Source organism: Kurthia senegalensis, from assembly GCF_000285595.1.
Lineage (GTDB): Bacteria > Bacillota > Bacilli > Bacillales_A > Planococcaceae > Kurthia > Kurthia senegalensis.
The window spans coordinates 123,812-239,154 of the sequence record NZ_HE611065.1; the positions used below are offsets into that span (position 1 = coordinate 123,812).

The following is a 115,343-nucleotide window of genomic DNA, read 5'->3' on the forward strand; positions in this document are numbered from 1 at the left end:
ACTCCTTTTTTTTTATCTTTTGAAAACAATAGAGGGGTACGCTCTAGCTGTTCAATAAATTTCTTCGATTTAAAACGCATCCCTGTTTGTTCTTCGTAGATCGTCGAAACGATATTCTTAATGAATTTTTTCGTTTCTTTTTTCAGTGTCAGTTCACCTAGCTGGTCAATTGGCATTAAATAAAACATGCGAATTAATTTTAGCTGTGTTGGTGTTAAACGAATAATATATGCATCTTGATGAAAACAACGATGGCACAAAAAGCCTCCTTGTGAGAACGAGAAAGCAAACTCTCCGTCCGTTGCGCCACAAGAAGCACATTGATGTAAAATCGGTTGAACACCTGTGTACGGTAGCATTTTCCATTCTACAAAAAGTGAAATCGCTTCTGGGTCATATCCTTCTTCTATCGCATGAAGTGCTTGTGATAAAACATCAAATGCGTATGAATCCGGTTGATCTTGTTCAACGAGACGATCGACGATTTCGACGATATAACTTGCGTAAGCCGTCGCTTCAATATCCGTCATCACATGGCGCATAGATTCCATCGCTTCCCCTTGTTGCAGCGTACCCATACCTCGTCCATGATGGACGATAAAAATACCGTGCATAAAAGGCTGGCATATACCTGCTAATCGACTAGAAGGCTTTTTCGCTCCTCTAGCCATCGCAGCAACTTTCCCCGCTTCTCTCGTCAAAAGAATCACGACTTTATTCGATTCACCATAAGGTCTCGTTTTCAAGACAATGCCTTCCCATTTATTCAGCAATTGTCACACTTCCCTTACCGATTAATATTCGTCATCACGGTAACCGTAGTCTCGTAATTGAGAAGAGCGGTCACGCCAATCTTTTTGCACTTTTACCCAAAGTTCTAAATACACTTTAGAACCTAATAAGTTTTCTATATCTTTACGTGCACGTGTACCAATTTCTTTCAACATCGCACCACGTTTACCGATTACGATCCCTTTTTGAGAATCACGTTCTACGATGATTGATGCCATTACACGCACTTTATCTGTTTCTTCATCACGACGAATTTTTTCAATTTCGACTGCAATTGAGTGTGGCACTTCATCGCGTGTTAAATGTAATGCTTTTTCACGAATCAATTCAGAAATGATGAAACGTTCTGGGTGATCCGTTACTTGATCTGCTGGATAGTATTGTGGACCTTCTGGTAAATATTTTTTCAGAGTGTTTAATAAGTTATCTACGTTATTCCCTTGTAGAGCAGAAATAGGGACGATTTCAGCAAAATCGTATTTCTCTTTATATTGGTCCACAATTTTTAAAATTTCTTCTGGGTGAATCGTATCGATTTTGTTAATGATTAAAAATACAGGTGTTTTCGATCCTTTTAACATTTCGATGACATATTCATCACCAGCGCCTAATTTTTGTTGTGCATTCACCATAAACATAATCGCATCAACTTCACGTAGCGCATTTTTTGAAACTTTTGACATGAATTCACCTAATTTATGTTTCGGTTTGTGAATCCCTGGTGTATCGATAAAGATCATTTGTGAATCGTCCATCGTTAAAACACCTTGTACTTTGTTTCGAGTTGTTTGTGGTTTGTCAGACATAATAGCAATTTTTTGTCCGATTACGCGATTTAAAAATGTAGATTTTCCTACATTTGGTCGGCCAATAATTGAAATAAAGCCTGATTTAAATTGTGACATGAATAATTTCCTCCGTTATAACCATTTTGGTAAAAAAATGAAACATGCGATGACCACAGCCGCAATCGCATAAATAAATACTGCGCCTGCTGCTATATCCTTCGCTGCTTTTGCTAATGGATGGTAGTCCGATGTGACGAGGTCAACAACTCTTTCTACTGCACTGTTCATCATTTCAAGCGCAAGCATTCCTGCAATAAGCATAATAATAATCACCCATTCAAGCAGTGATAATTTCGTTAAAAAACTAACAACTAGAACGACAATTGCCGCGATGATATCTACACGGAAATTTTGTTCTGCTGTCGCTTGTCTCATTCCGCTTAGTGCATAGCGGAACGAACGGATAAATTTAGTGACGTTCATTCATGTCGCGTGACAAGCCGTATGATTCTAAAATTTCATCTTGTTTACCAAACATGATTTTTTCATCTTCAGGGACCATATGATCATAACCTAGAACGTGTAGTAACCCATGAATCGCTAAAAAGCCGAGTTCACGTTCAAACGAGTGACCAAATTGTTCTGCTTGTTCACGTGTACGGTCAATTGAAATAATTACATCGCCTAAAATGCGTGGCATATCGTCTGCAACAATCGCTGTCTCGCCTTCACCAAGCTCTTCTAACGCGAAAGAAATAACATCTGTTGGTGCATCTTTATGACGGTATTCTTTGTTAATTTGGTGAATCGCTTCATTCGTTACAAACGTAACGGATAGCTCCGTGCCATCTTCTACTTCTTCCACTTTTGCAGCGTGTTGTAATAAACCTTCTACAAGTTCTAAATCTTTTTCTGTTACTTTTCCTGTTTCATCTAAAAAATCAATCGTTAACATAGGTGCCTCCTAAGCAATCCATAAGTCTTATTCGTTTGGCTCTGGATATTCAATACGTGAATGAAATGTTCCATTCAATGTTTCACAAAATACACGTTCAATAATATGCAATTCACGAATCGTCAAATCACATTCATTAAACTGCCCATCTTGTAACTTATCTTGCGCAATGGCGTGTACTAAATTTTTTATTTTTTCCGGTGTTGGTTCCTTCATCGACCGAACGGCTGCTTCCACACTATCTGCTACATTAATAATAGCAATTTCTTTCGTTTGTGGCTTCGGACCTTTGTATCGATAATCTTCTTCAACGACCGAAGCATCTTGCTGTTTAGCTTTATAATAGAAAAACTTCACCGACGTCGTTCCGTGATGTTGACGTGCTACATCAACGATTTCTTTCGGCATTTTGTACTTCTCTAAAATACGCGCACCATCTTCTGCATGAGCAATAATTATATCGCGAGATTTCTCTGGTGGCAAATGGTCGTGCGGATTTAAGCCATTTGTTTGGTTTTCAACGAAAAATCCAGGGTGTTTCGTCTTTCCAATATCATGATAATAGCATCCGACTCTCGCAAGTAATCCATCAGCGCCTACTTCCTCACATGCTGCTTCTGCTAAATTTGCAACCATCACACTATGATGATACGTCCCTGGTGCTTCCATTAAAATTTTCTTCAGTAACGGATGATTCGGATTCGATAATTCAATGAGTTTAAAACTTGTCAAAATACCGAATAACGTCTCAATGAACGGAAGTAAGCCGAGTGTTAACACACCTGACAACATCGCTGAAATAATCGCTGCCACGAAATAAAACATGAGTTCTCTCCACGTATAATCGGACTGTGTCATCAATAAATAAAATAAAATGAACAAACAATTAATAAGTGCAACGATCGAACTCGTTTGCATAATTTTTGAACGGTTATTTGCAAAGCGCACGAAATAAATCGCACTAAGACCACTCAAAATAACGTACAGAGCGATTTCCATTTGCAAGACAGTTGAGTACCCTTCTTGAAAAATAATACCACTTGATAGCCCTAATAAAACCGTAATTGCCACTGCAGTCCGCTCATTAACGAGCGTTCGTAGTAGCATCGCTGCGAGTGCCGCTGGGAATAAAAAGCCGATGAGTAAATCAAATTCATGGTCAACGACAGACAATAATTCCATCATGCCGATCATCGCGATATAGACGCCCGTCGAAATGAGTAAATCTCGCATTTTCAATTTAGACGGGCGATCTTTTTTCTGAATAAATAATACGTATAAAAACAACATTTCAATTACGACAAGAACGACTAAACCGAGAAGTGGTTTTTTAGATTGATGAGAAGATAGCATACCTGTCACTTCTAATTGACGATAAACATCTCGGTCAATAACTTCTCCTTCTTGAACGATAATTTGACCTTGTAAAATACGAGTCGGTGTTACAGCAAGTTCCGCTTCTTTTCTTTTTGCTTTCGTTGCTTCTTGATCGAGTAATTTATTCGGAACGATCGCAGAACGAGCAATTCGAATACTTACGTTTTTCAAACTTTCAGGAAAAGAATAACTCGTACGAATTGCGTTTCCAATTGATTCTCTTTCTTCCGCAACTTCCGATTCTATGACAGGTTCATCTAAAATCGTCGTTACTTTCTCGACGATCGTATCCCGTGCATAATTTAACTCTTTCACATTCGCTTGTAACAATATATTCAAATCATCATCGCTTAAGTCGACAATTTTCTCATCATTTGCTAATGATTTTTTCAGCGCGGCAAAGCGTTCTTTTTTTGCTTTTTTACTATCGCTCTCCGCCTCAATTTGCTTCGCATCTTGCACATAATCATAAATAGAGCGAACAATGGACGCTTGGTTCTTACTCATTTCTTCCGAGTATGTATAAACAGAAGCTACTGAATTAGCTGCTTCTTGTTGCTCTTGTTTCGTCTTTTCACTATCTTCTACCGTTTTGACAGATCGAATCGTCTCAGGCGAAACTTGAAACAACTTGACATTGTATTGTCGCTCTTGCACATTGTTTAGCATCATGCCATATTGTAATACTCCCGCAACGAGCAGTATAATGAGTAACCAAATTGAAAATGGTAACATGCGTAACATTTTTTGAATGATTGCTGTCATATTCATTTCCTCCATTCAAAACTGTTTAATCGATTGGTTCCTCGTATGCATTAATAATTTGAGCAACTAATGGATGTCGAACAATGTCTCCCGCTTCTAACCATTGGAATGAAATATCGGCAATATCTTTCAACCGATACTCGGCATTCGTTAAGCCTGACGGTACCCCTTTTGGTAAATCAATTTGCGTTTTATCTCCCGTAATAATCATTTTCGAACCAAAACCAAGGCGTGTTAAAAACATCTTCATTTGAGCTTTCGTCGTATTTTGAGCTTCATCTAAAATAACGAAAGCATCATCAAGCGTACGCCCACGCATATATGCAAGAGGCGCAATTTCAATCGTCCCTCGGTCGATGAGACGTGTCGTTTGCTCTAATCCTAATACATCATGAAGCGCATCGTAAAGAGGACGTAAATAAGGGTCTACTTTCTCTTTTAAATCTCCCGGTAAAAAACCGAGTGATTCTCCAGCCTCTACAGCGGGACGTGTCAAAATAATTCGTTTCACTTGTGCATTTTTTAACGCTTGTACCGCCATCACGACTGCTAAATATGTCTTCCCTGTCCCTGCTGGCCCAATCCCAAAAACTAAGTCGTGCTTTTGAATCGCACGAATATAATGGCGTTGTCCGATCGTTTTTGCACGAATCGCACGCCCTTTCGCCGTATGTGCAATCGCTTCATTATATAGTTCTGCGAAATACTCTATTTGATTTTTCTTCGATAATTCAATAGCAGATACGACATCGCGCTGATTAATTTGTATATTTTTACGAATAACACGGAGTAATTGATCAATTAGAGCTGTCGCTTTTTGAGACTGTTCTTCTGTCCCTACAACGACAATACTGTCGCCTCTCGTAATCATTTGAACTTGAAAAGCAGCTTCAATCAATTTTAAATTTCCATCGTTATTCCCTAGTAACATAATCGCTTCATTTGGATCTTTGAATGTAAGTTGCATCGGTTGCTGTTCTGTCATCACTATTCCCCTCAATCTAAAAGTAATTCCACTATTTGTTAACTTTACTTTAGCATTTACGTTCCGTCCGTGCAAAGCATTGTATGTAAAAACAAAAAGAGGCTCCGTCAAAACCTTTTTTTCATATGTGCACTTATATTGTTCTTTGTTTTTGGCGACGCTTTTCATGGGCACGGCTCCATCTTATTTTTTTCGTAAAATACGAAAAAAATGGATGTTCCACTCATGCAGTTCCAAAAGAAATCGCGCCATTCACTTGGAATAAACTCATTTTAAATAAATAAAAAGGTTCCTTTTGATAAAATAAAATTATTATACGAAACTAATCAAAGGAGACTTTCTCTGTTTAAAATGTATACTATGAATCAAATGATTTTACCTTTGGATTCAAAAAATCTCTACTCAACTTGAAGCAAGTGAAGCTATTTTAGGTTTCACACACTTTTCTGTTTAAGGAAAAGTGAACGTTAAAAAATAGGTCAAGCATTAATGTTTATAAACTTAAGATAGTACCGAATAAATTTGCAGATTCTCTACTTTTGAAAAAACGGATAAAAAAAATGACGCTGCCGATTGGCAGCGTCATTTTTTACGTTATGAGACATTATTTCCCGGTTTCTTTCTTCATTACTTTCTTTTTGCTTTCGGTGGACCTAAAATTTCTGCTACTAAAACCGCACGTCGTACGTCATCCGAGTTCGTGAATAATGGATGGCGCGCGCGCATAGGAGCCGCTGCTTGTTCTCGTTCCACTTTTTTGCTTACGTGCTCATTTCTTCTCGTTTGCATATCTTGTTTTTCAACAGCAACGAGCTGTTCTTTTTTCTCTTCAACTCGTTGTTCCACAACACGCTTTTGTTTTTGCACAGTCGGTGTAGGTTGTTGAAGTTCTCGCTCAGTTTGTTCTAATTTTTTCTTTAACTCGCCAAATACGTCCCCAATCCCTTTAGAAGGTGTTTTTGGTAATGGTTTCGTAGACGTTTTTTTGTCTTTCTTTCGATCGGCAGAAAAAAAGTAACTAAGTAATGAGATAATAATGAATATAATTAAACTCGTCATCAGTTAGACCCCCTTTACTTTTCGTTATGTGGTGGATCTACCTTACTTAAAGAATCACGCATAGATGTATCGGCTTGAATATTTTGATAATTCATATAATCCATAACACCTATGTTTCCTTTTTTGAATGCTTCTGCAAGCGCAAGTGGTACTTCTGCTTCTGCTTCTACTACTTTTGCTTTCATTTCTTGTACTTTTGCAACCATTTCTTGCTCGTTCGCTACAGCCATCGCACGACGTTCTTCCGCTTTCGCTTGTGCAATATTTTTATCTGCTTCCGCTTGTTCAATTTGCAATTCAGCACCGATATTTTTACCGATATCAACGTCCGCGATATCAATAGATAAAATTTCGAATGCTGTACCAGAATCTAACCCTTTTGATAAAACCGTTTGAGAAATCATATCTGGGTTTTCTAACACTTCTGTATGATGTTTAGCACTACCGATTGTTGAGACAATCCCTTCACCAACACGTGCGATAATCGTTTCTTCACCTGCACCACCAACTAAACGGTCGATGTTCGCACGTACTGTAATACGTGCTTTCGCTTTTACTTCAATCCCGTTCATCGCAACACCTGAAATAAATGGTGTTTCAATTACTTTTGGATTAACAGACATTTGTACCGCTTCTAATACGTCACGTCCTGCAAGGTCAATCGCTGCACAACGTTCAAATGTTAAGTCAATATTTGCGCGGTGTGCGGCAATTAATGCGTTTACGACACGGTCTACATTCCCCCCTGCAAGATAATGACTTTCAAGTTGGTTAATCGTTACAGGAATACCTGCTTTATGTGCTTTAATCAATGGATTCACAACACGTGATGGAATAACACGACGTAAGCGCATACCAATTAATGTGAAAATACTTACTTTTACGCCTGCTGCAAGTGCAGAAATCCACAATGCAACGGGAACAAAAGTGAAAATAATAGCCAGTACAATAAATAAAATAACAATACCGATAATCAATGGAACTGATAACATATCATTCACTCCTCTAAGCTTGTTTTGGTCGTACGACAATTCGTACGCCTTCTACTTCAATAATTTCTACTTCTGTATTGTTCGGAATAAAAGCTCCTTCCGAAACGACATCTAAACGCTCTCCTTCATACATTGCTGTACCTGAAGGTCTTAAAGGTGTAGCCGTAACAGCGACTTTCCCTAATAGCTCTGTCCGGTTCACATTTGATACGTAGCCGCTTTCCGTATCGGTTGAATCAGATAAAACCATCTTATTAAAGACGTTTAGCTTCTTACTGAAAAATTTCAACATAATCACCATCCCTGTAATCGCCACGCCTAATGCAATTAAAATTGAATAGAGCATTCCCATGAAAGAGGGAGCGACCATTAGTAAGCTACTTAACAATGCAGCAAATCCAATAATCCCAAGTATGCCACCAGGAACGACTATTTCTAAGGCTATGCAAAGAAAACCTGCTAATCCTATTATAACGGCTAGGAAAGTCAAACTTCCACCAAAAAAATAAATACTATAGACAGCTAAAATGGCTAATAAGTGTATAGAAAGGGGGACAATGATCGAAGCAGAAAAAAATACGTATACGAAAGACATACTTGCAATACAAAGAAGAATCGTTATAATCATTTGCGTCGGTTCAACTTTGTCAAAAAAATTCATTTGCATACAGCCATATACGACCAACATTGCCACAATAAGAACACTTAATTTTCTCATCTACTTTCCCCCTTTCTCACGCCCTCATACTACTTATACGGATGAATTGACTGAAAGTTTCAAAATTACTCAATTCTTTTTGAATATTTTAATGCTTGTACGGATAAACGAATGAGTATGACAGAACTTAAAAATAAACCGACATAAGCACCTGTATTTAAATACACCGCATACGGACTCGTCATATATTGCCCAATTGCAAGTAGCGCAACCGAAATAAAACCAAAAGTGACCGCGACGACGAGCAATATGAAAAGAGATGCCCAATGGTTTATGAACGTCGTAGTTTTTTTATCCGATAAAACGTCCATTTTAACGCGCATCTCGCCTTTTTCAAAATGTTGAATCACGCGCTCTGCTCGACGTGGCAAATCTCTAATTTGTGGAAGCAATAAAGCAACTTCTTGTGCGACAGTCGTTTTTAGATTTTCGGCGGATGCTGTCGGGATAAGTTCTTTTTTATGTTCAACAGAAAAACGTTTCGCTTCATTGAAAATATCAAATTGTGGATTGATTGAACTAAGCGTACCGTCCATTGTAATGAGCGCTCTTAAAGCAACACTTACCATCGGATATAACTTCAATTCATGTGCACGCATAATTTCAAATAAACGTTGGACGAGTTGTTCTGTCGAAATTTTAGAAACGAATTGAATGCTAATTAATAGTTGACTCAGTTCTTGTTCTAATTTCGCACGTTCTTTCAACTCACCGTCCGTTACTAAATTTTCAAGTCCGAGCGTCATAATTTTCGCATCATTCGTTGCAATCCCGATAAGCAATGTGCGCAATCCTTGATTTTGAATCGTTCCTAATCGACCGACCGCCCCAAAGTCTAAAAAGACTGGTTGTCCGTCTTTTTCAGCGATATAAACGTTTCCTGGATGCGGGTCTGCATGAAATACCCCTGCAACGAGTAATTGCTCTAAAAACGCTCTATACACTTTAGAGAGTACGTCTTCCATCTGTCCGTTCCGTTGTTCAATTAAATGGTCGGCTTGTGTAATCGGCACACCTTGAATATACTCCATCACTAAAATATGACGATTGCTATATTCCGCATACACTTTTGGAATGCGAATTTGTTCGTTCTGACCTTCTAACGCATTCGCAATTTGTTGCATATTTTGACGTTCAATATCAAAATTAATTTCTTCTCGTAAACTTCGTGCGAAACCAACAGCTAATTGGTGAAATCCTAAATTTTCAGCCCATGCGGACTCCTCTTCTAACCAAGCGGAAAAATGAATTAAAATATCTAAATCTTTATTCATAACGCGCGTCACTTCTGACCGTAATATTTTCACGACGACTTCTTCACCATTTTCTTTCAGTTGTGCGCGGTGTACTTGCCCAATCGAACCAGCAGCAAGCGGTTGTTCATTAAAATATTGGAATATGTTCGGTAGTTGATCATCTAATTGGTATTTCAAAATTTTCTCTACTTCTTCTACCGGCATCGGTTTAACATTTTGTTGAAGTTTCGAAAATTCCTCAATGAAAACTGTTGGTAAAATATCCGTTCTCGTAGACAAAACTTGTCCGAACTTAACGAAAATACCACCTGCATCTTCCATAATATTTCGTAAAATAATTGCGATGTACCGATCATTTTCGAAAGAACGTTTGTATTGTAATGCTTTCCCGATTCCTTGTTTAAACGCGATACGAAAAACTTGTGCAAAACGGCGATTTCGATAATAATTGCTTCTTGCTCTTACGAAAAAATTATCGCTATTTTCAGAAAAATCACTTTGTTGTTTCGGGTCAAACAATTCGAAAATCAAATAAAATAACATCGCAATAAAAAGCATACTGCCAAACCAAATAACTGTACTCGTATCTAGAAACTGATGAACGACATCTCGTTCTAAGTAATTGCTATGTCTAAAATAGGAATACCACATAACAACTGTTGTGAGTGCGACACTCATAACAGTTGAAAAGAAACGTTTGAAAAAATTCAATTTCGTTCCAAGTAATCTTCCACTTATTATATAAACAAATAAACTCATAATTAGTAATTGTACTACTGTGAACACAATTGACATCGTAACCACCTCTTCTTTATTTAACCATATTCTATGAACGGTTACATAATTAAAACCACCTTCACCGAACAATAGTAAATTGTCCTTTTACATAAATAAAAAGACCTGAAGAATAAATTCTTCAGGTCTTACTGCAATTTTATTGAATCATGATAGTGCGTGTTTATGAACGTAGGGATTGTCTAGGAATGGAAATTACCACTTACGTTTACGAGCAGCTTCTGATTTCTTTTTGCGTTTTACGCTTGGTTTTTCATAAAATTCGCGTTTTCTGACCTCTTGAATAGTACCGCTTTTAGAAACAGTACGTTTGAAGCGACGAAGAGCATCTTCAATCGATTCGTTTTTTCTAACGACAGTTTTTGTCATCTCTTTCCCCTCCCTCCGAACACACATCAACACAACATGAATATATTCATATCGTCGTGTACTAAATTAGTATATATTAAAAAACTTTCGAGGTCAATAGTTTCATAAAATTTATATTGAAATAATATTTAACCGTATTAATAGTCTGAATCTGCGCTTAAACCTTGCATAATTTTCACACCTGAACTAGCGCCGATTCTAGTCGCTCCTGCTGCGATCATTGCTTTTAAATCTTCTACAGAGCGAACACCACCAGATGCTTTAACACCTAAGTCTGCACCTACTGTTTTACGCATTAAAGCCACGTCTTCTGGCGTCGCTCCACCTGTTGAAAATCCAGTAGAAGTTTTCACGTAATCTAGACCTGCTTCCACAGCTAATTCACATGCTTTTACTTTCTCTTCATCTGTTAATAAACATGTTTCGATAATAACTTTTACAAGCGTTCCATTTGCTGCTTGAACGACTGCTTTCATGTCATTTAAAACCGTTTCATAGTCTTTTTCTTTAAGCGCACCGATATTAATAACCATATCAATTTCCCCAGCGCCTTTTTCAATCGCATCTTTCGTTTCAAATGCTTTCACTGCAGTAGTTGAAGCCCCTAATGGGAAACCAATTACCGTACAAACTTTTGAAACTGCACCATCCAATTCTTTAGCTGCTGTTTCAATCCATGTTGGGTTCACGCAAACAGAAGCAAAACCGTATTGTTTCGCTTCTGCACAAAGTGCAACAATTTGGTCTTTCGTTGCTTCTGGTTTCAATAAAGTGTGATCGATGTATGATGCATAATTTTCTGTCATGAAAAAAACTCCTTTAAATTATAAGATGTACGTACCTTTTTCAAGCATAGCATGAAGCAAAATAAAGTTAAAGCAAAATTGTTTTGTCTACGCATTAAAAAAGACGAGGATCTGAACCTCGCCTTTGACTTTTACAATTTATTTATCACTTTGCTTTCGGCACACCTTTTGCAATCCATTTTGCTAGTTCATTCAAATAAATCGCATTCGACATTTTTTTATCATCTTTTACATTAGATAAGAAGCCTAACTGAATCGAGATGGACGGTGCTGTAGACCAATTAAAAACTGTATTCTCGTTGCGGTAAAAGATCCCCTTTTCAAAAACACGATCTTCTTTCGAGACAGCACGCAATACACCTACTGCTAACTTTTCACTCTCTTTATATTTCTTTAGTGTGACCGCTTGCTTCGCTGGAGTAGCTACGTAAAAACCACGTCGAGTAGATTCACTAGCATCTGCATGAAGCGTCATCACATACGTCGCCTGCTTTTCATTAGCTACTAAAGCTCTCTCTTTGTTCGAAAGCTGGACGTCTTGTTTCGTTCTCGTCAAAACGACTTCATAGCCTTTTTTTTCAAGTTCCTTTTGTAATCTTTTTGCAAACTGCAACGTCACAATCGATTCTTTTTTCTTCGTATTTATTCCGATTGCACTTGGAAGTTGCTTAGCACGCTGTTTGTCTGATTTTGGAGAAATGTTTTCTTTCGTTAAATCAGCATTTTTTTGATGCCCTGGATCTAAAATAATTATCGGTTTCCTTTGCATTACTTTTTGTTTCTTTTGTTTGTGCGAAGGTTTTTCAAGTCGTTCTAGTTGTTCAGGCTTTTTCGATGGCTGATTTACTTTTTTCGGTATCACTACTACTTCTTCTTTTGTCTCAACAGCTGGTTGTTTCAACTGGCTAATCGCTTCTTTCGTTTGTTCTGTAGAAAAAAGAACGAAGAGAAGTGGAAACAGTACACTGCAAACGACTAAAACGATTGGAATTTTCTTCATTATGCACCCACTCCTTACTTGAAAGTATAACGTAATTCATTATTTTATGCATAAAAAAGGGAATTTTATCCGTTCATACGTCTTATATACATCGATAAGGTCCAATAAAAAAGGATTTCATAATTAAATGAAATCCTTTTTTACATTATTCAAACTCGTACGAAATAGCAGCTAGCATATAGAGAGGTGCTGTTTCAGCACGTAAAATACGTGGACCTAGCGACGTTGTAATAGCACCCGCTTCACGCAATTTTTCTGCCTCTACTCGATCAATACCGCCCTCGGGACCAAAGATGACTAGCATCGATTGACAATCCACTGTTTTTTTCAACTTATCGACCAATCTCGTTCTCTCAGCAATTTTAGCATCCTCTTCATCTGCTACGAATACGACATCGTATTGTGCACAAGATTGTACTAATTGTGCAAAGGAAATAGCTGATGAGATAACTGGTATGTGTGTTCGATGAGATTGTTCTGCAGCTTCTTTAGCAATCTTTTGTAATCTTTCGGTCTTTTTAGCACCTTTTTTCGCATCCCACTTCACGATAGAACGGGCTGCATCAAAAGGAATCATACTATGCATGCCTAGTTCCGTTCCTTTTTGAACGATTAAATCTAGTTTATCACCTTTTGGCAATCCACAAGCAATCGTTACTTGAATCGGAAGTTCTGGCGATGGAATCGTCTTCCCTGTTTGCTTCACGAGCACATCTTGTTCTTCGAATGCGTGTATTTCACAAATATGTGCTTCTTTTTCTTGCTCTACGACGATTAATTGTTCGCCTTCACGCATACGCATCACTCTGGAAATATGACGGGCATCATCACCCGTTAAACGGGCTTTTCCATTTTGAAATGCATCGTTTAAAAAATATCTTTGCATACGTTACACCGGTTTACGAGAAACCAGCGTCACCCAGTCTTCCATCATCATTACTTCTTCAATCACGAAGCCCGCATTCGTCAATGATTGTTTCACATCTTCTTTTTTCGTTTCGATAATGCCCGATGTAATGAAAAGACCACCATTTTTAACGACCTTAAAGGCATCGTCTGTAAAGGTCATAATAATTTCGGCTAAAATATTCGCAACAACGATGTCCGCTGGTTCTTTTACTGTATCTAGTAAATCGCCTTCCACGACATCAATGCCTGAAATATGATTTAATTCAATATTTTCAATTGCTGATTTCACCGCAATTGGATCTAAATCTAGTGCATGAACATGTTTAGCGCCGAGCATTGCTGATGCAATTGCTAATACGCCTGAACCAGTCCCAACATCCGTCACAGTCATATCAGCTTTTACGTATTTTTCTAACGCTTGTAAGCTCATAACTGTCGTAGGATGCGTCCCTGTACCAAATGCCATACCTGGATCTAGTTCAATCATTAATTCATCGCTCTCAACAGGTTCATAATTCTCCCATGTTGGTACGATTGTAAAGCGATTTGAAATTTTCACTGGGTGATAATATTGTTTCCAAGCTGTAGACCAATCTTGTTCATCTACCTCTGAAATTGTTACTTTATTTTCACCGAGTTGAATATCAAATTTCGCAAGATTATTGATTGCAAGTTTAATTTCCTCAACATTTTCGACTAAAAAACTTGAAACAGGTAAGTATGCTTTCAAAATCACGCCATCATTTGGAAAATCTTCTCGGTCAAGTGCATATATTTCGCCATAAACGTCTTCACGTTGTTTATCAAAATCTTGGGAGTCTTCAATAACTACCCCACTTGCACCTGCTTCATGTAAAATATTCGAAATAGCGTCTACCGCTTCTTCTGTCGTGTGAACGGATAACTCTGACCACTTCACTTGCAATCAACTCCTAAATTAGTCTTTTAAATCATTAATTTTGCGTTTAATTTTATCGAATAATGAGCTACCTTGTTCTTCTGGAATGTCCCCAGAAATCTCCGCAAATTCACGCAGTAATTCTTTTTGTTTAGCATTTAATTTTTTCGGTGTAATCACTTTTACGATAATATGTTGGTCTCCTTGTCCATAACCTTGAACATTTTTAACCCCTTTACCGCGTAGACGGAAACGATCTCCTGATTGTGTACCTGCTGGAATTTTCATCTTCACTTTCCCGTGAACAGTCGGTACTTCAATTTCATCGCCAAGCGCCGCTTGTGCAAACGTCGTAGGTAGTTCGTAATAAATATCATCGCCATCACGTTCAAATTTATCGCTTTGGCGTACGCGAACTGTCACATATAAATCGCCGTAAGGACCGCCATTTAAGCCGGCTTCACCTTTACCTGAAACGCGAATAGTTTGGCCGTTATCAATCCCTGCTGGAATAGACACTTTGATTTTTTTACGTTTTTTCGTCGTACCTGCACCGTGGCAAGTATCACATTTATCTTTAATAACAGAACCTGTACCACCACATACTTTACAAGTGCGACGGCTACTCATTTGACCAAGTGGTGTATTGATTGTTTCATTCACTTGACCTGCACCGTGACAGTTGCCACATGTATCTTTAGACGTTCCTGGTTTCGCACCTGAACCGTGACACGTTTCGCACGTTTCGTCACGCACAAGTTCTAATTCTTTCTCGACACCGAACACAGCATCTTCAAAAGCGATAATAATTGTTTGCTCTAAATCGGCACCTTTACGTGGTGCATTCGGATCACGACGTCGACCGCCGCCTCCACCACCGAAGAATGAACTAAAGATGTCTTCAAAGCCACCGAAGTCGCCGCCTCCGCCGAAGCCACCAAAACCGCCTCCACCGAAACCTTGCTGTGCACCTGCATGACCATATTGATCGTATTGTGCGCGTTTTTGTTCATCGCTTAACACTTCATATGCTTCTGCAATTTCTTTAAATTTTTCATCCGCACCGGCTTCTTTATTAATATCTGGGTGATATTGTTTTGAAAGTTTACGGTATGCTTTTTTTATTTCTGCTTGAGTAGCTGACTTCTCTACTCCTAACACTTCATAATAATCACGTTTTTCCATTATATCTTTCAACTCCGCTCTATTTCACATAAATAGTATTGTATCATGTTTTGCCCATTCCTAACATATAGAAAAAGGGACTGCCCAATAAGTCACAACCATTGTTACTCTGAGCAGCAACGATGAACGAATGTATGGAAACATTCATCGTCCCAGCTTCAAAATTTCAGATTGGCACTTTAGGGACAGTCCCTCTTTTCATGCGACTGGACTTGTACTAAATGTTTATTTAGTTGTCAGTTACATTCAAAGACAGTTATTTTTTATCGTCGTCTACTTCAGTGAAGTCAGCGTCAACGACACCGTCATCTTCTTTTTTACCTTGTCCTGCGCCAGCTTCACCTTGTGCAGCTTGTTGAGCGGCAGCAGCTTGTTCGTAAACTTTCATAACTAGTGGTTGTAATAAACCTTCTAATTTTTCTTTTGCAGCTTTAATTGCTTCTAATTCGCCAGCTTCAATTGCTTTTGCTAACTCTTCTTTTGCTTCTAAAACAGGTTTTTTCTCATCTTCAGTCACTTGTTCACCAAGGTCAGCTAATGTTTTGTCTGTTTGGAATACAAGTTGATCTGCTTCGTTACGTAAGTCCGCTTCTTCTTTACGTTTTTTATCTGCTTCTGCATTTGCTTCTGCTTCTTGAACCATACGTTCGATATCTTCTTCTGATAAACCAGAATCTGATTGGATTGTAATGTTTTGTTGTTTTTGAGTACCTAAGTCTTTCGCTGTTACACTTACGATACCATTTTTATCGATGTCGAAAGTTACTTCGATTTGTGGAATACCACGTGGTGCAGCAGGAATATCAGATAATTGGAAACGACCTAATGTTTTGTTATCAGCAGCCATTGAACGTTCACCTTGTAATACGTGAATGTCTACAGCAGGTTGATTGTCTGCAGCTGTTGAGAATACTTGAGATTTAGATGTTGGGATTGTTGTGTTACGATCGATTAATTTAGTGAACACGCCACCCATTGTTTCAATACCTAGAGATAGTGGAGTTACATCAAGTAATACGACATCTTTTACATCCCCTGTAAGTACGCCACCTTGAACTGCAGCACCTAAAGCTACTACTTCATCAGGATTTACACCTTTATGAGGTTCTTTACCTGTTGCTTTTTGTACTGCTTCTTGAACTGCAGGAATACGAGTTGAACCACCAACTAAAATAACTTGGTCGATTTCTGAAGCAGAAAGACCAGCGTCTTTAAGTGCTTGGCGAGTTGGAATCATTGTACGTTCTACTAAATCAGCAGTTAGTTCATTAAATTTAGCGCGAGATAAAGATACTTCTAAGTGTAGAGGACCTTCAGCACCTGCTGTGATGAATGGAAGTGAAACTTGTGTAGATGAAACACCTGAAAGTTCTTTTTTCGCTTTTTCAGCAGCATCTTTCAAACGTTGTAATGCCATTTTATCTTTTGCAAGATCTACGCCATTTTCTTTTTTGAATTCAGCTACTAAGTAATCGATGATTGCTTGGTCAAAGTCATCGCCACCAAGACGGTTATCACCAGCAGTAGCTAATACTTCAAATACGCCATCGCCTAATTCAAGAACTGAAACGTCGAATGTACCGCCACCAAGGTCAAATACTAATACTTTTTGGTCTACGTCTTGTTTTTCTAAACCGTAAGCTAATGCTGCAGCTGTTGGTTCGTTAATAATACGTTCTACTTCAAGACCTGCAATTTTACCAGCGTCTTTTGTTGCTTGACGTTGTGCATCATTGAAGTAAGCAGGAACTGTAATAACTGCTTTTGTTACTTTTTCACCTAAGTAGTCTTCAGCATATTCTTTTAAGTGTGTAAGAATCATTGCTGATACTTCTTGAGGTGTATACTCTTTATCTTCCACTTGTACTTTATAATCTGTACCCATGTGGCGTTTAATAGAAATAATTGTATTAGGGTTTGTAATTGATTGACGTTTTGCTACTTCCCCTACTTGACGTTCGCCATTTTTAAATGCAACAACTGAAGGTGTTGTACGTGCGCCTTCTTTGTTTGCGATTACGACTGGTTCGCCGCCTTCTAATACTGCTACACATGAGTTTGTTGTACCTAAGTCAATACCAATAATTTTAGACATATTCAATTTCCTCCTAATATTTAAACGTCTATTAGACGCTTTCTACAATTTATTTAAATTTTACTATATAGTAAAGATCCTATTCGTTTACTTTGACCATTGCTGGGCGAAGAACGCGATCTTTTAATTGATAACCTTTTTGAAGTTCTTGAAGCACGATACCAGATTCTTTTTCTGAATCAGATTCTTGCATAACAGCTTGATGAATGTTCGGATCGAATACTTCGCCTTCAGTCGCAATCACTTGCAAGCCTTCTTTTTCTGTTGCGGCTACTAAAGAACGGTAAACCATATCGATTCCTTTTTTCATGCTTAACGCCTCTTCAGATGTTGCTTCCACTGATAATGCACGTTCAAAGTTATCAAGTACAGGAAGTAGATCCGTTAAAAGTGATTGCGCGCGGAATTTTGCTTGTGATTCACGGTCAAGTTGACTGCGACGCTTCATATTGTCAAAATCAGCACGAAGGCGTAAATAACGTTCCTCTTCTGTTGCTAGTTTCGCTTCTAATTCGGCAATGGGGTCTACTGGTTGTTCTTCAACCGATTCCGAATTCACTTCTGTTTCTTCTACGACTTCTTCAACTGTTTCTGTCACTTGTTCTGCTGTTTCTGTCGCTTGTTCTACTGTTTCTTCTACTGTTTCTTCTGTAACTTTTTCTTGTTGTTCATTTTTTTCAGTCACTGGTCATCCTCCTTCAAGATGTCGGCTTACATATTATTTGATAATAGTCGACTTAAATCGCCACTCATAAAGTCGAGCAATGTAATTACTCGTTGATAATCCATCCGTTTGGGGCCGATAATAGCAATCGAGCCATGCTGGTTATTTCCTGCGTTAAATGATGCCGTAATAATACTACAGTCTTCAATAGCTAATAAATTATTTTCCGAACCAATTTTAATTTGGATTCCTTCATTAGAATTTGCTTGGAACAATGTTTGAACTTGGGGTTTCTTTTCCATAATATCAAGTAACATACGCACTTTATTAATGTCGTGAAACTCTGGTTGATTTAACATATTCGTTTTACCACCATAGTAAATACGTCCATCGTCTTGTGCAGAAATGCTACCAAATAAACTTGAAATAAATGCCCCATATTGCCCGACATGCTCTTGGATCAATTTACGAATTTCCGCATCAACGCGGAAAGGTATTTCCTCAAGAGAACGACCGACTAGTCGATCATTTAGTATATTGACGATTTTTTTCTATTCTACGTAAGTCATACCCTTCTGGCAACGTAAAGACACGATTTTCAACATGCCCATTATTCGTTACGATAATGGCTACTGCTTGCGTTGACGATAAAGGAACGATTTGGAATCGTTTCACTTTATGCAAATGAACATCAGGTCCCAGAATAACAGACGTATACGTCGTTAGTTCAGACAGGATATTAGCGGATTCGCGAATCATTTGCTCATTCTCCATTAAATCATCTCGAAAGATGGAACGAATGGAGGCGATTTCTTGGTTCGTCATAACTTGAGGTTTCAACAAATGATCTACGTAAAATCTATATCCTTTTTCAGATGGCACGCGCCCGGAAGAACTATGCGTTTTCTCAATATAACCTAATTCTTCTAGGTCAGCCATTTCATTACGAATCGTCGCTGAACTAAATGCAACTTCGTCTTTTTTCGCGATTTGTCGCGAACCAACTGGTTGCCCTGAAGAGATAAAGTCGTCAACGATCACTCGCAATATTTGGAGTTGTCGATTTGTTAACATGATCATCACCTCTTTTTTTAGCACTCGTCTTTAGTGAGTGCTAACACTATATTTAATATAGCGAAAGTTGCTTTTTATGTCAACGCATATGCTTCTTTAATCTAATAAAAATTGTTGGAACACTTCATTACCAACAAAACGACCTTTATACGTTAATTTTATACTGTCTCCTTCTATTAAAAGAAGTTGCTCTTCAACTAATAGCTGAAGTTGCTTTGCAAATAGTTTGTCTAATTCCACATTGAACTTTTCTTTAAAATGCGTAATGGAAACTCCTTCAATTTTACGTAAACCTAAAAACATTTCTTCTTCAACTTTTTCTTTCAGCGGAACTTCATGTCGATCGAGCAATGGCAAGTTTCCTTGTTCGACTGCTGCCATGTATTTTTTTAATGGTCCTAAGTTCGTATACCGAACACCATTTAAATAACCACTTGCCCCCGCACCGAAACCTGCGTATTCATCGTTCTCCCAATAAATACAATTATGAACCGATTCTAGCCCTCGTTTTGCAAAATTACTAATTTCATATTGCATGAGTCCATTCGATTCCATTTGTTGCATTAACATCTCATACATTTCCGCTTCCAAATCTTCCCCCGGAAGTTGTAACTTTCCTTTGTTCATTAAATTATAAAAAATGGTTTTCGGTTCGACAATTAAAGAATACGCCGAAAAATGTGGAAGATTTAATTTGAATGCTTCATCTAATGTATGCTGCCACTGTTCAATCGTTTGACCTGGTAGACCATACATTAAATCAATACTAATATTCGTAAATCCTACTTCTCTCGCTGCTTGAATCGTTTCAAATACGTGTTCATTTGAATGCGTTCTTCCTAATTTCTTCAAGATTTCTTGATCAAACGATTGTACGCCAATACTCAAGCGATTGACGCCGTATTTGTACAACACTTCTAGCTTTTCACGCGTCAGTTCGTCCGGGTTCGCTTCTGATGAAAATTCGACAACTTGATCAAGTGGAATGTATTGTCGTATATAACGTAATAAATTCTCGAGTTGTCCCGCTGATAAAGAAGTCGGGGTGCCTCCACCTAAAAAGACCGTTTCAATTTTTTGAAATGCTTCTGGATACTTTTCCGTCACAAGGCGCATTTCTTGCCCGATTGCTTCTATATATTCATCTACTGGTTGATTTTTAAAAAACACTTTATTAAAATCACAATAATTACAAATCTGATGACAAAATGGGATGTGAATATAAATTCCTCGTACCATCTATGATCCCTACTTTCTACCGTTAATTCCTGTTCTAGTGTATCTCATTTCATACAATAACTATACTATTTTACTTTTAACGCAAAAAAATGGACGCAATCTATTTTTCGATTGCGCCCACTTTTTAAAACATTGTCTATATTGAACATCCAACAAACGATACTTATCCGACTTGTTGAACCCAGTTTTCGTTACATTTCTCATGAAATTGTTTTTGAATTGTTTTAAATTCAGAAATCCGTCTTTGCATGCATGAAACATTTTCTTCAAACTGACAAAGACGATTTTCAACTGTTAAAATTAATTCCTCGATTGATTTTTCCTCATTCGTCAACATGCAAATCACCTCTCTTACTTAAACACTACCCAGATAGTGTTAACTTAATCATATCAAAACATTGTTTTATTGTACATAACTTTATACTCAATAGTATACGTTGATTTTATAGAAACGACAAACCGAATGGTCTATCTCTTTATAGTAAACAGAAAATGTCTAAAGTAACATTTTTTGAGATGAATAGTATTTTTCCACTATGTGCATATTAAAATAACATTTTAAATCATATTTTTATTTTCAAAAGCCTAATTTTAGAGTCTATCGTTTTGCAAGTAATCCAATTTTAAAAAAATTGTCTACATTCATAATTCTTTTCTCACATACTATTTTTCCAAAAAAATATATAAAAGGTATTTAGAACCTTTTTATAATTATTTTTAATTGAAATGTTGCAAAAAGAAAATAATACCGCTATTTTTTTATTTTTTAATACAATTCATTCTTTACAGCACCTATAAAAAATACATACCCCTTTTTCAAGAAATCAAAAAAGACCGAGCAATAGGCTGCTCGGTCTTTTTACTTATTATTTATTTTTTCGGTTGATCGTCATCCATTTTCAAAACAGCCATAAAAGCTTCTTGTGGTACTTCTACAGAACCGACTTGTTTCATACGTTTTTTACCTTCTTTTTGTTTTTCAAGAAGTTTACGTTTACGAGAAATATCCCCACCGTAACATTTAGCTAATACGTTTTTACGCATCGCTTTAATCGTTGAACGTGCAACAATTTTCGTACCGATTGCTGCTTGAATTGGCACTTCAAATTGTTGACGAGGAATTAATTCACGAAGTTTATCAACGATTACTTTACCACGCTCATATGCAAAATCACGGTGAACGATAAAGCTTAGTGCATCGACTTGTTCACTATTTAATAAAATATCCATCTTCACAAGTTTCGAAGGTTGGTATCCGACCATTTCATAATCAAATGATGCATACCCTTTCGTAGAAGATTTTAATTGGTCAAAGAAATCGTATACGATTTCTGATAACGGCATTTCATAGAAAATACTTACACGTGTCGTATCGATATAATCCATCGTTAAGAAGTTACCACGCTTACGTTGACAAAGTTCCATAACCGTTCCAACGTAATCATTCGGAACCATAATAGTCGCTTTTACGTATGGTTCTGAAATTTGTTGAATTTTTTGAGGATCTGGCATTTCAGATGGGTTCGCTACTTGAATTTCTTCACCATCCGTCATATCAACGTGATAAATTACAGACGGTGCTGTCGTAATTAAATCAATGTTAAATTCACGTTCAATACGCTCTTGAATAATTTCCATGTGTAGTAAGCCTAAAAATCCGCAACGGAAACCGAAACCTAATGCTTGAGACGTTTCTGGTTCATATTGAAGTGATGAATCATTCAGCTCAAGCTTTTCAAGCGCTTCACGTAGATCATTGTATTTCGCTGTGTCGATTGGGTATAAACCACAGTAAACCATTGGATTCAAACGACGATAACCGTCTAAAGGCTCCTCTGCTGCGTTTGGTAACGAGGTTACTGTATCCCCAACACGTGTATCCCCTACATTTTTAATCGAAGCAGTTAAATATCCTACGTCTCCGACTGTTAGGAAATCACGTTTTTCCATTTTCGGCGTATGTACACCGACTTCGATTACTTCAAATTCGGCACCCGTTGCCATCATTTTAATTTTATCTCCCGGTTTTACCATTCCTTCCACAATACGGATTGAAATAATAACCCCACGATAAGCATCGTATACAGAGTCAAAAATTAGTGCTTGTAGCGGTGCTTCTGGATCTCCTACAGGTGCAGGTACTTTTTCTACAATTTGTTCTAAAATTTCTTCGATACCAATTCCAGCTTTTGCAGATGCCAAAACAGCTTCTGATGCATCTAATCCGATAACATCTTCCACTTCTTGACGTACACGCTCAGGGTCAGCAGATGGCAAATCAATTTTATTGATTACTGGTAAAATTTCTAAATCATTGTCTAAAGCTAAATAAACGTTGGCAAGCGTTTGCGCTTCAATCCCTTGTGCCGCATCTACTACTAAAACAGCACCTTCACATGCTGCTAAACTACGAGATACTTCATAAGTAAAATCGACGTGTCCTGGTGTATCGATTAAATGCATCGTATACGTTTCGCCGTCTTTCGCTTTATAATTCAATTGAACGGCATTTAATTTAATCGTAATACCTCGTTCACGTTCTAAATCCATTGAATCTAATAATTGGTTTTTCATTTCACGAGAAGCAAGCGCTTCTGTTTTCTCTAGAATACGATCGGCAAGTGTCGATTTACCATGGTCGATGTGCGCGATGATAGAGAAATTACGAATTCGAGATTGTCTATCTAATAATTCTTGTCGATTCATTATTTTCCACTCCTAATTAAACTACTAGAATTATATCAGTCAAGATACTACATTGGCAATATTACACTCATTTCACAAAAAAAACGTATGAAAAGACAAGTTTTTTCTGTCAAGTAAATATTCTTTGCATTTCTCTCTTGCTTTTCGCCAATGAGCTTTGCTATAATAATGCTTGTTGTATTAGATACAAGCACAAGTTGAGAATTTCTCATCTCGATTTATTTTAGGAGGTGAATTTCATGCCAAACATCAAATCTGCTATCAAACGTGTTAAAACTGCTGAAAAAGCTAACGTTGCTAACGTACAAGTTAAATCTGCAATGCGTACAGCAATCAAAAAAGCTGAAACTGCTTTAGTTGCTAAAGATGAAAACGCTGCTGAATTACTTTCTGCTGCTGTTAAATCTGTAGATAAAGCTGCTTCAAAAGGCTTAATCCACAAAAACGCTGCTGCTCGTACAAAAGCTCGTTTAATGAAAAAAGCTTAATTCTATTTCATATAGAATGTAAGAAGGAGTTCGATTACTCGAACTCCTTTTTTTACGTTCTTTTCCGAACACGACCGAACAACATCGTTCGATCGTGTTTTTTATTATCAAAAAAAAGCGACCTACATCATAGATCGCTTTCCCATTATTCATTTAATTGATACGAAATGTCCTTCATTGTCGGAAATTGATTTCCGACAATTGTCGTGACGAACGTTTCTACTTTTTGTCCATCTACAAATTGATTCCCTATAATTTGTAAACGATTCGTATGAATACCTAAAGTGTTAAAACGCTCGTAAATGGTTTTTACGTTATCATACATTTGTTCATTCGTATAGGATGTTGCATCGAGATCAATTTTATATTGAATACCTTTTGGTACTTCAATCGCTTGAAAATCAGGTTCCCATTTTAGTGTGTTCGAAATATCAGATTTCATGACGACAATCGTCGTTGAAACGGCCAATACGTTAGAGAGGTCTTCTGCTAGTTGTTTCGATACATATGTATCTGCTTGCTCTTGTAAGCGTTTTGAAGTATCCTTATCCTCTTTTAACGTCTGAATCGCATCATTCAACACGGCATAGTCGTTCTCTGCGCGTACGTTCATCTGAACAGGGTTTCTTCGATTTTCATTACTCACGACTGTAAAAGAATATACATTCTTTTTATAATCGTAAGCCCCATTTTTCACTTCGTAGTACTCAAACGGATACGTTTTCATTAAATAAGACTCCAAAGAAATCGTCGCTCTCTGTTTAGCGTAGGGTGTTTTGTAAAAGTGTACGTAGACGACACTTGCTACACTAACAAATACAAACAACCCTATGCCTATTAACCACTTTTGGTAAGCCTTCATAAAAACCTCTCCTTATTTGAAACGATAACCAATTGGCTTCATTAAAAAGAATTCTAAAAAGCGTTCTCGATTGCCGCTCATCGTTTTTAATTGTAAGTCCACTTCACCTAATCCGTATAAAGCGTCTAACAACTGTTGTTCTGTAATCGAACCACGATCTTCAACAATTCGTTTTACACGATATGGATTCACTTTTAATTGTTTCGAAATTTGCTGTGGGTGATACCCTTTCGATAGTAAATAATACACGTTAGACATGAGACGTACTTGAGAAGAAATTAAAGCAACGAGTGCAATCGGTTCTTCTTTTTGACGTAATAAATCATGATACATCATCAACGCTGTGTTTTTGTCACCTTGGATGTATGCATTTAGTAATTTAAAAACATCTTGCTCTAGCGTTTTAGCAACCATTTCTTCTACGAGTACGCCATCGATTGATTGAGTAGAATTGGCTACGTACAAAGCGAGTTTGTCCATTTCACTTTGAAGATGCAACATATTAGCTCCTACTAAATCCATTAAACGTTCAATACCTTCATCTAAAATGATTGCTTGACGATTTGCCATCTCATGCTTCACCCAAACGGCTAAGTCGCGTTCTTTTGGTGTTTCTGCATATAAGTACGTACCGTGTTCTTTCATCATTTTCGTTACTTTTTTTCGCTCATCTAATTTTTCAAACGGTGCGATAAAAATCGTAACAGCTGTATCCGAAGGGTGCTGTAAAAATTTCTCCAATTTTTTGAAATCGTGGTTTAATTTTTCTTTTCCCTTTTCTGTCGCTTTTAAAAACGTACAATTTTTAGCAATGACTAATTTTTTATCTGAAAAGAAAGGAATCGTATCCGCTTCATCAATTACTTCATCAACGAGCGTTTCTTCTAAATCAAACGTCATCGTATCAATTTCTTCGATTTCCGATAATTTTGCTTTCATTCGCTTCACTGTCTCGTCGACAAAATATGATTCTTGACCTGCAATAACATATACGGGAGCAATTTGGCCTTTTTCGATTTCTTTCCATAACTTTTGAAACATTATGATTTTCCTCCTCGTACTAATAACGATTTCTAGTATACACGAACTCAGTTCAATAAAAAAGGCGTCAATAATAGGAATTTAACGAAAGAAAAATAAAAAAAACCGTGGTATGCCACGATTTTTTATCGATGTATTTCATACGACCAATTTTTATTCACAACGACTTCTATCGTTCCATCTTCTGCTGTATTTAACGTTTTTATATGAGCCGATTGAAATCGTTCCAAAACTTCTCGTGCAGGATGTCCGTAACGGTTATTAAGCCCCGTTGAAAAAATAGCGAGTTGTGGATTCGTCGCACGTAAAAAATCTGCTGAACTCGACGTTTTAGACCCATGATGCCCTGGAGAAAGAATCGTCGTTGAAACGGATGATTTTTGAAGTAATTCTTTTTCACCTGTCTCTTCTAAATCACCTGTAAGAAGCGTTGAAAAGTTCCCTCGTGCTATTTTCAATACGAGTGAATCATTATTTCCTTCGTATATACGGTCATATGGCCACAAATAATCAAATTGCACGTCCCCGATTACAAAAGACGTTCCTGCCATTATTTCATAAATAGGAATATGCTGTTGCCTTGCTTCCTTCCATAAATCTTGCATAACAGGCTTCGTCATACAACTAGGCGTCACATAAATTGCTCGAACGTTCAACTCTTGAAGTACTTCCTCTGCCCCTTCTGCATGATCTGCATCCGCATGGGTCAAAATAAGTTGATCAATCGTCGTAAGACCCTTCCCTTTTAAATACGGGACGACAACTTGCCTTCCTACTTCATATTTCGTAGAATTCGTCTTCCAAGCGTCCCCATCAAAACGTAAAATCCCACCAACGTCGACGACTATTACTTGCTCGCGACTCGGCAATTCGATAATCGTACTGTCTCCTTGCCCAACACTTAAATACGTAATGCGTAAATCATCGTGAAACTTCGGAATGAATGAAAACGCTACTACCGGTAAGACAATCATGAGCGTAGCCCACACGTAATACCGTTTTTCAATGAAAACAAACATCCAAATAACCGTTATAAACATGACGACTAAAAATAACATACTCGGTCTACCAGGCTGCCACAATTGATAAGGTAAATCTGCTATCGTGACAAGTAGCGTAGAAAGACTCATTCGTAGTTTCTCATACAATGGGAAAAGAAATGTATTAATAGGTGAAAGGAGAAACGCATTTAGAAAGAAGAATACGTTGATTGGTAAGATCACGAATGAAAAAAGTGGTACGAGGAAAATATTCACGAGGAAGGAAGAGAGGCTAATTTCATAAAAATGATACAAAAGTAAAGGATAGACGAGCAATTGGCAAACGAACGTAATTAAGAATCCATTTTTCAACCAATGACTCGTCACTAAAATATTCGAAGAAAAAATGAGCGCACATGTCGCTAAATAGGACAATTGAAATCCTACTTGAAAAATGGAGAAAGGTTGCAACCAAACGAATACGATGAAGGAAATACTAATCGCATCACTCGCCGTCAATTTTTCACTTCTCATTTGAATGAGCAACACAATCACCGTCATCATAACAGAACGCCACACAGAAGGCGCTCCACCTGCCAATACCGCATAAATAGGCAATGCGATTAATAAAAGCACAGCTGCGACGTGTAAACGCACACGACAAAAGAGGAGCAATTGATAAAATAAACCTCCTAATAAGGCGACGTGCAATCCCGAAATCGCAAATAAATGCGTAATACCTAAAATTTGATACGTACGTTTCGTATTTTGATCTAAATCCTCTTGGTCACCGAACAATAACGCTTTCGCCTCCCCAGCTAGTGATGCCGGAAACGTCTCGTCAATTTTTTGAAGTAATGAAAAACGATATTGGCCTAAGCGCATCTTCATTGATGAATCCACGCTCGTAAATACGAGTTTGTCGATTTCATAAACACCGACCGCTCCTTGGCTTTTTAAATAAGATGCCATTGAAAACTGAAAGCGATGAAGTGGTGCGTCTGGCAGTGTAAGTTGTCCCGTTAGCGTTGCTTTCATACCGACTAAACTGCTCGACTCCATACGCTTCTTCTCTTCTTCAGAGGACAACTTGTACGTCACATACACGTTTAGACCATCTTTCATTTTTACGAATCCACGCACGTATTGCCCCTTCACTTTATAGCTATCTTGGAACGTTACTTCAATCGTCTCAGGCAACGTTGTCGGTAACGTATCCATTTTATGTTGTGCGTGCAAAAAAATAGCGTAGCACTAAAAACTACTATGCCTATAAAAAGCATACTATTTCTTCGCCAATACAAATAAATCGTATACACAAGTAGAAAAATAAAAAAAAGCTTTGGCCACATGAATGCAGCAAGCGTTGCACCTAATATAGCCAAAGCAATATAAATTAATTCGTTTTTAAAGTCGTTTTGCCAAATAGTTCGGTCACCTTCTGTTCATACGGTGCCAATTCTTCTGGTGTCGCGCCTTTCTCTCGCAGTTCGTTGATTAATTGTACGTAAAGTTGTAACTTTTCATCACTTAAAAAGTCAATTTTTCGTTCATCAAACGGTACGTGTAATACGTTTACGCCCGCTTGTCGTAACAACTCGATTGCGTACTCATTATTTTTATAATCTGTCGCATAGTATAAGTTTTGAATACCCGCTTGAATAATCGACTTCGTACACGGTAAACAAGGGAAATGCGTAACGTATAAATCCGCGCCATTCGTCGGCGTACCGTACTTCGCACATTGTAATAGCGCATTCGTTTCTGCATGAACGGTACGAACACAATGATTATCTACGACATAACATCCTTTATCGATACAATGATCGTCACCTGAAATCGATCCATTGTATCCTCCGGCGATAATTCGTTTGTCGCGAACGATTGTCGCTCCGACAGACAATCTCGTACACGTACTTCGAATCGCAAGTAGATGGCTTTGTGCCATGAAAAATTGGTCCCACGTAATACGCTCCATATGAACGCCTCCTATCAATTGAATACTATTAGTTTATCGCTCACATGCGATAAACTCAATAAACTGTCGAGAAGTCAGACTAATTTATCGTCACAAGAGGTTTTAATCGTTCAACGGTCTTCTCTCCGAATCCACTAATTTTCTTTAAATCATCAATCGATTGAAACGGACCATTTTCCGTTCGGAATTGAATGATGGCTTCTGCTTTTGCAGGTCCAATACCACTGATTGTTTGTAGCGCTGCTGAATCTGCCACATTAATATTAATGAGCGCCTGCTCCGACGAGACAGCATTTTCATTCGATTGCGCTGCCGAAGGTATTGCATTCACAATACTACCTTCCATTTTCTCGCCTTTTTTCGGAACGTAAATGACCATTTCATCTTTCAACTTCTCGGCATGATTAATCATTTTACTATCCGCTTGCTCTTTATAGCCACCAGAAGCCATTATTGCGTCGTATACACGATCTTCAGGCGATAATTCATAAATACCTGGCTTTTTAACAGCACCCTTCACATCAACAACTAAGGTCGCAGATGGCGTCGTTGCACTTATTGTATTCGTATTGGATTGTGTCGGTTGATTCGTAGCAGTGGCATTCGTCGTTTCGTCTGCCAAATTTTGTAGTGGTTGAACATTGGAAAGTGTATCGTTTTTCGATTCATTCGAGGAAAAAAAGTAGAAGAAAATAGCACCTACAATTAGGACGCCTAGAAGAAAATATTTTTTATATTGCATCAAAAAAGGAATTAGCTTCACACACCTTTCTCGAGGCATTCATAAGAAGCTAATTCCACTATACTGTATTTTACATTATTTTACAATTTATTTTACGCAGTGAAAGAAAATACGTTCTGAATCAAGCGATGGCGCTTCATCTGTGAAGTCCGCTGTAATCGTAATCTCTTCAAAACCTGCTCGTTGCAACATCATCATATACGTTTCAATTGCATACGTACGTTGATAATGTTGTTCTTCAAAGCGTTCAAATAAACCATTTTCTTGTTGGACATAAAATAACATATCATGATGAACAGAATGAGGTGCTTCCCCCGGTTCTGTTTCCCATAAGTACGTAATTTCTTCATCATCGTACGTAAATGGACTATCTAAGAAGATTTCATCCATTTTAAACAATGAATGAACATCAAAAAATAAATGTCCGCCTTCTTTTAAAGCGGCATAAATTCTTTCAAATGTTTGTTGAACAGCTTGCTGCTCACGTACGTAATTTAACGAATCAATCGGAATCGTCACAACATCTAATTGTTCGAAACCATCTAACTCGTCCATCGATTGGCAAACGAAGAAAATTTGAACATCTTCTTCGTAGCTACGCTCACTTGCGACCATTAACATCTCTTCTGATAAATCAAGTCCACTTACGTCATAACCGTTTTTTGCAAAAGCGATTGCCATCGTACCGGTACCACATCCGATGTCTAACAATTTACGATTTTGTTTCGCAGGAGCATTCTTCTGAACCCATTCAACATACGCATCATACGGAATGTCCGTCATTAATGCATCGTACACTTCTGCAAAGCGACCATAACTACTCGCCATCTGACTCAACTGCTACAAACGTTTCTGGTGCATCGCCCCATAAACGTTCTAAATTGTAATAACTACGTTCATCTTTATGGAAAACATGTGTTACAACATCGCCAGCATCAACTAGTACCCAACGACCTGCATCAAAACCTTCCATACGTTTTACGTCATGTCCTGCTTTTTCAGCTTGTTCTTTTACTTCACGTGCGATTGCTTGCACTTGACGTTCAGAACCACCTGAACAAATTACGAAGTAATCAGAAAGTAAAGAAATACCTTCCATGTTTAATACGACGATATCTTCTGCGCGTTTATCGTCTACTGCTTTAAATACTGTATCTAAAAGTGTTTGAGTCATTATAAATTCCCTTTCTTTTTTAACAATAAATCATTGTAACAATTAAATGAATCCGGAAATACAGGTTGATGTTTCGACATTAAAAATTGAATCGAATGAGAAAGACACGTAATCATTAAGTCTTCTAGAGACATCGATTTCGCTGCTTCTCTTAGTTCGTCTACACCAGGGAATTTACGATTTGGTTCAATCATATCCGCAATGTACACTACTTTTTCTAAGTCGCTCATTCCGATACGTCCTGTCGTATGAAAGCGAATAGCATTTAGCATATCCAAATCGGTAATACCAAATTCCGTTTCTGCTACGTACGCACCTACTGGCCCATGCCATAATTCATGGTGATAAGCCAATAATGTCGGATCCATTTTTTGTTCAATAATCGTTTGTTTCATCCAATCCTTGTCTGCATATTTGCAAGAATCGTGTAAAATAGCAGCTACTTCTGCTTTTTGAACGTCTTGACCGAATTTTTCGGCAAGCGTCATTGCTGTGTCTGTTACGCCAATTGTGTGAATATAACGTTTTTCAGGCATACGGGGTTTCATCGCTTCAAGTAAACGAGCGCGTTCCATATAATCCTTCCTCTCGAATATATTGTTCCACTGCTTCTGGCAGTAAATATTTAACGGTCGTCCCTTTTTTGAGACGCTCGCGAATGAGCGTAGAAGAAAGATCCATCAAAGGGGCTTCTACAATTTCAACGTCATAAATCGACTTACCGACATAGCCAGGGCGTCCTACACCGACAAATCGCACGAGTTTCACTAACTCTTCAATGTGATACCACGTATGCAATTCCGCTATACTATCGCCTCCGATAATAAAGTAAAATTGTACATCTGGTTCTCTTTTTGTCAGCTGTTGCATCGTTTCATACGAATACGACACACCTCCACGCTCAATTTCAAAAGGCTCTAATACAAATTTTACATTGTTCGCAATAGCGAGACGCGTCATTTCTAAACGTTGCATCGCTGTTGCATCGCCTTCTTTTATTTTATGTGGAGGAACCGCATTTGGCATAAATCGTACTTCGTCCAATTGTAATGTTTCTGCCACCTCATTCGCCATTAATAAATGAGCGACATGCGGTGGATTAAACGTCCCTCCGAACAAACCAACTCTTCTCACAGTCATCACCCTTAATTAAGCTCTTGGTAATTCAATTCTACGGTCGTCGCGTTTTTTCGCTTCTTTATATAAAACAACTGTCAAACCAATTAATTGTACTAATTCTGCATCTGTACCTTCTGCTAATTGTTCAGCAACTGTTTTTTTATCGAATTCACAGTTATCTAAAATACGCACTTTAATTAATTCGCGTACTGCTAAAGCTTTCTCAATTTGACGACATTGCATTTCGCTTACGCCGCCTTTACCTACTTGGAAAATCGGGTCTAAATGATGTGCTTCTGCACGTAAAAATCTTTTTTGCTTACCTGTTAACATGAATTAATTTCCTCCTAATTGTTCAAGCAATGATTGCTTAACAACTTTTGCATCTGGATAAACCGTCGTCCAATGCTCATAGGCTAATGCACCTTGGTGAATAAACATCCCTAAGCCTGTAACGACTGTCGCTCCTTGTTTTTGTGACTGTTCTAAAAATGGTGTCATTAATGGATTATACACAATATCGGCAACAATTGCAGTGTTTGCTAAATGTTCTAATGAAATTGGTAAAGCAAATTGACTATGATTTAATCCTGCAGATGTCGTTTGAATGACAATACCATATGCGCCTAATTCATCGGAAGCTTGTTGTAAGGAACATGCTTTCACACTTGGATCCATTTCCAAACAAATGGCACGTGCCTTTTCAACCGTACGATTCGCAATTGTTATGTCTCGGTAACCTTCTTGCCAAAGAGCGAAACAAATCCCTCGTGAAGCACCACCAGCACCTAACACGAGCACTTTTTCTTGTTTATGTGACGTGCCGACAACATCTTCTAATGAACGGACAAATCCTAAACCATCTGTATTGTAGCCCTTGTATTTACCATCCGCTTGACGAACGACCGTATTGACCGCACCCATCTTCTCAGCTAGGGCATCTACTTCATCTAATAAAGGAATAATCGCTTCTTTATGTGGGATTGTAACGTTAAAACCACTACACCCGAGTACTTTCATTCCTTCAAAAGATGCGCGTAGTGACTCACGTGAGACGTGTAATGGAATATACGTGGCATCTCGTCCTTCTGACGTCATCCATAAATTATGCATGAATGGTGACATCGAATGTTCAATTGGATCTCCAATTACTGCATACCATTTTTTCACGAGCATTTCCCCCTAAATAAGTGACGGACGAATCGTTACTTCTACACCTTCTGGAGCATAAGCTGCAACGACAACATTTGCATTTTGTACCGTAATCCAACCTAAACCTGAATAGACGATATCAATTTTATCTTCTTTAATTGAAAATTCATGACGAACGAGCGGTGGCAGTTGGTCAATAAATTCTTTCGTAGGTGGTGCTAAAAGTTCACCTTTATGCGTTTCATACAGCTCATCCGCATTTTCTAACTTCGTACGGTGAATGTTTAAATCATTCGCAATGTGTACCGTGAAGTTTGAACGATGCCCTTGAATGAAATCAAAACGTGCTAAAGCACCAATGAAAAGTGTTTGCTCTGCATTCAATTGGAATGTTTTTGGTTTGATTTCTTTTTTAGGCATAATATATTTTAACTCTTTTGCATCGATGTGATGCGCCATTTGGTGATGATTAATAATCCCTGGTGTATCGTAAATCGCTTTTTCATCGTCTAAAGGAATTTCAATCATATCTAATGTCGTTCCAGGGAAGTAAGACGTTGTGATAACATCTCCTTGTCCCGTCGCTTGTTTAATAATACGGTTAATAAATGTTGATTTCCCAACGTTCGTACATCCAACAACGTAGACGTCTTCTCCGCGACGATATTCTTCGATTTTTTCCATCGCTTCTTCGATGCCGTTTCCTTTATGCGCTGAAACGAGTAATACGTCAACTGGTTTCAAACCAAGTTGTTTCGCTTCTTGACGAATCCAGTTAATTACTTTTTTCGGATTAATTGATTTCGGTAATAAATCGACTTTGTTTGCGATTAATAATACAGGGTTATTGCCAACAAAACGGTGTAACCCTGGTAACCAGCTACCTGTGAAATCAAAAATATCGACGATTTTTACGATTAAGCCTTTTTGCGTTCCAAGACCATTTAAAATACGTAAAAAGTCGTCGTCTGTTAACGACACTGGTTGTAATTCGTTATAATTTTTCAAACGGAAACAGCGTTTGCAAATTATCTCTTCTTTTTCTAAAGCAGAAGCAGGTGCAAACCCCGGTGCTTTTGGATCCTCTGTTTGAATTTGTGTACCGCAGCCAATACAATGTGGCATTTCATTCATAATTTATTGTTCCCTCCATGTTTCAATACCTTTTTTGCGTAAATAATTAAATACGCGGCGTTCGATTTTACGATTTAATTTCGTTGCAAAACCGTCTGATTGTGCAACCGGTTTAATTAAGATCGTGTGCATGTGAAGCGCATTTGCTCCGAGCATGTCTGTTAACATTTGATCTCCTAGCATCATAACTTCTTCTGCAGGCAATCCTAAAACGTGTAACCCACGTTTAAATGATTTTGCAAGTGGTTTACGCGCTTGGAAAATGTACGGAATATTAAGCGGCTCTGCAAAATGTTTTACACGCGGCTCTTTATTATTCGACACGATCAACACTTTAATACCTGCTTGGACCATTTCTTCCATCCAGGCAGCAAGTTCAGGTGTTGCATCTGCTCGATCCCACTCTACTAATGTATTATCTAAGTCTGTAATAATCCCTTTAATGCCTAATGCATGCAATTTTTCAGGTGTAATTTCAAAGACTGTATGAACAAACTCCTTTGGCATAAATCGTTTATACACTATAATTTCCCTCATTTTATCAATTTTTCGTTAGTCAACAAGCTACTCTAAAGATTATACCATATACGTGAATGCTTCTCCCACTCGTATAATCGCATCTTTTTGGACGTTTTGTGTAAAGCTTGTTTTTCCTTTTTCAAAAAAAACCATGACTGTCGAGCCAAACTCAAACAACCCGACTTCGTGTCCTTTTGTCCACTGCTGTTTCTTTTCTGTCAATTGAATAGAATTCACAAACATGGCCCCTACTTTAACAACAGCCATTTTCCCACATTCTGTTTGCAGTTCTGTTACGCATCGATAATTATGTGACAGCGGTTTTTTTCCGTACGTCAATCCGATTTGATTGACTGGATACGATTTTCCGCCTAAAAAATATTGGCGTAGCAATTGACCATCCACTGGGCTATGTACGCGGTGATAATTAGATGGACTTAAGTAAAATACGATGTATTGTCCACCAACATACGAGTCTGCAATGTCTGGCTGTCCGAATACGTCTAGTAGCGAATAATCTTTCCCCTTAACGACGTAATGACTTTGTGCAGTGACCTCTCCGAACGACTCGATTTTCCCGTCCACTGGGCTCGTAATGACTTGTTCTCTTCTATCGATCGGACGTGCTTCTTCTTTTAATTTTCTCGTAAAAAATTGTTGAAGTGACTGAAATTGATTCATAGGTCCAACGACGTCTTTCGTATCTATATGATACAATTTAGAATAAGACGATATACAATGTTTACTCAACTTGCTCGTTGCGAACAGTTGAAGTAATTTCGAAGTTGTTCTATTATTTGTTAGTTCAATCGTTTTTTGATAAAAAAATCTTTTCCACACGATGCATTCCCCCTTGGGCTCTATTCATTGTATATGAACAGCTTTTGAAATCAAGTAATAAATTTAAGGAGCGTCACAAATGTTTATACTCCAACAGATCGAAGCTACGATTCGGAAAACAAAATCCCACTTAGCGAACATCATTACTCTTGGAAATATTTCTTTCGGTTGCGCATCTGTCATTGCGACATTTAGCCAAGCTTATAGTCATGCCATTTTATATATTTTTATCGCGGCACTTTTAGACCGTTACGACGGCAAGGTTGCACGTAAATTCAACCAAGAGTCCGAACTAGGAAAACAACTCGATTCGATGAGTGATGTTATTTCTTTCGGCGTTGCACCAGCACTTTTAATTCACGGTGCTGTTTTAAGCGAGTACGGTTCAATTGGTGCCATCATTACCGTATTTTATATGGTTTGTGGTGCTTTTCGTTTAGCACGGTTTAACATTACCGAATCAGATGGTTATTTTAGCGGTCTTCCAATTACAGCTGCAGGTGTTATTTTAACCGTTTCTTACTTTGCCATTCCATTTATTAATACCCAATTTTATATCGGGCTATTTTTCTTTATGGGTCTGGCAATGATTAGTTCATTTAAACTAAAAAAAGTGTAGCTACGATGCTTTAAAACATCTTATATCAAAAAAGTCCTCCTCGTTTCGCTAAGCGATTCAAGGAGGTCTTTTTTTTCGATTATATTAAAGTTTTTCAATTGCTTTCAATACGACTTGTGTCGAATGTTTCGCGGCAATCGGTAAAAATTCATCAAAACTAATATTTGATTGTTTTCCAGCAATATCAGATAACGCACGGATGACAACAAATGGTGTACCGAATTGGTAACATACTTGTGCAACTGCTGCGGCTTCCATTTCTACTGCTTTCATCGTTGGGAAGTAACTACGTACTTTTTCAACGCGAACAGGATCATTCATAAATGAATCACCTGTCGTAATTAAACCTGTCGCTGCTTGGTGTTCACCAATAGCTTTCACAGCTTCTTCCGCCACTTGCATTAAGTGTGCATCCGCTTTAAAGCCAGCTGGCATTTGAGGTACTTGACCCATTTCATATCCGAAAATAGTTGCATCCACATCGTGATGACGTACTTCATCAGAAATAACGATTGCTCCAACTTCTAGATTTTCATCGTAACCACCAGCAGAACCTGTATTAATGACAAAATCCGGTTGGTATTTTTCAAGTAAAATCGTCGTAGACATCGCGGCATTTACTTTACCAATTCCTGATTTTAATAAAATAACGTCTTTGCCTTCGTACGTACCTTGTGTGTACTCACTATTTGCGATTGTTTCAGATGTAGCGTTTTCTAACGTAGCGCGGAGAAGTTCTACTTCTTCTTCCATTGCGCCAATTATTGCGATTTTCATGGAATATTTCCACCTTTCAAATTGTATCCTCTTTACGATATACAAAAGAACCGCTTATCGTCAAGCAACAAGCGGTTCTTTTCATGAACTAATACGTTCCGTTCAATGTTTTTAAAACGTCTAATTGTGTCGTCGTCCACCCTTTATTTGGAACCCATTCCAAATAAATTCGGTACATTTTCGTACTATCTGCAGACGTCACGACACCGATTGTTTTTTGATTAGATCCGCCATTTTTCACACGAATAATACGCATCTCTTCTTCTGGAATATTCGAAACAGTCGCAAGTTCTGTCACTTTCTCTTTCCAATCAAGCGAAGAGCCATCGTATTGCGAAATGTGATCTTCTCCAATTGCTTCTGTTTGTTCAGTTTGTAGCGGCTTCCATGCATCATCGACAATAGCCATTTCTACATTTTCATCCGCTACGTCTACTCTACGAACTGTTGAACGTTCGGTAATGTCTTTCTTCAAGTCAGCTTTCTTTTCAGCCTCTTGCTTTGCCTTTTCGTCCACTTCTTTTTGCGCTTCCGTTTTCTCAGCTTTTTGTGTCACTTTCGCTTCTTCTTTTATGTTTTTTGAAGAACCTTCATACGTTAATACGTTATATCCTACAATTAAAATTAATATACTGACGATTGCAATTAATCCATTTAACATTTTATCCGATTTCTTTTTCGGCGTCTTTTCTCGGTCTGGATTGTATCTTCTTCGTCTTTGTGGTGGTTGTTCCATATTGATCACCTCATATGTTTATCATAGCATATATTTGAATTTCACTGCGTTCCTTCTACATTACAATACCGAAACATTTCAATAACAAAACGAAAAGCGACAGGCTAAAGTTGCCTGTCGCTTTCAACAATCGAACTATTTTACTTCGATAATTTTAACGTTGAATTCGCCACCAGGAGTAACGATTTTAACTGTTTCACCTACTTTGTGTCCGATAATACCTTTCGCAATTGGAGAATCGTTTGAAATACGACCTTCGAATGGATCTGCTTCGGCAGAACCTACGATTTGATACGTTTCAGCTTCACCGTCTTCTTCAAAAGTAACGGTGCAACCAATTGTTACGATATCTGAATCTACTGAACCTTCTTCAATAATGATTGCATTACGAATCATTGTTTCCACTAATTTAATACGTCCTTCTACAAAGCCTTGTTCGTCTTTTGCAGCGTCGTACTCTGAGTTCTCTGAAAGATCACCGTAACCACGAGCGATTTTAATACGTTCCACAACTTCTGGACGTTTTACTGTGATTAAATCATGTAATTCATTTTCTAATTTTTCTTTACCCTCTGCAGTCATTGGGTATTGTTTCTCTGCTGACATGTAAGTCACTCCTTAATTACGAGTAAGCGTAATAAAAATACTATGTCGCTCACTTTATACGAGTAAGCGACATAGTTGTTGTTAAAATACATTTTCAGTATCTATCATATTACACAATGTTGTTAGATTCAAGAATAGTTTTAATTTTTGTAACCATTAAATCAATCGCAACGACATTTTCTCCACCTTCTGGGATAATAATATCTGCGCTACGTTTCGTCGGTTCGATGAATTGATTGTGCATCGGACGAACGACTGATAAGTACTGTTCAATAACTGATTCCATTGAACGTCCACGTTCGTTAATGTCACGTAAAATACGGCGAATAATACGTAAATCCGCGTCTGTATCGACAAATAATTTCATATCCATTAAGTTACGTAATTTTTCATCTGCTAATACTAAAATACCTTCAATGATAATAACATCTTGTGGTTCAATGTGAACGGTTTCTTTTGCACGTGTATGTAGGGCATAATCATACACTGGCTTTTCAATCGGTTCGCGTTTTAATAATTTTTCAATATCTTGTGCTAATAATTCATTATCAAAAGCATCTGGATGGTCGTAATTCGTTTCAAGACGTTGTTCAAATTCTAAGTGACTTTGATCTTTATAATAATAATCTTGTTCAATTACAACGACAGAATGGTCTTTAAAGACATCTAAAATTGCATGAGTCACACTTGTTTTACCTGAACCTGAACCTCCTGCAATACCGATTACTACTGGTCGACGTTTCGCCATTTTATCGCATCTCCTTACGCATCATATCATATGGGCTTACTTTTTGTGCACATTTAAAGCGCACGATTTCTAGTGGGTGGCGTGCGGCATCTAAGCTGTTACCTTTTTCATCAAAAATTTCTTCTACAACGACCGTAAAATTCTCCATGTTCGGGCCGAAGAATTCTACTTCGTCCCCTGGCTTAAAGTAATTACGTTGTTGCAATGTAACCATTTGTGTGGCTTCGTCATATTCAACGACCATACCACAAAAGTCATACGTTGTTTGTTTACTATGTGTACCAAACATTTGTTGTTCATAGCTAGGCTCTCCTTCAAAGAAAGAAGAAGCCGTTTCACGATTAGCACATTTCGCTAACTCTTCTACCCATTCTTTCCGAATGACAAAATTTTCTGGGTCTGCGCAGTAAGCGTCTATCACTTTACGATACACTGTCACAACTGTCGCAATGTAGTGGATTGATTTCATACGACCTTCTATTTTTAATGAATCAATTCCTAATTCAATAATTTTCGGAATCGATTCAATTAAGTTTAAGTCTTTCGGACTCATCGCAAATGCATCATCATCTTCGGTGAAAAGAGGTTTTTCTTCCCCATCTTCTACCGCATATAAATCATAATCCCATCGACATGATTGGCAACAACCGCCGCGATTTGAATCACGAGCAGTCATATGGTTTGAAAGAACACATCGACCCGAATAAGCAATACACATTGCGCCGTGTACGAATGACTCAATTTCGATGTCGACATTTTCTTTCATCAATTTAATTTCTTCAGCACCTGTTTCACGTGCTAAAACAACACGGTGTAATCCTTCGTCTTTCCAATACTGAACGGCTTTCCAGTTTGAAAGAGATTGTTGTGTCGATAAATGAATTTCTAATTTAGGTGCAACGACTTTACACGTTTCAATAATTAATGGATCGGCGACGATAATCCCTGTAACACCAGCACCTTCAAGCGCTACTAAGTAGTCTTCTAGTCCATCCATATTATCATTGTGGGCAAAAATATTCGTCGTAACATAAATTTTTGCACCGTACGCTGCCGCAAATTCGACACCTTCATGCATTTCTTCAATAGAAAAATTACCAGCATTTGAGCGTAAGCCAAATTCTTGGCCGCCAATAAATACCGCATCTGCACCGTAATGTACCGCAATTTTTAATTTTTCTAAGTTACCAGCAGGTGCTAGCAACTCAGGTTTTTTCGTAATAACACGTTTGCCATCGACAATGCTGCTAATACGATCATTCATTTCAATAATTGCCACGTTTGTTCGTACCTCCTAGTAAACTGTTTCTTTAAAGAAGAATCCTGTATCAAGCGGACGAAGCGCAGGTTGTACATCTTCGATTGCTTTTACAAGTTGCTCTTTCATATCAAAATAAGCATCTTCATCTTCAAAAAACGTATCAATCGCTTTGCGATATTGTTCAACGACTGTCACGACGTACGCTTCTTCTTGTAGTACACCTTCAATACGGAACACATCAACATTCGCTTCGAAAAGTTCTTCCAATTCATCTATGATACACATATCTGCTGGTGAATAAATATGTGTGCCATTTAAATCTTCATAAATTGGATATTTGTTGTTACGCTCTTTGTCGTGTAAATACATATTGCGTGCATCTTTACGATTTTCGATTTCCATCGCTTTGTCTTGATATAAGAAATAGTTTCCTAATAATGGGCGTTTTGATTGGAACATACATGTCATACCGTGTACTTGTACTTCAATTTCGACATCGGCATTTTCTTTAATCTCAACGATTTCTTCTATACCAAGTTCACGAGCTAAATACGCACGTGTTGCGCCTCGTTTGCCCCAATAATTTACTTGGAACCAATTTGTTGCAATCGTTTCAGCATCCCAGTGGAGTGGTATTTTAGAACCCGTTTCACGCTTCGTCATCACAACGGCTGGATCCCCATAATAAATCGCGTCTACACCGATTTTTTCTAATGCCATCATATATGGCGCTAATCCGGGTACACGGTCATTATGAAAAATGGCGTTCATCGCTACATATACTTTTTTGCCTGCAGCATGAATCAATGTCGTTGCTTCTTTTACATCTTCAATTGAAAATTCGCCCGCTAAACGTAAGCCAAATTGTTGTTCACCAATTACAAATGCATCTGCACCCGCTTCTAATAAAGCTTTAATGTGATTGACTGATTTTGGCGTTACGAGTAATTCAGGTTTTTTCATCTACTCGTCACCTCTTACTTCTTTATACAAACAAGCAACCCATCACCGATTGGGAAAAATGTTGATTGGTAATCATCATTTTGAATAACCCATTCTGCGAAGTGGTGCAAGTTACGAATCATTGTTCTTTTTCTTCTCGGTACATCTTTCATATCCAAGTCTGACAAACCATGCATATACATATTATCAATGTATAAAATGCCGCCTCGTTTTACTAATGGGCTGTATCGGTCGAAGAATTTTTGATATTGCCCTTTTGCTGCGTCGATAAAGACGGCGTCAAAGCCATCTTCCACTACTGGAATAGTAACTTCTAACGCGTCACCTTCTACTAGTTCAATTTGATTCGCTACGGCAGAACGTGCAATAAAATCTTTCGCATTCGCAATACGTGCCTCGTCACGTTCAATCGTAACGATTTGACACGTAGGTACTGCTTCAGCCATGCGAATAGCAGAATAACCAATGGCACTTCCGACTTCTAATATTTGCTGTGGCTGTTGAATGCGTAACATTTGAAGCAATGTTTCAATGGCCGGTAATTGCATAATCGGCACATAATTTTCTTCTGCGTATTGCTCCATTTCGAGCAATAAATCATTTCGAACTGAAATAAAAGAATTCGTATAGGCATCTGAAATATTCACATTTACTATCTCCTTACGTATATACAAAATACACTTTATCCTATCATAAATGATAGTAAAAAGCGAGTAGACACGCACATTTCACAAAGTGTATAAAAAAACAGCAGAAGTGATTTCTTCCGCTGTTTTTGAATTTCTATTTAATGTATTTTGCTACATTTTTTTGATGTTCCGCATACGTTTCAGCAAAATGGTTTTTACCGTCTTTATCTGCAACGAAGTATAAGTATTTCGTCGTTGCTGGGTCGATTGCTGCACGTAGAGATTCAATTCCTGCATTCGCAATCGGACCTGGTGGTAAGCCTTTATGGATATACGTATTGTATGGGCTATCTACTTTTAAATCTGAATAAAGAACACGATTTTTGTGCTCACCTAATGAATATAAAACCGTCGGATCGGTTTGTAACGGCATCCCTTGTTCAAGGCGGTTGTAAAATACACTCGCAATCGTTTCACGATCCGTACTAGCCGTCGCTTCTCTTTCAAGTAATGATGCAAATGTTAAAAATTCGTGAACACTCATATCTTTTTCTTTCAGTAAAGAAGCGTATTGTTCCACAACGGCATTCGTTTGTTTCACCATATCCGTCGCAATCGTTTCAAGAGATGGTTCTTTTTCATAGAATGAATACGTCGATGGATATAAATAGCCTTCTAGTTTATAACGGATATCTTTATCATTGACTGCTTTACCGACCGTACTTGGATACGCTTTTTGCATTTTCTTCACGAAAGTGTCGCTCGTTACGAGTTTCATAAATTCTTTCGAGCTATACTTCGTATTTTTCGCCACTTGGTCACCGATTTGATCAAGTGTTAATCCTTCAGGAATCGTTAACGTAAACTCTGGTGTACGATACACTTTACCTGTTTTCAAACTTTTAATAATTTCATCTGGTGTCATAGAAGGTGATAACTTATATGTACCTGCTTGGAAACCGGAACCATTATTGAATTTCGTATAATACTTAAAGATTCGAGCGTTTTTAATAATGCCACTCACTTCTAATTTATCTGCAATCGAATCAATTGACGATCCAATTGGCACTTCAATTTTGACCGTTTTTTTAGAATCTTCATCTACAGGTTGGATCGCGCTCTTCACATAAAAATAACCGCTAATCCCAACGATTACAAATAGGGCAACTAAAATCCCTGCAATAAGCAACACAATTTTTCGAACGATTTTCTTTTCGTCTTTTTGTTGCTGTAATTTTTTAATTTGTTTTTCAGGCAATTGACTGTCCACAAATTCCCCTCCTATTCTAAAAACAATTATACATTGTCCTATTTATTTTCACAAAAAATGAGTGGAATGACAAGCATCCCACTCACTTTTTTACATGCTCATAATTGTTTGGATAACCTCTTCAAGCATATCCCATTCTTCTTCTGTTTCAATTTCATACAATGCTTCTGCACCATCGTCTGTCGGTAATACTTCTGCTGCTTCAATTTGAACTTCAGCATTTTCATCTTCAACATCTTCACAAAATACTAAATAGGTTTTTTCGCTATTAGTCGGTTCGACGCGAGATAAAATACGGTAAACCGTTTCCGTCCCGTCTTCGTCATATTCGACAAATGTTACACCGTGAAAATCTTGTGCCATGAGGCCACCTCTTTTTTTATTGTTCTTCGCTTAAAATTTCGTTTAATACTTCTTGTACTTTCACGAATTCTTCTTCTGTTTCTACAGGAGCTAACCCTTGTTCGCCACTTCCATTTTCAGTAAGTGTCGCCACTTGAAGTTCAGGTTGTTCTTCATTTTCGTCTACAAATGCTACGTAGTTTTTGTCGCCGATTGAGAATTTCGCAACGACTGTGAATGTAATTTCATTCCCATTCGCGTCTTCAACCGTAATATACGCTTCATCTTCGTCATCTGCTTCATTTGCAAGTTTTTCAAGAATCGCATTAACCGCTTCTTGGTCCGCTTCGTCTGTAACAGGTTCTAATTCTTCATTACCTTCTGCATCTTCAACGATAACGGCTGCTTGTACTTCAGAACCGCCTTCTTTTTCTTCTGCAAAAAGAACAAAGCGTTTATCGTTTGCTTCAAAACGTTGTAATACGGCAAATACGATTTCGTTTCCATTTTCATCAACCGCTACTAAATGTTCGTGATTATGTTGGTGTTCTGACATGTGAATCGCTCCTATTCTGCTGAATCTCTAAGTGCTTGATCAATTAGTGCCCATTCACCTTCTGATTCTACTGGGAACATTTCTTGACCATCTTCTGTATCGACTAATTGTGCTGCTTCCATTTGTGGTTGATCTGCATTTTCGTCGTAATACACAACGTATTGTTTACCATTAATTTCTAATCGACGTTCGATTGCAAAAACAATTTCATTGCCATCTTCATCTGTTGCGATTAAATGTTCATGGTCATGATGCTCATGATCATGGTCGTGACCTTGTCCTTCTTCAGGTTGAAATTCACCTGATTCGACTAAGTCATTTAATACGTCATTAATTAAATCCATTTCTTCTTGTGTTTGAATATCGCCAAACGCTTCGCCACCTGTTTCTGTTGGTACAAGTGTCGCTGCTTGAATTTCATTACCTACTGCTTCATCATTTGTCGCATAAAAGATAATGTATTTTTTATCGTTTGCTTCAAAGCGTTTCACAACGACTAGTTCAATCTCTTGATTTTCATCGTTATGGATGTATAAACGTTCTAATTCGCTCATGCTTTCGTCGCCTCTAATCTTTAGATTGTTCTTCAATCATTTTTTCGATAAATTTCCATTCAGCAGTCGTTTCGATTAAATCAAGTTCGCCGTCGTCTGTTAAAATGACTGGAATAATATCTGTTTTACCTTTTTCATCTTCTTCATATCCAACAGCCGCATATAACGCATACGTTTTACCGAATTTGTTACCTTTTGCTTCTTTTGTAATAAGAGAAAGTTGTTCGTAAAGATTTTCATTACCTTCTTCATCAACTAGTGTGATGATTTTGAAAGGTTCTTCTGTTGAAGCTACGTTGTCGTTGTTTAATTCTTCAGTCATGCGTAGTCTCCTAGTCTTCTTCTGTATTTTCTTCTAAGTTGTTAAAAATATCTTCGATGTATTCTTGTTCTTCCGGTGTCTCGATATCGCCAAGTTCACCTTCAAGAGCGTCTTCGTCGATTGATGCTGCGTATACACGTACGTCCTCATCATCTGATTCGTCTTCGATATAGTAGAAAATGTATGATTTACCGAAATGGTTCCCATCATCTGTTTCTTCTACTTTGTATACGATGACCGCTTGATGTTCTTGTCCTTCTTCATCTACGATTAAAAATGTTTGATTCTCTTCCATGTTCTTCACCTCTAAAATGATTTTCGATCTAAATAGCCTTGTAAAATCATTACTGCAGCCATTTTGTCGATTACTTTCTTACGATCTTTACGACGTACATCTGCTTCAATTAAGACGCGTTCTGCAGCCATTGTCGTTAAACGTTCATCCCATAACGTAACAGGGAGTCCAAAACGCTCTTCTAATTGTTCTTTATAGGCAATCGACGCTTCTCCACGTGGACCGACTGTGTTGTTCATGTTTTTTGGGAAACCGACGACAAATTCAGTTACACCGTATTGTTTAACGAGTTCTTCTAAACGGTCTAATCCTAATTCGCCTTCTTCTTCATTAATTTTAATCGTTTCAATTCCTTGTCCTGTCCACCCTAACGCATCGCTTACGGCAACACCGACTGTTTTTGAACCGACATCTAGCCCCATTACTCTCATTGTTTATGCCTCATTATTCTTTTTAATATAAAACTTCACTAGTTCCTCCACAATCTCGTCTCGCTCTAACTTGCGCATTTTAGCTCGTGCATCTTGATGACGAGGAATATAAGCTGGGTCACCAGATAATAAATAACCGACGATTTGATTGACCGGATTGTAGCCTTTTTCTTCTAGTGCTGCATGCACAGAAAGTAACGTATCTTGTACTTCCTTTTCCATAGATTCTTCCGAAAAATTAAATTTCATCGTTTCATCAAACTTGCTCATGCAAAGCACCCCTTTTATTGTTCATAGTTATTGCTAACTTAAATTATAACGGAAGTGAGTCGTTAATTAAAATGATTTCACTGCTTCATATACAGATTGTAGTGCTGCATCTAATTTAGAAGCGTCTTTTGCACCGGCCATTGCCATATCTGGACGACCGCCGCCTTTACCGCCACATTGCTCTGCTACAGACTTCACGATGTTACCCGCGTGGTAGTTACCGCCTGCGATATCTTTCGTTACACCTGCACAAAGCATTACTTTATCGCCTGCTACTGCGCCTAAAACGATGACTGCATTGTTCATCTTCGCTTTTAAATCATCCATTAATTGACGAAGTTGACCATTATCTTTCGCTTCGACTTTCGTTGCAAGAACTGTTACGCCATTAATTTCTTGTGCATCTTTTAAAATGTCACCCGCTTGAGCAGCAGCCATTTTCGCTGATAATGATTCGTTTTCACGTTGTTGTTCTTTTAATTCATGTTGAAGATTTTCAACACGCATCGTTACATCTTTTGGATTCGCTTTTAACAATGCTGCTGTTGCTTCAAGAATATGTTGTTCTTCTTTCACTGCAAGGAATGCTTCTTTACCTGTTACTGCTTCGATACGACGTGTACCGGCACCGATTCCGCCTTCTGAAACAATTTTGAATAAACCAATTTCTGAAGAACGTTTTACGTGAATACCACCACAAAGTTCAATTGAGTAATCTGATACTTGGACAACGCGTACAACGTCGCCATATTTCTCGCCGAATAATGCCATTGCGCCCATCGCTTTCGCATCTGCAATTGGCATTTCTTCGATGATTACTTCAATATCGTCCCAAATTTTCGCATTTACTTCTGCTTCGATTTTTTCTAATTCTTCTTTCGTTACAGCACCGAAGTGTGAGAAGTCAAAACGTAGACGGTCTGGACCAACGTATGAACCTGCTTGGTTAACGTGATCGCCTAATACGTGTTTAAGTGCTGATTGCATTAAGTGAGTTGCTGTATGGTTTTTTACCGTTAAATTACGTTCTTCACGATCTACTGTCGCATTTACTTCTGCGTGTAATGTTAACTCACCGCTTTCTACGATGATTGTGTGTAACGGTTGACCATTCGGCGCTTTTTTCACGTCTTTTACAGACGCTGTAAACGCTTCGTTTGAAATCGTACCGTGGTCTGCAACTTGTCCACCCATTTCTGCATAGAAAGGTGTTTGCGCTAAAATAACAAGTACTTCGTCGCCTTCTGAAGCGACTGTCACTTCTTGACCATTCACAACCATCGCTTCAACTGTTGTCGTTACTTCTAATTGATCGTACCCGATGAATTCTGAAGCTTGTGTTAAGTTCGCAAGTACTTCTGATTGGACATGCATAGAATCCACATCTTGACGTGCAGCACGTGCGCGTTCACGTTGTGCTTCCATTTCTTTTTCGAAACCAACACCGTCTACAGTCATGTTTACTTCCGCTGCATATTCTTCTGTTAACTCTACTGGGAAACCGTACGTATCATATAGACGGAATGCATCTACACCTGGAATAACTGTTTCACCTTTTGCTTTTTGAGCTTCAACGACTTCATTGAAAATAGAAAGACCGCCATCTAATGTTTCATGGAAACGAACTTCTTCGTTTTTAACGACTTTCATGATGAATGCTTCTTTTTCAGCTACTTCTGGATAGAAGTCTTGCATAACAGCACCGACTGTTGGTACTAATTCAAACATGAATGGTTTTTCGATTCCTATTTGTTTCGCATAACGAACCGCACGACGCAATAAACGACGTAATACGTAGCCGCGACCTTCATTTGACGGAAGCGCACCGTCACCGATTGCAAAGGCTACCGTACGAATATGGTCAGCGATTACTTTGAATGGCGTATTAATATCTTCTTCTGAATCAAAGATTTCTGATAAATCTACTTCACCAGGGCGTTTGTATTTACGATTTGCAAACTCTTCAATTTTTTCAATGATTGGCATGAATAAATCTGTATCATAGTTTGTTGGAACGTCTTGTACAACAGAAGCCATACGTTCAAGACCCATACCTGTATCAATATTTTGTTTTGGAAGTGGTGTGTACGTACCATCAGGATTATGGTTGAATTGAGAGAATACTAAGTTCCAAATTTCAAGATAACGTTCGTTTTCGCCACCTGTATACAATTCTGGATCTGTCGGATCATTCCCGTATTCTTCACCACGGTCATAGAAAATTTCAGAGTTTGGACCTGATGGACCTTCACCGATGTCCCAGAAGTTTCCTTCTAAACGAATTAAGCGTTCTTCTGGAATACCGATTTCATCTTTCCAAATGTTGTATGCTTCTACGTCTTCTGGATGAATCGTAATCGATAATTTTTCTCCGTCAAAGCCCATCCATTTTGGATCTGTTAAGAATTCCCATGCATAGTGAATCGCTTCTTTTTTGAAGTAGTCTCCAATTGAGAAGTTTCCTAGCATTTCAAAAAATGTATGGTGACGTGCTGTTTTACCCACATTTTCGATATCGTTCGTACGAATCGCTTTTTGTGCGTTCGTAATACGTGGATTATCTGGAATAACGGATCCATCAAAATATTTTTTCAATGTTGCAACACCTGAGTTGATCCAAAGTAGGGAGTTATCATTAATTGGAACAAGTGGCATACTAGGTTCTTGTTTGTGATTTTTTTCTACAAAAAACTCGATGTATTTACGGCGAATTTCAGCTGCTTTCATTTTATCTATTCCTCCTAGATTATGATGTTGAACGATCACTTTAGAGAAAACAAAAAAGTCCCCATCCCTATAAAAAGGGACGAGAACTTTGCATACGTTTTCGTGGTACCACCCTAATTCATGTAGACGAATCTACATCTCTTAGCACTGTAACGTAGTGAACGGCAGGTATTAACTGCACTCCGGATTAGCTTTCCCATCGAACGACCTAGAAGATTCTTTCAGCCTCGGAATCTCTTTCTTTACTATGCGTTACAATCGTACTCTTTCCGTCATCGTTTTCATCTATTCTATAGATGATTATAAGAAAAAGGAAGAGCAGTGTCAATCAAAGGCTTATCGGCATTTACGATAAAAAATCATACGGTGTCACTTCATTCATACCAATCATCGGATCAATCGTATCAATTAGTTCCATCGTCAGTCTTTTTTCGGAATTGTCGGTTGAATAATCTCGTTCATCTTGTACAACTTCCGTTACGACGACTCCTTTTAATCGATCAACGAGTGTCGTCCTACGCGTTACGTCTGCTACATTTTGAATGCCTTTTACGAACATATCTGGCTCGCCACATAAAATTAAAAAGTTTTTTGCGCGTGTTAACCCTGTATACAATAAATTTTTACGTAGCATTTTATAATAATTTCGCACGATTGGCATAATGACCATCGGAAATTCACTACCTTGTGATTTATGAATAGAGCAACAATAAGCGAGTGTTAATTGATTTAAATCTCCTCGCGTATATGTTACTTCATTTCCGTCGAAAGAAACAATTAATTGATCGACATTGTCCGTCGTCTCTTTCGCTCTAAAAATCGCAATAACTTGTCCCATATCGCCATTAAACACGTTGCTCTGCGGTTGGTTAACGAGTTGTAGCACTTTATCCCCTATACGATAAATCGTATCGCCAAATGCCATCTCTTTCGTCTTTGCATTTTTCTTTGGGTTCACAAGTTCTTGAATCACTTTATTCAAATTATCAATTCCAGCGTCTCCTCTATACATCGGTGCAAGCACTTGGACGTCATGAATCGAGAAGTCTTTTTTTAACGCACTTTGAATAATTTGAGCAACGACCGTCGGAATTTGACTCGCATTCGCTTGAATGAAAGAACGGTCGCCTGTTTTCGCAATTAAATCTTTCGGAAATTCATTATTTTTTAGTTGATGTGCCAGCTCTACAATAGATGACCCACTCGCCTGACGATACACTTGTCCAAGCTCTACCGTTGGAATGACGTTTGAATCGAGCATATCTTTCAACACTTGCCCGGGACCGACTGGTGGCAATTGATCTTGGTCTCCAACGAACACGATTTGACAATCTTCTGGTAACGCTTTTAGCAATTGATATGCAAGCCACGTATCGACCATCGACATTTCATCGATAATAATTAATTTCCCTACGAGTTCTCGTTCCATTTCTTCATCAGGATCTTCTTGCCCTGTGAATCCTAACAAACGGTGAATCGTTTGCGCTGGCAGGCCTGTTGATTCACTTAAACGTTTCGCCGCACGTCCAGTCGGTGCAGCTAAAACGATTGGAAACGGTTCATCTTTATCGTATGTTTTCACATCTAATGACAGTCCATGAAGTTCTGCATACACGTCAACAAGTCCGCGAATAACCGTCGTTTTCCCTGTACCGGGACCACCTGTTAAAATCATCGTCGCACTATTAATCGCTGTTTCAATAGCATTCACCTGAGGCTCTGCATAGACGACACCTAATCGTTCTTCTACATCGCCAATCCATTTACGGATTTCCGATTTTGGAAAAGCTGACTGTTCATCATTTCGACCTAAAAATTCCGTAAGTCGCTCTGCAATACCTACTTCTGAATAGTAAAGTGACGGCATGTAAAGTCGCTTCGCTTCCCCACAAATTTTCCCGTCTCTCCCTAGTTCGATTATCGCATTTGAAATAGCATCGATTGAAATCGTACACGGTTGACTATTTTCCAGTAGCTTTTTCGCATCGACAATGACGTCTTCCGCTTCAACATACACATGACCATCCGACAAAGCAACTTGTTGAATCAAATGCAAAATCGCTGCTTTAATTCGTCCCGGATTATCTCCTGTAATTTGAAGTTGCGCACCTAAATCATCTGCTCGGCCGAAACCAATCCCTGAAATATCTTCAATTAAACGATAAGGATTTTCTTGCAATATTTGAATCGTTTTTTGCTCATATTTTTGATAAATCTTTACCGCTATTTGAGGTCCAAATCCCCACTCACCTAAACGAATGAGAATACGATCCATCCCTAGATTTTTTTGGAGAACATCTCTTAAAATATCTTTTTTCTCCGTACTTAATCGCGGAATAACGTCTAAAGCATCCGGTTGTTCAATAATTTTCTTAATGGCGTCGCCGCCTAATTTTTGAACAATTATTTCCGCCGTTTTTTGTCCGATCCCCGGGAATAAATCACTCGATAAATATTGAACGACCCCTACTTCCGTCGTCGGTAGTTCTTTTTCAAAAGAATCCGCTTGAAATTGAAGACCATACTTCGGATGTTGCTTTAAATGCCCTTGGAAACGATACATCGCTTCCTCGTCTACTTTCGGAAAGTGACCCGCAACGATAATTTCTTTTTCTTTATATTCCGTATTCGTCTCCTGAATTTTCAACTTAATAATCGAAAATAAATTATCCGTATTATGAAAAATGGAGACGACAGGTCGACCCACCACAAATAACGGTTCATCCGCAAAAAGTGATAAATTTTCAGTCAACACTGTCACCTCCTATTAGTCTTTACGTTGCATAAGCATATCGTAAATATATTTTGCTTGATCAAACTCGGGAGCAATTTCAAGTGCTTTTAATAAATGAGATTTCGCTGTTTCGACGTCTTCTGTTGAAACAGCGTATAAAACTCCTAAGTTGTAGTAAGCGTCTGCATTGTTTTCATCTAAAGCTAAAACCGCTTCTAATTCCGGTTTCGCAAAATCAAACATTTCTAATGAACACATTAAAATAGCATTTGCTAAACGAATTTGCACATCTTTTGGTGCAAGTTCTGCTGCGCGTTGCATGTATGGAAGCGCTAATTTCATATTGCCTGCATGTTCAAATGACTTCGCCATCATGTAGTAGGCATCTGCTCCCTCAATCCCTGCACGAATCGCACGTTCGTACAATTTCATCGCTTCTTCAAAACGTTCATTATTGTAATACAGACTCGCTAAACCGTAGTATGCTGTCGCTGCATTTTCATCTAATGAAATCGCTTTTTGGAAGAAACGTTCTGCACGTTCTGTATCACTCATCGCTGCTAGTAAGTTCCCGAAGTTAATATATCCAACTGTTTCTGTTGGATTTTCTTCGATTGCTTGTGTGAACGCTTTTACTGCGTCCTCAAAGCGTTCTTCTTGCATCGCTTTGATGCCTTCTTCATTGTAATTCAATTATGACACCTCTATTATCCTACGTAAGTTAATTTTTTACCGTCTTTGAACACTTCGTCGATTGTTGCCCCACCAAGGCAAATTTCCCCATCGTATAATACGACAGATTGTCCAGGCGTAATCGCACGTGTTGGTTCTGAGAATGTAACATTCCATTGGTCATCACCAATGAGTTCAACCGTTACAGGTACATCTGTTTGACGGTAGCGGAATTTCGCTGTACATTCAAATTTTTGTGGCAATAAACGATTTGTTGAGAAGTTTGTTTTCACAGCTTTTAAGCTCGTTGAATACAATTTATCATTGTGGAAACCTTGACCTACTAACAAAACGTTACGGTCTAAATCTTTCCCTACGACGAACCATGGTTCACCATCTCCGCCAATGCCAAGACCGTGACGTTGACCTAATGTATAGTACATTAAACCGTCATGTTTCCCCATTACTTTTCCTTCAAATGTTTCCATATTACCAGGTTGTGCAGGTAAATATTGGCTTAAAAATTCTTTGAAATTACGTTCACCAATGAAGCAAATACCTGTTGAGTCTTTCTTTTTCGCTGTCGCTAAGTTCGCTTCAGCTGCAATTTCACGTACACGTGGTTTCACAATTTCACCAATTGGGAACATAACATGCTCCAATTGTTCAGGTGATAATTGATTCAAGAAATACGTTTGGTCTTTGTTATCATCGACCCCACGTAACATAACGCGTTCACCGTTTTCATCGTAACCGATTCGTGCATAGTGACCTGTCGCAACATAGTCCGCACCTAAACGTAGGGCATGTTCAAGAAATGCTTTGAATTTAATTTCTTTATTACACATAACGTCCGGGTTCGGTGTACGACCTGCTTTATATTCTTCAAGGAAGTATGTGAATACTTTATCCCAATATTGTTTTTCAAAGTTTACCGCATAGTATGGAATACCAATTTGGTTACATACTTTAATAACGTCTTCATAATCTTCAGTCGCTGTACATACGCCATTTTCGTCTGTATCATCCCAGTTTTTCATAAAAATACCGATGACGTCATATCCTTGCTCTTTTAAAATTTGCGCTGTTACTGAAGAGTCAACGCCGCCGGACATACCGACTACTACACGGGTTTGTGATGGATCTTTTACTACGTTTGTCATTGTTTTACTTCACCTTTTCTCGTTATTTCGTTAAACGTGTCACAATCGAAACAATTTTCTCTGCGGCACGCTCGATTTGCGCTGAGTCTAACCCGTAACCAAAGCTAAATCGAATCGAATTGCGTAGTTCTGGCGCTTGTTTGCCATACATTGCGACGAGTACGTGAGATGGATCTAACGTACCAGCTGTACAAGCAGAACCGCTTGATGCTGCAACTTGATCGATATCTAAGTTTACTAAGAAAGATTCAACATCCATACCATCGAAGCTAATATTTAGCACGTGAGGTAATGCGTGAAGGGCATCCCCATTTGTATGGTATGTAATTTGATGGTCATCTAATTTTTGTAAGATGATTTGACGGTAACTTGCGAATTCAGAAGCTTTTTGCTCCATTGAATTTTGTGCAATTTCAACAGCCTTCGCAAAGCCTACAACTGCAGGAACATTTTCTGTGCTTGCGCGACGTTTACGTTCTTGATCACCACCGACAATAAGCGGTTGGACTTTCGTTCCGATACGTTCATATAAGAAGCCCATTCCTCTAGGACCATTTAATTTATGGGCCGAAGTAGAAAGTAAATCAACGCCTAAGTCATCAACATCGATTTTTTCTAAACCGAAAGCTTGAACAGCATCTGTATGAAACGTTGCACGGTGATCTTTAAGTAGTGCCCCGATTTCTTTAATCGGTTGTTTCGTACCGACTTCATTATTTCCATACATAATCGACACAAGAATTGTATCTTCGCGAAGCGCTCGTTTCAAATCATCGATAGCTATCATACCATTTTTGTTCACAGGAAGATACGTCACATCAAAACCTTGTTTTTCAAGACGTTCACATGCACGTAAAATCGCATGATGCTCCACTTGTGTCGTAATAATATGACGCCCTTCTTCCTTGCGAGCATAAGCCGTTCCAAAAACAGCTAAATTATCTGCTTCTGATCCACCGCTCGTCAACACGATTTCATGGTCTTTCGCTCCGATTGAGTGAGCGATTAACGCACGTGCTTCATCTAAATACTTTCTTGCGTGACGACCGATACCGTGAATAGATGATGGATTGCCGTATACAGTCGTCATAACGTCTGTCATCGCTTGAATTACTTCCGGATGCATAGGAGACGTTGCCGCATGGTCTAGATAAATTTCTGTCATTCAAAAAATCTCCTTTAATCGTATAGCTTTCACTGTCTTTGTTTCCTAAATATAAAACATGTAATTATCGCTTGATGCGGATTCTGTATATTTAGCCAAATCTTCTAAATTTGTGCTATCTAATACATCTTTTACGGCATCGCGTACGCGAATCCAAAGTTCACGTTGTGGGGGTGCTTCATTTTCAATCCCTTCAACAGGTTGAATTGGTCCCTCTAGCACTTTAATAACATCTGCTGCAGAAATCAAGTGTGGTGGCTTCGATAGCATATAGCCACCATAAGCCCCTCGTACACTTTTCACTAGCCCCGAATTACGCAACGGGGAGACAAGTTGTTCTAAATACGCTTCAGAAAGATGATTTTCAGATGCGATTTGACGCAAAGGGATTGGACCTTGTCCGTATTGTTTCGCTAGTTCAATCATAATTGTCAATCCGTAACGACCTTTAGTTGAAATTTTCATTTGGACACCTCTATTAATTTACTGTTATCGTCTTAGTATATCATATTTCCTTCCAATCTACTCGGTTTTGGACTATGATGAATGTTATGATAAATCGATTCAAAAAAGGGGGAATCTCATTGGCTGCTCAACCTTTAGCCTATCGTATGCGTCCGACAAAAATAGAAGAAATTGTCGGCCATTCTGATTTGATTGGCCCGCATACAACGCTTTATAAAATGATTCAAAAAAACACGTGCCATCCATTTTATTATATGGAGAACCCGGTATTGGTAAAACGTCGCTTGCTTATGCGATTGCTGGAAGTGCTGATTTACCTTTCGCTGCATTAAATGCCACGAGTGCGGGTAAAAAAGACATTGAAAACTTAATCGAAGAAGCAAATTTCCAAGGGCAAATTTTACTGTTCCTTGACGAAATTCACCGCTTCAATAAACTCCAACAAGATACGCTACTTCCACATGTCGAAAGCGGTAAAATCATTTTAATTGGCGCGACGACAGAAAACCCATTTCATGCAGTGAATCCTGCGATTCGCTCGCGCTGTGGGGAAATTAAGCAATTGAAACGATTGACGATTCATGACGTCGAAACACTTTTAACGAAGGCGCTTCACGATACGAAACGTGGATTAGGTCGTGAACAGATTATAATTACAGAATCACAAATTCATCAAATAGCACTCGCTTCAAATGGTGACGGACGAAAAGCACTGACTCTTTTAGAATCTGTTTTTTATGCGAGTGATGAAGAAGATGGCAAAACACTTTTTAAAGATGAAACGATTGCACAACTCGCAGAAAGAATCGGTGTCTATGGCGATAAAAAAGGCGATCAATTTTACAATTTATTGTCCGCCCTTCAAAAATCTGTACGTGGTTCAGACGTCGATGCTGCACTTTATTATTTAGCAATGTGTCTTGAAAATGGTGACCTCGTAGCAGTTAACAGACGGCTACTCGTCATGTCCTTTGAAGATATCGGTTTAGCTGTACCTGAAGTAGGAGCACACGTACTCGCAGCCGTACAAGCAGCCGAACGACTTGGTTTACCAGAAGCACGCATTCCACTCGCTCACGCGGTTATTGAAATGTGTTTAAGTGAAAAATCTAATTCCGCGATTTCAGCAATTGACCGTGCAATTGAAAAAATCCACACAACTCAAACCGGTGACATTCCGATGCATTTACGCGATGCCCACTACGCAGGAGCGAAGACGCTTGGCGTTGAAGGGTATGAGTACCCGCATAATACACCAATCGGTACATTCGGTGGTTGGGTTAACCAACAATATTTACCAGATAACGTGAAAGATGAAACATTCTACAAACCTGTTATTGCAGGACAAGAGAAACGACTGGCTAGCATACACGAGCATTTACACGCCCTCAAAAATCAAAAGACAAAATAAAAAAGACACTTCTTTTTAAGCCAAATTTGACAGACGCTTTCCCGGGGCATAGTGGAAGCCTCCTCGCTCCTACTTTCTCTTTAGGAGCCGCTACCACATTATTATTGAACCATCTTTTTCCGATATTGAAGCGGTGAAAGGTGGTTTACTTTGTCCAAATTTGCGTACGATGATAGTAGTTGATATAAGTTTGAACGTTTGTACTAAAAAGTCCTTCAACATAAAACATTTCTATAATGGTTTCGATTGATTGTTATAAACGATATACTTCTCCGTTTTCATAACACTTTACCCATCGATCAATTTGATGCTCATTCTTCATCCTGCATACGTTCATTCACTGATACTTATGCCAATTTTCTCTCAAGTGCTTTCATTTTTGTTTCGTTGAATATACTTGTTTTTATTACAAAAAGACACTTCCAAAGATTTTATATCTTTGAAAGTGTCTTTTTCTTTTTACGTTATCTCAGATTTTTAGGTCCATTCCGTTGCTAAAAAAGTAACTTTGTCTTTTTTATTTAAAATGAAATACGATGACGGTATTTTTCAATCCATTCATCATTCTCGTTACGTGTCGTCACATTATTACTCGAAAAAACAGGTAAAGGCTGCGGCAATAAATTCAACACTTCTACTAATAAACTTTGTAGCACATATGCACCAATGACCGTCGAAGCGGGGCCAAATAAATCTGTCCCCTTTTGAATGACCCCATCGCCAATCGGTATATGATTATTTAGTACATCATCAACAATTTGCTCTAAGCGCTTCTGAGAAGGGTGATTGCTTTTAAGCTCTACATACTGCAAAGATTGTAAACTAATCGTATAAATATCTTGTCCTTTCGCAAGTAACGCTGCATCAATTGGTGCCGGATTTCTCGCTGAAGTCGAAATGACGATGAATACATCATTCGGTTCGAATTGAAAAGCTTGTCGATGATATTGTGGAATGTAATCAATTTGCTTTTCAAATTTCGCAGACGACTGTGCACCCGTATGCAGCATTAATGGCTCAATTAAAATCGGTTTTGCAGGAACAATGCCTCCTGCACGATAAAATATTTCTTGCGCAAGTAAAGCCGAATGTCCACAACCAAAAAGTTGAATTACGCCGCCCTTTTTTATTTTTTGCGCGATTTTCTCTGCTACTCGATTAATCGTCTCTCTTTCTTCTTTTTCAACGTCGTGCATAATCTGATTTACTTGCAAAAAATAGTCGTTCATCTCAATCACCTCTTAATTTCGCTAATAAATTTATATCGATCAGCTCGATACGCACTATGTACACTTTCAAAAGGACGTCCATCTTTTAAATAACTCGTTCGTTTAATGAGTAACGAAACTGCATCCGGTCGAACGTTCAAAAACGTCGCATCTTCTTTATTAATTCGTGCTGCTTCCATTTGTTGAATGGCATTGCCAATTTGATAAGGATACTGCTTTTCAATAAAACTATATAGCGAACTTTCTAACGCTGTCATATCTAACCGCGGAAATAAATGTACGGGCAAATACGTTCGTTCGACAGCCATCGGTTCACCGTCCGCATTTCGAACACGAATGATGTAGTAAACGAATTCCCCTTCTTCAAGCATCAAATCTTTTCGCACGTCAAAGGGCGCTTTTTTCTTTTCAAAAACAACGATTTGACTACTCGGCTCAAGTCCTCTAGAACGCATATCTTCCGTAAAACTCGTTAACCCATTTAAAGGTTGCTCTAATTTAGGGTTTGCGACAAACGTTCCTTTCCCTTTTTCTCTCCTTAATAGCCCATCTTTCACTAATTCTGCTAAAGCTTGTCTCACAGTCATGCGACTCACTTTATATTGCGTTGCGAGCTCTCTTTCAGAAGGAATCATCGTACCGACGGGATATTTTTGTTCTGAAATTTGTGTTTTCAGTTGTTCTTCAATTTGTGCATAAACCGGTACATGCGATTGTTTATTAATCATTACTTCCCTCCTCTGGTCTACTTGTCTATACCAATAATAAAGCGTTTTCAAAGAAAATAAAAGTGAATTTCCAACCAATTAAAAAGAACGAATGGATTTTTAAAATCCATTCGTTCTTTTCTTATACGTATTATCCTTGTACGCGATTAATTTGAATATCACTTAAAATATCGCGAATAACCCAGCTCGCTGCAATTAATCCAACAGATGATGGAACAAATGCATTTGATGAAGGAGGCATTTTCGCTTTACGAATTTCTGCGTTCGGTTTCCCAACTGTTTCCGCAACATCTGGACGAATAACGATTGGACTTTCGTCAGAGAAAATCACCGGAATACCTTTTTTAATACCTTCTTTACGTAATTTCACACGAATGACTTTCGCCAATGGATCCATGTACGTTTTAGAAATATCAGCGATTTGGAAACGTGTCGGATCCATTTTATTCGCTGCGCCCATGCTTGAAATAATTTTAATACCGCGTTTCAAGCACTCTTTCATAATATGAATTTTATAAATCACCGTATCACTTGCATCAATCACATAGTCTGGTTCATAGCTGAAAAATTCTTCATACGTTTCTTCTGTGTAAAACATGTGTAAATCGATTACTTCGCAATCAGGATTAATATCTGCGATACGTTCTTTCATCACAGCTGATTTTGATTTTCCGATTGTTGACATGTAGGCAACTAATTGGCGGTTAATATTCGTAATATCGACATCATCTTTATCAACTAAAATAATACGACCTACACCTGTGCGTGCGATGGCTTCAGCAGCGAAAGAACCTACGCCACCTATGCCTAAAATCGCTACGGTTTTATTTTTTAATAAGTCGATTCCTTCTCGACCAACTGCTAATTCATTTCGTGAAAATTGATGTAACATGTCATTCACTCCGTTATGTTTTAAAATCACTACTAATTAAAGTAGACGTCTTTCAAAATATAAACAAAACGGCTCAAAAAAGCAAGTAAGTTACTATGTATTAGAGGAATTATCCCCCTCCATTTATCGCAACTTTCTCTTTATCAAATAACCGTTCCCCTTATTCGAACCGAACATTACTTTTTCTAATTTTTTTCATACTTTATTACTTGTCTGCCTTACGTCATAAGTACAATAAAAATACATATTTCATTATCAAAATAGATTGCTTCGATTATTCGTATTCATCTACTTGAAATTTTTCTTTTAAAAATGGATAGAGCAATAAATAAATGTATTTCCCTTGGATTGGGCATCCTTCTGTATAAAAGCAATGTCTCGGGTAACTAAGCGGTTCGGCTCTTTGTGCGATATATTTGTCGACAAACACATTGCTAAGCATTGCCCGGTGATAGTTTTCATCACTTTCATCAATTGCCCATTGGAACCATTTCGTAATCGCATTGTCCGGCAAAGATTCTAAATATTTTTTACCGCAAATTTTTCATTCATCGCAAGTAAAACTGCTAACCGTAAATACGGTTCATCTTCTGTCCACCGTGTCACATGTACGAGTGCATCAAATGAATCGTCCATCTTCCGCGCATCAAATGCTAATGCAGCCGCTTTAAAATAAACACGATTCACAATAGCTAAATCCCGTTCTTTTTTCACGAGATGTAATGCTTCTGTCATAAATTCACGGTTATAATCACTTAATAAAAGTAGAGCATCTAAACAAACTGGATTGTATCGATACGCCGCATCCGCAAATTCCACACGATCTTTTTCATACGTTTGTTGGTATGCTTCAAATGAAAGATGTTGCGCTAAATCATTAGAACGTTTCGGAACGAATGGTTGCGTGCCGATTTCATGACGTATTCTTTTTTTACCGAGTTCGTCAAATATATGTCGCTCCTCACAAAGGCGTTGAAATGCCCATTCTTCCCGTTCCCTCACCGTAGCATCGGTTCCCGCAAAATAAAGCCTCTTTTCATCTTCTAATAAACGCCAATCTTTAAATTCAAAACGATAATACTGTTCAAATTCTCGACTGTATTTATACAAGGTTGTCATCGATATACCACAAAGCTCCGCTAATTCTTTTACAAGCATCACACGTGGAATAAACGTAAATTTCATACCAAAATGTAAAATACCTGCAATGACAGATAATTTTTTTTCAGATTTTAAATGTTTTTTTGCCTTCAAATAATGATGAAAAAACAAAAAGAGTGGATCACTTTTTTGATCTAATTGAACGAGTGAGGCGTCTAACATTAACAACAATTGCTTTGCATCATCAGAAAGCCGCACTGATTCAGATGATAAATCACTTAACAGTTGCCAACATAGTGCAATTTGATTCGTAAAAAATTGTCCATACATTTGTTCTTCCGACGTATCAAATGCAATTTTCCAAAAATCAAATAGCGCATTGTTAGATTTATTTAAAATTAGAGCTAAGCTTAAGGAATAATAAATACCTTCTTCGAGCCCTTTAATTAATAATAGTACGACGTCTTGACCAATATGCTCCTCGCTTGCAGAAAAATCGAGCACATGCACTTTCTCTTTCGTCCAAGCATGTTGTAAAACGACATATTTTTCTTGGATTTCTATAATCTCACCAAAGAAAAAATTCGGGTGTTGCCAAGAATACAGCATCTTTTTTAATTTGGGTGAGGACGCTTGTTTCATTTGTGCAATCAAATATTGTGCCCATAATCGTTTATCGTACAAAAAATAATAACTATCTTCCGCTAAACGCTTCACTGTCGATTCTTCAATTTTCTCTTCCAATGACTCAATTAATTCGGGCGTCATCCATGACATCACGTCTTCGCGACTATCTTCATTTTGTTTACTTTCTAAAAACTGAAATACAAATCGTTGCTTTTCTGTAACAAAATGAAATTCAACTGGCGAAATTTTTTCACTTGCTCCTTCTGATTCGGCACGTCTACACCCCCATATAATTAATAAAAAAAGAACGACCAAACATGTTTGGTCGTTCTTTACCCTTTTTAAAATACAAAAAAACAAATCCCGTTGTGCCGTCAGTTTTCACATCGTTTTGAGCCCGCGTTAAGCAGTTATTTGCCCTCATAGTTTCTTCAAAAGTCCCACCTAGACAGGCATGATTTCCAAAACTGTATATGAGCAAAATCTCAAAAATAAAATATGTTCGGTCAAAACTGATTGCAGCTGTCGTACACCGCAGGATTTGTTATTGGATACATCCTATCACAATTAGTTGAATAGTGCAAATATTTAATCGTTTATACAAGCTATTTGCTATTACACCCGTCCTTTTTGTTAAAAAGAAGTCATCAACTTAAAATCATATTGTTTACGACATGGTCCTTTTCGAAAAAACAGCAAAATAAAAATGACGCTATCAGCTGATAGCGTCATTTTTATTTGAGCGATGTAACAAATTGTCCCATCCTCTTTTAAACATAACTCAACGAAAAATTAATCTTCGTCTGCCATTGTTTTAACACGAATGTGTAAGTCGTCAAGTTGTGCAGTTGCAACGTCTGATGGTGCATCCGTTAATAAGCAGCTTGCTGAAGCTGTTTTAGGGAATGCGATTGTGTCACGTAAGTTATCGCGACCAGAAAGTAACATGATGAAACGGTCAAGACCGAATGCTAAACCACCGTGTGGCGGAACGCCGTATTCAAAGGCATCCATTAAGAAACCAAATTGTTCTTGCGCTTGTTCTTGTGTGAAACCAAGTGCTTTGAACATTTTTTCTTGTAAATCTTTTTCATAAATACGTAATGAACCGCCACCTAGTTCGTAACCGTTAAGAACGATATCGTACGCTTGAGCGCGAACTTTACCAGGATCTGTTTCCATTAATTCTAAATCTTCATCGAATGGACGAGTGAATGGGTGATGGGCTGCAGAGTAACGACCCGCTTCTTCATCATATTCAAGTAATGGCCAATCAGTAATCCATAAGAAAGCAAATTTAGACTCGTCAATTAAACCTAAATCTTTCCCTAATTTTTTACGTAATGCACCAAGAGCATCGGCAACAACAGATGGTTTATCTGCAACGAATACTAATGTATCGCCTGGTTTTGCTTGCATACGTTCGACTAATTTTTCGCCGTATTCATCTTGGAAGAACTTACCGATTGGGCCAGTTAAGCCTTCTTCAGTTACTTTAATCCAAGCTAAACCTTTCGCACCGTAACGACCAACGAATTTTGTTAATTCATCTAAATCTTTACGAGAGTATTTGTCGTTTGCGCCTTTGATGTTTAAACCTTTAACTTGTTTGCCATCTGCAACAGTTTGAGCAAATACTTTGAAGCCACAGCCGTCTACAACGTCTGAAAGCTCGATTAATTCTAAATCGAAACGTACGTCTGGTTTATCTGAACCGTAACGAGACATTGCTTCTTCGTATTTCATACGTTGGAATGGACGTGGAACGTCGATACCTTTTACTTCTTTCATTACTTTTTGGATTAAGCGTTCGTTAATATCAAGAATTTGTTCTTGATCTAAGAAGCTCATTTCCATATCGATTTGAGTGAATTCAGGTTGACGATCTGCACGTAAATCTTCATCACGGAAACAACGAGCGATTTGGAAGTAACGTTCGAAACCAGACACCATTAATAATTGTTTGAACAATTGTGGTGATTGTGGAAGAGCGTAAAATTCACCTTCGTGTACACGAGATGGTACTAAATAGTCACGTGCCCCTTCTGGAGTTGATTTTGTAAGAATTGGTGTTTCTACTTCTAAGAAACCTTCATCTTGTAAGAAGTTACGTACGACTTTCGTTACGTCTGAACGTAATTTAAACGTTTTGTACATAACTGGACGACGTAAGTCTAAGTAACGGTATTTCAAACGTAAATCTTCGTTTACTTGAATACGGTCTTCAATTTGGAAAGGAGGTGTTTTTGCACTGTTGATTAATGTTACTTTATCAACGTACACTTCAATCATACCTGTATCTAAGTTCGGGTTAATCATATCTGTTGTACGTGCGCGTACTTCCCCTTCAACTTCGATTACGTATTCGCTACGGAATGAATCTGCAAGATCTAATGCTTCTTGAGAATTTTCTGGTGTGAATACGACTTGTGTTAAACCTGTACGGTCACGTAAATCGATGAAAATTAAACCACCGAAGTCACGACGATATTGAACCCAACCTTTTAAAACGACGCGCTCGCCAACATTTTCAGCGCGTAATACTCCACAATCATGTGTACGTGTTGCCATTGTAATTCCTCCAATTAATGTGTTTGTAAATAATTTACTAAGTCATGGAAAGGTACTTTCTCTTGTGTACCTGATTCCATATTTTTCACAGCGGCTGCATTTTCAGATAGTTCTTGTTCACCTAAAACAAGTACCCATTGAGCACCTTGACGGTCTGCTGCTTTCATTTGCGCTTTCATTTTACGACTCGCGTAATCAATCTCTGTCGCAATCCCCTTCGCACGGAATGAGCTTGCAAGTTCAACTGCTTTTTCTTTTGCTGCATCGTCCATTGACACGATAAATACGTCAAGTGCATTATCTGTTTCTAACGCTTTACCTTCTGCTTCAAGTGCAAGTAATAAACGTTCGATACTCATCGCAAAACCGATACCCGCCATATCAGGACCGCCGACTTCTTGAACGAGACCGTGGTAACGACCGCCACCACAAAGTGTCGTAATAGAACCGAACCCTTTTGACGTGCTCATAATTTCAAATGCTGTATGGTTGTAATAATCAAGACCACGAACTAAGTTTGGATCTACTTCATATTCAATACCTAATACGTCTAAATAATGTTTCACACGTTCAAAATAAGTAGCCGACTCTTCATTTAAGAAATCTGTTAAAGAAGGGGCTGTTTCCATTAATGGATTTTCACGATCAACTTTACAGTCCAAAATACGTAATGGATTTTTTTCTAAACGATTTTGACAGTCCGAGCAAAATTCATGAATATGTGGTTCAAAATGTTGAATCAGTGCTGCACGGTGTGCCTCACGTACTTCTTTGTCCCCTAATGAATTAATGACTAATTTCAAATCTGTTAAACCTACTGCTTTATATACGTTCATCGCTAAAGAAATCACTTCTGCATCAATAGCCGGATCTTTACTACCAATTGCTTCTACACCAAATTGTACGAATTGACGGTAACGACCTGCTTGTTGGCGTTCATAACGGAACATTGGTCCGATGTATGAAAGCTTCACAGGTTGGTCTGGTAAACCGTACATTTTATGTTCTACATACGAACGAACAGCACCGGCTGTTCCTTCAGGGCGTAAAGTTAATGAACGACCTCCGCGATCTTCAAATGTGTACATTTCTTTTTGAACGATATCTGTCGTATCACCAACACCACGTTGGAATAATTCTGTAGACTCAAACATTGGCGTACGTAATTCTTCGTAACGATACGTATGGCATAGATGACGAATGATTTCCTCTACTTTTTGCCATTTGGCTGATTGTTCAGGCAGGATATCTTGTGTTCCTCTTGGTACTTTAAACGTCATGTGTATGCTCCTTTCAACAAATACTGAATTACCTTTTTTAGAGAAGGGACGGAAAACTTTTACAAATAAAAAAGGCCGCCATCCCTTGCAAAAATGCAAGGGACGACAGCTCGTATATGACAGCTTCCGCGGTTCCACCCTAGTTGACTATAAACTATAGTCCTCTCTTAATCGGATAACGGCCGATTCCGTTTTCTCCTAATAAGCTACGAGCCTTTCAGAGAAAAACCTCACGAGTGTTCTTCATTTATACGTATCGATGGAGGAACTTTCAGCCACGATTCCTACTCTCTAGAAAGATACTGTCGTATAAATTACTTGCTCGGTCACTGGTGTTCGTTAATAATATCAGATTAATTCATATGATAATCAGAAATGATGGCAATGTCAATGTTTTAATGTTATACGATTCTTTCTAGTTGAACGTAACAAACATGTAACAAATCTTAAAAAGACTAGCTTTTTAGTAATTAATGTCGATACAATGTAATAAAGGAGGATTGTATATGCAAAAAAATACAAAAAATTTATTTTTGTCATTACTTGCTCTTATGTTAATCGTATCAGGCATTTTAATGACAAACCCTCGTACTTCTCATGCCGCAACAGCTACATATAAAACAACGGCGTCCTTAAATGTACGAATTGGACCAAGTGCTTCTACTGCAAAGGTGTCGACATTGAAAAAAAATACTGTCGTAACGAAAGTTAAAGCATCTGGTTCATGGTGGCAAATCCGTTATAATACATCAAAAAATCGGGTGGGTCAACAAAAAATATTTAAAAGCTGTGAAAACTGTTACTGCAACTGCTCCCGCGAAAAAAACTTACTTTTACGTAACTGAATCAACAGGTCTTACGATGCGAAAAACCGCTTCTCCAAGTGGTGTGAAGTCAGGCATTACCGTTCCTTACGGTGCGAAGTTGACTGTTAAAAAAGTAGCCGCAAACGGTTGGTTATACGTTACGTACAATAAAAAACAGGTTGGATTAGCGGAGATGATGCATATGGCTTCAAATCAACTACTTCATATAATTATACAGCAAAAGCAACGACAAAAATTCAATACGTCACTGTTAATGAATTAATGAACGTACGTCGTTTGCCGAATACAGGAGCTCCTAAATTAGGTAGTATTAATGAAAAATTTACTGCCGTTATCTTACGTACGTCAAACAACAACTGGGCAGAAATCCAATTCAGTAAAACTCAAAAAGGTTGGATTTCATTAAACACAAGTTCAACTGTCGTAACGACAAAAAAACCGATTCAAGTTTCTGATCCAATCGATAATGTTCTAGCAGGCTATAAAATCGTACTCGACGCTGGACATGGTGGTACAGACCCTGGTGCAATCGGTAAAGATTTAAAAGGCAAAAAAGTGACAGAAGCAGAACTTACACTCGCTTCTGCAAAAGCGATTCAAAAAGCAATTGAAGACGTCGGTGGTACTGTATCGATGACACGTTCAACGACCGCTGCACTAAATTCGAATAAAACGAAAGATTTAGCTGCACGTGCCGCATCATCTGCCAAAGTAGGTGCGAATGCGTTCATTAGTATTCATTACAATTCCGCTTCGTCTAGCGCTGAAGGATTAGAAGCTTTATATTACCAAACGTCATCAAAAAAATTCGCTACAGTCATTCAAAAGAACATTATGAAAGCCGTTAATCAAAAATACCCGAACGTTAAAGATCGTGGCCCTAAACATCAAAATGTTATGGTTTTACGTGAGAATACAGTGTTTGCTACTTTAATTGAACTTGGTTTCGTTTCTAACGCAAAAGAACTTTCTCGTATCAATACAGACACCTACCGTCAAACAGTGGCTGAAGGTGTTGTAAACGGACTCATCGAATATTATAAAAAATAATCATTTCATAACATAAAAAAGAAGCATGGACGCATTGACATCCTGCTTCTTTTTTCATGCTTATTTTTCTTTTGAATCGAATATAATTGTAACCGGGCCATCATTCACTAACGAAACGTCCATCATCGCTCCAAATACGCCTGTTTGGACTTCTAAGCCCTCTTGGCGAAGTGCTTCATTAAAGTATTCCCATAACGGTTCAGAATGATCTGGACGCGATGCTGCAGTGAAACTTGGACGATTGCCTTTTTTCGTATTCGCATACAATGTAAACTGAGAAATTGATAAAATCGCTCCACCATGTTCATGGATAGCGATATTCATCTTTCCTTCCTCATCTTCCCAAATACGTGTTTTCGCAATTTTCGAAGCAATGTAATCCGCATCTTCTTTCGTATCCTCATGCGTAATGCCTACTAATAGCACATATCCTTTTTCAATGGCTCCTGTAATTTGACCGTCTACTTTTACGGATGCAGCGCCACTTCTTTGCAATACTACTCTCAAGAATATCGTCTCCTTAATTGTTTACACGTTGAACTGAATAAATGTCTGATATTTGTTTAATACGATCAACGACTTTATATAAATGTTGAATATTTTTAATTTGCAATGTTAAATGCACCGTTGCAATTTTATCGCGATCAGCACGACCATTAACTGCGTTAATTTGCGTTTTCGTTTCATTAATGACTTGCATAACTTCGGTAATTAAGCCTGAGCGATCATATCCTGTCACTTCAATGTCCACAGCGTACAGTTTTTGATCATTTTCGGCGAAGCTCCACTCCACATCAATCAGACGTTCTTTCTCGTCTGAAGACTGCACATTTGGACAATCTGCTCTGTGGACTGAAACACCACGACCTTTCGTAATAAACCCGACAATTTCATCGCCTGGTACAGGACGGCAACAACGAGATAGACGAATGAGTAAGTTTTCTAATCCTCTTACGACAACGCCCGTTTCTGTCGGTTTCGTATTTTCAGGTTTTTCCATACCTTTTGCAATTTTCTCAAGCGCTTCTTGTGAGTCGCGCTCTTTACGAATTTTTTCTGCTAATCGATTAACGACTTGTAAAGCCGTCATACCGTTAAACCCAACAGCAGCAATTAAATCTTCCGACGACGTGTAATTGAATTTTTCACACGCACGTTTGAAGTTTTCTTGCGTTAACACTTCCTCGCGATTGTAACCTTGTTCTTCAATTTCTTTTTCAATCATTTCGCGCCCTTTATTTACATTATCTTCACGCGCTTGTTTTTTGAAAAATTGTTTAATTTTATGTTTCGCTTGGGAGGACTGTGCAATACTTAGCCAGTCTCTGCTCGGTCCAAACGATTGTTTAGACGTAATTACTTCTACGATATCGCCTGTTTCAAGCGGTGTATCGAGTGGAACCATCTTGCCGTTGACACGTGCTCCAATCGTACGATTACCAATTTCCGAGTGAACGCGATAAGCAAAGTCAATCGGCACAGAACCTGCAGGCAATTCTAATACGTCGCCTTTCGGAGAAAATACGTAAACCATATCCGAGAACAAATCAAACTTCAATGACTCCATGAATTCTTCCGCATCATTTGATTCATTTTGAAATTCTAAAATTTCACGGAACCACGTTAGCTTACTGTCGATATCTGTATTTTCTGTTACAGCTGATTTACCTTCTTTATATGCCCAATGCGCCGCAACCCCGAATTCCGCAATATTGTGCATGCTCTTCGTACGAATTTGTACTTCTAATGGATCTCCGTAAGGGCCAATCACCGTCGTATGAAGAGATTGATATAAGTTTTGTTTTGGCATCGCAATATAATCTTTAAAACGTCCTGGCATTGGTTTCCAAAGCGTATGCACAATACCAAGTACCGCATAACAATCTTTAATGCTATCAACGATGACACGCACCGCTAATAAATCGTAAATTTCATTGAATTGTTTATGTTGTGACTGCATTTTATTGTAAATACTATAAATATGTTTCGGTCTACCTGAAAGATCCGCTGGAATTGATACGTCGTCTAATTGCTCTGTAATTTCGTCCATCACATTTTGAAGATACGCTTCACGTTCTGTACGTTTGCGCTTCATCAAATTCACGATGCGATAATATTGTTGTGGATTTAAATAACGTAGCGCAGTATCTTCCAACTCCCATTTAATTGCTGAAATCCCTAGACGATGAGCAAGAGGGGCGAAAATTTCCAATGTTTCTTTTGAAATACGGCGTTGTTTTTCAACTGGTAAATGTTTTAATGTACGCATATTGTGCAAGCGGTCTGCTAATTTAATTAAAATAACACGAATGTCTTGTGCCATGGCGACAAACATTTTACGATGGTTTTCGGCTTGTTGTTCTTTTTTAGATTTATATTTAATTTTACCGAGTTTCGTTACGCCATCGACGAGCATTGCTACTTCTTCTCCGAACTGCTCGACTAAATCTTCTCTCGTTACGGACGTATCCTCAACTACATCATGTAAAAAGCCTGCAGACACCGTTTCCGGGTCCATTTGTAATTCTGCTAAAATCCCTGCTACTTGTATCGGGTGCACGATATACGGCTCTCCAGAACTGCGGAACTGCTCCTTATGTGCATCTCTTGCTAATTCATAAGCACGTTGCACAAAAGCCACGTGCTCGTCATTCATATATGAAGAAAGTATGTCGAATACTTCTTCAACTGTCATCACTTGATCCTTCGCCATAATTGAGCCCACCCTATTCGTAAATTTTCCGTTTAGATATAACAATCATTTTATAAAAAAAGTGATTACTTTGTAAAGTTTAATTCATATAAATAGTCTGTTTCTTCTTAAAATGAACTGGATTATAAGAAAAACCCTCTCATCTTAAAAGAAAAGAGGGTTTTTCACAAAGTGAAGCGAATCATTCGCTACTTTGAATTTTAGTATTCCATTAAAGTGAATACGTCATAGCCTTCGATTTTATCGCGGCCGTGTAATTCCGTTAATTCGATTAAGAAAGCACAACCTACTACTTCTCCGCCTAATTCTTCAATTAGTTGGATTGTTGCGTTTACTGTACCGCCAGTCGCTAGTAAATCGTCGACGATTAATACTTTTTGTCCTGGTTTGATCGCATCTTTGTGCATTGTTAATGTATCTTTACCGTATTCCAAACCGTAATCAGCTGAAATGACTTCGCGAGGTAATTTACCTGGTTTACGAACAGGTGCAAAACCGATTTCTAAAGCGTATGCTACAGGGCAACCTGTGATGAAGCCACGAGCTTCAGGTCCTACGATTACTTCAGCATTTACTTTTTTAGCGTATTCTACGATTTGGTCTGTCGCGTATTTATAAGCAGGACCGTTGTCCATGATTGTCGTAATATCTTTAAATGAAATGCCTTCTTTAGGCCAGTTTTCCACGACAGATACGTATTTTTTTAAATCCATTATCTTTGTTCCTCCTCAGAAACTGCTTGATGTATTCTTACATCAAACCACTGTCTTAAATCTTTATATGGTGCATACAAAAGCGTTTTTTCCAACGCAAGTTGTTGCATGCGTTCTTCGTAAATTTTTGCCGACGTCAGTTCACGTTTCGGCGGATGATCTACAATTTTAGCAAGTCCGTTCTCTATTGTAACAAATTCGAGTTCAAAAAACACCTGCGACATAAAAATTAACATCGCTCTACTCCAACCTTTATGTTTAGCTAATTGGTTTAAGTTTTGATTTAATGGGAATTCTCTTTGTTGACGCAAGAATGAATAGTACCATATAAACTGTTCTCTCGTAGGCATTCCATCAAACAAATGAGAGTCAGAAACGTAAAAATGCGCATAAATTCTTTCCAATTCTTTTGCACGTAAAAGCTGTTCTAATTGTTGAACATTTTGTGGCAAATCCAATAAAACGACGAATTTTTTATCTGTTGTCTGCGCATCGTTCGAATCAAATACGATAATTTCTTCTGAAATTACACTAGCGAAATGACTAACCGTTTCTTTTCTAAACGCAATAAATGCCGTTTCTTCTAATGGAATTTTAGTCAACCATTGTGAAATTTTATGTCCGCCACGTAAATCGAATAATTGCCAAGCGTCCGTATGCACATCGTCCAACTTGAATTGTGGTTTTTTACGTCCATTCCATTCATTAATTTCGATGTCTCCTGCAAAAGAAATATCAATGCCTTGCGTCAGCTCATCAGCTAAATAGCCTTTATGGAAACCAATCGTATCAATGTAATGACCGTCTTTCCCGATTTCCATTTTCAAATGATCTTCATTCGCACCAATTTTTCGCATCGTTTTAATTTGAACATTTTCTAACCCGTATAACGGCTTTTCAAATTGCATACCGAACGGAGCAAGTTTACGTAAATCTTCTAATGACTCTACGTCAATTTCTGTAACGTCTAACGGAATATCAATTTGTAATACGGGAATAAAATCTTCTTCTGTCATATGTTCAAGCGCTTGTTTGTGTAAGCGTTGACGAAGTTCTTTCACATCATCCATCTTCAACGTCATCCCTGCTGCCATTGGATGCCCACCGAATGCAACGAGTATATCGCGATTGACGTCTAACTCCGCATACATATTAAAATGCTCAATGCTACGTGCCGAACCTTTTGCAAGACCCGTCGATGCATCTGTCGCTAAAACGATTGTCGGACGGTAGTATTTTTCGACGAGGCGAGAAGCAACGATGCCGACAACACCCGCATTCCAACCTTCTCCTGCGACGATTAACACTTTTGAATCGCCTATTTCTGCATCATTTTCAACCATTTCAATCGCTTGCTCTGTAATTGAAGCGACTAAGTCTTGACGTTCTTTGTTACGTTCATTTAAAAACGTCGCCATTCGCATCGCTTCTGTCGTATCTTCTTCCATTAAGAAATCGACACCCGGTGCAGCATCTCCTAGTCTACCGAGTGCATTTAAACGGGGGCCAAATCCAAAACCAATCGTTTGTTCATCGATTTGATTCAATTCTGTTCCTGATACGGTCGCAAGTGCTTGAATTGCCTTTCTCGGACGCTGACGCATACGTTGTAAACCTTTAATGACGAAATAACGGTTTTCGTCTACGAGCGGAACTAAATCCGCAATCGTACCGATTGCCACGACATCAAACAATTGTTCAGGTACTTTTTCGTATAAAGCTTGCGCAACTTTAAATGCGACACCACATCCTGCTAATTCACCGAATGGATAATGACCTTCGGGATGACGTGGGTGAATAATAAAGTTCGCATTCGGTAATTCCGCCGCCGCTTCGTGGTGATCTGTCACGATGACATCTACACCGAGAGATCGAATCACATCAATCGGTCCATTTCCTGCAATCCCATTATCGACCGTAATAAGCAATTCACAACCAGATGCAGCAATTTCTCTAAACAACTGCTCATTTGGCCCGTATCCATGCTCAAAACGATTCGGAATAATATGTTCGACGAGTGCGCCTAAATCTTGTAACACTGTTTTCATAATCGTAGAACTTGTAATGCCATATAGTGATAGGTAAGCTTTTAGTAACCCGCCAGCTTTTCCCCCACTTCACACCGAGCGTGAGACTTTCACCTCACTCGGCGTTCCATCGAAATTTCTTCCGACTAGAGCCCTTCCATCCGTAGGTATTAGCTACATCACTTGTACCATGGCTCCACTTTCACGTTCGTGAATCAGCTTTATTACGCCACCGCGATTTATATGCTGAACTGTCAAAACAGCGAACGCTTCCCACGTTCCAATTTCTCTATCCTTGCATATAGCAGTAGGTTTCTTCTATAGGCCTGTATGCTTGCACTCGCCTATAACGAGCGATGGTGTTTCATAACGCGAGAATTTTACTCCACCACACATACTTTGGTTCAAACCAAAATCGCATTTCTACGACGACTATGTATAGACCTGTACATTCGAAGATTCGTCAGTGCAAAGCACATTCTAACCGTCACTATTTTATGGACTTCCGGCATATCTCATTCAAGGAATAGATCCTCTTTCGATTCATTTCGGAATGATTTTGCCGACTTTACCGAGCTTCATACGCGGACGCATGTCGGAGTTTAAAGTTAGCACTTCGAGTCGTTACGCTCTCATTTTGCTAATCGAGAAATTAGTTCTCCTATAGTTTCATAGTGTTTAAGCTTTTCACTTAAAAACGTGTCGCACCTGCATCATAGTCTCCGTATACGACGATATGCTGTTGCTCTTCAATTGCGCATTTTATCCGTGCAATTGCGCCTTCCATATCGTGTAATAAATACGGGTCATGGATGACCGAATCATCCACTTTTAAAAATTGTTCTGCTTTTTCTGGCGTATCATAACCACGTGATACTAATATTTTAGCAGCTAACGTTGATAACCCGACTGCTGTTGCAATAGATGCAACAGCTGCTTCATCAGGGTTATGAAACTGCCACTTCTTTTTAATGCCCATGCTGTCACTCCTTCATGTCTTTATTATACCGACATTTTTCGGACAGTTCATTCAAAAAGATTACAAGAACCAAAAAGGAAAAATAGTCTTTACAAGAACCATTTCACATAAAGTGCTCCCTACGGTGACGAAGGCAATCATCGGTCCAAAAATAAAAGGTTGTCCTCGCCTTTTTTTCATGAGCAATCCGATGATTAAAGCGAACATACATGAAAATAATAAAATCAGCATCCCTTCATATAAACCGAGAATAAACGTTAATAAAATGAATAATTTTATATCGCCTCCTCCGATACCTTCTTTTTGAAAAAATACGATACATAAAAAGAATAAAAACATAAACAAGCTATCGACGAAGCGCCCAATGGACAATTGATTCGTACTCCAGTAGAACAGAACGAAAAACAGAAAGAAGCAGCCTAATATTTTATTCGGAATAATCATCGCTCGTAAATCGGTGATAGTAATAATGCTTAGCAAGCATGTTAATACCGCGTATCCTATACTTTCTGTACTAATGCCCCACTTCGCATAGGCAATCGCCCACGAAACACTTACGAGTAGTTCGATACAAACGTAATCTGTCGGAATCTTTTTTCTACAACAGTGACTTTTCCCGCGCAACAAAGCATACGATATGACGGGAATTAAATCGATTAATCGTACGTTTTTACGGCAATAATTACACCGCGAGCGCCCTGCCAAAAAAGACTCGTTTAAAATGTAGCGTTCTCCGACTACACAACAAAATGAAGCGACGACCGCTCCTATAAAACTAACGACAAAAATCATCTATCCACTCCCTTTTCTATAAGCATAAAAAAGAAATCCAATACGTGCAAAATGGTATCCGAAAGAAATAGCGTATTTTTTACGTACCTATTATGACAATGTGTATCATTTGGCATTTTTTACGTTGCTTTCATTTTTTTAAAAGTAACGTCTAACAAAAATAAGCCTTCTTTTCACCGAGCAGATGAAAAGAAGGCTTATTTATTTTATTCAATTAAAATGAATTATTTCACTACAAATCGAACGACGAAAGGTGTCGTTACTTTTTTATTTTTCGTCGTTTTCAATGACGCATTGTTTATGACGATGACGTAATGTCCTTTCGTCAACGTGTTTTTCATCTTAACTTGAACCCATTTTCCTTTTTTATCTTTTTTAAGCGTTACACCCGAAACCGCTTTACCAGCTTTAAACACTTTTACATTAGACGTTTTCACAGTTGACGGTTTGATTGCCGTTGTAAACGTCAACTTCGTATATTTTTTCTTTTTCATCTGCGTTAAATTTGTCGCTTTTAATTTCGATGATTTAACAGCGCTTGAAATCGAAACCGCTTTGATTTTTTTACGGTAATTCGTAATAAATTTTTTCTCTGGAGAAGCTAATTCATAATAGACCGAATAGAGTGGAGCGAATTGCGTCATGAAATTAAGCGACTTTCCTTTTTGCAACGTCGTAATCCATTTCGTAATCGTCACTTGATGACTCGAAACGTATTTTTGTGCATCACTTTGAACTTTTACTTTTTTCGATGTAGAAGCTGTCGGTAAGCTTGAAGCAGGCATATTAGGTGTCACTACTTTACTTGTGTCTTGTGAAACCGTCACTTTTTTCGGATCGAATGATGCAAAATTAACGAATCCATTGCCGTACGAATTGTCGAACCCTTTCGCACCATAATCGACTGTATTTGCAAGAAGCACTTCCTTCAATTGCTTCGGTGTATACGTCGGGAATTTTTCTTTTAATAGTGCGATGACCCCTGCTATTTCTGGCGATGCAAAAGATGTCCCACTACTTCGAACGATTGCGCCTTCTAGACCAATAGCTGGAATATTTTCACCCGGTGCGACGACATCAATGGCTTTACCTCCATTTGAAAAACTAGAAACGTTGTTCATGTTATCTGTTGCGCCAACGGCAATAACATTATCAAATGCAGCGGGATATAAAACGGGCGCTAAAATTCCATTTTTACTATCATTCCCTGTAGCAGAGACAATCGTAATTCCAGCTTTCGTCGCTTTAGCAATCGCATTTTTTAACGTAGCGCCTGCACCATTCGTTTGTAAATCACTGGCCGATAATGAAACGCCTAACGAAATATTTAACACATCGATTTTATTTGCAATCGACCACTCAATCGCTGAAGCAATATTCGATAATTCTGCCCCTAGCCCTGGCTCTGTCACTTTCAAACTATACAATTCTACGTTCGGCGCAATTCCTGAATACGTATAAGACAGCTTCGTTGAACTAGTACTGTTTGGATTTGAATAAAATTGAACCGCTTTAGGTGCTGTTGAAATAACACTTGCGACACGCGTTCCATGATTTTCAACATCTTCTGGATTACTTTCGTCCGTTGCTGTAGTTAAGTCATCTGCTACGAATGATAATTTTTTCACATTTTGAAACATCGTTAAATTTTTGACACCGGTATCAATCATTGCTACTTTGATTCCCTTACCTGTCAGTTGATTTTGCCATAATTTTTGAATACTTAAACGTTCAATATTCCACGTAGGATTTTTCATATTCGTCAGTGTATGAGAGTCTGTACTTGCCGGACTCAGACGAAGTGATTTTTTTTGAATCGATTGAATTTCAGGTGATTGTTTTAATATTTGTAACGCTTGTTTCGTAAAAGCACCTTCAACAGTTTGAAGCACGTCAAAATCTTTTACGATTCGCGTTGCATTTTTTTCAATTAATTGCTTACCTGCCTCTGATTTATATACGATAAATACATCATCATAATCCGCTGCTTGTGCTAGTTGAGGTGCTACAGCACTTATTGTAAACGTTGCAACGAGGGCACACGCCCATTTTTTCCAGTTCATCGTTTCGTTCTCCTGTCTATGTAAAATGTTCATCCACGATTACGCTTGAATTGAAAATATTGTACCATATTAACTAGCATCTCTAATGACTTCTATGTATCATTTGTATTACAAATTCATGTTTCAACATCCGCGAACAACTGATTTATTGTTTTCAGCACAAAAAAGCAGGCATTCTTTTGAATGCCTGCTTTTTATTTATGGGAATCGTAATACCGGTTAAACCATCGGCTCGTCAGAACCCCATTTACTTTCTTTTTTACCTACATCTAATTTACCATCTTGTTTCTTCATTTGGCGTACTTTGAATACGTACCAAATTTGAGCCGCAATGTAAATTGAAGAGTACACACCTGTAATTAAACCGATCAATAAAGCAAGTGCGAACGTTTGGATTGATGTTGCGCCGAAGATCATCAATGCAATAACAACGACTAATACAGTGGCAACCGTGTTCACTGAACGACCGAGCGTTTGACGTAACGATTTATTTACAATATGTGCAAGTTCTTCTGATGTTCGGATCACCCCGATACGATGTAAGTTTTCACGAATCCGGTCAAACGTTACAATCGTATCATTAATAGAATAACCGACAATCGTCAGTACTGCTGCGATAAATGTAATGTCTACTTCAATACGGAATAAGCTGAAAATGGCAACCATGAAGAAAACATCATGTAACAAGGCAACGATTGTCGCAACACCCATGCGCCATTCAAAGCGAACAGCTACGTAAATAATAATACCAAGTGCCGCATACAATAATGCTTTAATCGCATTTGCCGCTAACTCTTTACCAATCGTTGGAGAAACAGAACTAATTGCCACTTCTGTATCTTTCCCGTACTCATCTTGCATATGTGCTTTAAATTGTTTCACTTCGTCTTTGGAGAAGTCCTGTGTGAAACGAAGCACAGCAGTTTGTGACTTATCACCAGCGATTGAAATATCTTTTGGTGTTAAACCTTCTGCAGTCATTACTTTTTCAACTTCATCGGATTTTAACGTTTGAGACGTTTGAACTTCGACACGTGAACCACTTGTGAAGTCGACGCCTAAATTCAGTTTGAAAATTCCTAGAATAATCATACCGGCTAAAATCAAGACGATTGAAATCGTAAAGAATTTACGACGATTGTGTACAAAATCGACACGGTCGAATTTTGTTTTCAAATCTAGCGTATCAACGCCTTCTGATAATTTATGAACACGTTTTTTATTAACACCGAACAACCAAGGTTTATTGTCTAAATAGCCTGATTTCACGAGTAGTCCTAATAAAATACGTGTACCCCATACAGCAGTTACAAATGTCACGACGATACTAATGATTAACGTTGTCGCGAACCCTTTTACGCTACTCGTACCGAAATAGAACAGTACTGCGGCTGCTAAAAGCGTCGTAATATTCGCATCAAAAATGGCAGTGAATGAAGATTTAGAACCTGCTTGGAAGGCTGCTTTCGTAGACTTACCAACGCGTAATTCTTCTTTTATTCGCTCGTACATTAAAATGTTCGCATCGACAGCCATCCCGATCCCGAGCACGAGTGCTGCAATACCTGGAAGTGTCAGAACGGCATGAATCATACCGAAGATCCATAACACGATAAATGTAAACACGACTAATGTAAGGTTTGCAATTAAACCTGGTAAACGATAAACGACTAACATGAAGATGAAGATTAATGCTACACCGATTAAACTTGCAAATACGGTTGCTTTTAATGCATCATCCCCGAATTGTGCCCCAACAGAAGTTGAGTACAATTCAACGAGTTTCGCTGGTAATGCCCCTGCATTTAAAATACCGGCTAAGTCTTTCGTTTCTTGTACGGTGAAGTTCCCTGTAATTTGAACGTCACTCGTATTTAATGTTTCAGATACTCTTGCTGCAGAAGCGTACGCAGGTTTTTCTTTTTTAGCTTCTTCTACGTACGAATCTCCTTTAGCATAGTCTAACCAAATGACTAATAAATTTTCACCTTCAGGACGTTGTGACAGTTCAGAGGTGATTTTTGCAAACTTCTCTGAATCTTTCAGTTTCAACGATACCATTGGACTGTTATTTTGATCAAAACCTGCTTTCGCCCCACCTTGAACGAGGTCTTTCCCGTCTAGTAAAAGCTTATTATCTACGTCACGGAACGTTAAGTTCGCTTGGTTTGATAATACGTCACGTGCTTGGTCTTGGTTTTTAACACCTGCTAATTGCACACGTATACGGTCTTTTCCTTCAATTTGGATGCTTGGCTCAGATACACCTAATACGTTAACACGTCTTGAAATGGCATCTGCTGTTGCCTTCACATCTTCTTCCGTTACTACCCCATCAGCTTTCAATGGTTTTACTTGATATAGAACTTCAAAGCCACCTTGTAGGTCAAGACCTAGGTTGATGTCTTTTAAGACTCCATTGACCGTTGTGCCCATCGCAGCAAATAATGCGACGATGATCAGTAAGAAAGCAACGATACGACTTCTTAATTTCATCTAAAAATCCTCCTCAAAGAGTGAATGAATATGTAATGAAGCTCATGACCTCACGTCATACTTATTCAATTAAGCCAATTATGAAACACTACGTATTGCCTGTCAAATCAACTCCTTATTTTAGAATTTCTTTTCCTTCCAACTTGAAGGGGTTATATCCAATAAAATTATATCATTCAATTTTGGAAAATGGTGTTTTTTCTATATATTTGAAAAAAATATGCCTTAAAAAACAAGATTTTTTACACGTATAATTCAAAACACACACTTTTCTGCTTTCTTTTCCATGAAAAAAGGAGTTGCGTCTAAACGCAACTCCTTTTTATGCATAAACATATGTCGTATGACGATGTGAATTATGCTTTTTTTGTTGTATCAAGTTCTACAACACGTTGGATTGCTGCACGTTCGAAACGAACTTTTGCACCATCCTCTACTGTTAATACGACTGTTTGATCGTCGATTGCATCAACCGTACCGTGTAAACCACCAATTGTTACAACTGTATTTCCACGAGAAATGTTATTTTGCATTTCTTGTTGTTTTTTACGTTGTTTTTGACTTGGACGGATTAATAGTAAATACATCAAAGCAATGATAATAATCATCGGTAAAAGATTAGTTAAAGTACCCATTTATTCATATCCCCCTTTCTCTCTATCAACATACTATTATACTAGATTTAGAAGTTTTTTGCATTCGGTTTGTTGAAACCGTATTTTTCGAAAAATTCTTCTTTGAAATCGCCTAGACGGTCTTCGCGAATCGCTTGACGTACTTGACGCATTAAGTTTTGTAAGAAGTGTAAATTGTGCGTAGATGTTAAACGAATACCGAATGTTTCATCCGCTTTAATTAAGTGTCGAATGTACGCTTTCGTATAGTTTTTACATGTGTAACAATCACATTCTGGATCAAGTGGTGTAAAGTCCTCTTTATATTTCGCATTTTTCACAACGACACGACCTTGACTTGTCATACATGTACCGTTACGCGCAATACGTGTTGGTAGTACGCAGTCAAACATATCAATCCCACGAATAGAGCCGTCGATTAATGAGTCTGGAGAACCGACACCCATTAAATAACGTGGTTTGTCTGCTGGCATTAAAGGTGTTGTATATTCAAGCATACGGTTCATAATATCTTTAGGTTCACCAACTGAAAGACCACCGATTGCATATCCAGGGAAGTCCATTGCAACTAAATCTTTTGCAGATTGTTTACGTAAATCTTCGTATTCTCCCCCTTGAATAATACCGAATAAACCTTGTTCATCTGAACGAGCATGTGCTTCTTTACAACGAGCAGCCCAGCGTGTCGTACGTTCAACAGATGCTTTCATGTATTCGTATGTTGCAGGGAATGGTGGACATTCATCAAACGCCATCATAATATCTGCGCCTAAAGCATTTTGAATTTCCATTGCTTTTTCAGGGCTTAAGAACATTTTTGACCCGTTTAAGTGGTTACGGAAATGAACGCCTTCTTCTGTGATTTTACGCATATCTGAAAGTGAAAATACTTGGAAGCCACCTGAATCGGTAAGAATAGCACCGTCCCAGTTCATAAATTTGTGTAAGCCACCTGCTTGCTTAACAATTTCATGACCTGGACGTAACCATAAATGATACGTATTTGATAAGATTATATTCGCACCCATTGCTTTAATTTCTTCTGGTGCCATTGTTTTCACGGTTGCTTGTGTTCCTACTGGCATAAATGCTGGTGTTTCAAAAGAGCCGTGAGGTGTATGAACAATTCCTAAACGAGCTCCTGTTTGTTTACATGTTTTAATTAATTCATAACGAATTGGTGGTTGTTGTTGAGACATTGATTAAATTCCTTTCTTTTTTGGACGAATGAACATTGCATCTCCGAAACTGAAGAAACGATATTTATTTTCTACCGCATTTTTATATGCGTTTAGAACGTGCTCGCGACCTGCCAAAGCACTAATCATCATAACTAATGAAGATTTTGGTAAGTGGAAGTTTGTTACCATACCGTCAATTGCTTTGTATTCAAAACCTGGATAAATGAAGATTTTTGACCAACCAGATTCAGGAATAATTTTACCGTCATTGTTTTGCGCAACTGTTTCTAACGTACGTGTCGATGTTGTACCGACTGCAATGACACGACCGCCATTCGCTTTCGTATCGTTAATTACTTTCGCTGTGCCTTCTGGTAAATTGTAAAACTCTGCATGCATATCATGTTCTTCGATATTATCTGTGCTTACTGGACGGAAAGTACCGATACCAACGTGTAATGTAACGAATGCTACTTCAACACCTTTTGCACGAATTTGATCTAAGATTTCTTCTGTAAAATGTAAACCTGCTGTTGGTGCTGCTGCAGAGCCTAATTCTTTAGAATAAACTGTTTGATAACGTTCTTGGTCATCTAGTTTTTCATGAATGTATGGAGGTAGTGGCATCGTACCTAATTTTTCAAGAATTTCAATGAAAATACCTTCGTAATTAAATTTAAACGTACGACCACCGTGATCCATTTCACCTGTACATGTCGCTGTTAGTAATCCTTTACCGAATGTAACAGTCGTACCAACTTTAATACGTTTCGCTGGTTTTACTAACGTTTCCCATTCATCGTCTGAATTTTGTTTAATTAGTAACACTTCAATGTGCGCGCCTGTTTCTTCTTTTTCACCGATTAAACGTGCAGGTAATACACGTGTATCGTTTAAAATTAAGCAGTCGCCTTTTTCTAATTCGTCTACGATATGTGGGAAATGGTGATGTTCTATCACACCTGTATCTTTATCAAGTACCATTAAACGGCTTGCCGCACGATTTTCTAAAGGTACTTGTGCAATTAATTCTTCTGGTAAATAGTAATCAAAATCTTCTAATTTCATTTTTTATTTCCTTCTTTTCCTTAATTTTCTGATGGGTAGCTGTATCCAAAATGCGCGTAGGCCAAAGCTGTTGCCATGCGTCCTCTAGGTGTTCGCTGAACAAAACCGATTTGCATCAAATACGGTTCGTACACATCTTCAATCGTCATCGATTCTTCCCCAATACTTGCTGCAATCGTATCTAAACCGACAGGACCCCCTCGGAAGCGTTCAATCATCGTTTCCATCAGCTTTCGGTCAATATGGTCTAAACCAAGAGGATCTACTTGTAATAGCTCTAATGCTGTTTTAGACAATGACATCGTAATATCTCCGTCACCCAAAACTTGTGCATAGTCACGCACTCGTTTTAAAAGACGGTTCGCAATTCGTGGTGTCCCACGAGAACGGCGTGCTAACTCCATTGAAGCAGGAAGGTCGATTGCCACATCAAACAGCGTTGCACTACGCATCACAATTTCAGCTAGAGACTGCTCATCATAATAGTCCAACCGTAATAATACACCAAAACGGTCTCGAAGTGGAGCAGATAATGCTCCAGAGCGCGTTGTCGCCCCAACTAATGTAAATGGTGGTAAATCTAGGCGGACAGAACGTGCTGTCGGACCTTTACCAACGACAATATCTAAACAAAAATCTTCCATCGCCGGATAAAGAACTTCTTCAATGGCACGTGGTAAGCGATGAATTTCATCAATAAATAACACGTCTCCAGGTTCTAGGCTACTTAAAATGGCAGCTAAATCACCTGGTCTCTCAATTGCTGGGCCACTTGTCATTTTAATATTGACCCCCATCTCATTCGCAATGACCGCTGCAAGTGTCGTTTTACCGAGCCCTGGTGGACCGTATAACAACACATGATCGAGTGATTCTTCACGAAGCTTTGCCGCTTCAATAAAGATTTTCAAATTTTTCTTCACTTTATGTTGCCCGATATATTGTGCTAAATTTTGCGGACGTAACGACAATTCAAAAGATTCATCAAATTCTGTTGCATTACTTGTTACGACACGTTCATCTTCCATCGTACGCCCTCCTTTCTATTGTTGTTTCAGCAATAATTTTAATGCCTGTTTCATATAAGCTTCCGTCGTCGTTAAACGTTCATCGTCTTCTAAAATCGGCGTAATTTTTTCTAATTCTTTTTCAGAATAACCAAGTGCACCTAGTGCTAACTTCGCTTCTTCTAACTCATGTTTAAATGGATTGACGCCGAACAATGGTAATTCATCTTCTGCACTACGCAGCTCGATATTTTCCAAAAATTGATCCAGCTTCCCTTTTAAATCGAGAATCATTTGACGTGCTGTTTTTTTACCGACACCTGGGAATTTCACTAAGAATTTCTCGTCTTCCTGCTCAATCGCGGCAACGACATCATTCGGTGTCCCACTGCCGACGATTGCTAACGCCCCTTTAGGTCCGATTCCTGATACTTGGATTAACTTTCTGAACAATTCTCGTTGTTCCAAAGAAACAAATCCAAACAATTGATGTGCGTCTTCACGCACTTGTAAATGTGTAAACACTTGAACTATTTCATTGCTCAACTGAAAAGCATATGGATTCGGTGTATTCAATTGATATCCAATGCCCGCTTGTTCTACGACAATATATTCAGGTGTAATACGTGTAACTTGCCCTTTTATGTAATCGTACATGATTCATCCTCACTTCCAGCTTGCGTTGTAATCGTTTATTCGTACACGCAAAGCATACAAACACATATTCTCATTTTATCATAAGTTGTTTCGTTAATCAGTTTTTAAACGAACAGAATTGATTTTACATGGTAAACTATGTAGGAACATGTATGAAACGCATTTTGAGGTGATTGGATGAAAAAATTATTAGGGGAAGAACGTCGCGCTTTTTTAACGGACCTTCTTAAAAACACACAACAAGCCATTACAGGTACCGATTTAGCGAAGCAAACAAATGTTTCGCGACAAGTCATCGTCAACGATATGGCTTTATTGAAAGCACGTAACGAGCCGATTATTGCAACGAGCCAAGGCTATATGTATTTACAAGCTGAAAAAGATATTTATTTTGAAAAACAAGTAGCAAGTCATCATACAGAAGAACGTACAGAAGAAGAACTTCAGTTATTAGTAGATGCTGGCGTCTCGGTGAAAGATGTGACAATCGTTCATCCTGTTTACGGAGATTTGACCGCTTCGATTATGGTGTCAAACCGATATGATGTGCAACAATTTATAAAGAAAATGCAAGCAACGGCAGCTAGTCCCCTTCTTTCTTTGACAGAAGGGGCTCATTTACACACGTTAGTAGCTGACTCCGAAGAGAAATTAAATCGCGCTATTCAAACGTTACAACTCAACGGATTTTTACCGAAAGAAGACGCTTAAACAACATTATGATTACTATAAAAAAAGCCTCCCGAAACAATTGTTTCAGGAGGCTTTTGAGCTTTTTATGCTTGATCAAATATATAATAACTGCCGAGTGATTTGACAGAACAACCGAGTGCATGCAATTCTTCAAGCGCACCTTGCATCATGGGAGCTCTTTCATCTTCTAAAATGTCTACGACGAAAAAATAGTCGCCTAACCCTGTCTTCAATGGTCTCGATTCAATTTTACTTAAATTGAGTTTTCTCCAAGCAAAAACAGATAATAGTTGATGAAGCGCACCCGGATCATCGTTCGGTAACTTCACCATAAAGGTCGTTTTTATTTGATTTACTTCTCGTTTTTCAATTCGTAAATTACTTTTTGATAAAACGAAGAAGCGCGTATGGTTAAAATGGAAATCATGTATGTTGCGTTCCACAATCGTCAACCCGTATTGCTCAGCTGCTGCTTCATTTGCAATCGATGCAATGCATTCATCAGGACGTTCGGAAACGTACTGTGCTGCAGCTGCTGTTGAAGATTTAGGTTCTTGTGGTATACCACGGAAACGATAATGTAAATATTTATGACATTGAGCAAGCGCATGTGAATGTGAATAAATGTGCTGGATGTTTTCCCAATTCGCTGATTGAGATGGATGCACCATCAAATTTTGTGCAATAGGAATCGACAATTCAGCTGCCACAAACAAGTTTGCCTCATGATATAAATAATCAATCGTAAGCGGTACGATGCCTTCTAACGCATTTTCGATAGGTACGACAGCTAAATCTACCTGTCCTTCTGAAACCGCCTCTATACACTCTGGAATGGTCTTAATTGGCACGAGCCAATCTTTTTGAAACATTTGTTTCGTAGCCAGATGTGTAAATGTTCCTTCTGGCCCTAAATAAGCTACCCTATTTTCCCACTCTTTTTCTGCCACTTAAAAAGCTCCCCTCTACTATAACGCTCCTGAACTAATAACCTCAGCTGATTCTACAAAATCTAATTTTTTTAGATGTTGCAGCAATTCATCTAATTCAACGTCCATCGCCGTTACATCAAGAGATAACGTGACATTCGCTCTTCCTTGAATTGGAATCGTTTGATGAATCGTTAACACATTACAGTGCGTTTCCGTCACTGTTGAAAGTAAGCGCGCTAACGTTCCTTTGCGATCTTCCAATTGTAAAAACACCGTCAAAATGCGTTCTTGTACAATTGAATGGAAGGGGAAAACAGCATCTCGATACTTATAAAAAGCGCTTCGAGATAAATCGACTTCTTTTACAGCATCCCAAATTGAAGACACTGCTCCAGTTTGTAACAAGTGTTTTGCTTGTAATGTTTTTTGCATGGCATCCGTCAATACATCTTCACGGACTAAAAAGTAACGTTGATCCGCTACATTTTTCATGTTTTTCCCCCCTATCACGAATAACTATTCGACGAATTCAAATTCAAATTTTAAGATACGTACGACATCGCCATTTTCGATTCCATTTTTACGAAGTTCTTCGTCAACACCCATACCGCGCATCTGACGAGAGAAACGACGTACAGACTCTTCACGACTAAAGTCTGTCATCTTGAATAGACGCTCAATCGTATCTCCACTTAATACGAACGTACCATCTTCATCACGGGAAACGACGAAGTCAGGACCTTTGATTTCATGTTTATACAATACCGTTGCGTCTGTTTCTTCTTCTACATCATGAAGTAAAAATTCTGGTGTTACATCTAGCAATGTATTTATTTCATACAATACTTCTTGTAAACCTTGACGAGAAATAGCTGAAATTGGGAATACTTTCACGTCTTCACCAATTTTCGTACGGAATTCTGCTAAATTTTCTTCTGCATTTGGCATATCCATTTTGTTTGCTACAACAATTTGAGGACGTTCAGTTAAACGTAAATTGTATTCTTCTAATTCTTTATTGATTGTTAAGTAGTCTTCGTAAGGATCGCGACCTTCCATACCACTCATATCAATAACGTGCACGATAACACGTGTACGCTCGATATGACGTAAGAATTGGTGACCTAAACCGACACCTTGTGCAGCCCCTTCAATTAGACCCGGTAAATCTGCCATTGCGAATGATTTACCTTCATCTACTTGAACCATTCCTAAATTTGGAACAATTGTTGTGAAGTGGTAAGCACCAATCTTCGGTTTTGCAGATGATACGACTGATAATAATGTAGATTTCCCTACACTTGGAAAACCAACTAAACCAACATCTGCTAAAACTTTCAATTCTAATATAACATCTAGCTCTTGTCCTGGCTCGCCTTTTTCAGATAATTCTGGCGCTGGGTTCGCAGGAGTTGCGAAACGAGAGTTACCGCGACCTCCACGACCTCCTCTAGCAATAATTGCTTCTTGGCCATTTTCAACTAAATCGGCAATAACACGACCTGTTTCAGCATCCGTTACGACCGTACCTGGTGGTACTGGCACAACGTATGGTTTTGCACCGCGACCGTGCGCGTTTTTGCTCATACCATTTTCACCTGATTGGGCTTTGAAGTGACGTTTGAAACGGAAATCCATTAACGTACGAAGACCTTCGTCTACTTTAAAGACTAGGTCGCCACCTTTACCACCATCACCGCCGGCTGGTCCACCGTTCGGAATAAATTTTTCACGACGGAAAGCAACCATACCATCACCGCCGTCGCCACCTTTGACGTATACTTTTACGTGGTCAACAAACATTGTTTAAATTCCCTCCTTATGGGCATAAATACAATAATGCCAATTACTTTGAGAAAATGATTCATCTTCCAAAAGTAACTCTGCATTTGTCAGCTCTAAATTCGGAGTCGCTGACGAACTCCCTTCATAATCAAACGTAATTTCAAAATCTGTTTTACTTGAAAAAACATTTAACGAAAGTCGTTGTTCTACTAACGGATCAATACCTTCTACAATTTGTTGAACGCTTTGTTCCAACAAATGTTCCAGAGGCTCGTCCCATTCTAGTTTTGCTACATCCTCAATCGTACATGTCACGCTTACTTGAAGCGCTGGATAACGCCAGGCAACTGTATGGAGCCATTCAGTTGTCTGTGGAATACATAATCTATTTATATTAAAAAAGTTTTGAGAATGAGTCGCCATTTTTTGGACAGCTTCCTCAACGTCTTCAATTCGATTTAAATCTAAATTTATTTTGACAAGTTGTAGCTGGTTCATCATATCGTGATGCATGAACCGCAACACCTCATTAACCGTTATTCGTCGTTCTGTCACAACTACACGCTCCTTTTGATGAGATGTTCATAACTATTAGTATACCAATTTTCTTTCATTTATGCGTTATGAAATGTATTGCATTGAATTTATTTTATTTCAATAAAAAAAGAACGACTCTGCGAATTTCGCGAGAGCCGATTTCTTTCACAAAAAAAGGACTGCAACTCGTGCAGTCCTTTTGCTCTTAAATTAAGCTTCTTGAGCTACAGGATAAACGCTAACTTTCTTTTTATCGCGGCCAAGACGTTCGAATTTTACGACGCCATTAACTTTTGCGAATAAAGTATCGTCACCACCGCGACCAACGTTTTCACCAGGATAGATTTTAGTACCGCGTTGACGGTAAATAATCATACCAGCTTTAGCGAATTGACCATCAGCACGTTTAGCGCCTAAGCGTTTTGACTGAGAGTCACGACCGTTTTTAGTAGAACCTACACCTTTTTTAGATGAGAAGAACTGTAAATCTAAAGATACTAGTAACATATGTTCCACCTCCTAAACCATCTTATATTTTAATTCGATAAATTCTCCGTAACTAGCAACCATCGTATACACTTGAGTTACCATCGTTTGAAGAATAATTTGCAGTTTTGCATCGGTTTCAGAATCAAGATCGGAAGGATCAATAACGACAGATAAAAATCCGCCTTCTTCACCTTGCTCGATTCCGGGTGTGATTTGTAAGATTGAGTTGATTGCATTGACCGTACCAAAGGCAATGGCAGATGCACCAGCGCAAACTAAATCTCTACCAGGATCGCCTGAATAGGCATGACCTGAAATTTCAAAGCCATATGACTTGCGATCTTCAGTGGACTGAATTTCTACAGTAATCATAATATCACCTCGTAAATTAAGCGTTGATAGCTTCAACAACTAATTTAGTGTATGGTTGACGGTGACCTTGTTTACGACGATAGTTCTTTTTAGCTTTAAGTTTGAAAATTGTCACTTTCTTTTGACGACCTTGTTTTTCAACTTTAGCTGTAACAGTAGCGCCTTCCACGAATGGAGCACCAACTTTAACAGCTTCACCACCAACGAAAAGAACTTTGTCGAAAGTTACCACTTCACCAGCTTCAGCGTTGATTTTTTCAACGTAGATTTCTTGGCCAGCTTCAACTTTGATTTGTTTACCACCAGTTTCGATAATTGCGTACATAACTGCACCTCCTTAATAGACTCAGACTCGCCTTCAAGCTAGTGGTTCTTCGAAAAAAACACTTTAAAACTAGTTCAGAGCGGTTGTAGCACGGGTGCTACATAACGTTACAAATCATATCATACGAGCATTAGAGCGTCAAGAATAATTGCAAAATAACTTTAGTTGCAAAATATTCTCATAATTCTAATGAAAAAAATCGTTTTCAAAAACGATAAAGTTCTTGAAAACGATTCTTTTACTTTTTAAACATTGATTTCAATTTAGAGAAGAAACTAGGTTTTTCTCTTTCTAGCGTCATCAATGGAACAGATTCACCTAACACACGTCGTACGATATTACGATACGCTTTCGAAGCAATACTCGTTGGGTCCATGACAATAGGTTCTCCTTTATTAGAAGAACTAATGACATGTTCGTCATCCGGAATAATCCCTAATAGTTCAATCGACAAATGCGTCGTAATTTCGTTAACATCTAATGTTTCACCACGGTCCATCATATCTGGACGTATACGGTTAATAATCAATTTAGGTGGTTCAATACTTTCTTGCTCTAACAAACCAATGATACGGTCAGCATCGCGCACCGCTGAAATTTCTGGAGTCGTCACGACAATCGCACGGTCTGCACCTGCTACTGCGTTTTTATACCCTTGTTCAATCCCTGCTGGGCAGTCGATTAAAATAAAATCGAACTCCTCTTTTAAGTCTTCAATCAAAACTTTCATCTGTTGCGGTGTCACTGCTGTTTTATCGGAAGTCTGTGCTGCTGGCAATAGGAATAATAGTTCATCAAAGCGTTTGTCTTTCACGAGTGCCTGATGCACTTTACAGCGTCCTTCAACGACGTCTACTAAATCGTAAATAATTCGGTTTTCTAAACCTAAAATAACATCTAGGTTACGTAAACCGATATCTGTATCGACTAAGCACACTTTTTTTCCTTGAAGTGCCAATGCAGTACCTAAATTTGCAGAAGTTGTTGTTTTACCAACTCCTCCTTTACCAGAAGTGATTACAATAGCTTCCCCCACATTAGCTTCCTCCTTTTATCGTTGCCAAATTCGGTCTAATACTTCGTAAGTTTTGTAGGCGATCGATTACAATATGTCCATTATCATGTAAATAAGCACATTCCATTTCTGGTCTTTCAGAAAGGATTGTCGTTTCATTCGTCATGATTTCAAGTACATCATCAATCATTAAATGCGTTGCTTCCAACCAAGATGCGATAATAACAGCTTCTCGATTGCCACCTTTACCGGCTTGAACAACACCTTTAACACGTCCTAACACATAAATACTTCCCGTAGCTTCAACTTTCCCATTTGGGTTAATATCACCTATGATGACAACGTCACCTTCTATTTTCAGTACTTGTCCTGAACGGACAATACCGATATATGTAGAAGATTGATGTTTCAACACACGTTGATTACTTTCCTCAACTGTTAAAACATCGCTCTTGATTTTTGAAACGGTTACTTGTTGAGTTTCTTCTACAACACTCAACAATTTCTTTAATTTTTCGTGTGTACAATAGCGATTTCCTAAATGAATTTGGATATCTAAATGATCTGCTTCTTTATGCTGCGGAACTACTTTTGTTGACTGCAAAGCCTCTAGCAAATCTTCATAACCACATTGGTCATCCAATTTCAATACGAGGCCTTCTTTTGTCCCTTTGATTGTCACTAGTTGCTTCGTTGCCAAACTATACACCTCATTTTCAGATTATAAAATCGATCTGTTCGCTTTTTCGAATGAACGGTATTCAAATAAATATTTAAACACCCAGCCTAGCAATACAACGAAAATGACATTCGCAATCATCGTTGGTAGTAAGCGTGTATTTAAAAATTCAGTGAATGTAACATCCGTAATAACTCCGATAAGTACAAAGAAGCTATACATAACAACTTCTAATACCGCAATTAAGAGTAGCGCTACTGTCGAAGTAACAACTAGATGTTGGTGTATATATTTTACAGTAGAACCAGCAATAAAACAAATTACAGGGTATAAAACCGTATAGAGACCAATAATATCGATGTAAATAATGTCATTTAACAATCCGAAAATCAATCCATAAATCATCGCTTTTTTACGATCGTAATAAATGGCAAAGAAAATCAAAAATAAAATTAAAAAACGTGGCACTAAGTAAATAACTTGATTTTGCATCTCAATAGGTGAAAAAAGAGAAAATGTTGTTTCAGCAAAGAATAAAGCAATCGCAACGATTGGTATGAGGAAACGCGTCATCTATTTTTCATCTCCTACTGTCTTATTCGTAGAGGCGCCGTCTGAGCCATCAACCGAAACTGAGCTACGTTTTGCAATGATGACATGATCTAGCATCGTAAAGTCCGCAGCTGGTTTAATGTAAGCAGATTTCGTCAAACCGTAGTCATCCGTTTCTACTTTTGTTACTTCCCCGATTAAAATACCTTTAGGGAAAATGCCACCTAAACCAGAAGTCGTTACTTTATCCCCTTTTTTAACAGACAGTTCAGAATCAATACGTTTCATAATAAGTAAACCGTTTTTACGATCGTATCCTTCGATTAAGCCATTCGTTTCTTTTTCTTATTTGCAATAGTCGCAGACACACGGTAGTTCGTATTATTCGTCGATAATAACTCTACTTCAGCTGTTTTTGGTGTCGTTTGCACAATTTTCCCTACTAAGCCTTGCGCTGTCAATACGGCCATATTCACTTTCACACCATCATTTGAGCCTTGATTTAAAATCAGCTTTTCTTCCCATTGATCTGGGTTTCGCGCAATAACATTCGCTTGAATCGGGTCATATTTACGTAAGTCATCTTTTTTCTTCACAAGTTTTAACAAACGTTCATTTTCCACATTCAGTTCAGTTACTTCTGCTTTCAACGTACCGAATTCCTCTAAACGTTCTTTTAAACGTTTATTTTCTTCATACGTATTCACCATGGCATCAATATCTTTAATAAATCCCGTAACATAGTTCGTTGGCTTTGCAACAATAGATTGTGCAAAACCAACGGTATCTTTCACGATTTTTTTCTGGTAAAGATGTTTTTTGTCGATCACTTAAGGATAAACTGATTAATGCCACGACTACGACGAAACCGATAATTAGAAAAATAAATTTTTTTCTGTTCATAAATTGTGGCATTGCTTAAGCCTCCTATTTTGTAGAGTTGCTTTTCACTAGGTCGATATTGTCTAATGCCATACCCGTACCCATAGCTACGCAGTCTAACGGTGTTTCAGCAATAAATACAGGCATATTTGTTTCATCACTAATTACTTTATCTAAGTTCTTAAGTAATGCACCACCGCCTGTAAGCACGATTCCGCGTTCCATAACGTCTGCAGAAAGTTCTGGAGGAGTTTGTTCTAATGTTTTCTTAACACCTGCAATGATTGCAAGGATTGATTCACGTAAAGCTTCTACAACTTCAACTGAAGAAATTTCAATTGTTTTTGGTAAACCTGTTACTAAATCACGACCGCGGATTTCCATTTTTTCTTCTGGAGATCCTTCTGTAGAAGCAGAACCGATTTCCATTTTAATCGCTTCTGCAGTACGTTCACCGATTGTTAAGTTATATTGTTTGCGGATATATGAAATGATTGCGTGGTCCATTGCATCACCTGCTACGCGTACAGATTCACTCGTAACGATACCGCCTAATGAAATGACAGCGACTTCTGTCGTACCGCCACCTATATCAACGACCATAGAGCCAGTTGGTTCCCAAACTGGTAAATTTGCGCCGATTGCTGCTGCAAATGGTTCTTCGATTGTGAACGCATCTTTTGCACCTGCTTGACGAGCTGCATCAATTACTGCACGTTTCTCAACTGAAGTAATACCGTATGGTACACAAATCATAACGTTTGGTTTTTTAAAGTTACTACCAGAAGCTTTCATTGCCTCTTTTAAATAATAACTAATCATCGTTGTTGTAATATCAAAATCTGCAATTACGCCATCTTTCATTGGACGAATTGCTACGATTGATCCTGGTGTACGACCAATCATATTTTTAGCGTCATTACCGACTGCTACAATGCTACCTGTTTGTGTATTTTTTGCTACTACTGAAGGTTCTCGTAAAACGATCCCCTTCCCTTTAATAAATACCAATGTATTCGCTGTGCCGAGGTCAATACCGACATCTTTCCCGCCTAATCCAAACACTATTTGCTCTTCCTTTCTCTGAAGCTGTTACTTTTAACTAGCTGTCTTAAAATCATACGTTTCATTATAACGAAAAAACTTAGAAATTTACAGTACTTACATAAAACCTTTCTCTTTTAAACTAATAAATTGCTCGTCACCAATAATGACGTGATCTAAAAGTTCAATTCCGAGTATATGTCCGGCCTTTTTGATTCGTTTCGTAACCTCAATATCTTCGGGACTCGGTGAAGGGTTGCCAGATGGATGATTATGCGCACAAATGATAGAAGCTGTTGAACGTTTGACCGCCTCTCGAAAAATTTCACGAGGGTGGACAATACTAGCCGTCAAACTCCCGATGAAAACCGTTTGTCTATGAATAATTTGATTTTTAACATTCAAATACAGGACGACGAAATGTTCTTGCTTTAACGACGATAAATCACTCATTAAAAAATCGGCTGCATCTTCTGGTGACCGGATCGTCGTCAAATTTTGCACTTGTCGATCGTATACACGTCGACCAAATTCAAGTGCGGCAAGCAGTTCAATTGCCTTTACTTTCCCAATACCATTTACTTGCGTGAGTTCTTCGATCACAGCATCTTTTATCTCTGTAACGTGAGAAAACTTGTTTAACAATTGCGAAGCTAACTGCGTAGCAGACTGCTCTTTGACACCAGTTCGCAAAAGAATCGCCAGTAATTCTTGATTGCTCAGTTGACGCGCTCCTACTTGGCACAATCTCTCCCTCGGTTGCTCTAAAGCTTGAATCGATTGCATCATCGTAGAACCACCTTCTGTCCTAGCATTTTACGCAAATACTTTTCGGTATGTTTTACAACACCATATAAATCGTGAACGCCATCAATCATAATGAATGAGGATGATTCTTCAATTATATTATAACTAAAATTCAACGAAAAAGGTTTCCTTACATTAATATATTTTGCAATATTTTTTCTTTATTTCCTATACGGAAATATAATTCTAATGTTTCAATTTTTTTATAGTACCAAATAGCGAGGAACACTCGAACGAATAGACCTTTGGGCTTACACACAGTTTTAGACGTAATCGAAATACCTATATTGTGCTTTTCATGCCTTGGCATTAATTGGACGAGTTGGTGAATCGCATCGTTAAATTTTTCATTTGGCCATAAATCTAAAAAGGCAATTTGCCCATGAATACGTTCATATTTCGATGTAATCCTCTCTATAACTGTCGTACTAAAAAGTTGTGGATTAATTAAATAAATCATAAACACCCTCCTTTCCTCTATACTACAAATTGTCTATCATTCCAACAAACAGCCCAAAAAAGACGTTCTCTACGAAAAACAGCGCAAAAAACAATATTCATTCTAAAAGAACGCGTATTTATGCCAATTACGTCATTTATGCCACGAAAAAAAGGAGTATGCGTTAAAACACATACTCCTTTTACTACATGCATAACGACACGTCTTATTTTGACGTATCGTCTGCTTTTTTATTCGACTCGTTCGTTGCTTTTGTTTCGGTTACGACTGGCGCTTCATAATACATTGCTGTTACTTGAATTTTAGCTGCAACGACATCATTTGCTGTTGAATCCGAAGCATCTGGTGCTTCAAATTTCACTTTTTCAACGATGTACATACGCGGTGCTTGTTCTAATTGTCCAATAAAGTTGCGAATATCTTCTTCCGTATACGCATTGACAGCTAATTGTACTGTTACTAAATGTGTATATTTCGGTAATGTCCCTTTTGGAATATCAGAAACTGGCGTTGCATCTGCTGCATAACTTCCTTTTTCTTCAGCTTCTGTTAAAGCGGTCATCGGTGTCATCGTCGTATCTACTTTACTTTGTGCATCGTACGCATTGAAAATAAAGTTTGTAATTTGTGTTGAGCTTGAAGATTCAGCTGCTTGTAAATCATCCGTAAGCGTATCTAAATGAATACCATCCGGCACTTGCGCTGCCATTTCCGTCATATTCGCTGCTGATTTCGTAGCATTTTTATTCGTCGTTGTTTTTGTCAACGCCGCTTTTTTCACTTGTAAGCTTTGTACTTCATCACGTTGTGTCGCTACTTTTTCTTCTAATGCTGCACGTTTATCCATTTGGGGATTCAATAAATACACGTATAGCACGTATGAAATAGCAATCGCGGCAATAATGATCAGTACGTACGTAATTGGCTTAGATTTTTTCGTTTTTTCTGCCATTATTGTTTCCCCGCTTTCTGTTGTGCTTTTTGCAGTTGCACTTTATTAAGCGTTACATTGTAAACAGCTTGATAGCGAGCAGTCGTTGCAATATCTGGTTTAGATGCTAATTCATCTTCAGATACTGGTGTATAAGCGGCTACTTTATCCATTTTTACATTTTCAAAAATATCTTTATTTTTGACTAATGCTTTTTCATAAGCTGTCGCATCTTGTAGTGTAGAGAAATTCATTTTAATTTGAAGACCTGATTCATTAAAAGTAATACCTGTTAACGCCGCATCATCCGTTGCTTCTTTTAGAAGAACATCAAAAACAGGCGTTACTTGTAAACGCTCCTCTTTCGCAAAAGCGGTTGCCTCTTTCAAAATATTTTCAGGTAAACGCTGTTGCTTTTCTACATTTGTCGTTAATAAACTAATTTGTTCTGATAAATTTTCACTTTGCTTATCCGCATCTTTAATATCATTATGTACAAGAATGTAATTGATACCGAAAAACAGAATAATAATAGCGGCGATAAATGATGCAAATAATACCGCACCATTTCTTTTTGATTTTGGCTTATCAGATCGTTGTGTTGTTTCTTGTTGATCCATCGAAAAAACCCCTCTCTACTTGCGACTTTCTAATTATATCCCTTACCCCATAATACAAACGAAAAGACATTTTTTCAAATATTTAATGAATCTTTTCCACTTTATTTTAAAGGAACTATTTTTGATAATACTTCTAATTTCTAAACGTGACAACCGTATATTTCACAATGGTTACGATTTATATGTTATAAATAAAAATAATGTATAAAAAAACGATTTGATTTTACGTATTACACATTGAGAATCTTTGGAAAAACGCTTATGATTAAAGCGTTACGTTTCAACTAGGAAAGAAGGTCTATGTATGTCAAATAAACGATTGAATCAAATGTTAATCCTTATTATTTTAACGATTGCCACAATTGCGCTTTTCCGCCATCATCACGCGGAAATTCAAGCACAAAACAATCTCGTATCACAAGCCGCAGTTGCATCCGAAAAAGGACAACATGAAATCACACAACTTGCTACATTAAGTGCAGATTATTTAACTGCAAACAATATAGAAGCTTTTCATCAACTCGGGTATACGAAAAAAGAAAACAAACAATTCATTAAACATGATACAGCAAACGACTTAACGTACGTGTTCTCCGTACAACCTTCTAAAACGACTGACCATTTTTCTAAAACGGTTCTATCAATTTACAATGGCACAAAAACGAAAATAAACGAACAAAACCTACTCACAACACTTGAAACACGTACAACATGGAAAGCATCACCTTTCGACGAAATGGGGGGAATACTAGTTGTTGAAAAATAAAAAAATGACCATTTTTCTAAGTTTATTTGCCCTCGTACTGCTCATATGTGCTGTAGCATTTGCAGCCATAGAACAAACGAATGCAAAAGATCAAGCAAAGAAAATCCAATCCGAACAAACATCATCTAAAATGATTGCAAAAGCCGGACTAGAAACGGCGAAACAACAATACGATGAAGTCATCAAACAAGCGTACGATGAGACGATAGCACGCTACAACCAACTCTCTTCTACGGACCAAAAAGGTTTTGAAGTAGATGCTGTTTTTTATGCGCGTGCCCATCAATTGTTACGACCATTCATCGGGAAAGAACAGACATCAACTGACTACAATATCGTAAGAGGGAATGCACCTTCTACGACGACATTGCTTTCTCAAAACAAAGACGAATCCTATAAACTTCAAACGACAGCAACTGTCGGGAAATACGAAACGACCGTTTCGCAAAAATTTCAGTTAGAATTAAAAGTACCCGTTACGAAAACGAATAAAATTTACAATTATCAATATGCCATCCACGCAACGGAACAAGTCGTTGCTAAAAACGGTTCAAAAATCGTAGGCAATGTCGCTTCGACACATACGAAAGATATTCAAATTGATGCCTCTAGTTGCCAATACTTACAAGATACGAACGGTTACTACGATACGTGTTACAACGATGGAAATACAGATGCATCTCCACTAAAAATGAGAAATGCGCAATCATTTAACACGTATTTACCGACGTTCCCTTCTAAAGATGTGGAAACATTCGACGCTCTTCCTATTACAGAAGATGAACAATACTTACCAATTCCAAAAGAAGATCTTTATAAAGAAGTCGAAGAAGAAGACGGTACGATTCGTAAAGTGAAAAAAACAGACGAAGAACTTGAACCACTAAAAGTTTACTACGTACAAGATGGTGCTTTAACGATGGACAGCAAGACAGAAAGTGCGTTTACTACAACTAAACCTTACCGATTTAGTGAATCAGAAGTGCATTTTTCTACGATTATTATAGATGGCATTAATGCTACAATCGATATTGGAGACGGTGATCAAGTCGTACGTGTTGATTCACTTAGTTTATTAAACGGTGCAACATTAACCGTTAAAGGCTCTGGCACATTAAAACTATTCATTAAAAATTACACGGATACAGCCGGACAGATTGTTTCAGATTCCGCTTCTATTGAAACGTATATCGATGGCAAACAACCAATCGAATTCGATTCAAACTTCACATCACCAGGTCTTCTATACGTGAAATCAGCAGACCTTACACTACCTGGTGACGGTGGCTTTAAAGGAAACATTATTACCGGTGCAGACAAGCTAACCTTTACAGGGGGCGAAAATACGTTCAGCCAATTAATTTTGGCCCCGAAAGCAACGATTGTCTTAAAAAATGATGTCGTATTCCACGGTGCAATGATTGCGAAAAATGTTTTACTCGACCGTGCAACGCTTATTTTTTCAACACCAGATGAAGCTGTCCCGATTCCACTCGCAGTGGAGAAATTCGATACCCCTTTACAACTTACAAAATGGGATGCAATCGAAACAGCCTCTTAAAAATAAAAACTCGGAGTCCGATCGGATTCCGAGTTTTTTATTTATTGCCCTTTAAACGCTTCTAACAATTCATGACGCCATTGTGCTAATAAGTACAAAGAACCTGTCATTATGACAAATCCAGGTTCTTTTCTTTTTTCTACGACTGCTTGAAGTGCATTCTCCGCAACTTTCTTATGTGTCGCTTTTGAACGTTGCATCAATTCCTCTGCCGGCATTAATCGATGTTGCTCACGGTCGACTTCCACAAAAATAAAGTCGTCGCAAACTTCTTCTAGTTCTGCTAAAACACCATCGATATCTTTATCTTTTAATATGCCCATCACAATATGAATCGGCGCATCTTGAAATTGTTGTTTCATCGTTTCTTTTAACATTTTGGCACTTGCGGGGTTATGTGCTCCATCTAAAAAGACGTTGTGGCTAATTTGCTCAAAGCGCCCTGGAATCGTTGCTTTCGCAATACCTTGGCGAACGAGCGGCACTTGTAATGTTAGTGGAATTTTACTCGCCACTTCGATAAAAGCAGTAATTGCTAATCCCATATTATGCATTTGATGCTGTCCTTTTAATAGACGATGAAGATCGGTTATTTCCAACATGCCTTGTACGTAATTTTCCCCTGGTAACACATCAAAATCGAGTCCATCTACTTTTAACCTCGTGCCTACTCGTTCCGCTTGTTCTGTTATGACGTTCATTGCTTCTTCTTGTAAGGGACCGATGACACCTGTAGCACCTCGTTTTAAAATACCCGCTTTATGCCAAGCGATTTTTTCGATTGTATCACCTAAAAAATTCGTATGTTCCAGTGCGATACTCGGAATAATTGAAACGATCGGTTGCACGACATTCGTACTGTCAAAACGCCCACCAAGACCCGCTTCGATAATTGCAATATCGGGTTTATACAATCGACAAGCAACGAATGCGGCAGCCGTCAACAATTCAAAGTCCGTCAGCTCTCCACTCACTTCCGCTTTTTTCAAAACGGTAAAAATTTCATTCATTTGAAAAGGTTGAAGCGGTTCATTATTCACTTTTATTTGATCATGAACATCTTCAATACATGGCGATGTAAATGTCAGCGTTTTTAAGCCGTGCGTACGACAAATACTTTCAAGCATCGCAATCGTCGAGCCTTTACCATTCGTTCCTGCTACGTGAACGACGGGCACGTCCAACTCTGGATGCGTTAATTTGTCCATCGCTTGTTCTATAGCGGTTAAACCGGGTTTTATTACATCACTACTCATTACTTGAAATTGTTCTTTATACAAATCAAATCCTGGTATCAATGTTCGTCACCTTCTCTATTCTTTTCAATTTTTTCATGCTAAACTAGCTTTATTATACCATTTAACATTGGGGGCTTTAACGTGTCAAACACTTGTTGGATTATTTACAACGGTAGCCTCGTCGATGATAAATTTTTAGATCAAGCACGCCTTATGGCAGAAGCTTGCCGTCATCACGATGTCATACCGACTATTTTAAAAAATTATGAAATTCCGATGATACTTCAGATTCCACTCGACGTACGCCCTACTTTCGTCATTTTTTTAGATAAAGATATTTTACTCGCAACGTATTTAAAAAATCAGGGCATTCCTATTTTTAATGACCCTGAAGTAATCGAAACGTGCGACAACAAAGCGAAACAATACATTCAACTCGCAAAAGCGAATGTTCCGATGCCACAAACGATTGTTGCACCGAAAGTCTATCCACGCTTTACAATTGAAAACAGTGGTTATTTTGAAAAAGTACTCGACTTACTCGGTCTTCCACTCATTATAAAAGAAGGACATGGCTCTTTCGGTATGAAAGTGTATTTAATCGAAACTGAGCAACAATTTTTTGCCAAAGTAAATGAACTACGCGGCGTTGATTTCGTCTTCCAACAATTCATCGAATCGAGTCGCGGACGAGATATTCGTGTTAATACGATTGGGAATGAAGTCGTAGCGGCTATGTATCGTCATTCCGAAACGGATTTCCGTGCGAATATTACGAACGGCGGGAAAGCTGAATCAATTCAATTAACAGAAGCTCAAAAAACGATTGCCTTACGCGCTGCAAAAGCAGTCGGTGCAACCTTTGCAGGTGTCGACTTACTGTTCGGTCCAAATGAAGAACCGATTGTTTGCGAAGTAAACGCAGCAAGTCATATTCGTAACATTTACAACGTAACAGGCATCAACGTAGGCGATCGTTTCGTTTCGTATATTTTATCGACATTGGAGGCAGACTATGCAAAAGGCTTATCTACTCTATAGCGAAGAAGATGCCGTAAAAAACCACCTTTTCATTGATCAACTACAACGAGAAGGTCGCACATATGACGTCGACCTTCAGCTAATTATCGATAGCCCTTCCCTACGTGCAGACGATTATGTAGACGGGCTCTTTTTCTGGAACCGCACTCGACATACAAGCCTTTCTCGTCAATTAGAAGGGCATATACGTGTCATTAATCGCAGTACCGTCAATGAAATCGCTAATGACAAACGAAAAGCGCTTCAGTTTACGACACTGCTCGGCATTCCAACCGTGCCAGAAATTCCGTTCGAGCGTTTAAGTGAGACCGACTTCCCAGTTGTCGTCAAATCAATTGACGGACACGGTGGCCTCGACGTACAAAAAATGTCATACGTTAGAAGAAGTGCAACGCTATCTTAAAAAAAGTTCCGATGAGTCTTATTGAACCGTACATCGAAACGAATGCGACAGACGTACGTGTTTGGATGATTGGAGATGAAATCATTGGTGCTGTCAAAAGAATTGGCGCTGCACATGACTTCCGTTCAAATTACACACTTGGAGGGTCTATTGAAAAATTTTCGTTAACGGCACAACAAGTCGCAATGCTTAAAAAAATACAACGTGCACTAAAGAGCGACTATATTGGCATCGATTTCTTACACATCAATGACGAGGACCTTCTTTTTAACGAAATGGAAGACCCTGTTGGTGCACGTTCTTTTTATGATTTATACGATGCGACACTTCCGCAACAGTTGTGGCAACATATTATAAAAAGTGTCTAAAAAAAGAGGCTGAAACGTCTATGACGTTCCAGCCTCTTTTTTCTAATTATTTTTTCAGTTTTGGATAACCGATTACAATCGCAATGACTGCCATAACACCCATTAAGATTGGATAAATGGAATACGCTTGCCACATACCAACTGTTGAAATACCTGCAATACCAGCCGCAGCTAATAATTGAGGTGAATACGGTAATAATCCTTGCCAAACGCTGGCGAAAATATCGAGTAAACTCGCTGACTTGCGTTTATCTACTTCATATTCATCCGCAATCGTTTTCGCTAATGGACCTGCCATTAAAATCGCAATCGTATTGTTCACTGTCGCAATATCGATAACTGATACGAGTGACGCAATACCTGCCTCTGCGCCTTTTTTCGTCTTCACGCGTCTCGTAATCGCTTCGAGTAAATATTGCAGCCCCCCGTTATATTGAATAAGCGCTACTAACCCACTAATTAATACTGCGATAATTGCGATATCTTCCATACTAATCATTCCTTCGCCAATTGCTTTAATAAAGCTTAGGAATGTGTAAGAGCCATTCATTAAACCGATGACACCAGAGAGCACGATACCGATGATGAGAACGAGCATGACGTTCAACCCTGCAAGTGCTGTAATTAAAACGACTAAGTATGGTAATACTTCAATAAGAGAGTACTCTCCCGCTTTCAGGGCATCTGCGCTTCCATTCATCGTTAATACGTATAAAATAATCGCTGTTAAAATAGCTGCTGGTAACACGATGAAAAAGTTCACTTTAAACTTATCACGCATTTCTGTTCCTTGCGTTCGAACTGCTGCGATGGTCGTATCTGAAATAATTGATAAATTATCCCCGAACATCGCACCCCCAACGACCGTTGCCATCGCAAGTGCCATTGGAATATCTGTACTTTGTGCAATACCGACACCAATTGGAGCTAGCGCAACGACTGTCCCCATTGATGTTCCCATTGATAAAGAAATAAAGCACCCAATGATGAATAAACCGACAATTAATAAGCTCGGTGGCACGAATGACAAGCCCATATTAACAGTCGAATCGACAGCACCCATTCCTTTCGCAACGTTTGAAAAGGCTCCAGCTAATACGAAAATCACGACCATTAACATGACATTTGAATTCCCTGCACCTTTCGTGAAAACTTCTACTTTATTCGCAAGTGTTTCTTTACGATTCATTAAAAAAGCAAAGAAGCAAGCAATTAAAACAGCAACGTTCAACGGCATTGCAGTGAAGTCACCGCTAATGATACCTGTCCCAATAAATAGAACGATAAAAATAAGAAAAGGCAGTAACGCCCATTTATTTGCGTATTGCATAAAACTCCTCCAAATATAAAATAAGACAGTTACAATCATACGATAATTATGGAACAGTGTAAATTTTTTGTTTTTCTGTCTTTTATTCATTCCTCCTACTTTTTTAGCACGAACAATACAGTATTATTCAAACGTATAAAATAAAAAGCATGCGAAATCCTAACGGACTTCACATGCTTTGAATAAGATTACATTTCTTTTAATTCTGCGATACGTTTTTGAACCGTTCCTTGTTTTTCAAGGTAATCCGCTTCTTTTTCACGTTCTTTCGCAACAACGGCTTCTGGAGCACTTGTTACGAATTTTTCGTTGCTCAATTTACCTTGAACACGTTTAACTTCTTTCGTCCATTTGTCTAATTCTTTTTCAAGACGTGTAATTTCATCTTCAATATTAATTAAACCTTTTAATGGTAAGAATAGTTCTGCACCTGATACGACTGCTGACATCGTTTTACCTTCTGGTGCAACGTTTAAGCCAATCGTTAATGTTTCTGGGTTACAGAATTTTTCGATATATGATTTATTCGCTTCAAGAACCGCTTTTTCAGCATCTGTTTTAGCAGAAATAAACATCGGTACTTGTTTGCTCATTGGTGTATTTACTTCAGCACGAATGTTACGAACAGCATGGATAATATCCATCAACAATTGCATGTTTTTCGCTTCTTCTTCGAAGTGAAGATCTTCACGAACTGTTGGCCACGCTGCAACTGTAATAGATTCGCCTTCGTGTGGAAGGTGTTGCCAAATTTCTTCTGTAATAAACGGCATTAATGGGTGTAATAGACGCATCGTTTGGTCTAATACGTAAGCTAATACAGAACGTGTCATTTTCTTCGCTGCTTCATCTTCACCGTATAATGGTAATTTCGCCATTTCGATGTACCAAGAACAGAAATCATCCCAGATGAAATTATTTAAATAACGTCCTACTTCACCGAACTCATATTTATCTGCAAGTTCCGTTACTTTAGCGATCGTTTCATTTAAGCGAGTTAAAATCCATTTATCTGCAAGTGATTTTTCACCTGTTAAATCGATTTCTTCATATGTCATGCCTTCCATATTCATTAAAGCGAAACGTGAGGCATTCCAAATTTTATTTGAGAAGTTCCAGATTGCTTCAACTTTTTCAGTTGTATAACGTAAATCTTGACCAGGTGAAGAACCTGTAGCTAAGAAGAAACGAAGTGAATCTGCACCGTAGTCTTTAATAACGTCCATAGGATCTACGCCGTTCCCAAGTGATTTAGACATTTTGCGTCCTTCGCCGTCACGAACTAAACCGTGAATTAATACGTCTTGGAATGGACGTTCGCCTGTGAATTCGATTGATTGGAAAATCATACGAGAAACCCAGAAGAAAATAATATCATAACCTGTTACGAGTGCACCTGTTGGGAAGTAGCGTTTGAAGTCTTCTGCATCCCCATCAGGCCAACCCATTGTAGAGAATGGCCACAGCGCACTTGAGAACCATGTATCTAATACGTCTTGGTCGCGTGTCCAATTTTCTTCATCAGCTGGTGCTTCTTTACCTACGTAAATTTCACCTGTTTCGTTGTTGTACCAAGCTGGAATTTGATGACCCCACCATAATTGACGAGAAATACACCAATCATGTACGTTTTCCATCCAACGTGTATACGTATTTTCAAAACGAGCTGGTACGAAGTTTACTTTTTCGTTTTCTTTTTCTTGAAGAGCTAATGCTTCTTTCGCAAGTGGTTCCATTTTAACGAACCATTGTTTAGAAAGGTACGGTTCAATTACAACTCCTGTACGTTCAGAGTGACCTACTGAGTGTAAGTGATCGACCACTTTAATTAAAACGCCAAGTTCTTTTAAGTCCTCAACGATTTGTTTACGACATTCAAAACGGTCCATACCTGCGTATTTCCCTGCTTTTTCATTCATCGTACCGTCGCCGTTCATAACCATAATACGTTCTAAACCATGGCGGTTACCAACTTCAAAGTCATTCGGGTCATGTGCTGGTGTCATTTTAACAACACCTGTACCGAAGTCCATATCAACGTAGTCATCTGCTACGATTGGTAGTTCACGACCTACGATTGGTAAAATAGCTGTTTTCCCTACTAAATGTGCATAACGTTCATCTTTAGGATTAACTGCAATCCCAGAGTCACCTAGCATTGTTTCAGGACGAGTTGTAGCGATTTCAACTTTTTCATCGCTATCTTTAATTTGATATTCCATGTGGTAGAAAGCACCTTGAACATCTTTGTAAATCACTTCGATATCTGATAATGCTGTTTGAGCTGCTGGATCCCAGTTAATAATACGTTCGCCACGATAAATTAAGTCTTTTTCGTATAATTTAACGAATACTTCTTTAACCGCTTCTGATAAACCATCATCTAATGTGAAACGTTCACGAGAATAATCAAGTGCTAAACCTAATTTAGACCATTGTTCACGGATTGTCGAAGCGTATTCTTCTTTCCATTCCCATGTTTTCTCTAAGAATTTTTCACGACCAAGGTCATAACGAGATACACCTTGTTCACGTAATTTAGCTTCTACTTTTGCTTGCGTTGCAATACCGGCATGGTCCATACCTGGTAACCAAAGCGCATCATATCCTTGCATGCGTTTCATACGAATTAAAATATCTTGTAATGTCGTATCCCAAGCGTGTCCTAAATGTAATTTACCTGTTACATTTGGCGGTGGAATAACGATTGAATAAGGTTCTTTTCCGCTTTCAGGTTGTGCTTTGAAGAAATCCCCTTTTAGCCACCAGTCATAACGACCTTCTTCAATGGCATTCGGATCATATTTCGTTGGCATTGAAATGTCTTTTTGTTCTGTCATTGTAATTACCTCCTCTAAAATTGAGCATAAAAAAAATCCCCAACATCCTATATCTAAGGACGAGAGAACTCCGCGGTACCACCTTAGTTCCAGCTAGAAAAGCTGACAACTTTATACGAAATAACGGTTCGATACCGGTCTTTGCTACTATGAGTTCACAAAAACTGCTCCAGGGCTACCTTCGAACATCTACTTGAGGAACTTGCACCAACCGTTCCCTCTCTAACAAGTAGGAGTGTTCTACTCCTCCCTCTCAACGCATACTTTTTTATTTGCTACCAATTTTAACAAATATATTTCCCTTTTTCAAGTGTTTCTGTTATGTTGAGTTTAAGGAGTGATGTATTATGAAACGATTTATACACCATGTCTGCATTCAAACAAACGATTATGCAGCATCTAAAAACTTTTATGAGACGCTCGGTTTCACGCTTGCAAAGGAAACGCAAGGCTTTCATTCTCGCAGCTATAACAGTTGGTTGAAAATGGATCATTTCTACATCGAGTTGCAAACAGCTAAAGCAGGTGAATTACTTCGCGATTATTCGAAGCATTCTGCTGGTCCCGTTCACTTCTGTATTTACATTGAAGATTTAGAAAAAGAAGTCGGTCGCTTACAAATACTCGGTATTCCTTTTGCAAAAAAAGATGGGAATGTATTGTATGAAGTTGAAGACAGTCATTTGGCAAAAGTTGTCGCTCCAGAAGGCACAATTATCGAATTAAGAGATTCCTTTTAGTGACACACGTACGCATTGCGTAACATATAAAGAGATATGAAGAATGAGGAACGTACAAAAAAAGATTCTATAAGTAAGAAATCATATATTTCGAACACTACAACAAAATAGTATAAAACTAAAATGAGGCTGAGATATAAGTAAAATTTCAACCTTTCATAAAGAAGGGAATGTCAAATTCAACATCCCTTTCTTTATTTTCATGCACAAATGAAGAATGACCGTTCACGTATTGCGTATTTTTTAAGTTTGTTGCCATGAATACGAAGCCTATTTCATTTAAAACTTAGTAGTAGAATACGTAAATTCCAACAAGAATTGCCCTTTTTTCCATAAAGGATTTTTGATAAAAGTATATAAAGCTTGTTCGAAGATGGCCATGACTTCTGCAGAAACAGCACGAGCAGCATATCCATTTTTTCGCGAGGGGACGAAAAAATGAGATGAAGCCGTGCCCGCAGAAATTGTCGGCCACCTAGCACACAAAAAAGACATGCACGATTTGAATCAAATCATGCATGTCTTTTCTTATTGACTAGGGTTTTGTCCCAGCCTCTTTATTTTTATTAACGACGTAATTGTTTAAATACTTTTTGGAAAGCAGCAACCGTTTGATCGATATGTTGTTCTGTATGTGCTGTAGACATAAACACACCTTCAAATTGTGATGGCGGTAAGAAAATACCTTCTTGTGCCATCAAACCGTAATATTCCGCAAATAAATCTAAATCAGCCGTTTTCGCTGTATCAAAGTTAATGACATGTTCATTCGTTAAGAAATAGCCAATCATTGAACCTGCACGGTTTACCGTATGTGGAATGTTGTACGTTTCAGCTGCTTCGCGGAAACCATTTTCTAAACGGTCTCCTAATTTTTCGAAGTATTCATATGAAGCAGGTGTTAAACGTTTAATCGTTTCTAAACCGGCTGTCATCGCAACTGGATTACCTGATAATGTACCCGCTTGGTATACAGGACCTGCTGGCGCAACTTGTTCCATAATGTCACGGCGACCACCGAAAGCACCTACTGGAAGACCGCCACCGATTACTTTACCGAGACAAGTTAAATCTGGTGTTACGTTGTAGTACCCTTGTGCGGAATGGTATCCTACACGGAATCCTGTCATTACTTCATCAAAAATAAGTAATGTACCGGCTTTTGTCGTTATATCACGTAAACCTTGTAAAAATCCTGGAAGCGGTGGCACGCATCCCATATTCCCTGCAACAGGTTCTACGATAATTGCAGCAATATCTTCACCATAATGTTCAAAAGCTGTTTTAACTGCTTCTAAATCATTGTATGGCACTGTTAACGTGTTTTGTGCGATCCCCATTGGAACCCCAGGGCTATCTGGAAGACCGAGTGTTGCAACACCTGAACCAGCTTTAATTAATAATGAATCACTATGTCCGTGATAAGAACCTTCAAATTTCAAGATTTTGTCGCGACCTGTGAAACCACGAGCTAAACGAATAGCAGACAATGTCGCTTCTGTACCAGAGCTTGTCATACGAATCATTTCTACAGATGGAACACGTGAAATAACTTCTTTCGCTAATTCATTTTCCACTGCAGTAGAAGCACCAAAGCTCGTACCTTGCGCAGCAACTTTTTGAATGGCTTTCACGACATTCGGTTCTGTGTGTCCTAAAATAAGGGGACCCCAAGAAAGAACGTAGTCAATATAATCATTGCCATCAATATCGGTAATGATAGCTCCTTTACCGTGGTCCATAACGATTGGCGCTTGATTTACGGCTTTAAAAGCACGTACAGGTGAGTTAACGCCACCTGGCATTAAGTTTACAGCTTCTTCAAAAACTGCTTTTGATTTTTCAAATGAACGTGTCATCGTTAGTTCCCCTCCATAAAACGAATGGCATCTTTTGCATGATACGTAATAATTAAATCCGCACCTGCACGTTTCATGCCTAATAATGTTTCTAAAACGACTTGCTTCTCATCGATCCAACCGTTTAATGCGGCAGCTTTCACCATCGCATATTCACCTGAAACGTTATAAGCAACAACGGGCACATCATAATTGTTACGTACGTCACGTACGATATCTAAATAAGCTAATGCCGGTTTAACGATTAAGAAATCGGCTCCTTCTTCGATATCAGATGTTGCTTCTCGCATCGCTTCCATACGATTGGCTGGGTCCATTTGATACGTTTTACGATCACCAAATTGTGGTGCACCATCTGCAGCGTCGCGGAATGGACCGTAATAAGCAGACGCATATTTCACGGCATAAGACATAATTGGTACATCTTCATAACCTGCCGCATCTAACCCTTGACGAATCGCCGTAACGAAACCGTCCATCATGTTAGATGGTGCAATAATATCTGCGCCCGCTTCTGCTTGAGATACAGCCGTTTTTGCTAATAAATCAAGTGATGGGTCATTTAAAATTCGTTCATCTTCTGAAACGACACCACAGTGACCGTGTGAAGTGAATTCGCATAAACATGTATCCGCAACGACTAATACGTTCGGATAGTTCTTTTTAATGAAGCGTGTCGCTTCTTGTACAATACCGTGATCGTGATATGCTTGTGAACCAACTTCATCTTTTTCTGCTGGTAAGCCGAATAAAATAACAGCTGGAATGCCTAATTGTACGACTTCATCCATTTCTTCACCTAGACGATCTAATGAAAATTGGAATACTCCTGGCATAGAAGAGACTTCTCTTTTAATATTTTCTCCGTCCATTACGAAAATCGGATAGATGAAATCATCTTTGCTAAGTTTTGTTTCGCGTACCATATTGCGCATCGTTGCATTTTGACGTAAGCGACGGTGGCGTTTAAAAGTTAATTGTGACATGTTTACTTCGTTCCTTTCTATTTCACGAGTTCTTCAATGACTGCTGACAATGTATACGTCGCAGGCATGACAATTTGTTGTTCTCCATAAGCTTCCAAAGCATCTCTCGTAATATGACCGATTGCTGCTACATTGTAAACTTTCTCCGCTTTATGTTGTTCAAAAACAGCGACAGCGGATGGACTCGCAAACACAATTGTCACTCGATCCGATAACAATTCATTCATTTGAGGCATATGTTTAGCCGTTTGAATCGTGTCATACACAGTATAGCACTCTACGAAACAGTTGAGGCCATCTGGGATTGTTGATTTTGCTAAATTCCCTCTGAAAAACGTACATTTTTGATCTTTTTCTATTTGAAATTCTTGAATGAAAACGTCCGCACTATAAATCGTCGGCACAAAATCAATTTGAAATCCTAATTGTTTTAATTGTTGCGCCGTTTTTTCTCCGACAGCTGCTACTTTTCCGTGCCAATTTTCAGCGGTGTATCCGTAGCGAATCATTTTTAGTTTTAAAAATTGCACAGCTGATTGACTCGTAAAAATGAGCCAATCTGCATCCATACTTTCCGGAAGTTTCGTTGCATCTTCCTTCGTATGCTCCACGACTTCGATGAGAGGCAAATGGATGGCTTCTCCACCGAAAGACTCGATCTGCTCGCGAACGGCTGCAGGCATTTTCGTTCCCGTCAATACAATTTGTTCTCCAACTAGAGAACGTTTACTCGGCATTTTGCTCAGCCTTTACACGTTCAATCAATTCGTAAGCACCTTGTTCTGTTAAAATTTTCGCTACTGCTTGACCAGCTTCTTGTGCATTTTTAGAAACCGCTGTTTCTTCATAAAACTCAGAAGCATCTGGTGCTGCTACTAAACCTGTAAAATGAATTTCATCATTCACATACGTTGCATATCCAGCAATTGGCACTTGGCAACCACCGTCCATCGCTGCAAGGAAAGCACGTTCTGCATGTGCAGTTTCCCAAGTCGCACGGTCTGTTAATTTTTTTAATTGTTCTAACAGTTCTGCATCATCTTCACGGCATTCAATTCCTAAAGAACCTTGCGCAACAGCTGGCATACAAAGGTCAACTGGTAAAAACTCTGTCACAACATCTTCAGACCAACCGAGACGACGTAATCCTGCTGCTGCTAAAATAATCGCATCATAATCTTCTGTTTCTAATTTATTTAATCGTGTATCAACGTTCCCACGAATCCATTTAATTGTTAAATCTGGGCGCACTTTTAATAGTTGGGCACTGCGACGTAAACTTGATGTACCGACTACAGCACCTTGTGGAAGGTCTGCAAATTTCACATGACCTTTTGAAATAAATGCATCACGTGGATCTTCACGTTTCGGAATACAACCGATAACTAAACCTTTTGGTAATACAGCTGGCATGTCTTTCATACTGTGTACCGCAAAGTCGATTTCTTTGTCGTACAATGCTTGTTCAATTTCTTTGACGAATAAACCTTTACCGCCTACTTTAGACAATTGAACGTCTAAGATTTTATCCCCTTTTGTGACGATTTCTTTCACTTCAAACTCAAAAGGCGCTCCTGCTTGTTTCATTTGGTCTATAAACCAATTCGTTTGTGTTAAAGCTAATTTACTTCTTCTTGAACCAACAATAATTTTACGCATAAAATCCAACCTCTCTTAATACCAAAAATGGAAAGCTGAAAAACGGCTACCTAAGAAGAAATTAATTAAGACGATTAAAAAGGCATAAATCGTCGCCCAAGCAAATTTCGTTCCGTACAGTTTTCCTTTTCGGTTTTTATAAATAATACATGAATAAATCAACATAGAAATAAGCGACCCAATAATTTTAACGTCTGCTAAAGGAAAGTTTCCTAACGCGACGTACGCCCACATCATTCCTAAAATCAAACTAATCCCTAACAAAGGTACACCCGCATAAAGTGCGTAAATCATCCCTTGCTCTGTTTGAGAAAGCGACGGTAAACGCGCAAATTGATTCGGCTGCCATTTTTTACGTTTTAGTAAGCTATACAAAAAGATATAGAGCATCGCAAATACAAAAACGATTGCAAAACCGCCGTACGATAAAATTGCAAATACGACATGGAACATTAACAACTCGGAAATAAGATTATCTCCAAGAGGTGTTGCGTCCATTTGTGCCGGTGCAAATGTGTGAATAACAATCAAGCAAAAAGCGATGATATTCATTAAAATAACAGGTAAATCTAATTTAAAAATGCAGTGCATTGCTATCGAAATAGCGATGAGCAACCACGCATAAAAATAAATCCCCTCAAAAATCGTTAAAATCGGAAATCGATGTGTTTGTACAATATAGAGCACTAAAAAAAGCGATTGCATAATCCAAACAATTGAAACACCCCAAAAGGCAAATCGATACAATTTTTGATTTTTGCGCAAATAGTCGATGAAATAAAAGACAAGGCTAATGGCATAAATAACGACCATTACTTCGTGTAGCCTCGTCATCGTTAAATCCGTCATATTTGTCTCCTCGTTTTCGTATTAAATACTCATATGAGTGCTTTAAAAAAGCGCTCCCGCATCTATTAGTTTAACATATAGACGCGAAAACGCTCATGAAAAATATTTAATTAGCGAGTAAATCCGATTGTTCCATAGCCACTTTTTCACGACGTTGTTTTTCCGCTAATTGATGCTTTTCTTTTTCCACTTCAACTGCTTCTTCGATACCGAAAATACGTTCAAATAACGCTAATTGTTCTTTCGCGTTTTTCTCTCCTGCAAGCTCTTTCGCTTGTAAGATTGGTTCTTTTAACAACTGATTAACGATTGATTTCGTATGTTTGCTCAACACTTTGCGTTCACGATCCGTTAAATCAGGCATTTTATTTTCAATACTTTTCATCGTTTCTTGTTGAATTACATTCGCTTTTGCGCGTAATGCCGAAATAACAGGTACAACACCTAATGTGTTAATCCAGTCATCAATATTCGTTAATTCACTATGAATCATCGTTTTAATTTCATCAGCCGCACGTTCACGTTCTGCTAAATTCGCTTCTACGATGCCGTGTAAATCATCAATATCGTATAAGAAAACATTTTCTAAATCGCCTACACGTGGATCAATATCACGTGGCACTGCAATATCTACCATGAATAATGGTTTTCCGTGACGCATGCCGTCTACAAATTCCATTAGTTCATAGTCGATAACATAATCTGTTGCACCTGTAGAAGTAATTAAAATATCTGCCTCTAACAATGTGCATTGTAATTCATTCATCGCTTTCGCTTCGCCATGGAATTTCGAAGCAAGGGATTGAGCTTTTTCAAATGTACGGTTAACGACCGTCACTTTTCCAACACCACTGCCATATAAATTTTCCATCGCAAGCTCGCCCATCTTACCTGCACCTAAAATGGCGATATGTTTGTGGCTTAATGAACCGAATATTTTTTTAGCTAACTCTACGGCTGCATACGATACCGATACGGCATTTTCACCAATGCTCGTTTCATCGTGTACTTTTTTCGCAAACGTAATGCTCTGTTTAAATACATGATTAAAAATCGTACCTGTCGTACCAATTGCTTGTGCTTCAAGGAAGCTTCCTTTTACTTGTCCTAAAATTTGTGTTTCACCTAAAACCATTGAGTCGATTCCAGCAGTCACTTTAAAAAGATGATCCATTGACGTATCATCTTCACGAATAAATAAATGTGCTTCAAATGACTCTACTGGCATATGGAACCACGTTGATAAAAACTGTTTAATATAATAACGACCAGTATGTACTTGGTCTACAACTGCATAAATTTCTGTTCGATTACAAGTAGAAATAATAACATTTTCTAAAATGCTTTTTTGACCTTGTAATGCTCTCATCGCATCCGCTAATGTACCATCAGCAAACGAAAATTTTTCACGGATTTCGACAGGAGCTGTTTTATAGTTCAAGCCTACAACTAGGGTATGCATGAATAAGACACCTCTCACGTTCAAATTAACTTCTTTATTATAGCATATCGTTCCGCTTCAATTTTTCTGAATACGTGACTGCTCAATTGAACGATTATCTACTTTAGAATGATTACAAATTACAGTTTACAACGTTCTTGATGAGATTTCAATGTTGTTGCCTTGAATTTAAGATTTTGTCTAAACTTTGTCACAAAAAAAGCTACAAACATTCATAGATGCTTGTAGCTTTTCTCATTAAAGTTCTTCCGTTGTTATTTCTTCTTCGTCTACAACTAAATATTTTTCGATTTCAGCCCATGCTTCATCGAACCCTTTACCTGTTTCAGAAGAGAATAAAATGATTGGATCGTTCGGGTCTTTGTCTAATACATTTCGAATAATTTTCAAATGGTGGTCCCATTTCCCTTTTTTAACTTTATCTGCTTTCGTTGCGATTAAAATTGTTGGGATATTGTAATGTTTTAAAAAATCATACATCATGCAATCTTCATCGGACGGTTCATGGCGTAAATCAATAATTTGAATAACTGCTTTTAGTTGGCGACGTGCCACTAAATACGTTTCAATCATTTTCCCCCATGCTTCACGTTCTTTTTTTGAAACTTTTGCATACCCGTAACCTGGTACGTCAACGAAGAACAATTGCTCTTCGATTTTGTAGAAGTTTAGCGTTTGTGTTTTCCCTGGTTTTGCAGAAATACGCGCCAAAGCTTTACGTCCAATCATACGATTGATAAATGATGATTTACCAACATTTGAACGACCAGCAAGTGCAAACTCAGGATACCCCTCTTCTGGATATTGTTCTGGTTTTACCGCACTCATAATCATGTCTACATTATGGACTTTCATTTATTTGTTGCCTCCATCTAATGCAATTTGAAGCACTTCTTCCACATGACTTACCGGATGGAAAGTCAACTGTTCACGAACAGTTTCTGGAATATCTTCTAAATCACGTTCATTTTCTTTCGGAATAATAATCGTCGTTAAGCCCGCACGATGCGCACTTAATGATTTTTCTTTCAAGCCACCAATTGGCAATACGCGGCCACGTAACGTTACCTCGCCTGTCATTCCGACTTCTTTCCGAATTGCCTTATTTATTATAGCAGAAGTTAATGCAGTTACCATCGTCACTCCTGCAGAAGGACCATCTTTCGGAACGGCTCCTTCTGGTACGTGAATGTGCACATCGTGTTTCTCAAAATAATTTTCAGTGACACCGTACGTTTGTTGTTTTGAACGAACGTATGAAAGTGCTGTTTGTGCAGATTCTTTCATCACATCGCCTAATTGACCCGTTAATTGGATTTTACCATTCCCCGGTAGTACCGATACTTCAATTTGTAACGTATCGCCACCAGCTGTCGTGTATGCCAATCCTGTCGCAACACCGACAATATTTTCAGCATTCGCTTGACCGTAACTAAATTTCTTTTTCCCTAAAAACTGATCAATATTTTTTGTCGTAATTATTACTTTTTTCTGGTCATCTCGCACAATTTTACCTGCTGCTTTACGGCAAAGAGATGCCATCAAACGATTTAATCCACGAACACCCGCTTCTCGCGTATAGTAACGAACACATTGTTCCAATACATCACTACGTACTTGCAACTGTGATTTCGTTAAACCGTGCGCTTCAATTTGTTGAGGGAGTAAATGATTTTTAGCAATCGCTATTTTCTCCATTTCTGTATAGCCCGAAAGTTGAATAATTTCCATACGATCACGTAGCGGCCCTGGAATACCACCTAAATCATTGGCTGTCGCAACGAATAATACATCTGATAAATTATACGGTTCTTCAATGAAATGGTCACTAAACGTACCATTTTGTTCTGGATCTAGCACTTCAAGCATCGCTGCTGAAGGATCTCCTCTAAAATCATTCGCCATTTTATCGATTTCATCTAGTAAAAAGACCGGATTAATCGTTCCTGCTTTTTTCATCCCTTGGATAATACGACCTGGCATTGCGCCGACATACGTTCTTCTATGTCCACGAATTTCTGATTCATCACGCACACCACCGAGTGACATACGTACGAATTCACGATTCAGTGATTTGGCAATCGACTGTGCAAGAGACGTTTTACCAACACCTGGAGGTCCTACTAAACATAAAATCGGTCCTTTTAGTTCCCCTTTTAGTTGTTGAACTGCTAGGAATTCTAAAATACGTTCTTTTACTTTTTCAAGACCTTCATGATCTTTATTTAAAATTTGCTCCGCCTTTTTCAAATTATGACGATCAACCGTCGCGTTTGACCAAGGAATGCTAACAATCCAATCTAAATAATTTCGGATTACACTGCTTTCCGCCGCTTGAACAGGGATTGCTTCATAGCGTTGTAATTCTTTTAATGCCAACGCTTTCGTTGACTCTGGCATATGAGCCGCTTCGATTTTTTCACGTAACAATTCGCTATCTTTTTGCTTCCCATCTTTGTCACCAAGCTCTTGTTGAATAGCTTTCATTTGCTCACGTAAATAAAAATCTTTTTGCGTTTTTTCCATCGCACGTTTTACTTTACCGCCGATTCGTTTTTCCATAATTAAAATTTCTTGCTCTTCTTTTAAATGAGTAAGCATTAATTCTAATCGTTCATTCATATCAAATGTCTGTAAAAACAGCTGTTTCGTACGCATTTTAAATGGCAATTGACTCGCAATGAAGTCTACAAGTTCTGAAGCTGATTCTAGTTCATTTGCTGTATCAATCACATCTAGTGGAATACGTCCTGCCACTTTAACGTAACGTGTAAATTGATCGGTAATCATACGTGCCATACTTTCCGTCATAATCGGATCACCTGATTGTTCATCAAACGTTTCTACATTTACGTATGTGACGTCTTTCGATTCGATAATTTCTGTATGTTTTGCTCGGTACACGCCTTCTACAACGAGTCGGAATGTATTGTTCGGTAATTTAACGAGTTGTGTCACTTTCGCTATGACACCTGTTTCGTAAAAATCTTCTCTACTCGGTTGTTCTGTCGCTGCTTGCTTTTGTGTTACTAAATATAAAAGTTGGTCAGTTTCCATTACTTCATCGACAGCTGCCATTGATCGTTGTCGCCCAACATCAATATGTATCGATTGTTTTGGATAAACGATTAGTCCTCTTAAAGGAATCATCGGTATATGTTGATTTGTCGCCATGCCAACTCACCTCCATTATTTTTTACAGTTGAAAAATGACATAAAAAAATGGCTTCGACTGGTACAATATGACACAATCGAAGCCAGCATTACATTTCATTAAGCTGAAGTTTTTGCATCGCCTTGAACTTCAGTT

At 38.4% G+C, this 115,343-nt stretch carries 115 protein-coding genes, 1 other RNA gene, 3 pseudogenes and 3 other annotated features (1 of these 122 cut by a window edge); of the genes and pseudogenes, 13 read left to right on the top strand and 106 right to left on the bottom strand.

What is annotated here, in order from left to right; translation table 11 throughout:
* From recO to lepA, 22 genes and pseudogenes are all read right to left on the bottom strand, one after another.
* Window positions 1–773: DNA repair protein RecO (recO, locus tag KSHG_RS16250; RefSeq protein ID WP_010303371.1), on the bottom strand; the 773-nt coding region annotated here is incomplete at its 3' end.
* A gap of 21 nt (window positions 774–794) precedes the next feature.
* The gene (gene era / locus KSHG_RS05970) at window positions 795–1,697 is read right to left on the bottom strand and encodes a GTPase Era (RefSeq protein WP_010303374.1); all 903 of its coding nucleotides are present in this window, start codon (window positions 1,695–1,697) and stop codon (window positions 795–797) included.
* Window positions 1,698–1,712: 15 nt separating this feature from the next.
* The gene (locus KSHG_RS05975) at window positions 1,713–2,063 is read right to left on the bottom strand and encodes a diacylglycerol kinase family protein (RefSeq protein WP_010303377.1); all 351 of its coding nucleotides are present in this window, start codon (window positions 2,061–2,063) and stop codon (window positions 1,713–1,715) included.
* Entirely contained in the window at window positions 2,050–2,535 is a 486-nt protein-coding gene (ybeY, locus tag KSHG_RS05980; protein ID WP_010303379.1) for an rRNA maturation RNase YbeY, read from the bottom strand. Before ybeY ends, KSHG_RS05975 begins: the two co-directional genes overlap by 14 nt.
* Before the next feature lie 27 nt (window positions 2,536–2,562).
* Complete coding sequence (locus KSHG_RS05985) at window positions 2,563–4,677, bottom strand: HD family phosphohydrolase (RefSeq protein WP_010303380.1); 2,115 nt, start codon at window positions 4,675–4,677, stop codon at window positions 2,563–2,565.
* Window positions 4,678–4,702: 25 nt separating this feature from the next.
* Window positions 4,703–5,662, bottom strand: a complete 960-nt coding sequence (locus tag KSHG_RS05990; RefSeq protein ID WP_010303382.1) for a PhoH family protein — start codon at window positions 5,660–5,662, stop codon at window positions 4,703–4,705.
* Between the two features lie 627 nt (window positions 5,663–6,289).
* On the bottom strand, window positions 6,290–6,721 hold the full coding sequence (locus KSHG_RS05995) for a hypothetical protein (protein ID WP_010303384.1): 432 nt from the start codon (window positions 6,719–6,721) through the stop codon (window positions 6,290–6,292).
* A 14-nt stretch (window positions 6,722–6,735) separates the two neighbouring features.
* Entirely contained in the window at window positions 6,736–7,713 is a 978-nt protein-coding gene (gene floA, locus KSHG_RS06000) for a flotillin-like protein FloA (RefSeq protein WP_010303387.1), read from the bottom strand.
* A gap of 13 nt (window positions 7,714–7,726) precedes the next feature.
* Window positions 7,727–8,431, bottom strand: a complete 705-nt coding sequence (locus KSHG_RS06005; RefSeq protein WP_010303389.1) for an NfeD family protein — start codon at window positions 8,429–8,431, stop codon at window positions 7,727–7,729.
* A gap of 65 nt (window positions 8,432–8,496) precedes the next feature.
* Window positions 8,497–10,482, bottom strand: coding sequence for an ABC1 kinase family protein (locus tag KSHG_RS06010; protein WP_010303391.1), 1,986 nt, complete (start codon window positions 10,480–10,482; stop codon window positions 8,497–8,499).
* Between the two features lie 195 nt (window positions 10,483–10,677).
* Window positions 10,678–10,851, bottom strand: a complete 174-nt coding sequence (gene rpsU, locus KSHG_RS06015; RefSeq protein ID WP_010303394.1) for a 30S ribosomal protein S21 — start codon at window positions 10,849–10,851, stop codon at window positions 10,678–10,680.
* Between the two features lie 137 nt (window positions 10,852–10,988).
* Window positions 10,989–11,657, bottom strand: a complete 669-nt coding sequence (gene deoC / locus KSHG_RS06020) for a deoxyribose-phosphate aldolase (RefSeq protein WP_010303398.1) — start codon at window positions 11,655–11,657, stop codon at window positions 10,989–10,991.
* Between the two features lie 145 nt (window positions 11,658–11,802).
* Window positions 11,803–12,657, bottom strand: a complete 855-nt coding sequence (locus KSHG_RS06025) for an N-acetylmuramoyl-L-alanine amidase family protein (protein WP_010303400.1) — start codon at window positions 12,655–12,657, stop codon at window positions 11,803–11,805.
* Window positions 12,658–12,802: 145 nt separating this feature from the next.
* Window positions 12,803–13,543, bottom strand: coding sequence for a 16S rRNA (uracil(1498)-N(3))-methyltransferase (locus KSHG_RS06030; protein ID WP_010303404.1), 741 nt, complete (start codon window positions 13,541–13,543; stop codon window positions 12,803–12,805).
* Window positions 13,544–13,546: 3 nt separating this feature from the next.
* Entirely contained in the window at window positions 13,547–14,485 is a 939-nt protein-coding gene (gene prmA, locus KSHG_RS06035) for a 50S ribosomal protein L11 methyltransferase (protein WP_010303407.1), read from the bottom strand.
* 18 nt (window positions 14,486–14,503) lie between these two features.
* Window positions 14,504–15,649 carry a molecular chaperone DnaJ gene (dnaJ, locus tag KSHG_RS06040; protein WP_010303412.1) on the bottom strand — a complete coding sequence of 382 codons (1,146 nt, stop codon included), beginning with the start codon at window positions 15,647–15,649 and terminating at the stop codon, window positions 14,504–14,506.
* Between the two features lie 256 nt (window positions 15,650–15,905).
* A complete protein-coding gene (gene dnaK, locus KSHG_RS06045; protein WP_010303415.1) occupies window positions 15,906–17,744 on the bottom strand; it encodes a molecular chaperone DnaK in 1,839 nt (612 codons plus the stop codon).
* A gap of 79 nt (window positions 17,745–17,823) precedes the next feature.
* Window positions 17,824–18,429 (bottom strand): nucleotide exchange factor GrpE, encoded by a 606-nt coding sequence (grpE, locus tag KSHG_RS06050; RefSeq protein ID WP_010303418.1) that lies wholly within the window; start codon window positions 18,427–18,429, stop codon window positions 17,824–17,826.
* Window positions 18,430–18,455: 26 nt separating this feature from the next.
* Window positions 18,456–19,482: pseudogene (hrcA, locus tag KSHG_RS16255) on the bottom strand (heat-inducible transcriptional repressor HrcA).
* Window positions 19,483–19,578: 96 nt separating this feature from the next.
* Window positions 19,579–20,721 carry a radical SAM family heme chaperone HemW gene (gene hemW, locus KSHG_RS06060; RefSeq protein WP_010303425.1) on the bottom strand — a complete coding sequence of 381 codons (1,143 nt, stop codon included), beginning with the start codon at window positions 20,719–20,721 and terminating at the stop codon, window positions 19,579–19,581.
* Between the two features lie 163 nt (window positions 20,722–20,884).
* The gene (locus KSHG_RS18285; protein ID WP_154646883.1) at window positions 20,885–21,058 is read right to left on the bottom strand and encodes a hypothetical protein; all 174 of its coding nucleotides are present in this window, start codon (window positions 21,056–21,058) and stop codon (window positions 20,885–20,887) included.
* A 533-nt stretch (window positions 21,059–21,591) separates the two neighbouring features.
* A complete protein-coding gene (lepA, locus tag KSHG_RS06070; RefSeq protein ID WP_010303428.1) occupies window positions 21,592–23,427 on the bottom strand; it encodes a translation elongation factor 4 in 1,836 nt (611 codons plus the stop codon).
* Window positions 23,428–23,666: 239 nt separating this feature from the next.
* On the opposite strand from lepA, the gene rpsT reads away from it, so the two are divergent.
* On the top strand, window positions 23,667–23,915 hold the full coding sequence (gene rpsT, locus KSHG_RS06075; protein WP_010303429.1) for a 30S ribosomal protein S20: 249 nt from the start codon (window positions 23,667–23,669) through the stop codon (window positions 23,913–23,915).
* Window positions 23,916–24,060: 145 nt separating this feature from the next.
* On the opposite strand, the gene KSHG_RS06080 is transcribed toward rpsT, so the two are convergent.
* From KSHG_RS06080 to KSHG_RS06145, 14 genes are all read right to left on the bottom strand, one after another.
* Window positions 24,061–24,777 carry a YfjL-like protein gene (locus tag KSHG_RS06080; RefSeq protein ID WP_026022519.1) on the bottom strand — a complete coding sequence of 239 codons (717 nt, stop codon included), beginning with the start codon at window positions 24,775–24,777 and terminating at the stop codon, window positions 24,061–24,063.
* A 12-nt stretch (window positions 24,778–24,789) separates the two neighbouring features.
* Window positions 24,790–25,818 (bottom strand): DNA polymerase III subunit delta, encoded by a 1,029-nt coding sequence (holA, locus tag KSHG_RS06085; RefSeq protein WP_010303436.1) that lies wholly within the window; start codon window positions 25,816–25,818, stop codon window positions 24,790–24,792.
* A gap of 125 nt (window positions 25,819–25,943) precedes the next feature.
* Window positions 25,944–28,037 carry a DNA internalization-related competence protein ComEC/Rec2 gene (locus KSHG_RS06090; RefSeq protein ID WP_010303440.1) on the bottom strand — a complete coding sequence of 698 codons (2,094 nt, stop codon included), beginning with the start codon at window positions 28,035–28,037 and terminating at the stop codon, window positions 25,944–25,946.
* A 157-nt stretch (window positions 28,038–28,194) separates the two neighbouring features.
* Window positions 28,195–28,776 (bottom strand): ComE operon protein 2, encoded by a 582-nt coding sequence (locus KSHG_RS06095; protein ID WP_010303443.1) that lies wholly within the window; start codon window positions 28,774–28,776, stop codon window positions 28,195–28,197.
* A 79-nt stretch (window positions 28,777–28,855) separates the two neighbouring features.
* Window positions 28,856–29,518 (bottom strand): helix-hairpin-helix domain-containing protein, encoded by a 663-nt coding sequence (locus tag KSHG_RS06100; protein ID WP_010303447.1) that lies wholly within the window; start codon window positions 29,516–29,518, stop codon window positions 28,856–28,858.
* Window positions 29,519–29,605: 87 nt separating this feature from the next.
* Window positions 29,606–30,346 (bottom strand): class I SAM-dependent DNA methyltransferase, encoded by a 741-nt coding sequence (locus KSHG_RS06105; protein WP_010303449.1) that lies wholly within the window; start codon window positions 30,344–30,346, stop codon window positions 29,606–29,608.
* On the bottom strand, window positions 30,336–30,692 hold the full coding sequence (gene rsfS / locus KSHG_RS06110; protein WP_010303451.1) for a ribosome silencing factor: 357 nt from the start codon (window positions 30,690–30,692) through the stop codon (window positions 30,336–30,338). Before rsfS ends, KSHG_RS06105 begins: the two co-directional genes overlap by 11 nt.
* Entirely contained in the window at window positions 30,692–31,267 is a 576-nt protein-coding gene (gene yqeK / locus KSHG_RS06115; RefSeq protein ID WP_010303455.1) for a bis(5'-nucleosyl)-tetraphosphatase (symmetrical) YqeK, read from the bottom strand. Before yqeK ends, rsfS begins: the two co-directional genes overlap by 1 nt.
* On the bottom strand, window positions 31,245–31,826 hold the full coding sequence (locus tag KSHG_RS06120; RefSeq protein ID WP_026022520.1) for a nicotinate-nucleotide adenylyltransferase: 582 nt from the start codon (window positions 31,824–31,826) through the stop codon (window positions 31,245–31,247). Before KSHG_RS06120 ends, yqeK begins: the two co-directional genes overlap by 23 nt.
* Window positions 31,827–31,841: 15 nt before the next feature.
* Entirely contained in the window at window positions 31,842–32,144 is a 303-nt protein-coding gene (gene yhbY, locus KSHG_RS06125; protein WP_010303461.1) for a ribosome assembly RNA-binding protein YhbY, read from the bottom strand.
* A gap of 3 nt (window positions 32,145–32,147) precedes the next feature.
* Window positions 32,148–32,981 (bottom strand): shikimate dehydrogenase, encoded by an 834-nt coding sequence (gene aroE / locus KSHG_RS06130; protein ID WP_026022521.1) that lies wholly within the window; start codon window positions 32,979–32,981, stop codon window positions 32,148–32,150.
* 12 nt (window positions 32,982–32,993) lie between these two features.
* The gene (gene yqeH / locus KSHG_RS06135; RefSeq protein WP_010303468.1) at window positions 32,994–34,097 is read right to left on the bottom strand and encodes a ribosome biogenesis GTPase YqeH; all 1,104 of its coding nucleotides are present in this window, start codon (window positions 34,095–34,097) and stop codon (window positions 32,994–32,996) included.
* A 3-nt stretch (window positions 34,098–34,100) separates the two neighbouring features.
* The gene (locus tag KSHG_RS06140; RefSeq protein ID WP_010303470.1) at window positions 34,101–34,619 is read right to left on the bottom strand and encodes a YqeG family HAD IIIA-type phosphatase; all 519 of its coding nucleotides are present in this window, start codon (window positions 34,617–34,619) and stop codon (window positions 34,101–34,103) included.
* A 54-nt stretch (window positions 34,620–34,673) separates the two neighbouring features.
* Window positions 34,674–35,456 carry a phosphatidylserine decarboxylase gene (locus KSHG_RS06145; RefSeq protein WP_010303472.1) on the bottom strand — a complete coding sequence of 261 codons (783 nt, stop codon included), beginning with the start codon at window positions 35,454–35,456 and terminating at the stop codon, window positions 34,674–34,676.
* A 79-nt stretch (window positions 35,457–35,535) separates the two neighbouring features.
* Here KSHG_RS06145 and pssA point away from each other — a divergent pair, with 79 nt between their 5' ends.
* Complete coding sequence (gene pssA, locus KSHG_RS06150) at window positions 35,536–36,075, top strand: CDP-diacylglycerol--serine O-phosphatidyltransferase (RefSeq protein ID WP_010303473.1); 540 nt, start codon at window positions 35,536–35,538, stop codon at window positions 36,073–36,075.
* An 84-nt stretch (window positions 36,076–36,159) separates the two neighbouring features.
* On the opposite strand, the gene mtnN is transcribed toward pssA, so the two are convergent.
* The 21 genes from mtnN to cymR form a co-directional block, all read right to left on the bottom strand.
* Complete coding sequence (gene mtnN / locus KSHG_RS06155) at window positions 36,160–36,852, bottom strand: 5'-methylthioadenosine/S-adenosylhomocysteine nucleosidase (RefSeq protein ID WP_010303475.1); 693 nt, start codon at window positions 36,850–36,852, stop codon at window positions 36,160–36,162.
* Window positions 36,853–36,940: 88 nt separating this feature from the next.
* Window positions 36,941–37,588 carry a YrrS family protein gene (locus KSHG_RS06160; RefSeq protein ID WP_010303482.1) on the bottom strand — a complete coding sequence of 216 codons (648 nt, stop codon included), beginning with the start codon at window positions 37,586–37,588 and terminating at the stop codon, window positions 36,941–36,943.
* Window positions 37,589–37,723: 135 nt separating this feature from the next.
* Entirely contained in the window at window positions 37,724–38,194 is a 471-nt protein-coding gene (greA, locus tag KSHG_RS06165) for a transcription elongation factor GreA (RefSeq protein WP_010303485.1), read from the bottom strand.
* Between the two features lie 109 nt (window positions 38,195–38,303).
* Window positions 38,304–38,942, bottom strand: coding sequence for a uridine kinase (gene udk / locus KSHG_RS06170; protein WP_010303489.1), 639 nt, complete (start codon window positions 38,940–38,942; stop codon window positions 38,304–38,306).
* Window position 38,943: 1 nt separating this feature from the next.
* A complete protein-coding gene (locus KSHG_RS06175; protein WP_042231510.1) occupies window positions 38,944–40,206 on the bottom strand; it encodes a peptidase U32 family protein in 1,263 nt (420 codons plus the stop codon).
* Window positions 40,207–40,236: 30 nt separating this feature from the next.
* Complete coding sequence (locus KSHG_RS06180) at window positions 40,237–41,166, bottom strand: peptidase U32 family protein (RefSeq protein WP_010303493.1); 930 nt, start codon at window positions 41,164–41,166, stop codon at window positions 40,237–40,239.
* A gap of 14 nt (window positions 41,167–41,180) precedes the next feature.
* A complete protein-coding gene (locus KSHG_RS06185; protein ID WP_010303496.1) occupies window positions 41,181–41,813 on the bottom strand; it encodes an O-methyltransferase in 633 nt (210 codons plus the stop codon).
* A 136-nt stretch (window positions 41,814–41,949) separates the two neighbouring features.
* Window positions 41,950–43,065, bottom strand: a complete 1,116-nt coding sequence (mltG, locus tag KSHG_RS06190) for an endolytic transglycosylase MltG (protein ID WP_010303497.1) — start codon at window positions 43,063–43,065, stop codon at window positions 41,950–41,952.
* A gap of 90 nt (window positions 43,066–43,155) precedes the next feature.
* Window positions 43,156–43,428: a DUF1292 domain-containing protein gene (locus tag KSHG_RS06195; RefSeq protein WP_010303499.1), complete on the bottom strand. Its 273-nt coding sequence runs from the start codon at window positions 43,426–43,428 to the stop codon at window positions 43,156–43,158.
* Between the two features lie 16 nt (window positions 43,429–43,444).
* A complete protein-coding gene (locus tag KSHG_RS06200) occupies window positions 43,445–43,963 on the bottom strand; it encodes a DUF1292 domain-containing protein (RefSeq protein WP_010303501.1) in 519 nt (172 codons plus the stop codon).
* Window positions 43,964–43,974: 11 nt separating this feature from the next.
* Window positions 43,975–44,517: a DUF1292 domain-containing protein gene (locus KSHG_RS06205; RefSeq protein WP_010303503.1), complete on the bottom strand. Its 543-nt coding sequence runs from the start codon at window positions 44,515–44,517 to the stop codon at window positions 43,975–43,977.
* A 13-nt stretch (window positions 44,518–44,530) separates the two neighbouring features.
* A complete protein-coding gene (locus tag KSHG_RS06210; RefSeq protein WP_010303506.1) occupies window positions 44,531–44,839 on the bottom strand; it encodes a DUF1292 domain-containing protein in 309 nt (102 codons plus the stop codon).
* 10 nt (window positions 44,840–44,849) lie between these two features.
* Entirely contained in the window at window positions 44,850–45,134 is a 285-nt protein-coding gene (locus tag KSHG_RS06215) for a DUF1292 domain-containing protein (RefSeq protein ID WP_010303508.1), read from the bottom strand.
* An 11-nt stretch (window positions 45,135–45,145) separates the two neighbouring features.
* Window positions 45,146–45,565 (bottom strand): Holliday junction resolvase RuvX, encoded by a 420-nt coding sequence (gene ruvX / locus KSHG_RS06220; RefSeq protein ID WP_010303509.1) that lies wholly within the window; start codon window positions 45,563–45,565, stop codon window positions 45,146–45,148.
* Between the two features lie 3 nt (window positions 45,566–45,568).
* Window positions 45,569–45,835 carry an IreB family regulatory phosphoprotein gene (locus KSHG_RS06225; protein WP_010303511.1) on the bottom strand — a complete coding sequence of 89 codons (267 nt, stop codon included), beginning with the start codon at window positions 45,833–45,835 and terminating at the stop codon, window positions 45,569–45,571.
* A gap of 66 nt (window positions 45,836–45,901) precedes the next feature.
* The gene (alaS, locus tag KSHG_RS06230) at window positions 45,902–48,562 is read right to left on the bottom strand and encodes an alanine--tRNA ligase (protein ID WP_010303512.1); all 2,661 of its coding nucleotides are present in this window, start codon (window positions 48,560–48,562) and stop codon (window positions 45,902–45,904) included.
* Window positions 48,563–48,908: 346 nt separating this feature from the next.
* Window positions 48,909–51,314, bottom strand: a complete 2,406-nt coding sequence (gene recD2, locus KSHG_RS06235; RefSeq protein ID WP_010303513.1) for an SF1B family DNA helicase RecD2 — start codon at window positions 51,312–51,314, stop codon at window positions 48,909–48,911.
* A 15-nt stretch (window positions 51,315–51,329) separates the two neighbouring features.
* Window positions 51,330–51,989 (bottom strand): tetratricopeptide repeat protein, encoded by a 660-nt coding sequence (locus KSHG_RS06240; RefSeq protein WP_010303514.1) that lies wholly within the window; start codon window positions 51,987–51,989, stop codon window positions 51,330–51,332.
* Between the two features lie 14 nt (window positions 51,990–52,003).
* Complete coding sequence (gene mnmA, locus KSHG_RS06245) at window positions 52,004–53,131, bottom strand: tRNA 2-thiouridine(34) synthase MnmA (protein WP_010303515.1); 1,128 nt, start codon at window positions 53,129–53,131, stop codon at window positions 52,004–52,006.
* Between the two features lie 22 nt (window positions 53,132–53,153).
* Complete coding sequence (locus KSHG_RS06250; RefSeq protein WP_010303516.1) at window positions 53,154–54,296, bottom strand: cysteine desulfurase family protein; 1,143 nt, start codon at window positions 54,294–54,296, stop codon at window positions 53,154–53,156.
* Window positions 54,297–54,341: 45 nt separating this feature from the next.
* Window positions 54,342–54,761 carry a cysteine metabolism transcriptional regulator CymR gene (gene cymR, locus KSHG_RS06255; protein WP_010303517.1) on the bottom strand — a complete coding sequence of 140 codons (420 nt, stop codon included), beginning with the start codon at window positions 54,759–54,761 and terminating at the stop codon, window positions 54,342–54,344.
* A gap of 119 nt (window positions 54,762–54,880) precedes the next feature.
* On the opposite strand from cymR, the pseudogene KSHG_RS16260 reads away from it, so the two are divergent.
* Window positions 54,881–56,172 (top strand): annotated as a pseudogene (locus KSHG_RS16260) (replication-associated recombination protein A).
* Between the two features lie 521 nt (window positions 56,173–56,693).
* Here KSHG_RS16260 and KSHG_RS06265 read toward each other — a convergent pair.
* The 8 genes from KSHG_RS06265 to hisS all read right to left on the bottom strand — a co-directional run bounded on the left by KSHG_RS06265 (window position 56,694) and on the right by hisS (window position 64,600).
* Window positions 56,694–57,401 (bottom strand): sugar isomerase domain-containing protein, encoded by a 708-nt coding sequence (locus KSHG_RS06265; RefSeq protein WP_010303521.1) that lies wholly within the window; start codon window positions 57,399–57,401, stop codon window positions 56,694–56,696.
* A 5-nt stretch (window positions 57,402–57,406) separates the two neighbouring features.
* Window positions 57,407–58,129 (bottom strand): GntR family transcriptional regulator, encoded by a 723-nt coding sequence (locus tag KSHG_RS06270; protein ID WP_010303523.1) that lies wholly within the window; start codon window positions 58,127–58,129, stop codon window positions 57,407–57,409.
* A 130-nt stretch (window positions 58,130–58,259) separates the two neighbouring features.
* Entirely contained in the window at window positions 58,260–59,021 is a 762-nt protein-coding gene (locus KSHG_RS06275; RefSeq protein WP_010303525.1) for a tRNA threonylcarbamoyladenosine dehydratase, read from the bottom strand.
* 274 nt (window positions 59,022–59,295) lie between these two features.
* A complete protein-coding gene (locus KSHG_RS18290; RefSeq protein ID WP_010303527.1) occupies window positions 59,296–59,535 on the bottom strand; it encodes a hypothetical protein in 240 nt (79 codons plus the stop codon).
* Window positions 59,536–59,540: 5 nt separating this feature from the next.
* A complete protein-coding gene (locus tag KSHG_RS18295; protein WP_010303529.1) occupies window positions 59,541–61,064 on the bottom strand; it encodes a hypothetical protein in 1,524 nt (507 codons plus the stop codon).
* Window positions 61,065–61,105: 41 nt separating this feature from the next.
* Window positions 61,106–61,293, bottom strand: a non-coding RNA gene (gene ssrS, locus KSHG_RS17730) — 6S RNA.
* A gap of 248 nt (window positions 61,294–61,541) precedes the next feature.
* The gene (aspS, locus tag KSHG_RS06285) at window positions 61,542–63,320 is read right to left on the bottom strand and encodes an aspartate--tRNA ligase (RefSeq protein WP_010303531.1); all 1,779 of its coding nucleotides are present in this window, start codon (window positions 63,318–63,320) and stop codon (window positions 61,542–61,544) included.
* Between the two features lie 14 nt (window positions 63,321–63,334).
* Window positions 63,335–64,600 (bottom strand): histidine--tRNA ligase, encoded by a 1,266-nt coding sequence (gene hisS, locus KSHG_RS06290; protein WP_010303533.1) that lies wholly within the window; start codon window positions 64,598–64,600, stop codon window positions 63,335–63,337.
* Window positions 64,601–64,695: 95 nt separating this feature from the next.
* Window positions 64,696–64,939, bottom strand: a binding site (T-box leader).
* 167 nt (window positions 64,940–65,106) lie between these two features.
* Here hisS and KSHG_RS06295 point away from each other — a divergent pair.
* Genes KSHG_RS06295 through KSHG_RS06305 form a run of 3 tightly spaced genes read left to right on the top strand, consistent with a single transcriptional unit; the run spans window position 65,107 to window position 66,477 of the window.
* Window positions 65,107–65,445: an SH3 domain-containing protein gene (locus tag KSHG_RS06295; protein WP_010303535.1), complete on the top strand. Its 339-nt coding sequence runs from the start codon at window positions 65,107–65,109 to the stop codon at window positions 65,443–65,445.
* A 16-nt stretch (window positions 65,446–65,461) separates the two neighbouring features.
* Window positions 65,462–65,689 (top strand): SH3 domain-containing protein, encoded by a 228-nt coding sequence (locus KSHG_RS06300; protein ID WP_010303537.1) that lies wholly within the window; start codon window positions 65,462–65,464, stop codon window positions 65,687–65,689.
* Between the two features lie 14 nt (window positions 65,690–65,703).
* Complete coding sequence (locus KSHG_RS06305) at window positions 65,704–66,477, top strand: N-acetylmuramoyl-L-alanine amidase (RefSeq protein WP_210432972.1); 774 nt, start codon at window positions 65,704–65,706, stop codon at window positions 66,475–66,477.
* Between the two features lie 60 nt (window positions 66,478–66,537).
* Here the strand turns inward: KSHG_RS06305 and dtd are convergent, their stop codons facing one another.
* The 13 genes from dtd to ruvA form a co-directional block, all read right to left on the bottom strand.
* A complete protein-coding gene (gene dtd, locus KSHG_RS06310) occupies window positions 66,538–66,984 on the bottom strand; it encodes a D-aminoacyl-tRNA deacylase (protein WP_010303541.1) in 447 nt (148 codons plus the stop codon).
* A 13-nt stretch (window positions 66,985–66,997) separates the two neighbouring features.
* Window positions 66,998–69,190 (bottom strand): RelA/SpoT family protein, encoded by a 2,193-nt coding sequence (locus KSHG_RS06315; RefSeq protein WP_010303544.1) that lies wholly within the window; start codon window positions 69,188–69,190, stop codon window positions 66,998–67,000.
* A 200-nt stretch (window positions 69,191–69,390) separates the two neighbouring features.
* A complete protein-coding gene (locus KSHG_RS06320) occupies window positions 69,391–69,903 on the bottom strand; it encodes an adenine phosphoribosyltransferase (RefSeq protein WP_010303546.1) in 513 nt (170 codons plus the stop codon).
* Entirely contained in the window at window positions 69,903–71,969 is a 2,067-nt protein-coding gene (gene recJ / locus KSHG_RS16265) for a single-stranded-DNA-specific exonuclease RecJ (protein ID WP_261797760.1), read from the bottom strand. Before recJ ends, KSHG_RS06320 begins: the two co-directional genes overlap by 1 nt.
* Window positions 71,970–72,621: 652 nt before the next feature.
* Complete coding sequence (locus KSHG_RS06330; protein WP_010303548.1) at window positions 72,622–72,909, bottom strand: hypothetical protein; 288 nt, start codon at window positions 72,907–72,909, stop codon at window positions 72,622–72,624.
* Between the two features lie 60 nt (window positions 72,910–72,969).
* On the bottom strand, window positions 72,970–73,701 hold the full coding sequence (locus KSHG_RS06335) for a prepilin peptidase (protein ID WP_010303549.1): 732 nt from the start codon (window positions 73,699–73,701) through the stop codon (window positions 72,970–72,972).
* Window positions 73,702–73,925: 224 nt separating this feature from the next.
* The gene (locus tag KSHG_RS06340; RefSeq protein WP_010303550.1) at window positions 73,926–75,764 is read right to left on the bottom strand and encodes a S8 family peptidase; all 1,839 of its coding nucleotides are present in this window, start codon (window positions 75,762–75,764) and stop codon (window positions 73,926–73,928) included.
* 219 nt (window positions 75,765–75,983) lie between these two features.
* Complete coding sequence (secDF, locus tag KSHG_RS06345) at window positions 75,984–78,260, bottom strand: protein translocase subunit SecDF (RefSeq protein ID WP_010303551.1); 2,277 nt, start codon at window positions 78,258–78,260, stop codon at window positions 75,984–75,986.
* 356 nt (window positions 78,261–78,616) lie between these two features.
* Entirely contained in the window at window positions 78,617–78,895 is a 279-nt protein-coding gene (gene yajC / locus KSHG_RS06350) for a preprotein translocase subunit YajC (RefSeq protein ID WP_010303552.1), read from the bottom strand.
* Window positions 78,896–78,942: 47 nt separating this feature from the next.
* Window positions 78,943–80,094 (bottom strand): tRNA guanosine(34) transglycosylase Tgt, encoded by a 1,152-nt coding sequence (gene tgt, locus KSHG_RS06355; RefSeq protein ID WP_010303553.1) that lies wholly within the window; start codon window positions 80,092–80,094, stop codon window positions 78,943–78,945.
* A gap of 3 nt (window positions 80,095–80,097) precedes the next feature.
* Window positions 80,098–81,144, bottom strand: a complete 1,047-nt coding sequence (queA, locus tag KSHG_RS06360) for a tRNA preQ1(34) S-adenosylmethionine ribosyltransferase-isomerase QueA (RefSeq protein ID WP_010303554.1) — start codon at window positions 81,142–81,144, stop codon at window positions 80,098–80,100.
* Between the two features lie 20 nt (window positions 81,145–81,164).
* Window positions 81,165–82,172, bottom strand: coding sequence for a Holliday junction branch migration DNA helicase RuvB (gene ruvB / locus KSHG_RS06365; RefSeq protein WP_010303555.1), 1,008 nt, complete (start codon window positions 82,170–82,172; stop codon window positions 81,165–81,167).
* Window positions 82,173–82,187: 15 nt separating this feature from the next.
* Window positions 82,188–82,808 (bottom strand): Holliday junction branch migration protein RuvA, encoded by a 621-nt coding sequence (ruvA, locus tag KSHG_RS06370; RefSeq protein ID WP_010303558.1) that lies wholly within the window; start codon window positions 82,806–82,808, stop codon window positions 82,188–82,190.
* Window positions 82,809–82,985: 177 nt separating this feature from the next.
* Here ruvA and KSHG_RS06375 point away from each other — a divergent pair, with 177 nt between their 5' ends.
* Entirely contained in the window at window positions 82,986–83,519 is a 534-nt protein-coding gene (locus KSHG_RS06375) for a transcription repressor NadR (protein WP_010303560.1), read from the top strand.
* Window positions 83,520–83,584: 65 nt separating this feature from the next.
* Here the strand turns inward: KSHG_RS06375 and pheA are convergent, their stop codons facing one another.
* The 16 genes and pseudogenes from pheA to KSHG_RS06455 all read right to left on the bottom strand — a co-directional run bounded on the left by pheA (window position 83,585) and on the right by KSHG_RS06455 (window position 94,931).
* Complete coding sequence (pheA, locus tag KSHG_RS06380; protein WP_010303562.1) at window positions 83,585–84,451, bottom strand: prephenate dehydratase; 867 nt, start codon at window positions 84,449–84,451, stop codon at window positions 83,585–83,587.
* 18 nt (window positions 84,452–84,469) lie between these two features.
* Window positions 84,470–84,925, bottom strand: coding sequence for an ACT domain-containing protein (locus KSHG_RS06385; RefSeq protein ID WP_010303563.1), 456 nt, complete (start codon window positions 84,923–84,925; stop codon window positions 84,470–84,472).
* Window positions 84,926–84,949: 24 nt separating this feature from the next.
* Window positions 84,950–86,236 carry a GTPase ObgE gene (gene obgE, locus KSHG_RS06390; RefSeq protein WP_010303565.1) on the bottom strand — a complete coding sequence of 429 codons (1,287 nt, stop codon included), beginning with the start codon at window positions 86,234–86,236 and terminating at the stop codon, window positions 84,950–84,952.
* A 3-nt stretch (window positions 86,237–86,239) separates the two neighbouring features.
* Window positions 86,240–86,773, bottom strand: a complete 534-nt coding sequence (locus KSHG_RS06395) for a Spo0B domain-containing protein (RefSeq protein WP_026022522.1) — start codon at window positions 86,771–86,773, stop codon at window positions 86,240–86,242.
* Between the two features lie 192 nt (window positions 86,774–86,965).
* The gene (rpmA, locus tag KSHG_RS06400; protein WP_010303568.1) at window positions 86,966–87,262 is read right to left on the bottom strand and encodes a 50S ribosomal protein L27; all 297 of its coding nucleotides are present in this window, start codon (window positions 87,260–87,262) and stop codon (window positions 86,966–86,968) included.
* A 12-nt stretch (window positions 87,263–87,274) separates the two neighbouring features.
* Window positions 87,275–87,616 (bottom strand): ribosomal-processing cysteine protease Prp, encoded by a 342-nt coding sequence (locus KSHG_RS06405; protein WP_010303570.1) that lies wholly within the window; start codon window positions 87,614–87,616, stop codon window positions 87,275–87,277.
* Between the two features lie 16 nt (window positions 87,617–87,632).
* Complete coding sequence (rplU, locus tag KSHG_RS06410; protein WP_010303571.1) at window positions 87,633–87,941, bottom strand: 50S ribosomal protein L21; 309 nt, start codon at window positions 87,939–87,941, stop codon at window positions 87,633–87,635.
* Window positions 87,942–87,954: 13 nt separating this feature from the next.
* Window positions 87,955–88,036: a sequence feature (ribosomal protein L21 leader region), on the bottom strand.
* Between the two features lie 143 nt (window positions 88,037–88,179).
* Window positions 88,180–88,977 carry a septum site-determining protein MinD gene (minD, locus tag KSHG_RS06415; RefSeq protein ID WP_010303574.1) on the bottom strand — a complete coding sequence of 266 codons (798 nt, stop codon included), beginning with the start codon at window positions 88,975–88,977 and terminating at the stop codon, window positions 88,180–88,182.
* 1 nt (window position 88,978) lies between these two features.
* Window positions 88,979–89,656, bottom strand: coding sequence for a septum site-determining protein MinC (locus KSHG_RS06420; RefSeq protein WP_010303575.1), 678 nt, complete (start codon window positions 89,654–89,656; stop codon window positions 88,979–88,981).
* Window positions 89,657–89,677: 21 nt separating this feature from the next.
* Window positions 89,678–90,208 carry a rod shape-determining protein MreD gene (mreD, locus tag KSHG_RS06425; RefSeq protein ID WP_010303577.1) on the bottom strand — a complete coding sequence of 177 codons (531 nt, stop codon included), beginning with the start codon at window positions 90,206–90,208 and terminating at the stop codon, window positions 89,678–89,680.
* Window positions 90,209–91,102: pseudogene (gene mreC / locus KSHG_RS16270) on the bottom strand (rod shape-determining protein MreC).
* A 12-nt stretch (window positions 91,103–91,114) separates the two neighbouring features.
* On the bottom strand, window positions 91,115–92,134 hold the full coding sequence (locus KSHG_RS06435) for a rod shape-determining protein (RefSeq protein WP_010303581.1): 1,020 nt from the start codon (window positions 92,132–92,134) through the stop codon (window positions 91,115–91,117).
* A 96-nt stretch (window positions 92,135–92,230) separates the two neighbouring features.
* Window positions 92,231–92,902, bottom strand: coding sequence for a RadC family protein (gene radC, locus KSHG_RS06440; RefSeq protein ID WP_010303582.1), 672 nt, complete (start codon window positions 92,900–92,902; stop codon window positions 92,231–92,233).
* A 148-nt stretch (window positions 92,903–93,050) separates the two neighbouring features.
* Window positions 93,051–93,380, bottom strand: coding sequence for a hypothetical protein (locus KSHG_RS06445; protein ID WP_010303583.1), 330 nt, complete (start codon window positions 93,378–93,380; stop codon window positions 93,051–93,053).
* A 205-nt stretch (window positions 93,381–93,585) separates the two neighbouring features.
* On the bottom strand, window positions 93,586–94,332 hold the full coding sequence (locus KSHG_RS06450) for a hypothetical protein (protein WP_010303584.1): 747 nt from the start codon (window positions 94,330–94,332) through the stop codon (window positions 93,586–93,588).
* On the bottom strand, window positions 94,332–94,931 hold the full coding sequence (locus KSHG_RS06455) for a hypothetical protein (protein WP_010303585.1): 600 nt from the start codon (window positions 94,929–94,931) through the stop codon (window positions 94,332–94,334). Before KSHG_RS06455 ends, KSHG_RS06450 begins: the two co-directional genes overlap by 1 nt.
* 304 nt (window positions 94,932–95,235) lie before the next feature.
* Between KSHG_RS06455 and KSHG_RS06460 the strand changes: the two genes are divergently transcribed.
* Window positions 95,236–95,697, top strand: coding sequence for a hypothetical protein (locus KSHG_RS06460; protein WP_010303586.1), 462 nt, complete (start codon window positions 95,236–95,238; stop codon window positions 95,695–95,697).
* Window positions 95,684–97,258: an AsmA family protein gene (locus KSHG_RS06465; protein WP_235728347.1), complete on the top strand. Its 1,575-nt coding sequence runs from the start codon at window positions 95,684–95,686 to the stop codon at window positions 97,256–97,258. Before KSHG_RS06460 ends, KSHG_RS06465 begins: the two co-directional genes overlap by 14 nt.
* A gap of 41 nt (window positions 97,259–97,299) precedes the next feature.
* Here the strand turns inward: KSHG_RS06465 and KSHG_RS06470 are convergent, their stop codons facing one another.
* A complete protein-coding gene (locus KSHG_RS06470; RefSeq protein WP_010303588.1) occupies window positions 97,300–98,556 on the bottom strand; it encodes a bifunctional folylpolyglutamate synthase/dihydrofolate synthase in 1,257 nt (418 codons plus the stop codon).
* Between the two features lie 81 nt (window positions 98,557–98,637).
* On the opposite strand from KSHG_RS06470, the gene KSHG_RS06475 reads away from it, so the two are divergent.
* Genes KSHG_RS06475 through KSHG_RS06485 form a run of 3 tightly spaced genes read left to right on the top strand, consistent with a single transcriptional unit; the run spans window position 98,638 to window position 100,308 of the window.
* Window positions 98,638–99,537: an ATP-grasp domain-containing protein gene (locus KSHG_RS06475; protein ID WP_010303590.1), complete on the top strand. Its 900-nt coding sequence runs from the start codon at window positions 98,638–98,640 to the stop codon at window positions 99,535–99,537.
* On the top strand, window positions 99,512–99,940 hold the full coding sequence (locus tag KSHG_RS06480) for an ATP-grasp domain-containing protein (protein ID WP_026022523.1): 429 nt from the start codon (window positions 99,512–99,514) through the stop codon (window positions 99,938–99,940). Before KSHG_RS06475 ends, KSHG_RS06480 begins: the two co-directional genes overlap by 26 nt.
* 11 nt (window positions 99,941–99,951) lie before the next feature.
* Window positions 99,952–100,308: an ATP-grasp domain-containing protein gene (locus KSHG_RS06485; RefSeq protein ID WP_026022524.1), complete on the top strand. Its 357-nt coding sequence runs from the start codon at window positions 99,952–99,954 to the stop codon at window positions 100,306–100,308.
* 46 nt (window positions 100,309–100,354) lie between these two features.
* On the opposite strand, the gene KSHG_RS06490 is transcribed toward KSHG_RS06485, so the two are convergent.
* Both KSHG_RS06490 and KSHG_RS06495 read right to left on the bottom strand, forming a co-directional pair.
* Window positions 100,355–101,638: a Na+/H+ antiporter NhaC family protein gene (locus tag KSHG_RS06490; protein WP_010303592.1), complete on the bottom strand. Its 1,284-nt coding sequence runs from the start codon at window positions 101,636–101,638 to the stop codon at window positions 100,355–100,357.
* Between the two features lie 188 nt (window positions 101,639–101,826).
* Window positions 101,827–104,478, bottom strand: coding sequence for a valine--tRNA ligase (locus KSHG_RS06495; RefSeq protein WP_010303593.1), 2,652 nt, complete (start codon window positions 104,476–104,478; stop codon window positions 101,827–101,829).
* Window positions 104,479–104,530: 52 nt separating this feature from the next.
* Window positions 104,531–104,744, bottom strand: a binding site (T-box leader).
* Window positions 104,745–104,825: 81 nt separating this feature from the next.
* On the opposite strand from KSHG_RS06495, the gene KSHG_RS06500 reads away from it, so the two are divergent.
* Window positions 104,826–105,218, top strand: a complete 393-nt coding sequence (locus KSHG_RS06500; protein ID WP_010303596.1) for a VOC family protein — start codon at window positions 104,826–104,828, stop codon at window positions 105,216–105,218.
* Window positions 105,219–105,784: 566 nt separating this feature from the next.
* Here KSHG_RS06500 and hemL read toward each other — a convergent pair.
* From hemL to clpX, 9 genes are all read right to left on the bottom strand, one after another.
* Entirely contained in the window at window positions 105,785–107,077 is a 1,293-nt protein-coding gene (gene hemL / locus KSHG_RS06505; protein WP_010303597.1) for a glutamate-1-semialdehyde 2,1-aminomutase, read from the bottom strand.
* Between the two features lie 2 nt (window positions 107,078–107,079).
* Window positions 107,080–108,063: a porphobilinogen synthase gene (gene hemB / locus KSHG_RS06510; protein WP_010303599.1), complete on the bottom strand. Its 984-nt coding sequence runs from the start codon at window positions 108,061–108,063 to the stop codon at window positions 107,080–107,082.
* 17 nt (window positions 108,064–108,080) lie between these two features.
* Entirely contained in the window at window positions 108,081–108,800 is a 720-nt protein-coding gene (locus KSHG_RS06515) for a uroporphyrinogen-III synthase (RefSeq protein WP_010303601.1), read from the bottom strand.
* The gene (gene hemC / locus KSHG_RS06520) at window positions 108,790–109,722 is read right to left on the bottom strand and encodes a hydroxymethylbilane synthase (protein ID WP_010303602.1); all 933 of its coding nucleotides are present in this window, start codon (window positions 109,720–109,722) and stop codon (window positions 108,790–108,792) included. The genes KSHG_RS06515 and hemC overlap by 11 nt, the downstream gene beginning before the upstream one ends.
* 15 nt (window positions 109,723–109,737) lie before the next feature.
* Entirely contained in the window at window positions 109,738–110,571 is an 834-nt protein-coding gene (locus KSHG_RS06525; protein ID WP_010303605.1) for a cytochrome C assembly family protein, read from the bottom strand.
* Between the two features lie 106 nt (window positions 110,572–110,677).
* Entirely contained in the window at window positions 110,678–112,033 is a 1,356-nt protein-coding gene (hemA, locus tag KSHG_RS06530; protein ID WP_010303607.1) for a glutamyl-tRNA reductase, read from the bottom strand.
* 237 nt (window positions 112,034–112,270) lie between these two features.
* Window positions 112,271–112,888: a ribosome biogenesis GTP-binding protein YihA/YsxC gene (gene yihA / locus KSHG_RS06535; protein WP_010303609.1), complete on the bottom strand. Its 618-nt coding sequence runs from the start codon at window positions 112,886–112,888 to the stop codon at window positions 112,271–112,273.
* On the bottom strand, window positions 112,889–115,207 hold the full coding sequence (gene lon / locus KSHG_RS06540) for an endopeptidase La (protein ID WP_010303611.1): 2,319 nt from the start codon (window positions 115,205–115,207) through the stop codon (window positions 112,889–112,891).
* Window positions 115,208–115,306: 99 nt separating this feature from the next.
* On the bottom strand, window positions 115,307–115,343 hold the final stretch of the coding sequence (gene clpX / locus KSHG_RS06545) for an ATP-dependent protease ATP-binding subunit ClpX (protein WP_010303613.1). It continues 1,223 nt past the right edge of the window; the window shows 37 of its 1,260 coding nt (coding positions 1,224–1,260); its start codon lies off the right edge, out of view; its stop codon occupies window positions 115,307–115,309.

Coding starts and splice junctions, on each gene's coding strand:
- KSHG_RS06215 (WP_010303508.1), bottom strand. CDS start 45,134: ATGGAAGAGAATCAAACATTTTTAATCGTAGATGAAGAAGGACAAGAA.
- dnaJ (WP_010303412.1), bottom strand. CDS start 15,649: ATGGAAAAACGTGATTATTATGAAGTGTTAGGAGTAGAGAAGTCAGCT.
- KSHG_RS06320 (WP_010303546.1), bottom strand. CDS start 69,903: ATGGATTTAAAAAAATACGTATCTGTCGTGGAAAACTGGCCTAAAGAA.
- KSHG_RS06080 (WP_026022519.1), bottom strand. CDS start 24,777: ATGAAGGCTTACCAAAAGTGGTTAATAGGCATAGGGTTGTTTGTATTT.
- KSHG_RS06405 (WP_010303570.1), bottom strand. CDS start 87,616: ATGATTACTGTAGAAATTCAGTCCACTGAAGATCGCAAGTCATATGGC.
- KSHG_RS06250 (WP_010303516.1), bottom strand. CDS start 54,296: ATGACAGAAATTTATCTAGACCATGCGGCAACGTCTCCTATGCATCCG.
- KSHG_RS06095 (WP_010303443.1), bottom strand. CDS start 28,776: ATGGAGCGTATTACGTGGGACCAATTTTTCATGGCACAAAGCCATCTA.
- hemC (WP_010303602.1), bottom strand. CDS start 109,722: ATGCGTAAAATTATTGTTGGTTCAAGAAGAAGTAAATTAGCTTTAACA.
- cymR (WP_010303517.1), bottom strand. CDS start 54,761: ATGAAAATTTCAACTAAAGGTCGTTACGGATTGACAATTATGATTGAA.
- greA (WP_010303485.1), bottom strand. CDS start 38,194: ATGTCAGCAGAGAAACAATACCCAATGACTGCAGAGGGTAAAGAAAAA.
- floA (WP_010303387.1), bottom strand. CDS start 7,713: ATGTTATCAGTTCCATTGATTATCGGTATTGTTATTTTATTTATTGTA.
- KSHG_RS05985 (WP_010303380.1), bottom strand. CDS start 4,677: ATGACAGCAATCATTCAAAAAATGTTACGCATGTTACCATTTTCAATT.
- KSHG_RS06445 (WP_010303583.1), bottom strand. CDS start 93,380: ATGATTTATTTAATTAATCCACAACTTTTTAGTACGACAGTTATAGAG.
- KSHG_RS06005 (WP_010303389.1), bottom strand. CDS start 8,431: ATGAGAAAATTAAGTGTTCTTATTGTGGCAATGTTGGTCGTATATGGC.
- yqeK (WP_010303455.1), bottom strand. CDS start 31,267: ATGGAACGCGCTCGTTTACTTGAAGCGATGAAACCCCGTATGCCTGAA.
- KSHG_RS05990 (WP_010303382.1), bottom strand. CDS start 5,662: ATGACAGAACAGCAACCGATGCAACTTACATTCAAAGATCCAAATGAA.
- yqeH (WP_010303468.1), bottom strand. CDS start 34,097: ATGAATGAAATGCCACATTGTATTGGCTGCGGTACACAAATTCAAACA.
- KSHG_RS06105 (WP_010303449.1), bottom strand. CDS start 30,346: ATGGCGAGTAGTTATGGTCGCTTTGCAGAAGTGTACGATGCATTAATG.
- yhbY (WP_010303461.1), bottom strand. CDS start 32,144: ATGTTAACAGGTAAGCAAAAAAGATTTTTACGTGCAGAAGCACATCAT.
- lon (WP_010303611.1), bottom strand. CDS start 115,207: ATGGCGACAAATCAACATATACCGATGATTCCTTTAAGAGGACTAATC.
- obgE (WP_010303565.1), bottom strand. CDS start 86,236: ATGTTTGTTGACCACGTAAAAGTATACGTCAAAGGTGGCGACGGCGGT.
- KSHG_RS06340 (WP_010303550.1), bottom strand. CDS start 75,764: ATGAACTGGAAAAAATGGGCGTGTGCCCTCGTTGCAACGTTTACAATA.
- queA (WP_010303554.1), bottom strand. CDS start 81,144: ATGAAATTAGAAGATTTTGATTACTATTTACCAGAAGAATTAATTGCA.
- KSHG_RS06460 (WP_010303586.1), top strand. CDS start 95,236: ATGTCAAATAAACGATTGAATCAAATGTTAATCCTTATTATTTTAACG.
- aspS (WP_010303531.1), bottom strand. CDS start 63,320: ATGGCAACACGTACACATGATTGTGGAGTATTACGCGCTGAAAATGTT.
- KSHG_RS06515 (WP_010303601.1), bottom strand. CDS start 108,800: ATGCCGAGTAAACGTTCTCTAGTTGGAGAACAAATTGTATTGACGGGA.
- ybeY (WP_010303379.1), bottom strand. CDS start 2,535: ATGTTAACGATTGATTTTTTAGATGAAACAGGAAAAGTAACAGAAAAA.
- yajC (WP_010303552.1), bottom strand. CDS start 78,895: ATGGGTACTTTAACTAATCTTTTACCGATGATTATTATCATTGCTTTG.
- rpmA (WP_010303568.1), bottom strand. CDS start 87,262: ATGTTACTAGTATCTTTAGATTTACAGTTCTTCTCATCTAAAAAAGGT.
- pssA (WP_010303473.1), top strand. CDS start 35,536: ATGTTTATACTCCAACAGATCGAAGCTACGATTCGGAAAACAAAATCC.
- hisS (WP_010303533.1), bottom strand. CDS start 64,600: ATGACGTTTAAAGTACCAAGAGGAACACAAGATATCCTGCCTGAACAA.
- KSHG_RS06205 (WP_010303503.1), bottom strand. CDS start 44,517: ATGAGCGAATTAGAACGTTTATACATCCATAACGATGAAAATCAAGAG.
- rplU (WP_010303571.1), bottom strand. CDS start 87,941: ATGTACGCAATTATCGAAACTGGTGGTAAACAAATCAAAGTTGAAGCT.
- KSHG_RS06485 (WP_026022524.1), top strand. CDS start 99,952: ATGAGTCTTATTGAACCGTACATCGAAACGAATGCGACAGACGTACGT.
- ruvX (WP_010303509.1), bottom strand. CDS start 45,565: ATGAGAGTAATGGGGCTAGATGTCGGTTCAAAAACAGTCGGTGTTGCC.
- hemL (WP_010303597.1), bottom strand. CDS start 107,077: ATGACACGTTCATTTGAAAAATCAAAAGCAGTTTTTGAAGAAGCTGTA.
- mreD (WP_010303577.1), bottom strand. CDS start 90,208: ATGACGCGTTTCCTCATACCAATCGTTGCGATTGCTTTATTCTTTGCT.
- KSHG_RS06495 (WP_010303593.1), bottom strand. CDS start 104,478: ATGACAGAACAAAAAGACATTTCAATGCCAACGAAATATGATCCGAAT.
- KSHG_RS06030 (WP_010303404.1), bottom strand. CDS start 13,543: ATGCAAAGATATTTTTTAAACGATGCATTTCAAAATGGAAAAGCCCGT.
- KSHG_RS06160 (WP_010303482.1), bottom strand. CDS start 37,588: ATGGAACAACCACCACAAAGACGAAGAAGATACAATCCAGACCGAGAA.
- ruvA (WP_010303558.1), bottom strand. CDS start 82,808: ATGTACGATTACATAAAAGGGCAAGTTACACGTATTACACCTGAATAT.
- KSHG_RS06315 (WP_010303544.1), bottom strand. CDS start 69,190: ATGGCGAAGGATCAAGTGATGACAGTTGAAGAAGTATTCGACATACTT.
- KSHG_RS06265 (WP_010303521.1), bottom strand. CDS start 57,401: ATGAACGACTATTTTTTGCAAGTAAATCAGATTATGCACGACGTTGAA.
- hemW (WP_010303425.1), bottom strand. CDS start 20,721: ATGGTACGAGGAATTTATATTCACATCCCATTTTGTCATCAGATTTGT.
- KSHG_RS06210 (WP_010303506.1), bottom strand. CDS start 44,839: ATGACTGAAGAATTAAACAACGACAACGTAGCTTCAACAGAAGAACCT.
- mtnN (WP_010303475.1), bottom strand. CDS start 36,852: ATGAAAATCGCAATAATTGGCGCAATGGAAGAAGAAGTAGAACTTCTC.
- KSHG_RS18285 (WP_154646883.1), bottom strand. CDS start 21,058: ATGTTGACGAATGAGGAAAAATCAATCGAGGAATTAATTTTAACAGTT.
- KSHG_RS06480 (WP_026022523.1), top strand. CDS start 99,512: ATGCAAAAGGCTTATCTACTCTATAGCGAAGAAGATGCCGTAAAAAAC.
- KSHG_RS06330 (WP_010303548.1), bottom strand. CDS start 72,909: ATGGGCATTAAAAAGAAGTGGCAGTTTCATAACCCTGATGAAGCAGCT.
- KSHG_RS06375 (WP_010303560.1), top strand. CDS start 82,986: ATGAAAAAATTATTAGGGGAAGAACGTCGCGCTTTTTTAACGGACCTT.
- yihA (WP_010303609.1), bottom strand. CDS start 112,888: ATGAAAGTCCATAATGTAGACATGATTATGAGTGCGGTAAAACCAGAA.
- KSHG_RS06200 (WP_010303501.1), bottom strand. CDS start 43,963: ATGTCAGAACACCAACATAATCACGAACATTTAGTAGCGGTTGATGAA.
- rpsT (WP_010303429.1), top strand. CDS start 23,667: ATGCCAAACATCAAATCTGCTATCAAACGTGTTAAAACTGCTGAAAAA.
- lepA (WP_010303428.1), bottom strand. CDS start 23,427: ATGAATCGACAAGAATTATTAGATAGACAATCTCGAATTCGTAATTTC.
- ruvB (WP_010303555.1), bottom strand. CDS start 82,172: ATGGAAGATGAACGTGTCGTAACAAGTAATGCAACAGAATTTGATGAA.
- hemB (WP_010303599.1), bottom strand. CDS start 108,063: ATGTCACAATTAACTTTTAAACGCCACCGTCGCTTACGTCAAAATGCA.
- KSHG_RS06295 (WP_010303535.1), top strand. CDS start 65,107: ATGCAAAAAAATACAAAAAATTTATTTTTGTCATTACTTGCTCTTATG.
- KSHG_RS06195 (WP_010303499.1), bottom strand. CDS start 43,428: ATGGCACAAGATTTTCACGGTGTAACATTTGTCGAATATGACGAAGAC.
- KSHG_RS06335 (WP_010303549.1), bottom strand. CDS start 73,701: ATGATTTTTGTCGTTAGTTTTATAGGAGCGGTCGTCGCTTCATTTTGT.
- KSHG_RS06180 (WP_010303493.1), bottom strand. CDS start 41,166: ATGAAAAAACCTGAATTACTCGTAACGCCAAAATCAGTCAATCACATT.
- rsfS (WP_010303451.1), bottom strand. CDS start 30,692: ATGACTCAAACACTTTTAGATACAGTATTTAAAGCAGTAGACGATAAA.
- KSHG_RS06500 (WP_010303596.1), top strand. CDS start 104,826: ATGAAACGATTTATACACCATGTCTGCATTCAAACAAACGATTATGCA.
- KSHG_RS06225 (WP_010303511.1), bottom strand. CDS start 45,835: ATGAGCAAGTTTGATGAAACGATGAAATTTAATTTTTCGGAAGAATCT.
- radC (WP_010303582.1), bottom strand. CDS start 92,902: ATGATGCAATCGATTCAAGCTTTAGAGCAACCGAGGGAGAGATTGTGC.
- holA (WP_010303436.1), bottom strand. CDS start 25,818: ATGTTTCAAAAGTTATGGAAAGAAATCGAAAAAGGCCAAATTGCTCCC.
- dnaK (WP_010303415.1), bottom strand. CDS start 17,744: ATGTCTAAAATTATTGGTATTGACTTAGGTACAACAAACTCATGTGTA.
- KSHG_RS05995 (WP_010303384.1), bottom strand. CDS start 6,721: ATGACGAGTTTAATTATATTCATTATTATCTCATTACTTAGTTACTTT.
- era (WP_010303374.1), bottom strand. CDS start 1,697: ATGTCACAATTTAAATCAGGCTTTATTTCAATTATTGGCCGACCAAAT.
- udk (WP_010303489.1), bottom strand. CDS start 38,942: ATGGCGAAACGTCGACCAGTAGTAATCGGTATTGCAGGAGGTTCAGGT.
- KSHG_RS06450 (WP_010303584.1), bottom strand. CDS start 94,332: ATGGCAGAAAAAACGAAAAAATCTAAGCCAATTACGTACGTACTGATC.
- KSHG_RS06300 (WP_010303537.1), top strand. CDS start 65,462: ATGCGAAAAACCGCTTCTCCAAGTGGTGTGAAGTCAGGCATTACCGTT.
- mnmA (WP_010303515.1), bottom strand. CDS start 53,131: ATGACAAACGTAGTAAAAGATCCATCACAAACCCGTGTAGTAGTCGGT.
- KSHG_RS06385 (WP_010303563.1), bottom strand. CDS start 84,925: ATGAAAAATGTAGCGGATCAACGTTACTTTTTAGTCCGTGAAGATGTA.
- rpsU (WP_010303394.1), bottom strand. CDS start 10,851: ATGACAAAAACTGTCGTTAGAAAAAACGAATCGATTGAAGATGCTCTT.
- KSHG_RS06100 (WP_010303447.1), bottom strand. CDS start 29,518: ATGCAATATAAAAAATATTTTCTTCTAGGCGTCCTAATTGTAGGTGCT.
- KSHG_RS06490 (WP_010303592.1), bottom strand. CDS start 101,638: ATGCAATACGCAAATAAATGGGCGTTACTGCCTTTTCTTATTTTTATC.
- KSHG_RS06270 (WP_010303523.1), bottom strand. CDS start 58,129: ATGATTAATAAACAATCGCATGTACCGGTTTATGCACAAATTGAAGAA.
- alaS (WP_010303512.1), bottom strand. CDS start 48,562: ATGAAAGCAGCTGAAATTCGCCGTAAATACATCGAGTTTTTTGTAGAA.
- KSHG_RS06525 (WP_010303605.1), bottom strand. CDS start 110,571: ATGACGGATTTAACGATGACGAGGCTACACGAAGTAATGGTCGTTATT.
- hemA (WP_010303607.1), bottom strand. CDS start 112,033: ATGCATACCCTAGTTGTAGGCTTGAACTATAAAACAGCTCCTGTCGAA.
- KSHG_RS06275 (WP_010303525.1), bottom strand. CDS start 59,021: ATGTTACATCAATTTTCACGAAATGAATTAGCAGTTGGTCGAGAAGGA.
- tgt (WP_010303553.1), bottom strand. CDS start 80,094: ATGTCTCAACAACAACCACCAATTCGTTATGAATTAATTAAAACATGT.
- KSHG_RS06175 (WP_042231510.1), bottom strand. CDS start 40,206: ATGAATGATCGTATTAGCAGCATTGTCGATGGCAAACGTGTTATTACG.
- KSHG_RS06025 (WP_010303400.1), bottom strand. CDS start 12,657: ATGAAGAAAATTCCAATCGTTTTAGTCGTTTGCAGTGTACTGTTTCCA.
- KSHG_RS06010 (WP_010303391.1), bottom strand. CDS start 10,482: ATGTCAATTGTGTTCACAGTAGTACAATTACTAATTATGAGTTTATTT.
- secDF (WP_010303551.1), bottom strand. CDS start 78,260: ATGAAATTAAGAAGTCGTATCGTTGCTTTCTTACTGATCATCGTCGCA.
- KSHG_RS06455 (WP_010303585.1), bottom strand. CDS start 94,931: ATGGATCAACAAGAAACAACACAACGATCTGATAAGCCAAAATCAAAA.
- KSHG_RS05975 (WP_010303377.1), bottom strand. CDS start 2,063: ATGAACGTCACTAAATTTATCCGTTCGTTCCGCTATGCACTAAGCGGA.
- deoC (WP_010303398.1), bottom strand. CDS start 11,657: ATGACAGAAAATTATGCATCATACATCGATCACACTTTATTGAAACCA.